The sequence below is a fragment of the Serratia sp. MYb239 genome (assembly GCF_002966855.1).
Classification (GTDB): Bacteria; Pseudomonadota; Gammaproteobacteria; order Enterobacterales; family Enterobacteriaceae; genus Serratia_B; species Serratia_B rhizosphaerae.
The window spans coordinates 3,436,257-3,549,241 of sequence record NZ_CP023268.1; the positions used below are offsets into that span (position 1 = coordinate 3,436,257).

106 protein-coding genes, 7 tRNA genes and 1 pseudogene (1 of these 114 only partly in view) are annotated in these 112,985 nt (G+C 60.3%); 39 read left to right on the plus strand and 75 right to left on the minus strand.

All coding sequences use genetic code 11. The features are described from left to right. A protein-coding gene (locus tag CLM71_RS16515) for a LacI family DNA-binding transcriptional regulator (RefSeq protein WP_105231946.1) crosses the window boundary here: on the plus strand, positions 1-361 show its 3' portion. 659 nt of this gene lie to the left of the window's left edge; 361 of the gene's 1,020 nt are visible here — the last part of the coding sequence; its start codon lies beyond the left edge, outside the window; the stop codon is at positions 359-361. Between the two features lie 55 nt (positions 362-416). On the opposite strand, the gene yfcD is transcribed toward CLM71_RS16515, so the two are convergent. Next, complete coding sequence (gene yfcD / locus CLM71_RS16520) at positions 417-992, minus strand: NUDIX hydrolase YfcD (RefSeq protein WP_105231947.1); 576 nt, start codon at positions 990-992, stop codon at positions 417-419. 88 nt (positions 993-1,080) lie between these two features. Next, on the minus strand, positions 1,081-1,632 hold the full coding sequence (yfcE, locus tag CLM71_RS16525; RefSeq protein WP_105231948.1) for a phosphodiesterase: 552 nt from the start codon (positions 1,630-1,632) through the stop codon (positions 1,081-1,083). Positions 1,633-1,896: 264 nt separating this feature from the next. Here yfcE and yfcG point away from each other — a divergent pair, with 264 nt between their 5' ends. The 3 genes from yfcG (at position 1,897) to CLM71_RS16540 (ending at position 3,963) form a co-directional block, all read left to right on the plus strand. After that, the gene (gene yfcG, locus CLM71_RS16530) at positions 1,897-2,526 is read left to right on the plus strand and encodes a GSH-dependent disulfide bond oxidoreductase (RefSeq protein ID WP_105231949.1); all 630 of its coding nucleotides are present in this window, start codon (positions 1,897-1,899) and stop codon (positions 2,524-2,526) included. A 120-nt stretch (positions 2,527-2,646) separates the two neighbouring features. Further along, a complete protein-coding gene (gene folX / locus CLM71_RS16535) occupies positions 2,647-3,021 on the plus strand; it encodes a dihydroneopterin triphosphate 2'-epimerase (protein WP_105231950.1) in 375 nt (124 codons plus the stop codon). Positions 3,022-3,057: 36 nt separating this feature from the next. After that, the gene (locus CLM71_RS16540) at positions 3,058-3,963 is read left to right on the plus strand and encodes a TIGR01777 family oxidoreductase (protein WP_105231951.1); all 906 of its coding nucleotides are present in this window, start codon (positions 3,058-3,060) and stop codon (positions 3,961-3,963) included. A 19-nt stretch (positions 3,964-3,982) separates the two neighbouring features. On the opposite strand, the gene hisP is transcribed toward CLM71_RS16540, so the two are convergent. The 15 genes from hisP to CLM71_RS16620 all read right to left on the minus strand — a co-directional run bounded on the left by hisP (position 3,983) and on the right by CLM71_RS16620 (position 18,181). Continuing rightward, positions 3,983-4,756, minus strand: coding sequence for a histidine ABC transporter ATP-binding protein HisP (gene hisP, locus CLM71_RS16545; protein ID WP_105231952.1), 774 nt, complete (start codon positions 4,754-4,756; stop codon positions 3,983-3,985). A 16-nt stretch (positions 4,757-4,772) separates the two neighbouring features. Continuing rightward, positions 4,773-5,480: an ABC transporter permease gene (locus CLM71_RS16550; protein ID WP_105231953.1), complete on the minus strand. Its 708-nt coding sequence runs from the start codon at positions 5,478-5,480 to the stop codon at positions 4,773-4,775. Next, positions 5,477-6,163 carry a histidine ABC transporter permease HisQ gene (locus CLM71_RS16555; protein ID WP_105231954.1) on the minus strand — a complete coding sequence of 229 codons (687 nt, stop codon included), beginning with the start codon at positions 6,161-6,163 and terminating at the stop codon, positions 5,477-5,479. The genes CLM71_RS16550 and CLM71_RS16555 overlap by 4 nt, the downstream gene beginning before the upstream one ends. A gap of 103 nt (positions 6,164-6,266) precedes the next feature. Continuing rightward, positions 6,267-7,049 (minus strand): lysine/arginine/ornithine ABC transporter substrate-binding protein ArgT, encoded by a 783-nt coding sequence (gene argT, locus CLM71_RS16560; protein ID WP_105231955.1) that lies wholly within the window; start codon positions 7,047-7,049, stop codon positions 6,267-6,269. Between the two features lie 312 nt (positions 7,050-7,361). After that, positions 7,362-7,934, minus strand: coding sequence for a UbiX family flavin prenyltransferase (locus CLM71_RS16565; protein WP_105231956.1), 573 nt, complete (start codon positions 7,932-7,934; stop codon positions 7,362-7,364). Between the two features lie 125 nt (positions 7,935-8,059). Next, positions 8,060-9,577, minus strand: a complete 1,518-nt coding sequence (purF, locus tag CLM71_RS16570) for an amidophosphoribosyltransferase (protein WP_105231957.1) — start codon at positions 9,575-9,577, stop codon at positions 8,060-8,062. Between the two features lie 27 nt (positions 9,578-9,604). Continuing rightward, entirely contained in the window at positions 9,605-10,105 is a 501-nt protein-coding gene (gene cvpA, locus CLM71_RS16575; protein ID WP_015673187.1) for a colicin V production protein, read from the minus strand. A 246-nt stretch (positions 10,106-10,351) separates the two neighbouring features. Continuing rightward, on the minus strand, positions 10,352-10,951 hold the full coding sequence (gene dedD, locus CLM71_RS16580; protein WP_105231958.1) for a cell division protein DedD: 600 nt from the start codon (positions 10,949-10,951) through the stop codon (positions 10,352-10,354). Beyond that, on the minus strand, positions 10,952-12,217 hold the full coding sequence (folC, locus tag CLM71_RS16585) for a bifunctional tetrahydrofolate synthase/dihydrofolate synthase (RefSeq protein WP_105231959.1): 1,266 nt from the start codon (positions 12,215-12,217) through the stop codon (positions 10,952-10,954). 153 nt (positions 12,218-12,370) lie between these two features. Then, positions 12,371-13,282 (minus strand): acetyl-CoA carboxylase, carboxyltransferase subunit beta, encoded by a 912-nt coding sequence (gene accD / locus CLM71_RS16590; RefSeq protein WP_105231960.1) that lies wholly within the window; start codon positions 13,280-13,282, stop codon positions 12,371-12,373. A 235-nt stretch (positions 13,283-13,517) separates the two neighbouring features. Beyond that, the gene (locus CLM71_RS16600; RefSeq protein ID WP_105231961.1) at positions 13,518-14,180 is read right to left on the minus strand and encodes a DedA family protein; all 663 of its coding nucleotides are present in this window, start codon (positions 14,178-14,180) and stop codon (positions 13,518-13,520) included. Positions 14,181-14,280: 100 nt separating this feature from the next. After that, a complete protein-coding gene (truA, locus tag CLM71_RS16605; RefSeq protein ID WP_105231962.1) occupies positions 14,281-15,093 on the minus strand; it encodes a tRNA pseudouridine(38-40) synthase TruA in 813 nt (270 codons plus the stop codon). Then, a complete protein-coding gene (locus tag CLM71_RS16610) occupies positions 15,093-16,103 on the minus strand; it encodes an aspartate-semialdehyde dehydrogenase (RefSeq protein WP_105231963.1) in 1,011 nt (336 codons plus the stop codon). Before CLM71_RS16610 ends, truA begins: the two co-directional genes overlap by 1 nt. A gap of 83 nt (positions 16,104-16,186) precedes the next feature. After that, positions 16,187-17,308, minus strand: coding sequence for a 4-phosphoerythronate dehydrogenase PdxB (gene pdxB / locus CLM71_RS16615; RefSeq protein ID WP_105231964.1), 1,122 nt, complete (start codon positions 17,306-17,308; stop codon positions 16,187-16,189). A gap of 99 nt (positions 17,309-17,407) precedes the next feature. Further along, complete coding sequence (locus CLM71_RS16620) at positions 17,408-18,181, minus strand: helix-turn-helix domain-containing protein (RefSeq protein ID WP_105231965.1); 774 nt, start codon at positions 18,179-18,181, stop codon at positions 17,408-17,410. Between the two features lie 121 nt (positions 18,182-18,302). Between CLM71_RS16620 and CLM71_RS16625 the strand changes: the two genes are divergently transcribed. After that, positions 18,303-19,202: a DMT family transporter gene (locus CLM71_RS16625; RefSeq protein ID WP_105231966.1), complete on the plus strand. Its 900-nt coding sequence runs from the start codon at positions 18,303-18,305 to the stop codon at positions 19,200-19,202. A 47-nt stretch (positions 19,203-19,249) separates the two neighbouring features. Here CLM71_RS16625 and CLM71_RS16630 read toward each other — a convergent pair whose 3' ends face one another. Together CLM71_RS16630 and tctD are read right to left on the minus strand one after the other, a co-directional pair. Then, entirely contained in the window at positions 19,250-20,665 is a 1,416-nt protein-coding gene (locus tag CLM71_RS16630) for a sensor histidine kinase (RefSeq protein WP_105231967.1), read from the minus strand. Continuing rightward, positions 20,652-21,326 (minus strand): transcriptional regulator TctD, encoded by a 675-nt coding sequence (tctD, locus tag CLM71_RS16635; RefSeq protein WP_105231968.1) that lies wholly within the window; start codon positions 21,324-21,326, stop codon positions 20,652-20,654. The genes CLM71_RS16630 and tctD overlap by 14 nt, the downstream gene beginning before the upstream one ends. Positions 21,327-21,451: 125 nt before the next feature. On the opposite strand from tctD, the gene CLM71_RS16640 reads away from it, so the two are divergent. From CLM71_RS16640 to CLM71_RS16650, 3 genes are read left to right on the plus strand one after another with little or no spacing between them, the layout of a single operon-like run. Continuing rightward, positions 21,452-22,432: a tripartite tricarboxylate transporter substrate binding protein gene (locus CLM71_RS16640; protein WP_105231969.1), complete on the plus strand. Its 981-nt coding sequence runs from the start codon at positions 21,452-21,454 to the stop codon at positions 22,430-22,432. 13 nt (positions 22,433-22,445) lie between these two features. Beyond that, positions 22,446-22,877, plus strand: coding sequence for a tripartite tricarboxylate transporter TctB family protein (locus CLM71_RS16645; RefSeq protein WP_105231970.1), 432 nt, complete (start codon positions 22,446-22,448; stop codon positions 22,875-22,877). Between the two features lie 9 nt (positions 22,878-22,886). Then, positions 22,887-24,404, plus strand: coding sequence for a tripartite tricarboxylate transporter permease (locus CLM71_RS16650; protein WP_105231971.1), 1,518 nt, complete (start codon positions 22,887-22,889; stop codon positions 24,402-24,404). A 439-nt stretch (positions 24,405-24,843) separates the two neighbouring features. Here CLM71_RS16650 and CLM71_RS16660 read toward each other — a convergent pair. The 5 genes and pseudogenes from CLM71_RS16660 to CLM71_RS16680 all read right to left on the minus strand — a co-directional run bounded on the left by CLM71_RS16660 (position 24,844) and on the right by CLM71_RS16680 (position 29,744). Beyond that, positions 24,844-25,857 (minus strand): annotated as a pseudogene (locus CLM71_RS16660) (hypothetical protein). A gap of 218 nt (positions 25,858-26,075) precedes the next feature. Then, positions 26,076-26,576, minus strand: a complete 501-nt coding sequence (locus tag CLM71_RS16665; protein WP_105231973.1) for a protein disulfide oxidoreductase — start codon at positions 26,574-26,576, stop codon at positions 26,076-26,078. Further along, positions 26,569-27,285, minus strand: coding sequence for a DsbA family protein (locus tag CLM71_RS16670; RefSeq protein ID WP_105231974.1), 717 nt, complete (start codon positions 27,283-27,285; stop codon positions 26,569-26,571). The genes CLM71_RS16665 and CLM71_RS16670 overlap by 8 nt, the downstream gene beginning before the upstream one ends. Further along, the gene (locus CLM71_RS16675) at positions 27,282-29,330 is read right to left on the minus strand and encodes a protein-disulfide reductase DsbD (RefSeq protein WP_105231975.1); all 2,049 of its coding nucleotides are present in this window, start codon (positions 29,328-29,330) and stop codon (positions 27,282-27,284) included. The genes CLM71_RS16670 and CLM71_RS16675 overlap by 4 nt, the downstream gene beginning before the upstream one ends. A gap of 48 nt (positions 29,331-29,378) precedes the next feature. Continuing rightward, positions 29,379-29,744, minus strand: coding sequence for a copper resistance protein (locus tag CLM71_RS16680; RefSeq protein ID WP_105231976.1), 366 nt, complete (start codon positions 29,742-29,744; stop codon positions 29,379-29,381). 191 nt (positions 29,745-29,935) lie between these two features. Between CLM71_RS16680 and flk the strand changes: the two genes are divergently transcribed. Both flk and apbE read left to right on the plus strand, forming a co-directional pair. Next, complete coding sequence (flk, locus tag CLM71_RS16685) at positions 29,936-30,958, plus strand: flagella biosynthesis regulator Flk (protein WP_105231977.1); 1,023 nt, start codon at positions 29,936-29,938, stop codon at positions 30,956-30,958. Between the two features lie 74 nt (positions 30,959-31,032). Next, positions 31,033-32,064: an FAD:protein FMN transferase ApbE gene (gene apbE / locus CLM71_RS16690; protein WP_105231978.1), complete on the plus strand. Its 1,032-nt coding sequence runs from the start codon at positions 31,033-31,035 to the stop codon at positions 32,062-32,064. A 65-nt stretch (positions 32,065-32,129) separates the two neighbouring features. On the opposite strand, the gene CLM71_RS16695 is transcribed toward apbE, so the two are convergent. From CLM71_RS16695 to fabB, 9 genes are all read right to left on the minus strand, one after another. Continuing rightward, entirely contained in the window at positions 32,130-32,537 is a 408-nt protein-coding gene (locus CLM71_RS16695) for a hypothetical protein (RefSeq protein WP_234008592.1), read from the minus strand. A 214-nt stretch (positions 32,538-32,751) separates the two neighbouring features. Continuing rightward, positions 32,752-33,030: a hypothetical protein gene (locus tag CLM71_RS16700; RefSeq protein ID WP_234008593.1), complete on the minus strand. Its 279-nt coding sequence runs from the start codon at positions 33,028-33,030 to the stop codon at positions 32,752-32,754. 136 nt (positions 33,031-33,166) lie between these two features. Then, positions 33,167-33,361 (minus strand): hypothetical protein, encoded by a 195-nt coding sequence (locus CLM71_RS16705; protein WP_105231980.1) that lies wholly within the window; start codon positions 33,359-33,361, stop codon positions 33,167-33,169. Between the two features lie 54 nt (positions 33,362-33,415). Continuing rightward, positions 33,416-36,550 (minus strand): efflux RND transporter permease subunit, encoded by a 3,135-nt coding sequence (locus tag CLM71_RS16710; protein WP_105231981.1) that lies wholly within the window; start codon positions 36,548-36,550, stop codon positions 33,416-33,418. Continuing rightward, a complete protein-coding gene (locus CLM71_RS16715; protein ID WP_105231982.1) occupies positions 36,547-37,878 on the minus strand; it encodes an efflux RND transporter periplasmic adaptor subunit in 1,332 nt (443 codons plus the stop codon). Before CLM71_RS16715 ends, CLM71_RS16710 begins: the two co-directional genes overlap by 4 nt. After that, entirely contained in the window at positions 37,878-39,134 is a 1,257-nt protein-coding gene (locus CLM71_RS16720) for a TolC family protein (protein ID WP_105231983.1), read from the minus strand. The genes CLM71_RS16715 and CLM71_RS16720 overlap by 1 nt, the downstream gene beginning before the upstream one ends. An 8-nt stretch (positions 39,135-39,142) precedes the next feature. Then, the gene (locus tag CLM71_RS16725; RefSeq protein WP_105231984.1) at positions 39,143-39,472 is read right to left on the minus strand and encodes a copper-binding protein; all 330 of its coding nucleotides are present in this window, start codon (positions 39,470-39,472) and stop codon (positions 39,143-39,145) included. A 69-nt stretch (positions 39,473-39,541) separates the two neighbouring features. Beyond that, positions 39,542-39,964 (minus strand): hypothetical protein, encoded by a 423-nt coding sequence (locus CLM71_RS16730; protein WP_105231985.1) that lies wholly within the window; start codon positions 39,962-39,964, stop codon positions 39,542-39,544. 215 nt (positions 39,965-40,179) lie between these two features. Next, entirely contained in the window at positions 40,180-41,400 is a 1,221-nt protein-coding gene (gene fabB, locus CLM71_RS16735) for a beta-ketoacyl-ACP synthase I (RefSeq protein ID WP_105231986.1), read from the minus strand. A gap of 171 nt (positions 41,401-41,571) precedes the next feature. Between fabB and mnmC the strand changes: the two genes are divergently transcribed. After that, positions 41,572-43,593, plus strand: a complete 2,022-nt coding sequence (gene mnmC / locus CLM71_RS16740; RefSeq protein ID WP_105231987.1) for a bifunctional tRNA (5-methylaminomethyl-2-thiouridine)(34)-methyltransferase MnmD/FAD-dependent 5-carboxymethylaminomethyl-2-thiouridine(34) oxidoreductase MnmC — start codon at positions 41,572-41,574, stop codon at positions 43,591-43,593. A 58-nt stretch (positions 43,594-43,651) separates the two neighbouring features. Here the strand turns inward: mnmC and CLM71_RS16745 are convergent, their stop codons facing one another. The 6 genes from CLM71_RS16745 to prmB form a co-directional block, all read right to left on the minus strand. Further along, entirely contained in the window at positions 43,652-43,933 is a 282-nt protein-coding gene (locus CLM71_RS16745) for a YfcL family protein (protein WP_105231988.1), read from the minus strand. A gap of 60 nt (positions 43,934-43,993) precedes the next feature. Beyond that, positions 43,994-44,542 carry an elongation factor P hydroxylase gene (locus CLM71_RS16750; protein ID WP_105231989.1) on the minus strand — a complete coding sequence of 183 codons (549 nt, stop codon included), beginning with the start codon at positions 44,540-44,542 and terminating at the stop codon, positions 43,994-43,996. A 66-nt stretch (positions 44,543-44,608) separates the two neighbouring features. Next, complete coding sequence (locus tag CLM71_RS16755) at positions 44,609-45,409, minus strand: sulfite exporter TauE/SafE family protein (RefSeq protein WP_105231990.1); 801 nt, start codon at positions 45,407-45,409, stop codon at positions 44,609-44,611. 3 nt (positions 45,410-45,412) lie between these two features. Continuing rightward, a complete protein-coding gene (mepA, locus tag CLM71_RS16760; RefSeq protein ID WP_105233459.1) occupies positions 45,413-46,240 on the minus strand; it encodes a penicillin-insensitive murein endopeptidase in 828 nt (275 codons plus the stop codon). A 104-nt stretch (positions 46,241-46,344) separates the two neighbouring features. Next, entirely contained in the window at positions 46,345-47,430 is a 1,086-nt protein-coding gene (gene aroC, locus CLM71_RS16765) for a chorismate synthase (protein ID WP_105231991.1), read from the minus strand. Between the two features lie 62 nt (positions 47,431-47,492). Beyond that, entirely contained in the window at positions 47,493-48,425 is a 933-nt protein-coding gene (prmB, locus tag CLM71_RS16770; protein ID WP_105233461.1) for a 50S ribosomal protein L3 N(5)-glutamine methyltransferase, read from the minus strand. 266 nt (positions 48,426-48,691) lie between these two features. On the opposite strand from prmB, the gene smrB reads away from it, so the two are divergent. Continuing rightward, entirely contained in the window at positions 48,692-49,222 is a 531-nt protein-coding gene (smrB, locus tag CLM71_RS16775) for an endonuclease SmrB (protein ID WP_105231992.1), read from the plus strand. A gap of 63 nt (positions 49,223-49,285) precedes the next feature. Here the strand turns inward: smrB and sixA are convergent, their stop codons facing one another. The 4 genes from sixA to CLM71_RS16795 all read right to left on the minus strand — a co-directional run bounded on the left by sixA (position 49,286) and on the right by CLM71_RS16795 (position 54,192). Then, positions 49,286-49,768: a phosphohistidine phosphatase SixA gene (gene sixA / locus CLM71_RS16780; RefSeq protein ID WP_105231993.1), complete on the minus strand. Its 483-nt coding sequence runs from the start codon at positions 49,766-49,768 to the stop codon at positions 49,286-49,288. A gap of 451 nt (positions 49,769-50,219) precedes the next feature. After that, positions 50,220-52,382, minus strand: coding sequence for a fatty acid oxidation complex subunit alpha FadJ (gene fadJ / locus CLM71_RS16785; protein WP_105231994.1), 2,163 nt, complete (start codon positions 52,380-52,382; stop codon positions 50,220-50,222). Continuing rightward, the gene (fadI, locus tag CLM71_RS16790; RefSeq protein WP_105231995.1) at positions 52,382-53,692 is read right to left on the minus strand and encodes an acetyl-CoA C-acyltransferase FadI; all 1,311 of its coding nucleotides are present in this window, start codon (positions 53,690-53,692) and stop codon (positions 52,382-52,384) included. The genes fadJ and fadI overlap by 1 nt, the downstream gene beginning before the upstream one ends. 203 nt (positions 53,693-53,895) lie before the next feature. Further along, complete coding sequence (locus CLM71_RS16795; RefSeq protein WP_105231996.1) at positions 53,896-54,192, minus strand: YfcZ/YiiS family protein; 297 nt, start codon at positions 54,190-54,192, stop codon at positions 53,896-53,898. Positions 54,193-54,578: 386 nt separating this feature from the next. Between CLM71_RS16795 and fadL the strand changes: the two genes are divergently transcribed. Continuing rightward, the gene (gene fadL, locus CLM71_RS16800; protein WP_105231997.1) at positions 54,579-55,850 is read left to right on the plus strand and encodes a long-chain fatty acid transporter FadL; all 1,272 of its coding nucleotides are present in this window, start codon (positions 54,579-54,581) and stop codon (positions 55,848-55,850) included. 75 nt (positions 55,851-55,925) lie between these two features. On the opposite strand, the gene mlaA is transcribed toward fadL, so the two are convergent. From mlaA to ccmA, 10 genes are all read right to left on the minus strand, one after another. Further along, positions 55,926-56,687: a phospholipid-binding lipoprotein MlaA gene (gene mlaA, locus CLM71_RS16805; RefSeq protein ID WP_015673230.1), complete on the minus strand. Its 762-nt coding sequence runs from the start codon at positions 56,685-56,687 to the stop codon at positions 55,926-55,928. Positions 56,688-56,724: 37 nt separating this feature from the next. Next, positions 56,725-57,936, minus strand: coding sequence for a c-type cytochrome biogenesis protein CcmI (ccmI, locus tag CLM71_RS16810; RefSeq protein WP_105231998.1), 1,212 nt, complete (start codon positions 57,934-57,936; stop codon positions 56,725-56,727). Then, positions 57,936-58,400, minus strand: a complete 465-nt coding sequence (locus tag CLM71_RS16815) for a cytochrome c-type biogenesis protein (protein ID WP_105231999.1) — start codon at positions 58,398-58,400, stop codon at positions 57,936-57,938. Before CLM71_RS16815 ends, ccmI begins: the two co-directional genes overlap by 1 nt. Beyond that, positions 58,397-58,948, minus strand: coding sequence for a DsbE family thiol:disulfide interchange protein (locus tag CLM71_RS16820; protein ID WP_105232000.1), 552 nt, complete (start codon positions 58,946-58,948; stop codon positions 58,397-58,399). The genes CLM71_RS16815 and CLM71_RS16820 overlap by 4 nt, the downstream gene beginning before the upstream one ends. After that, complete coding sequence (locus tag CLM71_RS16825) at positions 58,945-60,915, minus strand: heme lyase CcmF/NrfE family subunit (protein ID WP_105232001.1); 1,971 nt, start codon at positions 60,913-60,915, stop codon at positions 58,945-58,947. Before CLM71_RS16825 ends, CLM71_RS16820 begins: the two co-directional genes overlap by 4 nt. Then, on the minus strand, positions 60,912-61,403 hold the full coding sequence (gene ccmE, locus CLM71_RS16830) for a cytochrome c maturation protein CcmE (RefSeq protein ID WP_105232002.1): 492 nt from the start codon (positions 61,401-61,403) through the stop codon (positions 60,912-60,914). Before ccmE ends, CLM71_RS16825 begins: the two co-directional genes overlap by 4 nt. Continuing rightward, a complete protein-coding gene (ccmD, locus tag CLM71_RS16835) occupies positions 61,400-61,648 on the minus strand; it encodes a heme exporter protein CcmD (protein WP_105232003.1) in 249 nt (82 codons plus the stop codon). Before ccmD ends, ccmE begins: the two co-directional genes overlap by 4 nt. After that, positions 61,645-62,382, minus strand: a complete 738-nt coding sequence (locus CLM71_RS16840) for a heme ABC transporter permease (protein WP_105232004.1) — start codon at positions 62,380-62,382, stop codon at positions 61,645-61,647. The genes ccmD and CLM71_RS16840 overlap by 4 nt, the downstream gene beginning before the upstream one ends. A 114-nt stretch (positions 62,383-62,496) precedes the next feature. Continuing rightward, positions 62,497-63,156 carry a heme exporter protein CcmB gene (ccmB, locus tag CLM71_RS16845; protein WP_105232005.1) on the minus strand — a complete coding sequence of 220 codons (660 nt, stop codon included), beginning with the start codon at positions 63,154-63,156 and terminating at the stop codon, positions 62,497-62,499. After that, positions 63,156-63,788 (minus strand): cytochrome c biogenesis heme-transporting ATPase CcmA, encoded by a 633-nt coding sequence (gene ccmA / locus CLM71_RS16850; protein ID WP_105232006.1) that lies wholly within the window; start codon positions 63,786-63,788, stop codon positions 63,156-63,158. Before ccmA ends, ccmB begins: the two co-directional genes overlap by 1 nt. 253 nt (positions 63,789-64,041) lie before the next feature. On the opposite strand from ccmA, the gene CLM71_RS16855 reads away from it, so the two are divergent. The 4 genes from CLM71_RS16855 to ypdK all read left to right on the plus strand — a co-directional run bounded on the left by CLM71_RS16855 (position 64,042) and on the right by ypdK (position 66,662). Next, positions 64,042-64,971, plus strand: coding sequence for a formate/nitrite transporter family protein (locus tag CLM71_RS16855; RefSeq protein ID WP_105232007.1), 930 nt, complete (start codon positions 64,042-64,044; stop codon positions 64,969-64,971). A 114-nt stretch (positions 64,972-65,085) separates the two neighbouring features. Then, positions 65,086-65,160, plus strand: a tRNA-Arg gene (locus tag CLM71_RS16860). A gap of 475 nt (positions 65,161-65,635) precedes the next feature. Then, positions 65,636-66,076, plus strand: a complete 441-nt coding sequence (locus CLM71_RS16865) for a hypothetical protein (protein WP_105232008.1) — start codon at positions 65,636-65,638, stop codon at positions 66,074-66,076. Positions 66,077-66,602: 526 nt separating this feature from the next. After that, entirely contained in the window at positions 66,603-66,662 is a 60-nt protein-coding gene (gene ypdK, locus CLM71_RS16870) for a membrane protein YpdK (protein WP_370447008.1), read from the plus strand. Between the two features lie 70 nt (positions 66,663-66,732). On the opposite strand, the gene alaC is transcribed toward ypdK, so the two are convergent. Next, the gene (gene alaC / locus CLM71_RS16875; RefSeq protein ID WP_105232009.1) at positions 66,733-67,950 is read right to left on the minus strand and encodes an alanine transaminase; all 1,218 of its coding nucleotides are present in this window, start codon (positions 67,948-67,950) and stop codon (positions 66,733-66,735) included. A gap of 295 nt (positions 67,951-68,245) precedes the next feature. Between alaC and CLM71_RS16880 the strand changes: the two genes are divergently transcribed. Continuing rightward, complete coding sequence (locus CLM71_RS16880; RefSeq protein ID WP_105232010.1) at positions 68,246-69,490, plus strand: DUF1479 domain-containing protein; 1,245 nt, start codon at positions 68,246-68,248, stop codon at positions 69,488-69,490. Positions 69,491-69,511: 21 nt separating this feature from the next. On the opposite strand, the gene CLM71_RS16885 is transcribed toward CLM71_RS16880, so the two are convergent. Beyond that, complete coding sequence (locus tag CLM71_RS16885; RefSeq protein ID WP_105232011.1) at positions 69,512-70,405, minus strand: LysR substrate-binding domain-containing protein; 894 nt, start codon at positions 70,403-70,405, stop codon at positions 69,512-69,514. 133 nt (positions 70,406-70,538) lie between these two features. Here CLM71_RS16885 and CLM71_RS16890 point away from each other — a divergent pair, with 133 nt between their 5' ends. The 3 genes from CLM71_RS16890 to CLM71_RS16900 all read left to right on the plus strand — a co-directional run bounded on the left by CLM71_RS16890 (position 70,539) and on the right by CLM71_RS16900 (position 74,560). After that, complete coding sequence (locus CLM71_RS16890; protein WP_105232012.1) at positions 70,539-72,029, plus strand: UbiD family decarboxylase; 1,491 nt, start codon at positions 70,539-70,541, stop codon at positions 72,027-72,029. Positions 72,030-72,132: 103 nt separating this feature from the next. Beyond that, positions 72,133-73,818, plus strand: a complete 1,686-nt coding sequence (locus CLM71_RS16895; protein WP_105232013.1) for a sensor histidine kinase — start codon at positions 72,133-72,135, stop codon at positions 73,816-73,818. Positions 73,819-73,825: 7 nt separating this feature from the next. Continuing rightward, positions 73,826-74,560 (plus strand): LytTR family DNA-binding domain-containing protein, encoded by a 735-nt coding sequence (locus tag CLM71_RS16900; RefSeq protein WP_105232014.1) that lies wholly within the window; start codon positions 73,826-73,828, stop codon positions 74,558-74,560. Here CLM71_RS16900 and CLM71_RS16905 read toward each other — a convergent pair whose 3' ends face one another. Next, entirely contained in the window at positions 74,561-74,848 is a 288-nt protein-coding gene (locus tag CLM71_RS16905; RefSeq protein WP_105232015.1) for a DUF2502 domain-containing protein, read from the minus strand. A 108-nt stretch (positions 74,849-74,956) separates the two neighbouring features. Further along, complete coding sequence (locus CLM71_RS24375; protein WP_255414255.1) at positions 74,957-75,091, minus strand: hypothetical protein; 135 nt, start codon at positions 75,089-75,091, stop codon at positions 74,957-74,959. A 143-nt stretch (positions 75,092-75,234) separates the two neighbouring features. Between CLM71_RS24375 and CLM71_RS16910 the strand changes: the two genes are divergently transcribed. Continuing rightward, a complete protein-coding gene (locus CLM71_RS16910; RefSeq protein WP_105232016.1) occupies positions 75,235-76,461 on the plus strand; it encodes an OFA family MFS transporter in 1,227 nt (408 codons plus the stop codon). Between the two features lie 62 nt (positions 76,462-76,523). Here the strand turns inward: CLM71_RS16910 and glk are convergent, their stop codons facing one another. From glk to CLM71_RS16925, 3 genes are all read right to left on the minus strand, one after another. Continuing rightward, on the minus strand, positions 76,524-77,486 hold the full coding sequence (gene glk, locus CLM71_RS16915; protein WP_105232017.1) for a glucokinase: 963 nt from the start codon (positions 77,484-77,486) through the stop codon (positions 76,524-76,526). A gap of 160 nt (positions 77,487-77,646) precedes the next feature. Continuing rightward, the gene (locus tag CLM71_RS16920) at positions 77,647-78,342 is read right to left on the minus strand and encodes an aspartate/glutamate racemase family protein (RefSeq protein ID WP_105232018.1); all 696 of its coding nucleotides are present in this window, start codon (positions 78,340-78,342) and stop codon (positions 77,647-77,649) included. 66 nt (positions 78,343-78,408) lie between these two features. Continuing rightward, entirely contained in the window at positions 78,409-78,849 is a 441-nt protein-coding gene (locus CLM71_RS16925) for a multidrug/biocide efflux PACE transporter (RefSeq protein ID WP_105232019.1), read from the minus strand. Positions 78,850-78,950: 101 nt separating this feature from the next. Here CLM71_RS16925 and CLM71_RS16930 point away from each other — a divergent pair, with 101 nt between their 5' ends. Continuing rightward, entirely contained in the window at positions 78,951-79,817 is an 867-nt protein-coding gene (locus tag CLM71_RS16930) for a LysR family transcriptional regulator (RefSeq protein WP_105232020.1), read from the plus strand. Here the strand turns inward: CLM71_RS16930 and CLM71_RS16935 are convergent. Further along, positions 79,814-81,475 carry an alpha-keto acid decarboxylase family protein gene (locus CLM71_RS16935; RefSeq protein ID WP_105232021.1) on the minus strand — a complete coding sequence of 554 codons (1,662 nt, stop codon included), beginning with the start codon at positions 81,473-81,475 and terminating at the stop codon, positions 79,814-79,816. The two genes, CLM71_RS16930 and CLM71_RS16935, sit on opposite strands and share 4 nt — an antisense overlap. 215 nt (positions 81,476-81,690) lie before the next feature. On the opposite strand from CLM71_RS16935, the gene CLM71_RS16940 reads away from it, so the two are divergent. Together CLM71_RS16940 and CLM71_RS16945 are read left to right on the plus strand one after the other, a co-directional pair. After that, positions 81,691-82,680, plus strand: a complete 990-nt coding sequence (locus CLM71_RS16940; RefSeq protein ID WP_105232022.1) for an aldo/keto reductase — start codon at positions 81,691-81,693, stop codon at positions 82,678-82,680. A gap of 209 nt (positions 82,681-82,889) precedes the next feature. Next, complete coding sequence (locus tag CLM71_RS16945) at positions 82,890-83,351, plus strand: DUF2502 domain-containing protein (RefSeq protein ID WP_105232023.1); 462 nt, start codon at positions 82,890-82,892, stop codon at positions 83,349-83,351. A 55-nt stretch (positions 83,352-83,406) separates the two neighbouring features. Here the strand turns inward: CLM71_RS16945 and CLM71_RS16950 are convergent, their stop codons facing one another. Then, positions 83,407-84,648: an Nramp family divalent metal transporter gene (locus CLM71_RS16950; protein ID WP_105232024.1), complete on the minus strand. Its 1,242-nt coding sequence runs from the start codon at positions 84,646-84,648 to the stop codon at positions 83,407-83,409. A 379-nt stretch (positions 84,649-85,027) separates the two neighbouring features. Between CLM71_RS16950 and CLM71_RS16955 the strand changes: the two genes are divergently transcribed. Continuing rightward, positions 85,028-86,215 carry a NupC/NupG family nucleoside CNT transporter gene (locus CLM71_RS16955; protein WP_105232025.1) on the plus strand — a complete coding sequence of 396 codons (1,188 nt, stop codon included), beginning with the start codon at positions 85,028-85,030 and terminating at the stop codon, positions 86,213-86,215. 123 nt (positions 86,216-86,338) lie between these two features. On the opposite strand, the gene CLM71_RS16960 is transcribed toward CLM71_RS16955, so the two are convergent. From CLM71_RS16960 to gltX, 3 genes are all read right to left on the minus strand, one after another. Then, positions 86,339-86,414, minus strand: a tRNA-Ala gene (locus CLM71_RS16960). A 62-nt stretch (positions 86,415-86,476) separates the two neighbouring features. Then, positions 86,477-86,552, minus strand: a tRNA-Ala gene (locus CLM71_RS16965). Positions 86,553-86,805: 253 nt separating this feature from the next. Continuing rightward, a complete protein-coding gene (gltX, locus tag CLM71_RS16970; protein WP_105232026.1) occupies positions 86,806-88,221 on the minus strand; it encodes a glutamate--tRNA ligase in 1,416 nt (471 codons plus the stop codon). A 293-nt stretch (positions 88,222-88,514) separates the two neighbouring features. On the opposite strand from gltX, the gene CLM71_RS16975 reads away from it, so the two are divergent. From CLM71_RS16975 to CLM71_RS16990, 4 genes are all read left to right on the plus strand, one after another. Next, positions 88,515-88,590 (plus strand) — tRNA-Val (locus CLM71_RS16975). 27 nt (positions 88,591-88,617) lie between these two features. Then, positions 88,618-88,693: transfer RNA gene (locus CLM71_RS16980), tRNA-Val, on the plus strand. Between the two features lie 39 nt (positions 88,694-88,732). Further along, positions 88,733-88,808 (plus strand) — tRNA-Val (locus CLM71_RS16985). A gap of 7 nt (positions 88,809-88,815) precedes the next feature. Continuing rightward, positions 88,816-88,891: transfer RNA gene (locus tag CLM71_RS16990), tRNA-Lys, on the plus strand. A gap of 355 nt (positions 88,892-89,246) precedes the next feature. Here CLM71_RS16990 and dhbA read toward each other — a convergent pair. Genes dhbA through CLM71_RS17010 form a run of 4 tightly spaced genes read right to left on the minus strand, consistent with a single transcriptional unit; the run spans position 89,247 to position 93,716 of the window. Then, a complete protein-coding gene (gene dhbA, locus CLM71_RS16995) occupies positions 89,247-90,002 on the minus strand; it encodes a 2,3-dihydro-2,3-dihydroxybenzoate dehydrogenase (RefSeq protein ID WP_105232027.1) in 756 nt (251 codons plus the stop codon). After that, complete coding sequence (locus tag CLM71_RS17000) at positions 89,999-90,865, minus strand: isochorismatase (protein WP_105232028.1); 867 nt, start codon at positions 90,863-90,865, stop codon at positions 89,999-90,001. Before CLM71_RS17000 ends, dhbA begins: the two co-directional genes overlap by 4 nt. 3 nt (positions 90,866-90,868) lie before the next feature. Beyond that, positions 90,869-92,500: a (2,3-dihydroxybenzoyl)adenylate synthase gene (locus CLM71_RS17005; RefSeq protein WP_105232029.1), complete on the minus strand. Its 1,632-nt coding sequence runs from the start codon at positions 92,498-92,500 to the stop codon at positions 90,869-90,871. A 7-nt stretch (positions 92,501-92,507) separates the two neighbouring features. Continuing rightward, positions 92,508-93,716 carry an isochorismate synthase gene (locus CLM71_RS17010; RefSeq protein WP_105232030.1) on the minus strand — a complete coding sequence of 403 codons (1,209 nt, stop codon included), beginning with the start codon at positions 93,714-93,716 and terminating at the stop codon, positions 92,508-92,510. 234 nt (positions 93,717-93,950) lie between these two features. Here CLM71_RS17010 and fepB point away from each other — a divergent pair, with 234 nt between their 5' ends. Beyond that, positions 93,951-94,901 (plus strand): Fe2+-enterobactin ABC transporter substrate-binding protein, encoded by a 951-nt coding sequence (gene fepB, locus CLM71_RS17015; RefSeq protein ID WP_105232031.1) that lies wholly within the window; start codon positions 93,951-93,953, stop codon positions 94,899-94,901. On the opposite strand, the gene entS is transcribed toward fepB, so the two are convergent. Next, positions 94,888-96,159 carry an enterobactin transporter EntS gene (gene entS, locus CLM71_RS17020; protein WP_105232032.1) on the minus strand — a complete coding sequence of 424 codons (1,272 nt, stop codon included), beginning with the start codon at positions 96,157-96,159 and terminating at the stop codon, positions 94,888-94,890. The genes fepB and entS overlap by 14 nt on opposite strands. 136 nt (positions 96,160-96,295) lie before the next feature. Between entS and fepD the strand changes: the two genes are divergently transcribed. The 5 genes from fepD (at position 96,296) to CLM71_RS17045 (ending at position 100,182) form a co-directional block, all read left to right on the plus strand. After that, positions 96,296-97,369, plus strand: a complete 1,074-nt coding sequence (gene fepD / locus CLM71_RS17025) for a Fe(3+)-siderophore ABC transporter permease (RefSeq protein WP_105232033.1) — start codon at positions 96,296-96,298, stop codon at positions 97,367-97,369. Beyond that, on the plus strand, positions 97,369-98,394 hold the full coding sequence (gene fepG, locus CLM71_RS17030; protein WP_105232034.1) for an iron-enterobactin ABC transporter permease: 1,026 nt from the start codon (positions 97,369-97,371) through the stop codon (positions 98,392-98,394). Before fepD ends, fepG begins: the two co-directional genes overlap by 1 nt. After that, on the plus strand, positions 98,391-99,194 hold the full coding sequence (locus CLM71_RS17035; protein ID WP_105232035.1) for an ATP-binding cassette domain-containing protein: 804 nt from the start codon (positions 98,391-98,393) through the stop codon (positions 99,192-99,194). The genes fepG and CLM71_RS17035 overlap by 4 nt, the downstream gene beginning before the upstream one ends. 97 nt (positions 99,195-99,291) lie before the next feature. Beyond that, entirely contained in the window at positions 99,292-99,915 is a 624-nt protein-coding gene (locus CLM71_RS17040) for a hypothetical protein (protein ID WP_105232036.1), read from the plus strand. 72 nt (positions 99,916-99,987) lie between these two features. Beyond that, positions 99,988-100,182, plus strand: coding sequence for a hypothetical protein (locus CLM71_RS17045; RefSeq protein WP_158684829.1), 195 nt, complete (start codon positions 99,988-99,990; stop codon positions 100,180-100,182). 75 nt (positions 100,183-100,257) lie between these two features. Here the strand turns inward: CLM71_RS17045 and CLM71_RS17050 are convergent, their stop codons facing one another. From CLM71_RS17050 to fes, 3 genes are all read right to left on the minus strand, one after another. Next, positions 100,258-104,154, minus strand: coding sequence for an enterobactin synthase subunit F (locus CLM71_RS17050; protein ID WP_199776417.1), 3,897 nt, complete (start codon positions 104,152-104,154; stop codon positions 100,258-100,260). A gap of 65 nt (positions 104,155-104,219) precedes the next feature. Continuing rightward, entirely contained in the window at positions 104,220-104,429 is a 210-nt protein-coding gene (locus CLM71_RS17055; RefSeq protein WP_105232039.1) for an MbtH family protein, read from the minus strand. After that, the gene (fes, locus tag CLM71_RS17060) at positions 104,407-105,789 is read right to left on the minus strand and encodes an enterochelin esterase (protein ID WP_105232040.1); all 1,383 of its coding nucleotides are present in this window, start codon (positions 105,787-105,789) and stop codon (positions 104,407-104,409) included. Before fes ends, CLM71_RS17055 begins: the two co-directional genes overlap by 23 nt. 313 nt (positions 105,790-106,102) lie before the next feature. Between fes and CLM71_RS17065 the strand changes: the two genes are divergently transcribed. Then, complete coding sequence (locus CLM71_RS17065; protein WP_105232041.1) at positions 106,103-108,397, plus strand: TonB-dependent siderophore receptor; 2,295 nt, start codon at positions 106,103-106,105, stop codon at positions 108,395-108,397. 128 nt (positions 108,398-108,525) lie between these two features. On the opposite strand, the gene alsS is transcribed toward CLM71_RS17065, so the two are convergent. Together alsS and budA are read right to left on the minus strand one after the other, a co-directional pair. After that, entirely contained in the window at positions 108,526-110,211 is a 1,686-nt protein-coding gene (alsS, locus tag CLM71_RS17070; protein ID WP_105232042.1) for an acetolactate synthase AlsS, read from the minus strand. Between the two features lie 69 nt (positions 110,212-110,280). Then, on the minus strand, positions 110,281-111,060 hold the full coding sequence (budA, locus tag CLM71_RS17075) for an acetolactate decarboxylase (RefSeq protein ID WP_105232043.1): 780 nt from the start codon (positions 111,058-111,060) through the stop codon (positions 110,281-110,283). A gap of 402 nt (positions 111,061-111,462) precedes the next feature. On the opposite strand from budA, the gene CLM71_RS17080 reads away from it, so the two are divergent. Both CLM71_RS17080 and CLM71_RS17085 read left to right on the plus strand, forming a co-directional pair. Beyond that, positions 111,463-112,365 carry a LysR family transcriptional regulator gene (locus CLM71_RS17080; protein WP_105232044.1) on the plus strand — a complete coding sequence of 301 codons (903 nt, stop codon included), beginning with the start codon at positions 111,463-111,465 and terminating at the stop codon, positions 112,363-112,365. Between the two features lie 61 nt (positions 112,366-112,426). Next, positions 112,427-112,975 carry a nucleotidyltransferase family protein gene (locus CLM71_RS17085; protein WP_105232045.1) on the plus strand — a complete coding sequence of 183 codons (549 nt, stop codon included), beginning with the start codon at positions 112,427-112,429 and terminating at the stop codon, positions 112,973-112,975. The last annotated feature ends 10 nt before the right edge of the window (positions 112,976-112,985 follow it).

Consider the following 112,985-nt stretch of genomic DNA (forward strand, 5'->3'; position numbering starts at 1 on the left):
GCACCGGGTGATCAACGCCGCACAGCCCGCCAGTTTCGCCACCGGCGCTCACCAGCTGCCGGAGTTTTTGCTGGCCTGGCCGGAGCTGGACGCCCTGGTATGCGCCTCGGACGAGCTGGCCTGCGGCGCGCTGTATGAATGCCAGCGCCGGCACGTCAAGGTGCCGGAACAGCTGGCGGTGGTCGGCTTCGGCAACAGCGAGGTCAGCCGGGTCTGCCAGCCGCCGTTGACCACCATGACGGTGCCGCACCGGGAGATCGGCATTCAGGCCGGCAAGGCGCTGCTGGCGCGGCTGAATGATCAGGAATGGCATGCTGAAGGTTCGCTGCCCTCAACGCTGTGCCGCCGCGACAGCTGCTGAAAACGACAACGCCGGTCAGAAGACCGGCGTTATACTTTAATATATCCGTGCAAAATCAGGCGTTTTCCGCGCCGTCCTCCGGCTTTTCCGCCCGCGCCAGCGGCTTGCCGTAATCCTGTTCGTTGTTGCGTGTCAGCCACAGCGACAGCGCTTTCAGCGAATCCGGTGTAAAGTCGTCGCAGCGCGCGGTGATCTCTTCCGGCGTCAGCCAGGTCACCTCCACCACCTCTTCTTCCTGCAGCGCAAACGGCCCGTGTGATACGCAGCTGAACAGCGCGCCCCAGACGCGGCACTGCTCCTCTTCAAAATAGAACTGGCCGTGCTCGGCGAACGGCACGCCGGCAATCCCCAGCTCTTCCTCCGCTTCACGGCGTGCGGAGTCCAGCACGTTCTCGCCGCTTTGCACCACGCCGCCGGCGGTCGCATCCAGCCGTCCCGGATAGATATCCTTAGAATCGGTACGGCGCTGAACCAGTATTTTCCCCATCCCATCATGCACCACAATATAGGTCGCACGATGGCGTAGCCGTTCCGCACGCATCTGTTGACGACTGGATTGAGCAATCACCTCATTTTGCTCGTTGACGATATCAACCCACTCGCTCGCTGCAGCCTGATCCTGTTCCGCCATCCTATAAAACCTTCTATTTTGGCGCGAGGGTCATCGCGCGCTGGTTGACCAATTAGCCGTATTCAATGATTCTTATTGTGTGTATAAATTAGTGCGTTAATGCCGCCTCTGCAACAACCTCGCCGCCGTGCAGCGTGACCACGCGCAAAGTCTGGTCCTCCAGCATGCCGTAGCTGGCCGGAAAGCCGCCTTTAGGCAAACTGACTGACCCCGGATTAAAGCAATAAATCTCCCCGCAGCGCTGTGCCTGCGGCAGGTGCGTATGGCCGTAAGCCAGCACGTCCCCGGCCGATAACGGCGGCAGTGCGGAGGGATGATAAAGGTGACCGTGGGTTAAAAACAATCGTCTTTTTTGCCATAGCACCTGTTGCCAAGGCGCATCCATCGGGAAAGACAGCAGCATCTGATCGACCTCGCTGTCGCAATTGCCCCGAACGGCGATGATCTTTTGCGCATAGCGATTCAATTGTTCGGCAACCTGCGCCGGCTGGTAACCGTCCGGCAGCGCGTTGCGCGGGCCGTGATTCAGCAAATCGCCCAGCAAAATCAGCCAGTCGGCGCCCTGTTGTGCAAACAGCTCCAGCACCCTGGCCGTCGCCGGCAGCGAACCGTGCAGGTCCGAGGCAAACATCAGTTTCATCCCCTTTCCTCCTTTCTGCGAAACAGGCGCTATTTTAGCGTAGAACAGACGGTTAAAAAAACACGCGCCAACAGGGGCGGCCAATTTCCGAAAATGGCGATGATCGTCTAAGCTGGACTGCGGGTCGTCTGCGATCGACGCTGACGCGCCGCCGGGTTTAATGGACAAACCGGCGCAACAGTATAAGAATGATCTCATGGCTCACACGCTGCCGACTGGTTCATGCTTCATCTTATCATGATGTTTTACAAGGAGTATTAGAGTATGATTGACCTGTATTACGCCCCTACTCCCAACGGTCACAAGATCACGCTGTTTCTGGAAGAAGTGGGCTTACCCTACCGCCTGCATCCCATCAATATCAGCGCCGGCGAACAGTTCAACCCCGAATTTTTGGCGATTTCCCCGAACAATAAAATTCCCGCCATTGTCGATCAGCAGCCGGTAGACGGCGGCGACCCCATTTCCCTGTTTGAATCCGGCGAAATTCTGCTGTACCTGGCGGAGAAGACCGGCAAACTGCTGAGCAAGGGCCTGCGTGAACGCGCCGCCACTCTGCAGTGGCTGTTCTGGCAGGTTGCCGGTTTCGGGCCGATGCTCGGGCAAAATCACCACTTCAACCATTACGCGCCGCAGCCGGTGCCTTACGCCATCGAGCGTTATCATCTGGAAACCAAACGCCTGTACGGCGTGCTGGAAGCCGAACTGCAGAAACACCCGTATCTCGGCGGCGACAACTACAGCATTGCCGATATCGCCACCTATCCGTGGGTCGTCTCTCATCCACGCCAGCGCATCGATCTGGCCGACTTCCCGGCGGTACGCAACTGGTTCGAACGCATCAGCAACCGTCCGGCCACCGAACGCGCCTACAAGCTGGCCGATCCGGCGTAATCTTCCCCTGCCGGCGCGGTTTCCTGCCGCAGCCGGCAGAGTTTCCCCCCACGCCGTTATCATTTCCCTACTTTCCGTGTATTCTGGACGCAAATAATCAGATTATATGGAGAACCGCTGATGTCATTTAGCCAACCCGACGCCGTCATTCGCATAAAGAACCTGCGGCTGCGCACGTTTATCGGGATCAAGGAAGAAGAGATTAACAACCGGCAAGATGTACTGATCAACGTCGAGATCCACTACCCGGCCGACCAGGCACGCAACAGCGAAGATATCGCCGACGCGCTCAACTACCGCACCATCACCAAGGCCATCATCCGTCACGTGGAAGATAACCGCTTCGCGCTGCTGGAAAAATTAACCCAGGATGTGCTCGATATCGTGAAACAACATCCGTGGGTGACCTATGCTGAGGTAGAGATCGATAAACTACTGGCCCTGCGCTACGCCGATTCGGTGTCGATGACCATGAGCTATCGTCGGGAAAGGTAAACGCGCCAGGCAGGGCCGCCAGGGGGAGTATCCACCATGCATATCCTGATTACCGGCGCGACCGGGCTTATCGGCCGCCGCCTGACGCAGCGTCTGCTGGCCCTTTCCCACTCGGTGAGCGTGCTGACCCGCGACGTGGCGCGCGCACGCGGCCTGTTCGGCGAGCATGTCGACTACTGGCCCTCACTGCAGGATAAGCCGTCCCTCGACGGCATTGACGCGGTCATTAATCTGGCCGGCGAACCGATCGCCGATAAACGCTGGAGCAAAGCGCAGAAGGCGCGCCTGTGCCACAGCCGCTGGGATCTGACCGAACGGCTGGCGGCGCTGATCCACGTCAGCGAACGGCCGCCGGCGGTGCTGATTTCCGGTTCTGCGGTGGGCTATTACGGCGATCAGGATCAGGCGGTGGTGACCGAAGAGGAAGCGCCGCACGACGAATTCACTCACCGGCTCTGTCAGCGTTGGGAAGCGCTGGCGCTGCGGGCGCAAAGTAACGGCACGCGGGTGTGCCTGCTGCGCACCGGCGTGGTGCTGGCCCCGCACGGCGGCGCGCTGGCGAAGATGCTGCCGCCTTTCCGCCTGGGACTTGGCGGCCCGATCGGCAACGGCCGGCAGTATCTGCCGTGGATTCATCTTGACGATATGGTCAGCGGCATTCTGTTTCTGCTCGACCCCCCCACTCTGAGCGGCCCGTTCAATATGGTCGCCCCCTATCCGGCGCATAATGAACAGTTTGCCGCCCTGCTGGCCAAAACGCTGGGGCGTCCGGCCTGGCTGCGCATGCCGGCCTGGGCGATCAGGCTGATGATGGGCGAAGCGGCGGTGCTGGTGCTGGGCGGCCAGCACGCGGTGCCCAAGCGGCTGGAAGATGCCGGCTTCCGCTTCCGGTATGTCGACCTGGAGCAGGCGCTGGCATCGGTGATTCAGCCGCCGGCCTAGCCGCCGCGCCGCCGTGGGATTACTTCAGCGCTCCTGACAGAAACTGCCGCAGGCGCGGGCTTTGCGGGTTATCGAACAGCTGCGCCGGCGGCCCCTGTTCTTCAATCAGCCCCTGGTGCAGGAAAATCACCTGATTGGAGACATGGCGGGCAAACTCCATTTCGTGCGTCACCACCACCATGGTTTTCCCCTCCTCCGCCAGTTGCTGCATGATGCGCAGCACCTCGCCCACCAGCTCCGGATCCAGCGCCGACGTTGGTTCGTCAAACAGCAGCACCTCCGGCTCCATCGCCAGCGCACGGGCGATGGAAACGCGCTGCTGCTGGCCGCCGGAGAGATGCACCGGATACTTGGCGCGCGCCCGCTGATCGATGCCGACCTTGTCCAGATAGCGCTCCGCGCGCTGCCGCGCCTCCTGTTTACTCAGCCCCAGCACCTGCACCGGCGCCTCCATTACGTTTTCCAGCACCGTCATATGGCTCCACAGGTTAAAGTGCTGAAACACCATCGTCAGCCGGGTGCGCAGCAGCTGCAGCTGTTTTTTATCGGCCACCTGCAGCTGGCCGTCTTTATCGCGCACCATGCGGATATCTTCATTATTCAGGCTGATACTGCCGGCGCAGGGCTGCTCCAGAAAGTTGATACAACGCAGAAAGGTGCTCTTGCCAGAGCCGGAAGAGCCGATGATGCTGATCACGTCACCGGCGTTGGCCGCCAGCGATACGCCCTTCAGCACCTCATGGTCGCCATAGCGTTTGTGCAGATCGCTGACGGCTAATTTAATCTCAGACATGATGTTCTTCCGTTTTTTATCGGTGAGTCACGTGCGCCATCCAGCGTTTTTCCGCCTTGCGGAACAGGCTGATCAACGTGTAGGAAATCGCCAGATACAGCACCGCGGCGATGCCGAACGCGTAAAACGGCTGATAGGTCGCCGCGTTGATATCGCGGGCCACTTTCAGCAGGTCCGGCACGGTGGCGGTAAACGCCAGCGCGGTGGAGTGCAGCATCAGAATCACTTCATTACTGTAGGCCGGCAGCGCGGTGCGCAGCGCCGAAGGCAGAATAATGCAGCGGTACAGTTTGAAGCGCGAAAAGCCGTAGGCGTTGGCTGCTTCAATTTCTCCGTGCGGCACCGCGCGGATCGCGCCGGCGAAAATCTCGGTGGTGTAGGCGCAGGTATTCAGCGTCAGCGCCAGAATGGTGCAGTTCAGCCCGCTGCGGAAAAAGGCATTGAGCAATTCACTGCCGCGCACCATCTCCAGGCTGTACATGCCGGAGTAAAACACCAGCAGCTGCACATACAGCGGCGTGCCGCGAAAGACATAGGTATACAGCCACACCGGGAAGCGTAGCCAGCGCCGGGAAGAGACGCGCGCCACCGCCATCGGAATCGACAGCAGCCCGCCCATCACCACCGAACTTATCAGCAGCCACAGCGTCACCGCCACGCCGGTAAAACGGTAGCCGTCGCTCCACAGCAGCGACTGCCAATACTGTTGCAGGATCTCCATCATAGCTCGGCCCTCTTGACGCCTAATGAGTAACGCCGCTCGAGCCACAGCAGGACGCCGTTAGAGACGGTGGTAAACAGCAGGTACACCGCGCCGGCCACCAACGCGTAAAAGAAGGGTTGATAGGTGCCCTTGCCCGCCAGCTGGGTCGCCTTCACCACGTCATTCAGACCGAGGATCGACACCAGCGCCGTCGCCTTCAGCACCACCTGCCAGTTATTGCCGATACCCGGCAGAGCAAAACGCATCATCGCCGGAAATAGAATGCGGCGAAACGTCTGCCCGCCGCTGAAGCCATAGGCGGTCGCCGCCTCAATCTGCCCGCGCGGCACCGCCAGATAGGCGCCGCGGAAAGTTTCGGTAAAGTAGGCGCCGTAAATAAAGCCCAGCGTAATAATGCCCGCCGTCAGCGGATCGATATCGATCTGCGCCATACCCAGCGCCTCGGTCAGGCTGTTTAACACGATCTGCAGGCCGTAGAAGATCAGCAGCATCAGCACCAGATCGGGCACGCCGCGGATCAGCGTGGTATAGGCGCCGAACAGCGAGGCCAGCAGACGGTTTTTGGAGAGTTTGCCGCCGGCGCCGATCAGGCCAATCGCCACCGCCAGCAGAACGGAACTGAGCGCCAGCTCCAGCGTCACCAGCGCGCCCTCAAATATCAGTTGGGAATAACCTTGCAGCATGTACCTCATCCTGTCGTCAGTAGGCGTAAGCAATCCCCGCCGGACAGCCACGGGCGGGCGCAGCACGCTGCGCCGCCACGGCTACCGGCAGGCGAACGGGCGGTCAGCCGCCGTAGACGTCAAAATCGAAGTATTTTTTCGCAAACTTATCGTAGGTGCCATCTTTGCGCATTTCAGCAAAGGCCTTATCCAGCGCCGCCTTCAGCTCGGTATCCGCCTTGCGCAGCCCCATGCCGGTGCCGACGCCGAAGAATTTGTCATCCTTCACCGATTCACCGGCAAACGCGTAATCTTTGCCCGGCGGCTGCTTCAGGAAGCCGTCGCTGCCGGCCACTTCGTCCTGGAAGGCGGCGTCAATACGGCCGGAGGCCAGATCGGCGTACACCAGATCCTGGTTCTGATACGGCACCACGGTCACCCCTTTCGGCTGCCAGTAGGCGTTGGCATAGGCTTCCTGCGTGGTGCCCTGCAGCACCCCGACGCTCTTGCCGCGCAGGGATTCCACCGTCGGCAGCAGCTTCGAGCCTTTCGGCGCGATCAGGCGGGCGTTGGCAGCAAACAGCTTGTCGGTAAAGGCGATTTCCTGCTGGCGTTTTTCGGTAATCGACAGCGATGAAATGATGGCATCAATTTTTTTGGCTTTCAGCGATGGGATCAGTGCGTCGAAATCGCTTTCGACGAAAGTACATTTGGTGTTGATGCGTTTGCATAACTCTTTGGCCAGATCGATATCAAAACCGACCAGCTCGCCGTTGGCATCTTTGGATTCAAATGGTGCATAGGTCGGATCGGTGCCGATCTTCAGCGTCGACGGGATGGCGGCCAATGCGCCGTTCGCCGCAGCCAGGGCCATAACCAGCGGAAGAACCTTAACCAGCTTTTTCATACATTACCCTCAAATTGATTTTATTTTTTTGATGCCTTGCGGGAAGCGTGCCCCACCGAATCAATATCAATTTGCAGTAATCGTGCCACATTGCATGCGTCAGGCCACGGAGGGAACGGCTCCGCCCTGCGCAAAACTGTTTCCTGGACGAGAACCGCAAAATGAAACCGGCCGTTCGGGCCGCGCCACGGGCAACGACAGGATGCCCATACCATGAAACAGCGAGCGTGGTGAAACGGCCCCATTATAGTGCGGGCCGCGCATCAATACAGTGCGTTGTTGCACAAATGTGCAAATTTGGGGGTGTGTTTGTTAATTTGCGCCTTGCCAGCGGGTGAATAAATCCTGGGGCAGTTCAATGTCAAACTGGTCAATCACGCGGTTAACCGTCTGATCGATAATGTCTTCCACGCTGGTCGGCCGGTGATAGAAGGCCGGCACCGGCGGCATCAGCAGCGCGCCCATCTCCGCCGCCTGGGTCATCAGACGCAGATGCCCCAGGTGCAGCGGCGTTTCACGCACGCACAGCACCAGACGCCGCTGCTCTTTCAGCACCACGTCGGCGGCGCGCGTCAGCAGACCGTCGCTGTAGCTGTTGACGATACCGGACAGTGTCTTGATCGAACAGGGCAAAATCACCATGCCCAGCGTTTTGAAGGAGCCGGAAGAGATGCTGGCGGCGATATCGCGCGAGTCGTGCACCACATCGGCCAGCACCTGCACCTCACGCAGGCTGAACGCGGTTTCCAGCGCCAGCGTCTGCCGGGCGGCGTTGCTCATCACCAAATGGGTTTCCACCTCCGCCACGTCGCGCAGCACCTGCAGCAGGCGTACGCCGTAGATAGCGCCGCTGGCGCCGGAAATGCCGATGATGAGTCGTTTCATGAAGGGTCTCTGCCAAAAATTCCAAGGGTCGCAGCAACTTTGCCGTAATCACGGCGGATAAGCAAGGTTCAGGCGGGAACGATGCGCCGCGGCGGTGCACGGCGCATCGGTATGGCGAGGCAGGCTTAGCCTTCGTTATGGATTTCCAGATTCTCCGCTTCGGCCTGGCCGCGCAGCGCTTTGGCGTCATCGTTACGCAGCGACTCCAGGTACTCCAGATACCCCTGATCGACGTCTTTGGTGACGTAAATACCGTCGAATACCGAGCATTCGAACTGGGTAATATCCGGGTTTTCCTCACGCACCGCGTCGATAAGGTCGCTCAGGTCCTGGAAAATCAGCCCGTCGGCGCCGATGATCTGTCGGATTTCATCCACTTCGCGGCCGTGGGCGATCAGCTCATTGGCGCTTGGCATATCGATGCCGTAGACGTTCGGGAAGCGGACTTCCGGCGCGGCGGAGGCCAGATAGACGCGCTTGGCGCCGGCGTCGCGCGCCATCTCGACGATCTGCTCGGAGGTGGTGCCACGCACGATGGAGTCATCCACCAGCAGCACGTTTTTGTCGCGGAACTCTGCACGGTTGGCGTTCAGCTTGCGGCGTACCGACTGGCGGCGCGCCTGCTGGCCCGGCATGATAAAGGTGCGGCCGACGTAGCGGTTTTTCACAAAACCCTGACGATACGGTTTATCCAGAATACGCGCGATCTCCAGAGCGATATCGCAGGAGGTTTCCGGGATCGGGATCACCACGTCAATGTCCAGATCTTCCCACTCGCGTGCGATCTTCTCGCCCAGCTTCTGGCCCATGCGCACGCGCGCACTGTATACCGAGATCTTGTCCATAAAGGAGTCAGGACGGGCAAAGTAGACATATTCAAACAGGCACGGGTTGGTTTTCGGGTTCTCGGCGCACTGGCGGGTAAACAGCTGGCCTTTTTCCGTCACGTACACCGCTTCGCCCGGCGCCACGTCACGCAGGAACTCAAAGCCCAGCGTATCCAGCGCCACGCTTTCGGAGGCCACCATATACTCGTTGCGGCCATCCTCCAGCGCGCGTTTGCCGATCACCAGCGGACGGATGCCGTTAGGGTCGCGGAACGCCACCAGACCGTGGCCGATAATCATCGCCACGCAGGCGTAAGCGCCGCGCAGTTGCTGATGCACCGCCGCCACGGCGGTAAAGATATTGTCGGATTCCAACGGATAGTGCGGGAAACGATCCAGCTCGGCGGCCAGCACGTTAAGCAGAATTTCGGAATCGGAGGTGGTGTTGATATGACGGCGGCCGCTTTCAAACAGCTGCTGCCGCAGTTCATGCGCGTTGGTCAGGTTACCGTTGTGAGCCAGCGTAATGCCGAACGGTGAGTTCACGTAAAAAGGCTGGGCCTCTGAGGCGCTGGAGCTGCCGGCCGTAGGGTAACGCACATGGCCGATCCCCATATTACCCTGCAGGCGCTGCATATGCCGTGCTTCAAAAACATCCTTCACCAGACCGTTCGCCTTACGCAAACGGAAGCCGTTATGGGCATCGATGGTGACGATGCCGGCGGCATCCTGGCCACGGTGCTGCAGCACCGTCAACGCATCATAAATCGACTGGTTTACCGGCATAAAACCGGCGATACCGACAATACCGCACATGTTGTCTTTTCCTCTAAGCCTAAGCCGCTACCGCCCCGGTAAGTGAGACGGTAAGAAACTCGACGTGCTTTGCAGGTAGTCAAAGAACCACCTGATGATGTAGCTGAACTGGGGAATCAGCTGCGACTGCTTCCAGTCTTCACTTTGCGAGAAGCCGGTAAAACTGTCGAGGAAGAACAGTATCGCGGCGACAATCAACACGCCGCGCAATGCGCCGAAGCAGATGCCCAGCACCCGATCGGTTCCTGACAGCCCGGTCTTTTCGACCAGCGAACTGATCACGTAGTTCACTATCGCCCCCACGATCAGGGTCGCGATAAACAAAATCGCAATCGCGATGCCGTTTCGCACCAGTTCATCGTCAAAACGGGTGAAGTAGACGGCGAGGTAAGAATAAAAATGGCTGGCGACAAAAAACGCACATCCCCATGTCACAAGTGACAATGCTTCGCGAACAAACCCTCGGATCAGGCTCACCAGAGCCGAAAATCCAATTACCGCAATAATGACGTAATCAATCCAGACCATGACCATTCCAATAATGAAATGCCCCGCACGTCCCCTCATCCTTCCGGCTGTCGCACAGCGGCCACAGCCCGAATGCACTGGGGTATTTCCCATGCGCGGCGAATTCTAACAGAAAAAGAAAACGTTTGCGTAGGGGATTTCCCTCGCAATTTACAAATAAAAAGCGGCGATAAAAAAATTCTCAATCGCCGCGCCTACATAGCTGATTCTTCTGCCCCGCCTTGCAAACGCGGCAGAAGAATGGGGTTAACGCGCGCTGTACGGCTTCACCTGCCCGTTCAACCCGCTGAGCGAATTGAGCGCCGACAGCGACGACTGCAGCTTCTGCTTCGAGGCGTCCGGACCGACGTAAATACGGGTGATCTGCCCCTGCACCGGCGTAGACGGCACGGTAAAGGCGCGATAGCCGGACAGACGCAGCGACGCGACGATCTCGTTAACCTTGGCGGCGTTTTTCAGCGCCCCCAACTGCACCACATAGGCCTGACCGGACGGCGCTTTCTCAGCCGGTTTTGGCTGCGGCGCTGGCGAAGGCGTCGTCACCGCCGGCGGCGGCGCGGTGTTCTGCTGCGGCTGAGTCACCGCCTGCTGCGTCGCCGCCTCGTTGGCCGCCTGCTGCTCCATCAACGCCCCGGTGCCCGCCGGCGGCTGCGACGGCAGCGGCTGGCTCACTGGCGGAATGGCGTCGTTTTCCCGCGCATCGCCCGGCTTCGGCACCAGCGGGATCGCGGCGAATTCGTCCTCATAATGTTTTTTCTTACCGTCCAGCAGACCTGGCAGGATAATCACCCCCAGGGCCACTAACACTACGGTACCGACCAATCGGTTCTGAAATTTACTTGCCACTCACTCTCCCCGCATCTCGTCTAACGCCGCCATGACCTGCGCGACGGTGTGGAACGATCCACAGACGATCACAATATCCTGATTATCCGCATCCTGCATCGCCTGTCGCCAGGCGCTTTCAACATCGGTGAAAGAGCGCGGCTGCGGCAGATGCTGCGCCAGCTGCTCTACGCTGGCGCCGCGCGGCCCGTCCAGCGGCGCACAGTACCATTCATCCACCTGCGGCAGCAGGCAGGCCAGCGTACCGGCAATATCTTTGTCCGCCAGCATGCCGACCACCGCGCGCACCTTGCCGCCATCGTGCGGCAGCTGCGCCAGCCGCCCGGCCAGATAGCCGGCGGCGTGCGGATTGTGCGCCACGTCAAGGATCAGCCGCGGCGACTGCTGCACGGTCTGGAAACGCCCCGGCAGCGTCGCCTGCTGCAACCCGGCGAAAATGGCGCGCTCGTCAATTTCCAACGCGGAATAGTGCAGCGCCGCCAGCGCCGTACCGGCGTTGGCCAGCGGCACGTTGGGCCTCGGCAGGTCGCTCAGCGTGGTGCCTTCACTGCGCCATTGCCAGCGCTCGCCCTGCTCGCTGAACGTCCAGGCATCGCCTCGGCGATACAGCTGCGCCCCCAGCGTTTCCGCCACCTGACGGATCGAATCCGGCATATCTGGCTCGCCGACTACCGCCGGCTTGCCGCCGCGGAAAATACCGGCTTTTTCCCGGCCGATGCTGTCGCGATCGTCGCCCAGCCAGTCGGTGTGGTCGAGCGCGATGCTGGTGACCACCGCAACGTCCGGGTTGACGATATTAGTGGCGTCCAGCCGCCCGCCGAGGCCAACTTCCAGGATCACCACGTCCAGCCTGGCCTGACGGAACAGTTGCAGGGCCGACAGCGTGCCGAATTCAAAATAGGTCAGGGAAGTGTCGCCGCGTCCGGCTTCAATGGCGGCAAACGAGCGGCAGTGCTCCGCTTCGCTCAACTCTTCCCCCTGAATACGCACCCGTTCGGTATAGCGCACCAGATGCGGCGAGCTGTAAACGCCGACGCGCAGGCCGGCCGCCAGCAAAATGGCCTCCAGCGTGCGACAGGTGGTGCCTTTGCCGTTGGTGCCGGCAACGGTGAACACCGTCGGGGCCGGAGTAAGAAGATCAAGATGCGCTGCAACGCTTTGCACGCGTTCCAGGCCGAGTTCGATCGCCTGACTGTGCAGACGTTCCAGATAGTAAAGCCACGAGCTCAATGGCGACGTGGCTTGAGGAATTTGGTGGTTTTGCATGAGTCCCATCACTGAACTTGGGTTCATTAATCCATCAGGGCACCACCCTCACCGCGGGAAAGGCGATGCTCTGCGTTTCAACCGCCGCATGGCCACTCAGCGGCGGTTGAGCGCCGCGACGGCGTAAACAGGCCGTCGCGGCGTATGCATGCCTTATTCGTCCGCCTGATTCTCCGGCGTCACTACCACCGGCTCAGGCTCGTCAAACGCCGGCTGCGGCTGGTTGGTCAGCTTGGACAGAATGCTGGCGAGCGTCTGGCGCATTTCCGGACGACGCACGATCATGTCGATCGCCCCTTTCTCAATCAGGAACTCGCTGCGTTGGAAGCCCGGCGGCAGCTTTTCGCGCACCGTCTGCTCGATAACGCGCGGGCCGGCAAAGCCGATCAGCGCTTTCGGCTCGGCGATGTTGATATCACCCAGCATCGCCAGACTGGCGGAAACGCCGCCCATGGTCGGGTCAGTCAGTACGGAAATGTACGGCAGACCGCGCTCTTGCATTTTGGCCAGCGCGGCGCTGGTTTTCGCCATCTGCATCAGCGACATCAGCGCTTCCTGCATGCGGGCGCCGCCGCTGGCGGAGAAGCACACCAGCGGGCAGTTGTCTTCCAGCGCCTGCTCAACGGCGCGAACAAAGCGCGCGCCGACGACAGAAGACATTGAACCGCCGATAAAGGCGAATTCGAAGGAGGCGGCGACAACCGGCATGCCGTACAGCGTGCCCTTCATCACCACCAGCGCATCTTTTTCACCGGTCGCTTTCTGCGCGGCCTGCAGGCGGTCTTTGTATTTTTTGGAATCCCGGAATTTCAGAACGTCTTTCGGTTCCAGCTCGCTGCCGATTTCCACTTCGCTGCCTTCGTCCAGCAGCGTGTGCAGACGCATGCGCGCAGACATGCGCATATGGTGGTCACACTTCGGGCAGACTTCCAGGTTACGTTCCAGCTCGGCGCGGTAGAGAACCTGACCGCAGCTGTCACATTTGGTCCAAACGCCCTCAGGAATGCTCGCCTTACGGGTTTGGGTGATATTGCTCTTGTTAAGAATTCGTTCAATCCAGCTCATCGAAGACCTTTCTGTTTGAACCTGGCAGACGCCAGTTCGCAGTTCATGCTTTAACAATCCCTTCGCAGCAACAGCCAATGAAAAAGCGCCCGGGACTCAGCGCGACAGGCGCGCAACCAAGGCACTGAATTCAGGGTTGTCCGCAGGAACAGACCATAAATGTCGCTCATTAAACCATATCGGCCCGACGCTGTAGATAAAAAACTGGTCGAACCGATAGGTTAAGCGATGTTTTTTACTGTTTTTGCTGGCGGGCAGCCGCGCGCTTATGGCGCCAGATTTCAATGACGCCCGGCAAAATTGACACAACGATAATAGCAACAATTAGCAACTTCAGGTTTTCCTGTACCACCGGCACGTTGCCGAACAGGTAACCGGCATAGGTAAACAGCAGCACCCAGACCAGCGCGCCAATCACGTTGTAGGCGGCGAAGTGGCGATAGGACATATGCCCCATACCGGCGACGAATGGCGCAAATGTACGCACGATCGGCACAAAGCGCGCCAAAATAATCGTTTTCCCGCCGTGCTTTTCATAAAACTGATGAGTTTTATCCAGGTAGCTGCGGCGGAAAATTTTTGAGTTCGGGTTGCTGAACAGCTTTTCGCCGAACAGCCTGCCAATGGTGTAATTGACCGCATCGCCCACCACCGCGGCGACCACCATCAGCGCCACCATGGTGTGCACGTTCAGATCGTTGGTCGGCAGCGAGGCCAGCGCCCCGGCCACGAACAGCAGAGAATCTCCCGGCAGGAACGGCGTTACCACCAAACCGGTTTCGCAAAACAGAATCAGGAACAAAATCCCGTACACCCACATGCCGTACTGCGCCACCAACTCAGCCAAATGCACGTCGATATGCAAAATGAAATCAATAACAAACTTGATGATGTCCATAGCTTCTCTCTTGTGCCGGAGGTCTCCCCCGCCGGCGGATTAATCAGGACGCACCGCGCAGGATCCCCTTGGCGGAGCCTGGCGCAACTTCGCGTCTTCTTTAGTCATCGGCTAAAAACAGCGGCCCCATCGGCGGTTGCGGCAGCGCGAAACGCTCAGGATAATCCACGGAAACCAGGTACAGACCTTCCGCTCTGGCGGTGGCCGCCGCCAGATTACGGTCTTTTAACGCCAGCAGCTCCGCCATCCAGTTTTCATCCTGGTTGCCGCAGCCAATCTCCATCAGGCTACCGACGATGTTGCGCACCATATGATGCACAAAGGCATTCGCCTTTATATCTACCACGATATACTGCCCGTGACGCGTGACCTTAACGTGTTTTACATTCCGCCACGGCGTGCGCGACTGACACTGCACGGCGCGGAATGAGGTAAAGTCGTTCTCTCCCAGCAGCGCCTGCGCTGCGCGCTGCATGCGCTCGGCGTCCAGCGGGTGATAGAAATGCGTCACCCCCTGCTGCAGCACCGCCGGACGATAGCGGTGGTTGAAGATCACATAGCGATAACGGCGGGCGGTGGCGCTGAAACGCGCATGGAAATCCTCCGCCACCGGGCTGACCCAGCGCACGGCGATATCCGGCGGCAGATGGGTATTGACCCCCATCGTCCAGGCGGCATCCTTACGGCGCGCCGTGGTTTCAAAATGCACCACCTGGCCGGTGGCGTGCACCCCGGCGTCGGTGCGGCCGGCGCAGAGCACCGTGATCGGCGCGTCCGCCACTTTACTCAGCGCCTGTTCCAGGCAGGCCTGCACGCTCGGCACCTCTTGCTGACGCTGCCAGCCGTAATAGCCGCTGCCGTCATATTCAATGCCCAGCGCGATTTTCTGGGTCGCTACAGCCGGTTCGGACATCAGTACAGCTGCTCCTGCAGCAGACGCTCTGCGGTTTCAATCGCCATCAGCGCGCCGCCAAAGCGCACGTTGTCGGCCACCGACCAAAATTGCAGCACCTGCGGGATACCGTAGTCATTGCGCAGGCAGCCGATGCTCAGCGCATCGCTGCCGGAGGCTTCCGTGACCTGGGTCGGATAGTCGTCTTCGTCGCTCAGCTGGATATCTTCCGCGTCCTGCAGTTCGGCACGCGCCTCATCGGCGTCGATCGGACGCAGCCCTTCCACCTGCACCGCCTGCGCATGGCCGTAGAACACCGGCGACTGTACGCAGGTCACCGACATCGGCAGCCCTTCGTCCTGCAGCACCTTACGCACCTGATCGACGATCAGACGCTCTTCGCGCACGCTGCCCTGCTCGTCCGCCAGCAGCGGCAACAGGTTGAACGCCAGCTGTTTGGCGAACAGCCCCTCTTCCACCGGCATACCGTTCAGCAGGCGCGCGCTCTGGCCCGCCAGATCGTCCACCGCCGCTTTACCACGGGCGGACACCGACATCAGGGTGGTGACGTGCAGGCGCGACAGGCCGGCCTGTTCGGTCAGCGGCTTGATGGCGGTCAGCAACTGGCTGACCATGCCGTCGGCCACGGCAACGATATTCCGGTTGCGGTAGTCGGCCAGCACCTGCGGGTTGACGCCCGGCACCACCAGCGGCACGTCCGGCTCCAGCGCAAACAGGCCGCTGCTATCGATCACCAGACAGCCCATATTGCCGGCGTCGACGGCATAGCGCGCCGAGGCTTCCGCACCGGCGACGAAAAAGGCCAGCTGTGCCTGCGACCAGTCGAACTCGTCGGCATTTTCCACCTGCAGGGTTTTGCCGTTAAAGCGCACCGTTTCGCCGGCGCTGCGTTCGCTGGCCAACGGATAGAGTTCGCCCACCGGGAACTGACGTTCCTGTAACAATTCCAGCAATGCTTCACCTACCGCGCCCGTGGCGCCAAGCAGAGCGATATTCCAGCCGTCAGACATTGGGGTATCTCCCGAGTATTTCATTAACATGCAAAACAAACGGGCGGTGCATCACCGCCCTGATATTTAAAACCGCGCGCCGTTTAGCGTACGCTAAAGCCCAACCGGGCCAGCAGCTCGGCGCTGGCGTCGTCATCGCACGCCACGCGCAGCGACGACCATTCGCGTCGCTCCTGATACTGCTTGCGCAGGCGGTCGAATTCGCCCGCCTGGCCGGCAACTTTGCGCAGCGGCGCATCATCGCGGCGCACATCATACACTAAGTGCATCAAACGTTTCAGCCTGCCTTGATCGAGCGGCCCGTTCAGACGGATTTCGCTGAATTCCGGCGTCGGCAGCAGCGAGGCCAGCTCAATCTGCTGCGGCTGGCCCAGATGGCGGCAGAAGGCCTCAAACACCTGCGTGGTGCCGCGCGCCTTGCCTTCCAGCGTATAGCCGGCGATGTGCGCGGTGCCGATGTCCACCCGCGCCAGCAGCGGCAGCGACAGCTCCGGTTCCGGCTCCCAGACGTCCAGCACCGTGCTGAGCTTTTTGCCCTTTTCCAGCGCCTGCAGCAGCGCGGCGTTATCCACCACCGCACCGCGACAGGCGTTAATCAGGATGCGGTTGTCCGGCAGCGCCGCCAGCAATTCGGCGTCGGCCAGATGCAGCGAGTGATAAGGGCCGGATTTATTCAGCGGCGTGTGGAAGGTCAGCACGTCGGCTTCCGCTACCAGTTTTTCCAGCGGCCAGAACTCACCGGCGTCGCCGCGATCGGCGCGCGGCGGATCGCACAGCAGCGTACGTACGCCCAGCGCCCGCAGGCGCGCATCCAACCGTGCGCCGACGTTGCCGACCCCGACGATGCCAACGGTTTTGTCACGCAATTGGAAGCCGTCACGTTCAGCCAGCAGCATCAGCGCGGAGAAAACGTACTCCACCACGGCGATGGCGTTGCAGCCGGGCGCGGCGGAAAAACCAATGCCCGCCTGCTGCAGCCAGGCGTCGTCCACATGGTCGGTGCCCGCAGTCGCGGTGCCGACAAAGCCGACGCGGGTGCCGTTCAGCAGCGCCTCGTTCACTTTGGTGACCGAGCGCACCATCAGCGCATCGGCGTCCGCCAATGCATCCTGCGGGATCGGGCGGCCCGGCACCGCCAGCGTGTCTCCCAGACGGCTGAACAGATCAACCGCATACGGCATATTTTCATCAACCAGTATCTTCACTTCTTTCTCCAACCCAGGACGGCCATTTGCCGCCCGATCATATACTCGAGTTATGCCTGCGTCACGGCATTGCACGCAACGGCAACCCGGCGCGCATATCTATGCGCGCCGAAAACGTTCGGGGGTAGCACCCGCAATCTGCTGAAACATCACGATAAACGCCGAAGCGGAGCTGTACCCGACGTCCAGCGCCACCTCCTGCACGGTCTTCCCCTGCTCCAGCAGCGACACCGCGTGCAGAAAGCGCAGCCGCTGGCGCCATTCGCTGAACGACATGCCGAGATCCTGCTGGCAGCGGCGCGACAGCGTGCGCTCCGTGGTATAGACCCGCCGTGCCCACTGCGCCAGCGAGGTGTTGTCCGACGGACAGTGCTCCAGCGCCTCCAGAATCGGCGCCAGAAACTTATCCTGCGAGGAAGGTAAATAGGTCTGCTGCCGTGGCGACAGGTGGAGTTGGTCAATCAGTACGCGGCACAGGCGCAGATCCGCCCGGCTCTGCGGGATATACTGTTCGCGCGCGTAGAAATCATCCGCGATGGCGCGGAAAATCGGCGTGACGCTGACCAGACAGGGCGTTGCCGGCATCTGACGGCATAAAGGCAGAGCGATGTCCACCATGCGGCACTTCGCCAATTTATGGTTATAACAGGAGTGCTCCACGCCCGCCGGCGCCCACAGCACAAACTCCGGCGGCGCCAGAAAGCGCTGCCCGCCGATACGGGTGACCATCACGCCGCTGGTCACCCACATCAGCTGTCCCCAGGAGTGGCTGTGCGGCTGAAATTCGGTGCGCACATTGAACGCCTCACAGCGAAACTGCACCAGCTGCGGCGCCGGGATCAGCGTTTCTGAGAAATGACGGATTTCCGGCATAGCGCTATCTCCCCTGCAGGTTGTCTTGTTTACGGTGATTTTTGTCTGGTTTTCAGTATATGCAATAAACCAGACATGCGTAAACTAGGCATCACTTTGTACGTTGTTGAGAATAATTATCATGAACATATTCTTCCCTCTGGTAGCGGTACTGATCTGGTCCATCAACGCCGTGGTCAGCAAACTGTCGGCCGGCGCGATCGACCCGGCAGCGATCTCTTTCTATCGCTGGTTGCTGGCGCTGATCGCGCTGACGCCGTTTGTGCTGCCCGGCGTGATCCGCAACTGGCGCACGGTGCGCGCTAACGGCGGCAAACTGCTGGTATTGGGGCTGCTGGGCATGGTGCTCTATCAGAGCCTGGCCTACTACGCCGCGCACAGCGTCAGCGCGCTGTTTATGGGCATTATCGTGTCGCTGATCCCGCTGCTGACCATTCTGATCAGCATCGTACTGCTGCGGGTGGCGCCGACCGTCGGCGTAGCGCTGGGGAGCGTGACTTCATTATGCGGCCTGATCTGGCTGGTGAGCGCCGGTCAGCCGGGAGCGCTGTTGCAGCACGGCATCGGCAAAGGCGAACTGATGATGTTTGCCGCCACCGCCTCCTACGCGCTGTACGGCGTGCTGACCAAACGCTGGGCGATTGCTCTGTCCAACTGGCAATCGCTGTACGTGCAGATCGCCCTCGGCGTGCTGCTGCTACTGCCGAACTTCCTGATGGCGCCGGACGTCAGCCTGAACAGTCAGAACCTGTCGCTGGTGTTGTTTGCCGGCATTCCGGCATCGATTATCGCGCCGTTCCTGTGGATTCAGGGCGTTGTCCGCCTCGGCGCCAATACCACCTCTATCTTTATGAACCTGGCACCGGTGTTCACCGCGGTGATCGCCGTGCTGTTCCTGCATGAACAGCTGCACGCCTACCACCTGGTCGGCGGCGGTATCACCCTGCTGGGGGTGATCCTCTCTCAACGCCTGCGCACGCCGCTGGGCCGTAAAAAACCGCAGACGGCGGTATCCAAATAAGGACGCCGCCGGGGCGGAGAACGGCGTCTCCGCCCCGGCCTGCCGGCTCAGGACAATAAGCGGAAACGCACCCGCACCAGCAGGCCGCCAAGCTCTGCAGAGCTCAGCAGCTCCGGCCGCGTCGCGTGATAAGCGGCGATATCCTTCACCAGCGCCAACCCCAGCCCGGCGCCCGGCTGCTCGCCCACATTATCCAGACGACGGAAAGGCTGCAGCGCCTGCTGCGCATCCTGCTGGGTAATGCCCGGCCCGCTGTCTTCGATTTCCAGTATGCCTTCTCCATTTAATGCGCTCAGGCGCGCCGTCACCGTGCCGCGGCGCGGCGTATACTTCAGCGCGTTATCCAGCAGATTGGCGCACATCTCCGTCAGCAGCAGCGCCTCGCCGCCGATCCAGCACACCGCCTCCCCTTCATAACCCAGGTCGATACCGTTGCTGCGCGCCTGCGGCAGACGGGAGAAGCAGGCGTCGCGCAGCACCTGCGCCAGATTGACCGGCTGCAGCCGGCGTTCACCGTGCGGCTCGTGCGCCTTCAGCCGCGACAGATACAGCAGCCGGTCGGTCAGCGCCACGGTGTTATCCAGCGTCTTGCCGATCGCCAGCAGGCTTTCGCGCCACTGCTGCGGATCATCGCTGGCCAGCGCCACGCCAACCTGCGTCTTCAGCACCGTCAGCGGCGTACGCAGCTGGTGCGAGGCGTCGGCGCTGAAACGCTCCTGACGCGCCACCATCACCCGCAGCCGTTCGGTATAGCGGTTAAACGCCAGCAGCAGCGGCTGCATTTCCGACCACGGCAACAGCAGGGTCGGCAACGGCGTCAGCTCGCCCGGATCGCGGCGCATCATCACGCTCGACAGTTTACGCAGCGGCTTGAGCAGCTTTTTTAGCAGCACAAACGCCAGCGTCAGCGTCAACACCACCACCGTCCCCTGACTGAGCAGCGCGGACAGCAGCATCTGACGCGCCAGATAGTTGCGCGATTCCAGAGTTTCCGCCACCAGGATGGTCGCCATGCCCATCATGCCGCCTTCATTCACCGGCTGATAGAGCGCGGCGACGCGGATCGGCCGCCCGGCATATTCAGCGTCGTAAAAATGCACCAGCGCCGGGTACAGCGTGGAACGCGCCAGGTGCGGCGGCGGCAACGGCAGATCGTCATAGCCGGAGATACTGCGCCCCTGCGGCGAAATCACTTCGTAATACAGCTGGTCATTCATATTACGCTCGAAGCTGTCGAGCACCACATAGGGCACGTCGATCTTCAGCTTGCCCTCGCGCACCACCAGCCGCTCCGCCACGGTGCGCGCCGACGCCAGCAGCGTGCGGTCGTAGGCCAACGTCGCGGCATGGGTGGCGCTAAAGTAGTGGGTGTAAATAGAGATGCCGCCCAGTATCGTCAGCGGCAAACCGAAAAACAGCAACAGTTGGTAGAACAGTGAAGCCGGCGGTTTAAACCACGTCATCGCTCAGCTCCAGGCTGTACCCCAAACCGCGCAGCGTAACGATCGCCACATTGCTGCCGTGCAATTTTTTACGCACCCGGTGCACATACAGCTCAATGCTCTCCGGGTTGGCCTCGTCAGACAGGGTAAACACCTGCTCGAACAGCTGCTGCTTGGCGACCGGCCGGCCGCGCCGGTGGATCAGCGTGGTCAGCACCGACAGTTCGCGCGGCGTCAGCGCCAAGGGCCGATTATCCAGCAGAAAATAGCCGTCGTCGTGGTAGGTCAGCGCGCCAAACTGCAGGGTCTGCTGGGTGACACCCACGCTGCGGCGCAGCAGCGCGCGGATGCGTGCCTCCAGCTCGTCCAGTTCAAACGGTTTGCTCAGGTAATCATCGGCGCCGAGATTCAGCCCTCTGACCCGGTCGCTGACGTCAGCGCGGGCGGTCAGCAGCAATACCGGCAGATTCTGACCGCGTTTGCGCACCCGCGCCAGCAGATCCAGCCCGTTGAGACGCGGCAGCTCCACGTCCAGCACCACCAGACTGTAATGTTCGTTTAACAGCAGATGGTCGGCCACCACGCCGTCCGACGCCACGTCCACGGCGAAGCCGGCGCCGGTCAGCGCCTTCTGCAGCCAATGGGATAATTCGGGGTGATCTTCCACTAACAAGAGACGCATATCACATCCTGTAAACTTTCCCGTACGTTGAAAGGTAAATGAAAGGTTTATGTTTTAACAATTTGGCAACCCCGTGTCAGCGGGAGTTCTCACAGACTGAAAGAAAAAATACCTAGGGGAAGGCAATGAAAAAAATAATCACCCGTACTCTGACCGCAACCGCTCTGCTGTTGGCAGCCAATCAGGCTTTCGCCATTGAAGCGCCCGACCGTACCGAATGTATCGCGCCGGCCAAGCCCGGCGGCGGCTTCGATCTGACCTGTAAACTGCTGCAGGTGTCTTTGCAGGAAACCAAAGCCATCAATAAACCGATGCGCGTTACCTATATGCCGGGCGGCGTCGGCGCGGTGGCCTATAACGCCATCGTCGCCCAGCGCCCGGCGGAGTTCGGCACCGTGGTCGCCTTCTCCGGCGGCTCGCTGCTCAACCTGTCGCAGGGTAAATTCGGCCGCTACGGCGTGGATGACGTCAAGTGGCTGGCGGCGGTCGGCACCGATTACGGCATGATCGCCGTGCGCGCCGACTCGCCGTATAAAACGCTGAAAGACCTGATGGAAGCCTTCAAGAAAGATCCCACCAGCGTGGTGTTCGGCGCCGGCGCCTCGATCGGCAGCCAGGACTGGATGAAAACCGCGCTGCTGGCGCGTGAAGTGGGCGTCGACCCGCGCAAGATGCGCTACGTCGCCTTTGAAGGCGGCGGCGAACCGGTGACCGCGCTGCTCGGCAACCATATTCAGGCGGTATCCGGCGACCTGAGCGAAATGGTGCCTTACCTGCAGGGCGACAAAATCCGCGTGCTGGCAGTGTATTCGGAAGAGCGCCTGCCGGGCCAGTTGGCCGAGGTGCCGACGGCTAAAGAGCAGGGCTATAACCTGGTGTGGCCGGTGATCCGCGGTTTCTACCTGGGGCCGAAGGTCAGCGATGAAGAGTACCAGTGGTGGACCGACGCCTTCGCCAAACTGCAGCAGACCGAAGAGTTCAAAAAGCAGCGTGACCTGCGCGGGCTGTTTGAATTCAACCTGCGCGGCAAAGAGCTGGACGCCTACGTGAAGAAACAGGTCAGCGACTACCGTGAACAGGCGAAAGCCTTCGGCCTGGCCAAGTAATCCGGAGGCATCCATGAGCGATCGTATTTTTGCCGGGGTGTGGCTGCTGCTGTGCATCGGCGGCCTGTATATCGGCTGGGGCATTCACAGCGAATACAGTTATGAGCCGCTGGGGCCGCGCCCGTTTCCGCTGATCATCCTCAGCCTGATGGCGCTGTGCGCCGTTCTGATGCTGCTGCGCCATCCGCAGGTGGTGGCCTGGCCGCACCGCGCCACCCTGCAGCGTCTGCTGCTGCTGACCATCACGCTGTCGCTGTACGCCTGGTGTTTTGAGCTGCTGGGCTTTCCGCTGGCTACCGCCCTGCTGACCTTCAGCATCGCACTGCTGTTCGGCGCGCGCGTGCCGGCGGCGGCGATCTCCGGCGCGGTGATGGGCGTAGCGCTGTATTACGCCTTTGACCGCCTGCTCGACGTTACGCTGCCGCTCGGCGCCTGGCTGAACTGAGGAACGATAATGGATACCTGGTTATATTTATCACAAGGGTTCGAGGTGGCGCTGATTCCACAGAACCTGGTTATTGCGCTGATCGGCTGTTTCGTCGGCACCATCGTCGGGCTGCTGCCGGGCCTCGGGCCGATTAACGGCGTGGCGATCCTGCTGCCGCTGGCCTTCGCGCTGAAGCTGCCGGCGGAATCGGCGCTGATTCTGCTGGCGACGGTGTATATCGGCTGTGAGTACGGCGGCCGCATCTCCTCCATCCTGCTGAACGTGCCCGGGGACGCCGCGGCGATCATGACCGCGCTGGACGGCTACCCGATGGCGCAGCAGGGGCGCGCCGGCGTGGCGCTGTCCATTTCCGCGGTCAGCTCGTTTATCGGCTCCATCATCGCCATCGGCGGCATTATTCTGTTCGCCCCGCTGCTGGCGCGCTGGTCGCTGGCCTTCGGCCCGGCGGAGTACTTCGCGCTGATGATCTTCGCCATCGCCTGTCTCGGCAGCATGATGAGCCAGAACCCGCTGAAGTCGCTGCTGGCGGCGCTGATCGGCCTCGGGCTGGCGACGGTCGGCGTCGATGCCAACACCGGCGTCTACCGCTTTACCTTCGACAGCGTGCACCTCTCCGACGGCATTCAGTTTATCGTGGTGGTAATCGGCCTGTTCTCGGTCAGCGAAATCCTGCTGATGCTGGAGAGCACCGGCGCCGGCCAAAAGCTGGTGCGTAAAACCGGGCGGCTGCTGTTTAACCGTAAAGAGGCGAAAGAGTGCGCCGGCCCGGCCCTGCGCTCTTCGGTAGTCGGCTTCTTCGTCGGCATTCTGCCGGGTGCCGGGGCAACCATCGCCAGTGCGCTGACCTATATGACCGAGAAGAAAATCAGCGGCAACAGCGACACCTTCGGCAAAGGGGATATCCGCGGCGTGGCGGCGCCGGAGGCGGCTAACAACGCGTCGGCCTGCGGCTCGTTTATTCCGATGCTGACGCTGGGCGTACCGGGTTCCGGCACCACCGCGGTGATGATGGGTGCGCTGACGCTGTACAACATCACGCCGGGGCCGGCGATGTTCACCGAACAGCCCGATATCGTCTGGGGGCTGATCGCCGCGCTGCTGATCGCCAACGTGATGCTGCTGATCATGAACATCCCGCTGATTGGCCTGTTTACCCGCATGCTGACCATTCCGCTGTGGTTCCTGGTGCCGGCGATCGCCGCCGTATCGGCAGTCGGCGTGTACGCGGTGCACAGCACCACCTTCGACCTGATGCTGATGGTCGGGCTGGGGGTGTTCGGCTATATTCTGCGTAAAATGCACTTCCCGATGTCGCCGCTGATTCTGGGCTTTGTGCTGGGTGAACTGCTGGAGCAGAACCTGCGCCGCGCGCTGTCGATCAGCAACGGCGAATACGGCATTCTGTGGGGCAGCGGTATTGCCCAGAGCCTGCTGGTGCTGGCGGTCGCGGTACTGGTGGTGCCGCCGGTGCTGCGCACGATCCGCAAGCGCCGCCAGACGGTGGAAACCGCCGAGGCCGAATAAGAATTACCTGCAACATCATCAACAAGGGGCCGGATAATCCGGCCCCTTTTTTATGCAAAGAGTTTTATATAGGCAGCAAACAAGGCAATCAAAGTCAGACAGAAAAAAGACAGCAGCGACAAATAAAACAAAGTCGACAACCAACTTATTTTCGCGCTTGGAATTTCCTTAGAGAAAGCATAGACGTCACTTGTTTTCGGTAAGAAAAACGCCTTCCTTCCTGCCCTGAGCTTCATAAAGAAATAGCAGATTGCTACCGAACCGAAAATTCCGGTCTGACAATGAAACGAATAGGGAAATGGGAATTCGTACTTCTCCCTGAACGATGCGATTAGACGCTTGTAATGTTTGCTATAGATAATATACACGCCAACATAAACGGAAAAACTTATGGTCTGAATGGCGAGTATTGCTATTGTGAGGTTTTTAATTAAATCGTTCATAGTCCGATGTAATCGTAGATTATATCAATGATCGATTCTGTACTTGTGCTAGCAATGTATCCACCAGCAATTGAGCCGATCGCGGCACATGCAAATCCACCAGCCCCAGCTGCTGGAGCTGTTACTATACCTAACCCTACACAAATAGCGCCACCAATACTAGCCCCGGCTAATCCACCACCAATGCCTGATGCTGTGCTTGCTGTAAATTTAGTATATTCTTTAAATGCAGACTTTCCACATTCATTTTCTCTACCAGTGGAACATGACTCGATCACGTTATTCGTTGCACCTGTAAATGAAAATGCGATGCCAATATATCCACCAGTTTTAAGAAAACGGGCTGCTTTTGCAGCATTTGACGTGTAGGTAGCATACCCAGGAATAGCACCAATGCCGACTGTAGACCATTAGTGAACAATAGAACGACTGGAAAGATTTAGTGCACGCTTCATGTCTTCATAAGGCTTGAATTTTATCGAGTGTCTTGCCACAGATTTTATAATTGGTTTATTAACCAAATCTTTCAGCTCAGAAAAAAGACGACGTCTTTCGACAAAAAACTGCTGACCAATAAGCGTTCCCTGAGTCCGGTACTGGTTCTGATAAGTTGCTTCAATTCTTTTTAGCGTGTGCTCAATAGCTCTGAAATATTTTTCCCCAGCATCACCCACAGCACCAAATATTTTATCTCCAGCGAACGTCAAGCCGGCAATCATTCCGTAGTTACGCTGAAAAAAACTAGCTTCATCCGTGCTGACGCCTACAAGACCATCATTGACTCGCTGCTTTGCCAGTCGAAGTGAACGAAGCATCTGGCCAGTCATCGTGGTTTCTGGATCAGCGATGATCAATATCTGTCCCGGTTTAGCCCAATTCGTGTCTGCGTTTAGTTGCATGAAATAACGGGCTGCGTCTGTGTTGCGGCGGTTAAACAGCAATCCCGCTTGCAATGCGAGTGATCCTGGCTGTTCAACCACACAATAACCGGGGGCGATTTTCCGTGCCATAATTCCCTCTCGAAATATCAAACCTTCATTCAGGCAATAGTAGCCTAATGCCCTATCATGGGTATAGGGGAACGAGAACCCATCATGTAAAAAACCACGGTACGGTCATAACAACAGCGGAAGATATTGAAAACAGGGAGCCAAGACCGGTGAATTACCACACAAACTTCTTTACGTGTGTTTTTACATCACCGGTCTCCCTCCCCTGACATACTCTGCTACCAGGCCGCCCACCACAGGCGCAGCTTCATGCCCCAGTAGCTGGTCCAGCCGGTGGTGCTCTGCACCACCTCGCCCTTATCGATGATGACGAAGGTGGGCGTAACGCCCACCTGCCAGCGCGCCGCCAGCTCGCCGGCGGGATCGTTAACCACCGGCAGACTCAGCCGCTTGGCGGCCAGCCAGGCCGCCACCTGCTGGTCATCGCCGGAGCGCAGCGCCACGCTCAGCACGTTGCCGCCCTGCTGCGCCAGCTTGGCGACGCTGGGGGTGGAGTAACGGCAGACACCGCACCAGCTGGCCCAGAAGTAGACCAGCAGCGGCCGCTCCTGACTCAGTTGCGCCAGCGAGAGCGACGCGCCGTCCAGAGTGGTCAGCAGCTGGGTGTCGAACGCCGGCGGCGCCTGCGGTGCGCGCCACAGATCCATGGCGAACAGAATCCCCGCCAACATCAGCAACAGCAGCGCGATTTCACGCCCCCAGCGTTTCAGCCTAGCCACGGTCGGCCTGCGCCAGCTGCTGCTTCACCAGCGACTCCAGCTGTTCGTAGGACACCGCCCCCGGCAGCATCTGATCGCCAATCAGCGTCGCCGGCGTGCCCTGCACGCCCAGCTGTTCCGCCAGCTGCATATTGGTGCGCAGCGTGCTCATGCTCTGCTCGCTCGGCGTTACCGCCTTCACGCCGGTTTTCTGCTGCGCCGCAGCGATGCTGGCGTCATCATGGAAGCCCTTTTTCGCCATCAGCCGCTGATGCAGCGCCCAGAACTGCTGCGGGTTTTGCTGCCAGGTGGTCAGCGCGATGCGCGCCGAACTGACCGAGCTTTCGCCTTTAAACGGCAGCAGTTTCACCACCAGCGCCACGTCCGGGTATTTCTTGACGATTTTTTCCAGCATCGGATCGAACTGCTTGCAGTACGGACAGTTGTAATCGGTAAAGGTCACCATCGTCAGCTTGGCGTCCTTCGCCCCCAGCCGCGGGCTGGCCGGATCCTGATACAGGGTTTTCGCCTGCTGCTTGATCACCTGGCTGACCTGTTGATCGGAGGTTTGCTGCTGCCAGGCGTCAACCGCCTGCGCCAGAATATCCGGGTTGGACACCAGCGTTTCACGGATCATCTCCTTCACGCGCGCCTCCTGTTCCGGGGTAAAAGGGGCAGCGGCCCACACGGGGGATACCATCATCAGTAAAATAATCAGTAACTTCTTCATTGTTCAGTTCCTTTAGCGGCGGACAGGGTTTGCAGAACGGCATCGCGGGTCAATAACGGTGATAACACCACGCCGTTCGGGCTGTCGGGGCCATAAATCTGGTTGAAAGGGACGCCGACGCTACCGCGGCGTTGCAGAAACGCGCTAATCTCGGCCGAAGGCCGGCTCCAGTCGCCGCGCAGCGCCACCACGTCATCGGCCATCAGCGCCTGCTGTACATCGTCACGCATCAATACGTTGAATTTATTGGCTTTACAGGTGACACACCAGTCGGCGGTCACATCGACGAACACTCGCTTGTTCTGGGCCAGCGCCTGGGTGATGGCCTGCTCGCTCAGCGGCTGCCACGTCACCCGGTCCTGCAGCGGCTGCCGCCACAGGTTCGCCGTCAGCGACAGCGTAAGCAGCGTCAGGCCGGTGACCACCAGCAGGCTGGCGCCGGCGATGCCCGCCGACCGCGCACCGTAACGCCGCCAGACCGCCAGCAGCAGCCCCAGCAGCAGCGCACCGCCGACCACCAGCGTCGCCTGAACGCCGATATGGTTGGTCATCAGACTCAGCAGCCACAGCGACGACGCCAGCATCAGCAACCCCAGCACCAGACGCAGCACGTTCATCCAGCGCCCGGGACGCGGCAGGCGCAGCGCCAATGCCGGCCAGGCGGCAATCAGCAGCCACGGCAGGCTCATGCCGATGCCCAGCGCCAGGAACATGCCCCACAGCACCGGCAGCGGCGCGGCCAGCGCAAAGGCCACCGCGGTGCCGAGGAACGGCGCCGTACACGGCGTCGCCAGCAAGGTAGCGAACGCCCCCTGCCAGAAGTGGCCACTCATCCCCTGGCCGCCGTGGGTCGCCAGGCGGGTGCTGAGTCCGGAAGAGAGCTGCAGATGGAACAGTCCGAACAGGTTGGCGCTGAACAGCAGCGTCACCAGCACCATAAAGCCGATGAACCACGGGTTCTGGAACTGGATGCCCCAACCCAGCGCCTGATTGCTCAGCCGTAAAGCGGTCATCAGCAACGCCAGCACCAGAAACGACGCTACAATCCCGGCGCTGGAGGCAAGGAACTGCTTGCGCACGCTGCGCCGATCGCGCTGTTCCACCTGCAGGATAGAACCCAGTTTCATCCCCAGCACCGGCAGCACGCACGGCATCAGGTTCAGAATCAAACCGCCGGCCAGCGCCATCAGCACCGCCTGCCACAGCGTAACGCCGCCCGATGACGACATCGCCAGCGGTTCGCCGACGGTCAGCGTCGTCTGCTGCGCCATGCCGTCGTCGGTGATCACCAGCGTCAGCGTTTGTCCGCGCAGATCGGGGGCGGCGTCGCCCCAGCCGTCGCTGACCGGCACCCGCGCCTGCATCGTTGCGCCGCTGTGGCTGATGGTCGGCTTGCCGATATCCGCATCCGGCAAGGTGTCAAAAAACAGCGCGGGCTGACGCCAGTTTGCGCCGGCATTACGCTCGGCGCTGACTTGCAGCTCGCCGTTGCGGTAACCGACGCGCAGATTGTCGGTCAGGCCACTGTCAATCGGCACCTTGCCCATCGCCTGGGCAAAGTCATGGTTGAACTGCGCGTCATTGGCCGCCGACAGATCCAGATTGAACGCATAGTCGGTCAGGATGCAGACGTTGCTGCAGGTGGACAGCGTCAGGGTGCCGGCCAGACGCGCCGGCGCAGCCCCCTTAATCACAATCGGGATAGTGACGCCGTCGTGGTAGCCCTGCGTGGTGATGCCCGCCACGTCAAAACGCTGCGGCGCCGGCCAGAACCATGTGGCCGACGGCGGCGGATTGCCCTGCCACTTGATCGCCGGCGCGATGCCCCCTTCGCCGGGAGAGCGCCAGTAGGTTTTCCAGCCCTTCTGCAGCTCTACCGACAGCAGCAGGCGCGTTTCTCCGGCCTGGGAAGTATCGGCGCGCAGCCGCACCTTGGCATGATCGTTGGTCGGGCTTTGCAGCCAGCCGCTGTCCGCCGCCTGTAGCATCGGCAGCCATAGCAGCAGCAGCAGGCAGGCTAATGCCGACCTAAAGGTATTCAACATATTTTTCTCCGTAAATGAGTCAGTTATCGTCCAGGTTGGGCGAGGGTCTCATTCACGGAAAACGCATAATCGCAGGTGCACCCTGAGGGTGGGAGGGGAAACCGCACGCGGCGGCGGAATGCGCAGACGCGCGGCAATCACCGGGGCCAGCAGCGCCAACAGCAGACCCAGCCCCAGCAGTACGCTTTCAAAGATGACCGGCGGCGCGGCCAGCAGCGATTTGGCGCTCAGTTCGCACGGACTGGTGGCGGCAACGGCTTCACCGTTGTCGTCGGCCGCCGCCGCGCTGACCGCCGGAATACCCAGCGTCAGTTGCAGCGCGTGCAGGCTCGCCATACGCTGCGTCATGCAGGTCAGGACGACCAGGCAAGCCAGGCATAAAAACCATTTTGCAATCTGTTGCCGTTTGACCATGACATCCTCGCGAGCGTAATCCGCCTATCTTAGCGGCAGCGAGGCGATTGGCAACGTTTTACCTGTAAAGAAATGTCGTGCGAATGGTATTGATAAGGGGAATTTACAGGTATCATAGTCGCTATACGATTTATAGAACCTGCGCTTTTCGCCGGGTATGACTTCTTTCTGCACAGCGAAGGACTGGTGACATGCAACCTTTGAGCGGCCCCGGCGCCCACAACCTTTCCGATCGCCCCCCATCCGGGGAGAAAAACACCGCCTCCGATACGCAGCCGCTCTCTCCGGCGCAGCGCACCATGCTGGAAAAGCTGGTGGTGAAGATTATGGCGCTCAGCCCGGCCAAATCCGCCGAGATTTGGGCCAGCCTGCGCCACGATCTGGGCGCCACCGACGGCAGCGAACTGCGGGCGCGCCACTTTCAGCCGGCGGAGCAACTGCTGCAACAGCGTCTGAGCCAGGCGCAGCAGAATCACGCCAGCCGCCAGCTGTTGCAACAGCTGACCGAGCTGCTGCCGCAGGGGAATAACCGCCAGGCGGTCAGTGATTTTATCCGCCAGCAGTTCGGCCATACCGTGCTGAGCCAGCTCAGCCACCAGCAGTTACAGCAGGTGTTGAGCCAGCTGCAGAGCGGCAGCCTGACCATTCCGCATCCGCAGCAGAGCGCCGTCAGCGACCGTCCTTTACTGCCGGCCGAACACCAGAACCTGCAGCAGCAGGTGACGCGCCTGAGCGCCGCCACCGGCGAATCGCCGGCTAAAATCTGGCAGAGCCTGTTTAATCTGGTCGGGGTAAAAACCAACGACCCGCTGCCGGCGCGCCATTTCCAGCTGTTAAGCCAGTATCTGCAGGTGAAAACGGCGCTGAGCGCGCAGCACGCGCCAACGCTGAATAACCTGCTGACGGTGCTCAAACAGCCGGCGGACCGGCAAGAGCAGCAGCTGCTGCTGGATTACTGCCAGACGCGCTTCCACTGCGCGGCCAACACCCCGCTGACCCAGGCGCAGATCAACGAGGCGGTGACGCAGCTGTTCGCCCGCCGGTTGGAAAAGGCCGGCGTCACGCCGACGATTCATAACGAGACGCCGCAGCCGCAGCTCAATCCGCTGATCGCCAACGTGGCGCTGCCGCTGCAGGCCGCTCTCGGCAAGCGGGGCTGGGCTCTGGTCGCACTGGTGCTGGTGCTGGCGATCGTGCTGATGCTGGTATTGTAATGAGTCGTTCCGTTATTAGTTTCGGCACCTTGTTCTATTTATAGCGCCTTTATTTTGTCTTCAAGGATCCCGCCATGGCCCACTCTTTCGCCAGAAGCCTGTTGCTCGGCGTCGCGCTTACGCTGCTCGCCGCCTGTGATAACGCCGCCACCCGCCCGCAGATGGATATCGCCGGTAAAACCATGGGGACGTTTTACAGCGTCAAGATCAGCGGCGAGGTCGCGGAAAACCGCCAGCAGCTGCAGCAGGAGATCGACGCGCTGCTGGAACAGGCCAATGACGATATCTCCACTTACCGCGCCGATTCGGTGCTGTCGCGCTTTAACCGTTCACACAGCAGCGCGCCGCAGCCGATCCCGCGCGGCATGGCGGATATTATCCTTACCGCCCAGCGCATCGGCCGTGATACCCATGACGCGATGAACATCACCGTCGGCCCGCTGGTGAACCTGTGGGGCTTCGGCCCGGACAAACGTCCGGTAACCATTCCCAGCCAGCAGCAGATTGACGCCGCCAAACGCAACGTCGGCCTGCAGCACCTGACGCTGACCAGCAATGCGCAGGGCGAATGGCTGCAAAAGGATCTGCCGGGGCTGTATGTCGATCTGTCAACGCTGGGTGAAGGCTACGGCGCGGATCTGCTGGCGCAGCTGATGGCGCGCAAAGGTATCACCAACTACCTGGTGTCGGTAGGCGGCGCGGTGCGATCGCGCGGCGTTAACGGTCAGGGCAAACCATGGCGCGTGGCAATCCAGAAACCGACCGACCGAGAAAATGCGGTGCAGGCGCTGGTAGATCTGCAGGGCTACGGCATCAGCACCGCCGGCAGCTATCGCAACTATTTTGAGCAAAACGGCCAGCGCTATTCGCATATTATCGACCCCAATACCGGCCGGCCGATTAACCACCGCCTGGTTTCGGTAACGGTGATCGCCCCCACCGCACTGGAAGCCGACGGCTGGGACTCCGGCCTGATGGTGCTGGGCAGTGAAAAAGCCATGAAGCTGGCGGAAGAGCAAGGGCTGGCGGTGTATATGATCAGCAAAACCGACAGCGGCTTCAGCGCGCAGATGACGCCGCAGTTTAAGGCGTTTCTGCTGCAGTAGCATCACATAGCAAATGACTGGCGATCCGTATGGGCCATTGCCAGTCATTTGCACTGATACACTGATTAATCAATAGGGTAGTTACCAAACGCTCTGCCAATGGCTACAAGCACCCCACCGCTTGCGAAGATGGTCGACCAGATAATATGCATCCGATAATACACCGTGATCCATCCCGTCAGCTCGCGGGGAAGGGATTGCAGAAATGTATACGCCTCCGATGGTACAAAGGTATCTTTTCCTGTTTTTATCTTTTTATTTTTCAATAAATTTTTGAAAAAAACGGTTGGAAAGTAGCTACCGAGATAACCAAAATATACAGCGAGTTGATTGAAATCATTCATGTACAACCCCTCGTTTGCGTATAGAGTGACGATACGCTCATACTTTTTACGGTTTATCCCAAAAAAAATCATGGTGAGAAAACCAATAAAAGCGCCCAGAAAAAAAAGTATCGCTCCAAGATCCATCATCGCAGAAATCATTAGTTACCTATTATTTTATAAATACGTTCACCACTCCACTCACCTAATGCCCCCCCTATGGCACCACCGGTCAGACTGCCCGAAGAGACGTCAATAATCACACAGGCAACCATAACTCCCGGCCACCATCAAAAACGCCTCCTCCAGCACGACCAATAATGAGCCATACCTCTCAACGTGAAAGAGAGTATTCGCTTTTGCATTAATCAATTGGGTATCCCACGAATACTTTGACAATCCCCAACATGGTGCAACCTATCAAAAATAGGGTCGACCAGATGATATGCATTCGATGATATACCGTAATCCACCCCGTTAATTCGCGGGGAAGATATTGCAGGAATGTATACGCGTCCGATGGCACAAAGGTATCCTTTCCTGTTTTTATCTTTTTGTTTTTTAAAAGTTTATTGAAAAAATCCGTTGGGAAATAGCTGCCAAAATAGCCAAAATATACAGCGAGTTGATTGAAGTCATTCATGTATAAACCCTCCCTTTCATATAGGGAGACAATGCGCTTATATTTTTACGGTTTATCCCAAAAAAAATCATGGTGAGAAAGCCGATAAAAATAGCCAGAAAAGAGAGTATTGTGCCGACATCCAGTAAAATCGAAATCATTCATTACCTATTATTTTATAAAGATTTTCACCGGCCATCCCACCGAATGAACCTGCCACTGCACCACCTGCCAAACTACCCGCAGAAGCACCGATGATCGCACAGGCGAGCCCCGCGCTACCGGCCATCGGTGCACTTATGATACCCAGAGCAACGCAGACGCCACCCACGGTCGGTAATTCTGCCAGCATATTACCGACCGCGCCGAGGAATAAAAATACCGATTCGCCTAATTAATCAACGTGTTATTCCCCGGACGGCTCCGCCGATTTATGCATCAGCAGATAGACCGCCGGGATCACCAGCATCGATAAAATCGGTGCGCTGATCATGCCGCCAATCATCGGCGCGGCGATGCGCTGCATCACCTCGGAACCGGCACCGTCACTCCACATAATCGGCAATAGCCCGGCCATAATGGTCGCCACCGTCATCACCTTCGGCCGGACGCGCAGCACCGCCCCTTCGCTGATGGCCGCCAGCAGCTGCTGACGGGTCATCGGCCGGCCGCTCTGCCGCTGCTTGTGCAGCGCCTGATTCAGATACAGCACCATGATCACGCCGAACTCCGCCGCCACCCCGGCCAGGGCGATAAAGCCCACCGCGCCGGCCACCGACAGGTTGTAGTCCAGCAGATACAGCAGCCAGACGCCGCCGATCAGGGCAAACGGCAGCGTCGCCATAATCAGCAGCGCGTCGCGCACGCTGTTGAAAGTGACGAACAGCAGCACAAAAATAATCCCCAGGGTGACCGGTAGCACGACCTTCAGCTGGGCGCTGGCGCGTTCCAGATACTCGAACTGCCCGGACCAGCTCAGCGAAATGCCGGACGGCAGCCTGACCTGCTGCGCCACCGCGTGCTGCATCTCTTCCACCGCCGACTTCAGATCCCGCCCGCGCAGATCGACATAGATCCATTCGGACAACCGGGCGTTCTCGCTTTTCAGCATCGGCGGTCCGTCGCTGACGCGAATATCCGCCAGCGCCGACAGCGGCAGCTGACTGCCGTTCGCCGTCACCACCGGCAGATCGCGCAGCCCCTGCAGTGAGTCGCGGATCTCGCGCGGATAGCGCACGTTGATCGGATAGCGCGCCCGCCCTTCAATGGTTTCGCCGACGTTTTCGCCGCCGACTAAAGAGGCCACCATTGATTGCAGCTCGGTCACCGACACGCCATAGCGGGCAGCGCGCTGACGATCGATATCAATATCAACATAGCGCCCGCCGCTGAGCCGCTCCGCCAGCGCCGAGGAGACGCCCGGCACCTGCCGCACCACCTGCTCAATCTGCCCGGCGACGCGTTCGATATCCGCGCGGTTGCTGCCGTTAACCTTGATCCCCACCGGGCTTTTAATCCCGGTAGACAGCATATCCAGCCGGTTGCGAATCGGCGGCACCCAGACGTTGGCAATGCCCGGCACCTTGACCGCCTCGTCCAGCTCCGCCACCAGCTTGTCCATGGTGATGCCTGGCCGCCACTGGTCGCGCGGTTTAAAACGGATGGTGGTTTCCAGCATGGTGAGCGGCGCCGGGTCGGTGGCGGTTTCCGCCCGCCCGACCTTGCCGAAGACCGTCTCCACCTCCGGCACCGTTTTAATCAGCCGGTCGGTCAGCTGCAGCAGACGCCCCGCTTCACGCACCGAAATCCCCGGCAGGGTCGAAGGCATATACAGCAGATCCCCTTCGTCGAGCGGCGGCATAAATTCGCTGCCCAGCCGGCTGAGCGGGTACAGCGTCAGCGCCAGCAGCAGCGCGGAAAGGCCCAGCGTGAGGCGCGGCCGCGCCAGCACCGCCGCCAGCAAAGGCTGGTACAAGCGAATCAGCCAGCGGTTGATCGGGTTGGCCTGCTCATCAGGAATACGTCCGCGGATAAAGTAGCCCATCAGCACCGGCACCAGCGTAATGCCCAGCCCGGCCGCCACCGCCATCGCGTAGGTTTTGGTGAAGGCCAGCGGCGCGAACATCTTGCCCTCCTGCGCCTGCAGCGTGAACACCGGAATAAACGACAGCGTGATGATCAATAAGCTGCCGAACAGCGCCGGCCCGACCTCAACCGCCGCCTGCTCGGCAATGCGCCAGTAGTCCTGCGCTTCCGGCTGCCGTTCAGGATGGCGCTGCCGCCACTGCTCCAGCACCTTATGCATGTTCTCGATCATCACGATCGCCGCGTCCACCATCGCGCCGATGGCGATGGCGATGCCGCCCAGCGACATAATGTTGGCGTTCACCCCCTGATAGTGCATCACCACAAACGCGCCGAGAATACCGAGCGGCAGGGTCACCATCGCCACCAGCGCTGAACGGAAGTGGAACAGGAACAGCGTGCACACCAGCGCCACCACCACGAACTCCTCCAGCAGCTTGAACGACAGGTTATCGATCGCCTGCTCGATCAGCTGTGAACGGTCGTAAACCGTGACGATCTCCACGCCCGGCGGCAGCGTCTGCCGCAGCTGCTGCAGCTTGTCTTTCAGCGCGTTGATGGTTTCCAGCGCGTTCTGGCCGTAGCGCATCACCACAATACCGCCGGCCACTTCCCCTTCGCCGTTCAGCTCCGCCACGCCGCGGCGGATTTCCGGCCCTTCGCGCAGCGTCGCCACCTGGGACAGCAGGATCGGCACGCCGTCGCGCACCGCTATCACCACATTGGCGAAATCCGCCGTCGTTTTCAGATAGCCGGCGCTGCGCACCATATACTCCGCTTCCCCCATTTCCAGCAGCGCACCGCCGCCTTCCTGATTCGCCTCCTGCAGCGCCTTGACCACCTGCTGGTGGGAGACGTTAAGCGCCCGCAGGCTTTCTGGGTTGAGCACCACCTGATACTGGCGCACCATGCCGCCCACGCTGGCCACTTCGGCGACGTTGGGCACGGTTTTCAGCTCGAATTTCAGCGTCCAGTCCTGCAGCGCACGCAGATCCGCCAGGCTGTGACGGCCGCTCCTGTCCACCAGCGCATACTCATACACCCAGCCGACGCCGGTGGCGTCCGGCCCGAGCGCCACCTTCACCTGCGACGGCAGCGCGGACTGCACCTGGCTGAGCGACTCCAGCACGCGCGAGCGCGCCCAGTACAGATCGGTGCCGTCCTCAAACAGGATGTAGACATAGGCATCGCCGAACATGGAGAACCCGCGCACGGTTTTCGCGCCGGGTACCGTCAGCATGGTGGTGGTCAGCGGATAGGTCACCTGGTCCTCCACCACCTGCGGCGCTTTGCCCGGATAGCTGGCGCGTACGATCACCTGCACGTCGGACAGATCCGGCAGCGCGTCCAGCGGCGCTTTCTGCAACGCCCAGACGCCCCAGCCGGCCAGCATCGCCGCCGCCAGCAGCACCAGCAGCCGGTTGCGCAGCGACCAGCGAATGATTGCGGCGATCATTGGTGACCTCCGTGTGCATGATGATCCGCATGTTCGCCATGCGCTTGCGGCGTCGAATGTTCCCCGTGCGCCATCGCGGCCGCAGGCGGCTGATGTGCCCCGCGATCGTGAGGCTCAGGTTCAGCCGTCAGCTGCGGCAGCGCACTGCGCAGGCTGGCTTCGGAATCGATCAGGAACTGTCCGGCGGTCACCACCCGTTGTCCGGCCTTCAGCCCGCGCGTAATCTCCACCCAACCGCCCTCCTGCCGGCCCGTTTCCACCTCGACCGGTATAAAGTAGCCGTCGCCTTCGCTCACCAGCACCCGGTTACGATCGCCGCTCATGATCAACGCCTCCAGCGGAATTGCCGGCACCGGCCGCCCCGCCGCCGGCTGGCTGAGGCGCACCTGCAGGTACATGCCCGGTTTCAGCCGCTGCTGCGGGTTTTGCAGCTGCACCCGCGCCTTAAAGGTGCGCGTCAGCGGATCGACATTCGGCAGCAGTTCATCGATCGTGCCGCTGAAACGTTCGCCCGGCCAACTGGCGCTGCCGGCGCTGACCGCATCGCCGACCTGCACCACCCCGGCCTGCGCCTGCGGATAGTCAATCACCATCCATACCCGGTCGAGCGTCGCCAGTTCAAACAGCCCCTGCGCGGCGCTGACCTGCGCGCCCTCACGCACATCCAGACTGTTGATAAAGCCGCTGGCGGGCGCCGTGACGGTAATGCGCGTTTGCGGCCGGCCGCTGCGCTCCACCTCGCGTATCACCGACTCCGGCATAAACTGCAGCTGCAGGCGCTGACGCGCCGCAGCGCTCAGCGCGCTGTCCCCCAGACGTCGCACCGCCAGATACTCCTGCTGCGCCGCATGCCACGCCGGGATCCACAACTGCGCCAGCGCCTGGCCTTTTTTCACCTGCTGCTGGCTGGCGCGCACCCACAGCTTCTCCACCAGACCGCTGGCGCGCGCGGCGATCACCTGCACGCCGCGCTCATCAATCGCCACGCTGCCGTACGCCTCCAGCTGCGGCGCCAGCGGGCGCAGCTCCACCGCTGCGGTGCGCACGCCAAGGTTTTGCTGCTGGCGGGCGCTGATGGTCACCCCGCCCTGCTCCTCAACCTCATCGGCATAGCGCGGCACCAGATCCATATCCATAAACGGTGAAGGCCCCGGCTTGTCAAAGCGCTGCCCCGGCACCATCGGGTCATACCAATACAGCACCTGACGCTCAGCCGCCGGCGTCGCGCTCCCCGTCGGCGCTGATGATGGCGGCGTCGCCAGCCAGTAACCGGCCCCGGCGCCTGCCGCCAGCGCCGCCAATAACGCAAGGTTAAAACGCATTTTCATCAGAGGATCTCCTGCGGGATCAGGTAACGGATGGCGGCCCACAGCTGCGCCAGCTGACGGGCGGCCTGGCCGGCGTTCAGCCGGGCATCCAGCAACGCGCGACGCGCCGACAGCACAGCGGAAAGGTTGCTGTTGCCGCTGCGGTACTGCGCCAGCAGCAGATCGAGACGCTGCTGCTGCAGTGGAATCGCCTGCTGCTGCTGACGCTGCCACTGCGCCTGCGCCGCCTGATACTGAGCTAACAGAGTGTCCAGTTGCGCCCGATGGTCGCGGATCAGCAAGGTCAGCTGGTCGTTGGCCTCCAGGGTGCGCGACACGTCGGCGGCATAGTTTTTATCCTGCCGCTGAGCTTTAAACAGCGGCAGGTCGACGCTCAGCATGACGCCGGCCATATCTTCATAGCCGTCGGCGCGGCGCGCGTAATACACCTCCACGCCAACGTCGGGAATGGCGGCAATCGCCGACTGGGCGGAGCGCGCCTTGGCCACATCGGCTTCGCGGCCGGCCTGCACCACGTCCGGATGCTGGCGTATCGCCTGGCGCAGCACGTCACCGTCGGCCGGCAAACGCTCAAAGCGCGGCAGCTTACCGACAACCTGCTCGATCTGTTGCCCGGTCAGCTGCGTCAGCCTGGCCTGCGCCACCGTCACGTCGCGCTCGGCGGTGCTGATTTGGTCCTGCATCGCCAGCAGGGTCAGACGTGCGTCCACCACCTCGCTGGCCGACGAACTGCCGCTGGCCACGCCGGCGCGCTGCGCGCTAATCTGGCGCTCGCTCTCCGCAACCAACGCCCTGGCGTCACGCAGGGTCTGCTGGCTGAGCGCCAGCTCCAGCCAGGCCTGTGCGGTCTGCTGCTGCAAACGCGCGCGGATCGCCGCGCTGTTGGCCGAGGTTTTTTCCGCCTCGGCCCGCAGCGTATCGGCTTTTCGCTGACGCTTATTGCCGCTGACGTAGTCCTGCATGATGCCGATACGTCCCATCGTCATGCCGTCGCGCGTCAGGCGATGGCCGTTGCCGCCCTGTACCGGTATGTTCTCAATCCCCAGCTTCAGTTTGGGATCGGGCAACTGCAGCGCGGAATCCGCCATATTGCGCAGTGCGGAAACCTGATGGCGGTTGGCGGACAGCTCGGCGGAGTAACGCTCCGCCGCCGACAGCGATTGTTCCAGCGTCAGGCCGGCCGCCTGCGCGCTCGCCGAACAGCAGACAAGCAGCAGCCAGCCCACCCGTGCCGGGTGAGAAAATAAGTTGGACATACCGCTCCTTACTGCTGGCTGGCGCTGAGGGTAATCAGCTGGTAGCCGCCATCAACCTGGCGGAAACTGAATTCAATCGGCGTATCTGCGGGCAACTCCGCCAACGGCGGCTGCGGCTGCAGGAAGTTCATGGTCATCGGCGGCCAGCCGAGGGATTCAATAGCCGGGTGGGCGATCGACACCTTGTGCGGATTCCAGGCTTTCAACACGCCCTGAGTGTGGGTGACCGCCGCACCGTGTTCGGCGGCAGCATGGTGGGAGGTCGTCGGCTCTTCGGCCTGCACGACGGGGGATAACAACGGAAGAGAAAAAACGGCAACGCTCAATAAATTACGCATGACAATAGCTCCATAAAATAGTTAACCAACACGATATGCCGTCCGGGAGACGGTAAAGCGCGGGGTTGGCTATTCACGGAACCGACAGAATACAACCTCTGTCGGCGGCCCTGCTATCGGCGGCGTTTGCCAGTGGATAAGAGAAATCCGCGCGGTGGTTCGCGGTATGGCGAGCAACACGCTGAGGCTGACCAGCAAGATCGCCAGCGAGGGGCTGGCATGATCCTGCTGCGCGTTATCCGGCACGCAGTGTTTTTCACACAGCGCACCGGCGCCCGTATGGCTGTCCATGCCCGGCGTCGCCTGCTGCAGATGCGACATATGCTGTGCGGCGGCCGCTCTGCCGTCAGGCTGCAAATCGCAGCCGTGACCGGCAAGCGCCAGCTGGCCGTTAAGCAGCAGCCAGGCCAGCAGCAACAGCCATGCGCCGCTACGCTTGCTAACGAAGCGCAGACGATGCATAAACTGTGAAAGGACGGCCTGAACGGACATTTATTCTTCCTGAAAATATGTCACCAAGAGTATTGCGGAACGGCGAATGCCCTTCACCTCCGTGACAAGGTGAGGCCAATCATGACGGAGAGGGGATAAAATTCTTTGATTTCAGTCAATGGCGGGGAGGCATTCAGCAATTAGCGCGCAAAAAAAATGGGTTCGGTAAACCGAACCCATTGTTAATACTGAATCTATCCAGTTGATGAATAAACTTACTTCTGCAGTTTACGCATCACCAGCGTGGCGTTGGTGCCGCCGAAACCGAAGCTGTTGGACATCACGGTGTTCAGTGCGCGCGTGGTCGGCTGGGTAACGATATCCATCCCCGCCGCCTTCTCGTCCAGATTGTCGATGTTGATGCTCGGGGCGATAAAGCCGTGTTCCAGCATCAGCAGGCTGTAGATAGCTTCCTGCACGCCGGCGGCGCCCAGCGAGTGGCCGGTCATCGCTTTGGTGGAGGAGATAGCCGGCGTGGTGTCGCCGAACACTTCGCGGATCGCACCCAGCTCTTTCACATCGCCAACCGGCGTCGAGGTGCCGTGCACGTTGATGTAGTCGATCGGCGCATCCAGATCCTGCATCGCCATCTGCATGCAGCGCACCGCGCCTTCGCCGGATGGTGCGACCATATCCGCGCCGTCGGAGGTGGCGCCGTAGCCGACGATTTCGGCATAGATGTGAGCGCCGCGCGCCAGCGCGTGCTCCAACTCTTCTACCACCACCATACCGCCGCCGCCGGCGATAACGAAGCCGTCGCGATCGGCGTCATAGGTGCGGGAAGCTTTTTCCGGCGTTTCGTTATATTTGGTGGACAGTGCGCCCATCGCATCAAACTCGCAGGCCATTTCCCAGCACAGTTCTTCGCCGCCGCCGGCAAACACGATGTCCTGTTTGCCCAGCTGGATCTGCTCTACCGCATTACCGATACAGTGTGCGGAGGTGGCGCAGGCGGAGCTGATGGAGTAGTTAACGCCGTGGATTTTAAACGGTGTCGCCAGGCAGGCGGAAACGCCGGAGGCCATGGCTTTGGTGACCACGTAAGGGCCGACGGCTTTCAGGCCGCGCGGGCTGCGCATCGCATCGGCGCCGAACACCTGGAAGCGCGGAGAACCGCCGCCGGAACCGGCGATCAGGCCAACGCGCGGGTTATTCTGGTACTCTTCTTCCTTCAGGCCGGAAGAGTTAATCGCTTCCTGCATGGACAGGTACGCATAAATGGAAGCATCGCTCATAAAGCGTACAACTTTACGATCGATCAGGCCGGCAGTGTCCAGTTTAACATTGCCCCATACGTGACTACGCATGCCGGAATCTTTTAGCTCCTGAGAGAAAGTAATCCCAGAACGTCCTTCCTGCAGGCTCGCCAGGACCTCCTGTTGGTTATTACCAATGCTGGAGACAATACCCAGGCCAGTAATCACTGCACGTTTCATTCAATACCTCTTCCACAATTTTACATTCGGGATTTTGCCTCGCACTTTAGCGTACAGATGTACGCCGAACAAGTCCGATCAGCGTTTTTCAGCTTTATTCTTATCCAGTTTGCGCCGCAGCGCCAGCGCCGTTAAAATCGCGCTACCCCCTTGAATGACGAGCAACCAACCGTGAGCAACTCCCCCATCCAAACCGCAGCGCTATCCTGGAACGAACAGGGTACACCTGTTTCGAAACAGTTTGATGACGTCTATTTTTCCAATCAGGATGGGCTGGAAGAAACCCGCTACGTCTTTCTCGGCGGCAACCGGCTGCCGGCGCGCTTCGCCGAACACCCGCGCCCGCTGTTTATCGCGGCGGAAACCGGCTTCGGCACCGGGCTGAACTTTTTAACCCTGTGGCAGGCGTTTGAACGCCATCTGCAGGCGAACCCCACCGCCCCGCTGCAACGCCTGCACTTTATCAGCTTTGAAAAATTCCCGCTGCAGCCGGCGGATCTGGCGGCGGCGCACGCCCGCTGGCCGGAGCTGGCGCCGTACGCCGACCAACTGCGCGCCAGCTGGCCGCAGGCGCTGCCCGGCTGTCACCGCCTGCTGCTGGCGGAGGGGCGCATCACGCTCGACCTGTGGTTCGGCGACGTCAACGCGCTGCTGCCGCGCTTCGATCACAGCATCAATAATCAGGTTGACGCCTGGTTCCTCGACGGCTTCGCCCCGGCGAAAAATCCCGATATGTGGAGCGAACAGCTGTTCGCCGCCATGGCGCGCTTTGCCCGGCCGGGCGGCAGCTTCGCCACCTTTACCGCCGCCGGCTTTGTGCGTCGCGGCCTGCAGCAGGCGGGCTTTGCGGTAGAAAGAGTCAAAGGCTTCGGTCAGAAACGCGAAATGCTGGTCGGCACGCTGCCGGCGGACAGCGCGCCGACGCCCGACCCCGCACCCTGGTTCCACCGTCCGCCCGCCGATGCGACACAGGATATCGCCCTGGTCGGCGGCGGTATCGCCAGCGCCCTCACCGCGCTGGCGCTGCTGCGGCGCGGCGCCAAGGTGACGCTGTACTGCGCGGACGATGAGCCGGCCGCCGGCGCTTCCGGCAACCGTCAGGGGGCGCTGTATCCGCTGCTCAACGGCCGCGGCGACGTGCTGGAGCGTTTTTTCAGCGCCGCCTTTCCCTTCGCCCGCCGTCTGTATGACGCGCTGGCCGACAGCGGCGTCGTCTTTGAGCATCAGTGGTGCGGCGTCAGCCAGCTGGCCTACGATGAAAAAAGCGCGGCGAAAATCGACAATATGCTGGGCACCGACTGGCCGCCGGCGTTTGCCTTCGCTGCCGATCGCGATACGCTCAGCCAGCTGTGCGGCGTCGACAGCGGCTTCGGCGGCATCAATTATCCGCAGGGCGGCTGGCTCTGCCCGGCGGAACTGACGCGCGGCGCGCTGGAACTGGCGCAGCGCCAAGGGCTACGCTGCCATTACCGCCACCGGCTCAGTGCGCTGACGGCAGAGCAGGACGGCTGGCGGCTTGATTTCAGCCACGGCGACAGCCGCCGGCATGATGTGGTGCTGCTGGCCAACGGCCACCAGTTGGCGACGCTGCCCCAGTGCGCCGAACTGCCGATGTATGCGGTGCGCGGCCAGGTCTCCCATATTCCGACCGCACCGGCGCTGGGCCAACTGCGACAGGTATTGTGCTATAAAGGTTATCTGACGCCGGTCAGCCCGCAGCATCAGCAGCACTGCATCGGCGCCAGCTACCAGCGCGGCGTGACCGATACCGCCTACAGCGAGCAGGAACAACAGGAAAACCGCGCGCGGCTGCTGTGCTGCCTGCCGCAACAGGCGTGGACGCAGCAGGCGGACGTCAGCGACGGGCAGGCCCGCTGCGGCGTGCGCTGCGCCACACGCGATCATCTGCCGATGGCCGGCGCGCTGCCGGACTACCAGCAAACGCTGGCGTGCTACCAGAATCTGCCAAAACGGCGACAGCGCGGGGAAGAGATTGATAAGGCGCCGGGCTACCCGAACCTGTTTATACTCGGCGGGCTTGGTTCACGCGGGCTGTGTTCCGCACCGCTGACGGCGGAAATTTTGGCGGCGCAGTTGTTCGGCGAGCCGTTGCCGGCCGATGCCGAGGTGCTGGCGGCGCTTAATCCGAACCGGATGTGGGTAAGAAAACTGCTGAAGGGTCGCCCGCTGTAAACCGGGCAAGAGGCACGCCCCTTTCCCTGCGCGGCGAAAGGGGCGGCAAAGTGCAGAATCAGGCGGTAGGCAATGCGGCCTGGTACAAATTCTCCCACATCGCTTCTACCAGCACCTGATCCGGCGGCGACAGCTCGCCGGCGCGGATGGCGTTATGCAGGCTGTCTTCAACCCGCGCCTTCAGCTGTTCGGCGCTGTGTTCGCCCTGCTCTTCCGCTTCGGCTACCGCCAGCGTCAGATGACCGCGCAGATAGCCACCGGCAAACAGTTCATCATCACTGGCGTGGTCTACCATGTCATCAATCAGCGCCAAAACGCGCGCTTCAAATTCAGCGATCATCGCATGTCCTCATGTTCCCCTGCGGCATGTCGCCGGTCAGGAGCGGTGTTTAAAGTAAAATCAGTTCAGATCTTCCGGGTAAGGAAAATTCTCAGCCGTCAGCGGCGGCGTATTGTAAAACGATCGTAACGCCTGAATAAAGCGCGCCGGCCGTTCGGGAATGCCTTTTTCCAACAGCTCCAGCACCCGGGCGCGTACTTTTCGCTGGAAAGCGACGCGATCCGGCTCGCAGTCACCGTTCAGGTTGTCGCAGCTGACGTTAAACGGGAAGCCGGCGGCAACGCAGAACAACCACTCCAGCGCCTGTGGTTTGACTTCCACCGCCTCAAATTCGCTTTGCGTTTGCGCATCGCGGCCGTCCGGGCAGTACCAGTAGCCAAAATCGACCAGCTTGCGCCGCTCTGCGCCGGCAATGCACCAGTGGGAAATTTCATGCAGGCCGCTGGCGTAGAAACCATGGGCAAATACGATGCGGTGGTAAGGCAGTTCATCATCCGCCGGCAGATAAATCGGCTCGTCGTCGCCTTTAACCAGGCGCGTATTGTAATCGTCGCTGAAGCACTGATTAAAAATCTCAATCAGCTGGGGATACTGGTGCGTGTCTGACATAAAAAAACTCAAAGTAACCACAAAAACAGGGCGGCTATTATTTCACGTTGCCGCCCGATTGACCCGTTAAAAATGCATGGCCAGCCACTGCTGAATTTCAGCGCCGTGACTGTCGTACAGCAGCTTCAGGCTCATCACCAGTGAAACCACCACGATCATCGGGCGAATCAGCTTCTGCCCGCGCGTCATTACCATATGCGCGCCCATCCGCGCACCCAGCACCTGCCCGACCAGCATCAGCAGGCCGATGCCCCATACCACCTTGCCGCCGATGATAAAGAAGATCAGGCTGCCGAAGTTGGAGGTGAAGTTCAGCACCTTGGCGTGCGCGGTGGATTTCGCCAGGTTGAAGCCGCACAGCGTCACATAGGCCAGCGCGTAGAAGGAGCCGGCGCCGGGGCCGAAAAAGCCGTCGTAAAAACCGACGCAGCCGCCGGCCACCAGACCGAACGGCAGCGCGCTCAGACGCCGCTGTCGATCGCTCTCCCCCAGACGCGGCGTCAGCAGGAAATAGAGCCCGATGCCAATCACCAGCAGCGGCAACATCTGCCGCAGCAGATCGGCGCGCATATGCTGCACCAGAATCGCGCCGGCGATCGAGCCGATCAGCGTCAGCAGGATCGTCAGCTTCTGTTCGCCAAGATTGACCGCCTTACGGCGGATAAAGTACAGGCTGGCGGACAGCGAACCGCCCACCGACTGCAGCTTGTTGGTCGCCAGCGCCTGCGCCGGCGGCACCCCTGCCGCCAGCAGCACCGGCACCGTCAGCAATCCGCCACCGCCGGCGATGGAATCAATAAAACCTGCCAGTAACGCCACGGCAAACAACACCCCGAGCATTTCGGGGCTGACCATCAACCAGTCCATGAATTATTCCGCAGAAAAATGGTTATCCAACAACGCCTGACAGGAAGGCGGCAACGGCGGCACAACCCGCTTGCCCGGTTTCGAGCTTGGCTGGTGTGGTTCAAACCAACTGGCCAGCTCGAAACCGCAGCCGTCGCCCGGCGGCGGCGGATCCTGATCCTTGCACTCCAGACTGTCCGGCGGACAGCTCAACCGCACGTGCATATGGGCGCGGTGGCCAAACCACGGCCGCACCTTATGCAGCCAGGCGCGATCGCTGCCGGCATCGTCGCACAGCCGCTGTTTAATCGCCGGGTTAACGAAGATGCGCGCCACTTTGTCGTCCTGCGCCGCCAGTTTGATCAGCGAACCAATCTGCGGCTGCCACTGATTATTACGCACCCGCATGCCGTCGCCGCTCACCAGATCTATCGGCTGCGGCTTCAGCAGCTGTCGCTCGCTCCAGCGCTGATGCGGCAGCTGCAGCCAGATATCGACGTCCAGACCGGACTGGTGGCTGGCATGGCCGCTGCTGAAACGCCCGCCGGCCGGCATCGCCATATCGCCGATCAGCACCGTGCCCAGCCCCTGCTGCCCGGTCTCACGGGTCAGACGCTGAATAAACGCCAGCAGTTCCGGATGACCGAAATAGCGGCGCTGATCCTGGCGCATCACCTGATAGTCCGCCGCATTGAGCGGCAGCGGCCGGGCGCCGATCACACAGCCGTTAGAAAAGCCGCCAATCGCCTGCGCCGACCCCGCTACCGGATGATCAATTTTTTGCCACGGCGTCAACGCCAGCGCGGACGTTGACGCCAGCAGCGCCATCAGACCCAACAACCCATTTTTCATCGTGATATCCATTGATTTCGCCATGCGGGCGGACACAATGCCGCACCGCCGGAAAAACAGGCATCGTGACGATGCCCAGACATGAGAACAATGATACGGCGCGGTTACCAGCGCGGCACGTCGGAGAGCACGTCGCCGTTCTGCCCGCGCTGGCGCAGCAGATGGTCCATCAGCACGATTGCCATCATCGCTTCGGCGATCGGCACCGCGCGGATGCCAACGCACGGATCGTGGCGACCGCGGGTTACCATATCCACCGCTTCGCCCTGGCGGTTGATGGTGCGCCCCGGCACCATAATGCTGGAGGTCGGCTTCAGCGCCAGATGGGCAATCACCGGCTGGCCGCTGCTGATGCCGCCGAGAATGCCGCCGGCGTGGTTGCTCTGGAAGCCTTCCGGGGTAATTTCATCGCGGTTTTCGCTGCCGCGCTTGGTGACCACGGCAAAACCGTCGCCGATCTCCACGCCTTTCACCGCATTGATGCTCATCAGCGCATGCGCCAGATCGGCATCCAGGCGGTCAAACACCGGCTCGCCGAGGCCGACCGGCACGTTCTCCGCCACCACGCTGACTTTGGCGCCAATGGAGTCGCCCTCTTTTTTCAGCGCGCGCATCAGTTCATCCAGCGCTTCCAGCTTGTCGACATCCGGGCAGAAGAACGGGTTCTGCTCAACCTGCTCCCAGTCTTTCAGCTCGCAGCTGACGTCGCCGATCTGCGCCAGGTAGCCGCGCACCTTCACGCCGAATTTCTGTTCAAGGTACTTTTTGGCAATCGCGCCGGCCGCCACGCGCATCGCGGTTTCCCGCGCCGATGAGCGGCCGCCGCCGCGGTAGTCGCGCACGCCGTATTTCTGTTCGTAGGTGTAGTCGGCATGGCCCGGACGGAACACGTCTTTGATCGCGCCGTAGTCTTGTGAGCGCTGATCGGTGTTTTCGATCATCAGGCCGATGCTGGTGCCGGTGGTCACGCCTTCAAACACGCCGGAAAGAATGCGCACCCGGTCGGGTTCACGGCGCTGCGTGGTATAGCGCGAGGTGCCCGGACGACGGCGGTCCAGGTCATGTTGCAAATCTTCTTCCGTCAGCGCGATGCCCGGCGGCACCCCGTCAACGATACATCCCAGCGCCACCCCGTGAGATTCGCCAAAGGTGGTGACGCGGAATAACTGCCCAATACTGTTCCCTGCCATCACGGCTCCTTACCGTTACATTTTTTGTTATCGGGCCTGCCGCAGCAGGCCAGGGAAAATTATCAGCTGCGATACATGCTGAAATGCGCCTTGCAGTCCACCAGTTGCTGTTTGGTCAGCATAAATACGCCGTCGCCGCCGTTGGCAAACTCCAACCAGGTGAACGGAATATCCGGGTACTGCTCCATCAGGTGTACCATGCTGTTGCCGACTTCACAAATCAGCACGCCGTCATCGCTGAGGAAGTCCGGCGCGCAGGCCAGAATGCGGCGCACCAGTTTCAGGCCGTCGCTGCCCGCCGCCAGGCCCAGTTCCGGCTCAAAGCGGAACTCTTCCGGCAGATCGGACATATCTTCAGCATCGACATACGGCGGGTTGGTGACGATCAGATCGTACTGGATCGCGGGAACGTCGCGGAACAGATCGGAACGGATCGGGATCACCTGATGTTCAACGCCCAGCGCCTGAATATTGCGCTCGGTAACCGCCAGCACGTCGCTGGAGATATCCACCGCGTCCACTTCCGCTTCCGGGAAGGCGTAACCGCAGGCGATGGCGATGCAGCCGCTGCCGGTGCACATATCCAGAATATGGCGCGGCGGCTGCGGGATCAGGCCGCTGAACCGCTCGTTGATCAGCTCGCCAATCGGCGAACGCGGCACCAGCACGCGCTCATCGACGTAAAATTCCAGGCCGCAGAACCAGGCCTTGTTGGTCAGATACGCCACCGGCACGCGCTCGTTGATACGGCGGATGACCCGCTCGACGATGCGATGGCGCTCGCTGGAGGTCAGACGCGCGCTGCGCATCTCTTCCGGAATATCCAGCGGCAGATACAAACTCGGCAGAACCAGCTGCACCGCTTCGTCCCACGGATTATCGGTTCCGTGACCATAGTAGATATTGGCGGCGCTGAAGCGGCTGACGGTCCAGCGCAGCATATCCTGAATGGTGTGCAGTTCGTTCACTGCTTCGTCGACGAAAATTTTGTCCAAAGTGCCCTCCGGCAGGCGGCTGTGATTCATGAGATAGCCGCATAGTTTGCCACGAAGCCCGCGACAAATCAGCAGCTATATACGCCCCTGCCGCAAGTTGCCGACGCACCGGTAAACGGCGGCCGACAGGCGGGATGAGCGGTCATCACGTTAAGGTTAGCCGCTTCTCATTCACCTGGCTTAACCTGAAGGCAACAGTTTTGCGTCGTCAGATCGCACGCGACACGATAAACTAACGGTAAAATAGTCGTCAGTGAATGAGAACCATGAAGAACAAACCGCCGCTGAGCCAGGATGAACTGCAGCTCTTCAGAGACTCGGTGACGGGCGCCAAGAAGCTGCGTCAGGACACCATTGTCCATCGCCCGCCCAAACCCAAAATCAAGCAGACGCCGCCGCAGCGCCTGCTGCAGGAACAGGTCGACGCCAGTTTCTATTTTTCCGATGAGTTCCAGCCGCAGCTGGACGAAGACGGCCCGACCCGCTATGTACGCCCCGGCGCCAGCCAGTTTGAACTGAAAAAGCTGCGCCGCGGCGACTATGTGCCGGATCTGTTTCTCGATCTGCACGGGCTGACGCAGCTGCAGGCCAAGCAGGAGCTGGGGGCGCTGATCGCCGCCTGTAAACGTGAGCACGTCTACTGCGCCTGCGTGATGCACGGGCACGGCAAACATATTCTCAAGCAACAGACGCCGCTGTGGCTGGCGCAGCACCCGGACGTGCTGGCGTTCCATCAGGCGCCGAAAGAATGGGGCGGCAACGCCGCCATATTGCTGCTGGTCGAGCTGGCCGACTAGGCCGCAGAAATGACAAAGGGCGATGTTTATCATCGCCCTTTGCAATTAACGCACATTACGCCGTCAGGCTTTCACCATCAGCTGAGACGGGCCGACCTGCCACTCCAGCTTGCCCGCATGGCCGTCCTGCGCCAGTTCGACGTTGGCAATTGCCGAGGTGGCGAACATCGGCGGGCACTCGCCCGGGCACAGTTCCGCCACCAGATAGCCGACCAGCGGCAGGTGGGAAACGATCAGCACCGACTTCACCCCCTGCTGGGCCAGGACCTGCAGATAGCTGCCGACCAGCGCGGCGTCGCCGCCCGGGGTCAGCGCTGGCATCACTTCCGCGCCTTCCGGCAGCGTCAGCGCAGCGCGCACCGTGTCCAGCGTCTGCTCGGCGCGCAGATAAGGACTGACCAGCACGCGTTCAATATCCACAGACTTGGTGTTCAACCAGGCCGCCATCTGACGTGACTCATCACGACCGCAGAGGGTAAGAGGTCTTACCGCATCGCTGGCCGCGTCGAGCGCCGCCTCTCCGTGACGCATAATCAAAACTTGCATAGTGCACCGCTGTTGTTGACAAAATAACTGCGTAATTGCAGCAGCCGCTTCAATGACTCCGGCTCATTACCCGCCACGCTGAACGTGCCGTAGCGCCGGGCCCCTGATTAACGCAAAAGCACATCGTGCTTCCAAACGATAACGCGCCGTCACTCTATGGCGGCCGGGCATTTTGCCTGAAAGTTCACGTAAAGAAAACGCCGTTTTTTCGCCGTCGGCGCGACTTTACGCGAAGCCATCGTTCACTTTACAACCAATTCAACAGGTTAAATTTCACGCGCAATGCGCGAGATTTCATACCGGCGGCTCACCCTTCGCCGCCGACAGCCTACGTTACCTCGCCCCCATCTCCCTGTACAGCGTCCGGGATTGCAGGTGTCGCAAGGAGTGATAGCGATCACATCACGCCTCTGTTGTTACTGTAGTGCAAATCGGGCCGCCATGCTGCCCGCTAGCGGGGATAGAAACGCTCGCCCTGTTGTGCCATGCGCTGCAGACGTTCGCACGGCGCAAAATGCTCGCCGTGCTGCTGCTGCAGATATTGCAGGGTTTTCACCACCGTCTCCGCACCAAGCTCATCCATATAGCGGAATGGTCCGCCGAGGAACGGCGGGAAGCCAATGCCGAACACCGCGCCGATATCGCCGTCGCGGGCGCTGCGAATCACGCCTTCTTCCAGACAACGCGCCGCTTCGTTCAGCATCATCATCACGCAGCGCTGGGCGATCTCCGCCGGCGGCAGATGCGCCTTCGGCGTGACGCCGAGCAGCGTATAAACCGAAGCGTCAGCACGTTTTCGGCGCTGGCGCTGCTGGCCTTCGCTGGGATACAGATAGAAGCCCTTGCCGTTCTTGCGCCCTTTGCGGCCATCTTTCAGCACCGCATCAAACGCCGCCGGCGCGGCGAAGCGCGACCCCAGTTCTTCCACCAGAATAGGAATAATTTTGGTGCCGACGTCGATACCGACCTCGTCCAACAGTGTAATCGGCCCCACCGGGAAGCCGAAATCCACCAGCGCCTTATCCAGCGCCTCGATCGGCTCGCCGGCCAGCAGACAGCGCGCCGCCTCATTAATATAGGGCGCCAGGATGCGGTTAACGTAAAAACCGGCGCGGTCGGCCACCACTATCGCCGTTTTCCCCTGCTTATGCGCCAACGCTACGGTAGTGGCGATGGTTGCGGCGCTGGTTGCGGCATGCGGTATCACCTCCACCAGCGGCATTTTGTCCACCGGGCTGAAATAGTGCAGCCCGATCACCTGCTCCGGCCGCTGCGCCTTGGCGGCGATCTGGCTAATCGGCAGCGAAGAGGTGTTAGAGGCAAAGACGGTATGCGACGCGGCGTGCTGCTCTATCTCCGCCACCATCTGCTGCTTCAGCGCCAGATCTTCGAACACCGCCTCCACCACGATGTCCACCTGCTCGAAACCGCAGTAATCGGTGGTGCCGGAAATCAGCATCATCTGCTTTTGCCGCTCCGCCGGACGCATACGCTTACGGCGCACCCGCTTGCCCAGCACGTCCCAGCTGTATTTCAGCGCGTGATTAATGCCCTGGGTGCTGATGTCCTTAATACGTACCGGCAAACCGCCGCGCGTAGCCGTCACACAGGCAATGCCGCCGCCCATCAGGCCGCCGCCCAGAATACCAACCCGTTCAAGCGCGTGCGGCTGCGCATCGGCGCCACGCTCCTTTTTCAGCGCGGTGGAAGCAAAAAACAGGCTGCGCAGCGCCGCTGACTGCGGCGTCATCGCCAGCTCGCCAAAAGCGCGCGCCTCGGCCTCATAACCGCTGGCGCTGCCCTGGTCCAAACCGGTACGCACCACCTGGATAATCCGCTCCGCCGCCGGATAATTGCCGTGCGTCTTCTCCAGCGTTTTCTTGCGCACGATGGCGAACAGCGCACTGCGCCCGAGCGGGCCGTTGAGCAACCGCTCCTGCCACGGCAGCTCGCGCCGCGCCGACCAGCCCTGCCTGGCGCGCGCGACCGCCGTCTCAAGCAAAATGGCGTGCGGCACCGCATCGTCCACCAGCCCCATGCGCAGCGCCTGACGAGCGCGGATCTGTTTGCCGGTCAGCATCATATCCAGCGCTTTGCCGGCGCCAATCAGACGCGGCAGCCGCTGCGTGCCGCCGGATCCCGGCAACAGCCCCAGCTGCACTTCCGGCAGGCCGAGCGCGGTTTTATCGTCCAGGGAACATACCCGGCTGTGGCAAGCCAGCGCCAGCTCAAGCCCGCCGCCCAGACAGGCACCGTGGATCGCCGCCACCACCGGCACCGGAAAAGCCGCCAGCTGCGCCAGCGTGCTCTGCCCTTTCTTCGCCAGCGACTGCGCCTCTTTGGCGCTGTTGCAGGCGGCGATCATGGTGATATCGGCGCCGGCGATAAAGGAATCGGGCTTACCGGAGATAATGACCAGGCCTTCCAGCGTGGTCTGCTGCTGCGCCTGGATCAGCACATCATTAATCTGTTCAACAAACTCCGCCTTCAGCGTATTAACCTTTTCCCCCGGCACGTCGATGGTAATCACGCCGATGTTGTCCGGCCGCAGGGTCAGACGAAACGCCGTCTGTGGAGCCCGTTGCTCATGCAGTGCATTGGTCGCTGCGCTCATTATTCCACCTCCACAACCATCGCCGCGCCCAGACCGCCGGCGGCGCAGGCGGTCGCCAGCCCCAGACCGCCGCCGCGACGTTTCAGCTCATGCAGCGTCTGGGTAATCATGCGCGCGCCGGTGGCGGCAAACGGGTGCCCGTAGGCAATAGAGCCGCCCAGCACGTTAAACTTATCCATGTCGACCTCCCCGATCGCCGCGTCGCGCCCCAGCTTCTCGCGGGCGAACGCCGCGCTGGCGAACATTTTCAGGTTGGCCAGCGTCTGCGCGGCGAAGGCTTCATGCATATCAATCAACGTTAAATCGGCCAGCGTAATGCCCGCCCGATCCAGCGCCAGCGGCGTGGCGTACGACGGCCCCAGCAGCATATCCTGCCAGACGTCGATGGCGGCAAAGGCGAAGCTGCGCAGATAGCCGAGCGGCTGCAGCCCCAGCTCTCTGGCGCGGGATTCGCTCATCATCAGCACCGCCGCCGCACCGTCGGTGAGCGGCGTACTGTTGGCCGCGGTCACGCTGCCGTGTTTACGATCGAAAGCCGGCTTTAATTTGGCGTAGGAGGCCAGGCTGGAGTCTTTGCGGACATTGTTGTCTTCGGTCAGTTCCGCCTTATACGGCGGCACATAGGCCGTCATTACTTCATCGTGCAGCCAGCCCTGCTCCCAGGCATTGGCCGCCAACTGGTGAGAACGGTGTGCCAGCGCGTCCTGATCTTCACGGCTGATGCCGTGCGTCTTCGCCATTTGTTCGGCGGTGTCGCCCATCCGCAGGCCGGTGGAGTATTCCGCTACCGCCGGCGGCACCGGCAGCAGGTCGCGGAACTTCAACCGGCTGAACAGCTTCAGGCGCTGCGACAGCGTGCGCGCCTTGTTGACGTCCACCAGCGTGCGCGCCAGCGCTTTGCTGACGCCGATCGGCAGTACGGAGGAGGAATCAGCGCCGCCGGCAATGCCGACGCTGATGCTGCCGGCGATAATGCTTTCCGCCACGTTGGAGATCGCCTGGAAACTGGTGGCGCAGGCGCGGGAGACGCTGTAGGCGTCGGTATGTACGCTCATGCCTGTGCCGAGCACGATCTCGCGCGCGATATTCGGCGCCTCCGGCATCTGCACCACCTGGCCAAACACCAGTTGTTCAATCAGCGTCGCGTCGATGCCGCTGCGCGCCACCAACTCACTGACCGCCATTTTACCGAGATCCACCGCCGGCACGCCGTGATAGGCGGTCGCCTGTTTGGCGAACGGGGTGCGTAATCCATTAACTATTGCAATTCTGTCTCCCTGACGGGTGACCAGCGGCAGTGCCTTACTCATAAATGCTCCTGAAGAAAGTAACGTCAGCGCAATCCGCAAAACAGGTCTGACCTGATGAGGTCATTGTTAACCAGATGTTTACATTTGGCAAACCGTCAGAGGTGAAATCTGCGAGCAGGAGCAACTTTCAAACGGGGGATAAACCGGCAAGGGGAAAATTAAAGAGGCTGCGCGGCGGGCGCCGCGCAGAATACCGTGATGCGTTAACGCAGGCCCAGCTGAAAAATCAGCGTTTCCGCCTGGCAGGCAAAGGTGAAATCAGCGTTCAGCTGCACGCCGCCGTCTACCGGCTGCAGGCTGCTGCTGATGGCGCAGGGATCGGACTCCACCGAACGCGCTTTTTCCGTCAGCGCCGTCAGCGTTTGCTGCGCGTCTTGCTCGTCGGTAAAAATCTGGCTGTAGGACGCGGTGCAGTCGGTATTGTCCATCACGGTGCCGACATCCACACAGCAGCATGCTGCCGTTTCCTGTGCGCTGCATTTATTAATTGCATCTGACATAGTTAATTCTCCTCACGACGCCTGGGCGTATGACCCGGCGCAAAGACCCAAGATTCTGTAAGCCATTTTACGCCTCGCCGTATGAGATCACTAGCACTTACTCTCTGTAGGTGTTTTAAGTGATGGAAATCACAAATAAAAATATTAATTTGATAAATAAACATAGGAATTTTGTTATTTACCACTGGCGTTTTGTTAAGCAGATCTCTTTTTTGATATCAACTTGGAAATATTTCAAAAACAAAGTTGCAACATCTTAACAGGTCAGACCTATAATTCAGCCACTGGTCTGATTTGTCTGATGGATAACGGACCCTACAATCCCGCGCTCCTTGTTACCACGTGTAACATAGTTTAAATAATAAACACATAATGAGGTTTTGGTCATGAGCCAGAAAAACCTATTCAAGAAAACAGCTCTTGCAGCTGCAGTGGCGATTATTTCTTCAAACGTGTATGCCGCAGGATTCCAGTTGAATGAGTACTCTTCTTCTGGTTTAGGCCGTTCTTTTTCTGGTGAAGGCGCCGTCGCCGACAATGCCACCTCAGCCAGCCGCAACCCGGCGACCATGATGATGTTTGACCGCCCAACCTTCTCCGCCGGCGCCATCTTTGTCGACCCGGGCGTTGATATCTCCGGCACCTCGCGCTCCGGCAACAGCCTGGATGCGAAAAACATCGCGCCGGCACAGTGGATCCCGAACCTTCATTATATCCACCCGCTGAACGACCAGTGGGCCGTCGGCGGCTCGGTCACCAGCAACTACGGCCTGGCGACCGAATTTAACGACGGCTATACCGCCGGCCCGTACGCCGGTAAAACCGATCTGACCACCGTTAACCTCAACCTGAGCGCCGCGTACCGCCTGAACCAGCACTTCAGCTTCGGCCTGGGCTTTGATGCGCTGTACGCCAAGGCCAAGCTCGAACGCTACGCCGGCGAAAGCGGCGCCGCGGTTGGCATGCCTGCCGATACCCAGATTTCGCACCTGAAGGGCGACGAATGGGGCTACGGCTGGAACGCCGGCATCCTGTATGAAGTGGATGAAAACAACCGCTACGGCCTGACCTACCGTTCGGAAATCAAAGTCGACTTCGACGGTGATTACAAGAGCAGCATCCCATCAAGCTTTAACGCGATACAGAGCGATTTGCCATGGGGCACCGACGGCAACACCATTCCTGGCTCTCTGTCGCTGCACCTGCCTGAAATGTGGGAAATTTCCGGTTATAACCGGGTGGCGCCAAAGTGGGCCGTTCACTACAGCCTGGCGTACACCAGCTGGAGCCAGTTCCAAGAGCTGCGCGCCACCGGCAGCAACGGCCAGACGCTGTTCGAGAAGCATGAAGGCTTCAAAGACGCTTACCGCATCGCGCTGGGTACCACCTATTACTACGACGATAACTGGACCTTCCGTACCGGTATCGCCTTCGATGACAGTCCGGTACCGGCCCAGAACCGCTCCATTTCCATCCCGGATCAGGACCGCTTCTGGATCAGCGCCGGCACCACCTACGCGTTCAACCAGAACGCCTCGGTGGACGTGGGCGTCTCCTATATGCACGGTCAGCACGTTACCGTCAAGGAAGGCGACTACACCTTCGAGTCCGAAGGTAAAGCCTGGCTGTACGGCGCTAACTTCAACTACACGTTCTAAGCTGCGCCCGACAGTATCAACGATAAAAAAACCCGCCGGATGGCGGGTTTTTCTTTATGCGCTTTCTGTGCCGGCCTATTCCGCCGAATCGATATCGTCCAGATCGCCCTGAATCGCCTTGGCGTTCGGGTTCTCTTCCGGCTTCAGCACGCCGCCGTTGGCGATAAAGTCGTGGCGCTGGAAGTACGCCTCGCGCACCATCAGATACGGATCGGAAGAGTTGCGCAGCAGGCCATCGGAATCCAGCAGCTGAGCGCGGGTCTCAATGCCTTCCACCACCCACTTGCCGGCCGACATCCAGAAGGTCAGATAGCTCAGCACCGGATAGAGCGAATCGGCCCAGTCGCCGCCCTCGTCACGCAGGGTGAAGCTGCCATAGCCCGGCAGCATCACATACGGGCCGTAACCGACGCCATAGTGCCCCATCGTGCTGCCGAAACGGTTAGGCTCTTCGCGCGCCAGTTTCGGGTTAGCCATGCCGGCCACGTCGATCAGGCCGCCCATGCCGAGAATGGTGTTCAGGAAGAAGCGGTTGAAGTGGATCATCCCGCGATACGGGTCGCCCTTCAGGAAGGCGTTGACCATGCTGGCCGGCTCTTCAAGGTTAGAAGTAAAGTTACTCAGGCCGTTACGCGCCGGCTGCGGCACATAATCACGCCACGCTACCGCCACCGGCCGCAGCACATACGGATCCAACACGTTGTAGTTAAAATCGAACATCGTCCGGTTGAATCCTTCCAAAGGATCGGATCGCCCTTGGGGTTCGTTCTCAGGGGTGCTGGCGCACCCGACGAGCAACACCGTTGCGAAAGCCAGCCCAGTCAGGCGAAAGTTCATATTTTTCTCCATAAAAAACAGTACGCTCAGTCTTTTATTAAGGGACCTGTTTGTCTATCTGAACGCTAACTTGCCCGTTACCGCTGAACGTCTGCAGCGCACTCTCACCGAACCAGTCGCCGGCCTGCGGCGTTGCCAGACCGTCATGAGAAACCCGTACGCGCACCTTCACCTGATGCAGCGACGACAGCAAACGCTCCGGCATCATGGCGTTGCTGTCATCCAGCGAGAACGACAGCGGGAAACGGCTCAGAGGTAATTGTTTTACAGCAACCGGCACCGGGCTTTTGCCATCGGTCACCGAAATTATCAGCGTCCCTTGTTGGGGTAATGCGTTGGCTGCCTCTGGAGACAACGTGACATTGACACCAAGTTTAACAGTTTCGTCGCCGGCCTGTACTTTTGCTTGTTCAATACTGCGCTTTAGCACTTCCGCACGGCGATCGTCAGCCGGTAATAATTTTAGCATCACCTGCCAGGCGCCGATGGCCTGCCGGTAGTCGCCCTGTTCAAAAGCGTTAAACGCCAACAGGCTGAGAATACGCAGGTTGCTGTGATCTTCAGCGATCATTTTACGCAGCATCAGCGACGCCTGCTTGTTATCTTCCGGATCGTTGGAACGCGTCAACACCTCGGCGTACCCCAGACGGACTTCCAGATTATTCGGATCCAGCTGATAGGCATGGGCAAACGCCTGCGTGGCGGTGGTGGCGTTATTCAGCGCCATACCGACCCGCCCCAGCATCATCCAGTCGTTGATATTACGGCCGTCCTGCTGCAGCGCGGTGCGCAGCCCCAGCCCCAGACGGGCGATCTCTTCCATGCTGAGCGGCTGCGCATGCTCGTTGGCGACCCGGGCGCGCAGCGCCGGCATCTGATCCTGCACCTGCCGCCAGGCCGCCACCTGCGCCATACCGCCGGTTTTCAGATAAAAGCCAACCGCCACCACGATCAGCAGCAGCACGCCCGGCAACAGCGCCCAGCGGTTGATCGGTTTACTCTGCGCCGTCGCCTGGCCGGGAATATCGTCCAGCAGGTTCTGTTGCAGCTCTTTCACCAGTTCGGGACGCTCGGCGACCACGCCCTGTTGTTCATCCTGTTCCAGCTCACTCAGACGCTCCTGGTACAGCACCTTGTTCAGCGTGTCGCGGCTGGTGGCGCTGTCCGCCCGATTCTGCCGCATAGCCGGCACCAGCAACAGCGCGGCGGCGCCCAGCAGCAACACAATAATCATCAGCCAAAAAGCCATTAGCGTTTCTTCCTGTCAGTCTCTTCCAGCAGCGCCGCCAGACGCTGTTGCTCCTGTGCGGAGAAGTCGTCGTTATCCGCCGGAGTGCGGCGGCGGCTGCGCATAATCACCACCGCGCCGCCAATCAGCACAAACAGCAGCGGGCCGACCCACAGGATCAGCGTCGCCGGCGTCACCGGCGGTTCATAGGTGACGAAGTTGCCGTAGCGGGCCACCATATAATCGATGACCTGCTGCTTGTTCTGCCCCTGCATCATCAGCTCATAGACTTTGGCGCGCATATCGGCGGCGATGATGGCGTTGGAATCGGCGATGCTGTTGTTCTGGCATTTCGGGCAGCGCAGCTGTTCGGTCAGCTCGCGATACTGCTGCTCCTGCTCCACCGAATCAAAATGGTAAGTATCAATGGCCGCAGCGGCGCTAAAGCTCAGCAATGCGGCCAATATCACGGCGGCGAACCTCATGCTGCGCCTCCGTACTTGCGGTACAGCGGCAGCACTTCCTGCTGCCAGACCCGTTCATTCATATCGCCGGCGTGGCGGTAGCGAATAATGCCCTGCCCGTCGATCAGAAAGGTTTCCGGCGCGCCGTATACGCCAAGGTCCAGCCCCAGCATACCGTCGCCGTCAAACAGGCTGAGCGCGTAAGGGTTGCCCAGGCTGTTAAGCCAGTTGACCGCCTTGGCGCGGTCGTCCTTGTAGTTCAGCCCCACCACGCGCACGCCGCGGCTCGCCAGCTGATTCAGATACTGGTGTTCGGCGCGGCAGGTCGGGCACCAGGTGGCCCAGACGTTCAGCAATATCGGTTTACCGTCGCGCAGCACCGCCTGATCGTAGGTTTTACCCGGCCGATCGAGCGACTCCAGTTTAAAGGTCGGCACCGGTTTACCGATCAATGCCGATTCCAGCATGGTCGGATCCTCCCCGCCGGCGTTGCGCGTCAGCTGCACCATAAAGGCGGCCACCAGCAACAAGAACAGGATTAAGGGAATAAATAACAGTTTACGGTTCATACCTGCGCCTCCCGCTTGCCCTGACGCGCCAGTTTTTTCTTCATGCGATAACGCGGATCGAGGATACACAGCAGCCCGCCCAGCGCCATAAATACGCCGCCGAACCAGATCCAGCGGACGAACGGTTTGTAATACAGCCGCACCGCCCAGGAGCCGTCGTCCAGCTCCTCGCCCAATGCCGCGTACAGATCGCGCGTCAGGCCGCCGTCGATCGCGGCTTCCGTCATCATGCTGCGCGCCACGCTGTAGTAGCGTTTTTCCGCATGCAGCGTCGCTTCCGCCTTACCGTTGCGCGTCACGTCGATAATGCCGACGCCGCCGGTGTAGTTCGGTCCGCGGATATCGTGCACGTCGCGGAATACAAAGTGATAGTCATGAATATCCACGCTGTCGCCGGCCTTCATCCGCACGTCACGCTCCACGCTGTAGTTCTGGCTGAAGGCGATACCGATCACCGTTACCGCCACGCCCAGGTGGCCCAGCACCATGCCCCAGTGGCTGCGCGACAAATGGCGCAGGCCGCGCCAGAAGCCGTGACGGTGCGTGGCGCGCTCGTGCAGCTCCATCAGCGTCAGCATAATGACCCAGACCGCCATCAGCAGCCCGACCACCGTCATGCCGGCAATGCTGTCCTGCAGCAGCCACGGCAGCAGAATCGACAGCAGCAGAGTCACCACCAGCGCAACGCCCAGGCGACGCCACAGCTTGCTCGGCTCGTCACGGCGCCAGCGCACCAGCGGGCCGATGCCCAACAGCAGCGCCATCGGCGCCATCAGCCAGGTGAACATGGTGTTGAAGAAAGGCTCGCCGATCGAGATACTGCCCAGCCCGAGTTGCTTATGCACCAGCGGCAGCAACGTACCCAGCAGCACCACCAGCATCGCGGCCATCAGCAATACGTTGTTGCCCAGCAGGAAGGTCTCGCGGGAAAAGGTTTCGTGCTGCACCCGGCTGCGCACCTGGCCGCCTTTAAAAGCGTACAGCAGCAGCGAACCGCCGATCACAATCACCAGATAGGCGAGAATAAACATGCCGCGCGCCGGATCGGAGGCAAAAGAGTGCACCGACACCAGCACGCCGGAACGTACCAGGAAGGTGCCGAGCAGACACAGCGAGAACGCGGTGATCGCCAGCAGCACCGTCCACGCCTTGAAGGTGCCGCGTTTTTCCGTCACCGCCAGCGAGTGCATCAGCGCGGTGCCCGCCAGCCACGGCATGAAGGAGGCATTCTCCACCGGATCCCAGAACCACCAGCCGCCCCAGCCCAACTCGTAGTAGGCCCAGGCGGAGCCCAGTACGATGCCGAGGGTCAGAAACACCCAGGCGGCGGTAGTCCACGGCCGCGACCAGCGCGCCCAGGCGGTGTCGAGCCGCCCGGCCATCAGCGAGGCAATGGCGAAGGCAAACGCCACCGAAAAGCCGACGTAGCCCATATACAGCAGCGGCGGATGGAAAATCAGCCCGACGTCCTGCAGCAACGGGTTCAGATCGCGGCCGTCGATCGGGAAGTTCGGCAAGGTGCGGGTGAACGGGTTGGAAGTCATAATGATAAACAGCAGGAAACCGGCGGTAATCATCCCCATCACCGACAGCACCCGCGCCACCGCATCCTGCGGCATGGAGCGGCTGAACAGCGCCACCGCCAGCGACCAGCAGCTCAGCAGCAGCACCCAGAGCAGCAGCGAGCCTTCATGCGCCCCCCAGGTGGCGGCGATGCGGTAATAGACCGGCAGCTGCGTGTTGGAGTTAGCGGCAACATAGGCGACGGTAAAATCGTTAACGATAAAGGCGTGCACCAGGCAGATAAACGCCAGCGCAATGGCGGCGAACATGCCATAGGTCAGCGGACGCGCCACCGCCATCATGCGGCGGTCCTGACGCGCGGCTCCCCACTGCGGGTAAATGCTCAGCAGCAGCGATACCGCCAGCGCCAGACACAACAGAAAACTTCCCAGCTCCGGTATCATGACTGGCTGTCCTCCTGCGGCGCGCGATAGGCCGACGCCGGCCCTTTATGGTTCTCTTTCATCGCATCGGCCACTTCCGGCGGGGTATATTTCTCATCGTGCTTGGCCAGCACTTCTTTGGCGTTCACCACGTTGCCTTCCCCCAGCACGCCCTGCGCCACCACGCCCTGCCCTTCGCGGAACAGATCCGGCAGGATGCCTTCATAGGTCACGGCGATCGCGCCGCGCGCGTCATACACCTTAAAGCTGACCTTCAGCGTTTCCGGATCGCGCTTCACCGAGCCCGGCATCACCATGCCGCCGATGCGCAGGCGCTGCCCGACCTCCGGTTTTTCGTGATTTTCCCCTTTGCCCTGCAGGATTTCACCCGGGGTATAAAACAGATCGATGTTGGAACGCAGCGCATACAGCACCAACGAAGCGGTAAGCGCGATGCCGACCAGCACCACAATGGCCAGATAGAGGCGACTTTTACGACGTGGATTCACAATGATTTCTCCCGCGCAGCGGCGGACTGCGGCGCAGCCGATGTTTTAGCATGTTGTGATTGGCGGATACGGCGTTCGCGCGCCTGACGGCGGCGCACATCGGCCAGCAGCTGCCGGCGTTGCCACAGGGTATGGCACACCAGACCCAGCAACGGAATCAGCGTGGCGGCCACCGCCAGCCACACATAAAAGGCGTAACCGCCCATGGCGAAGAACGCCGTCCAGGAGGAAAATGCGGCATTCATGACTGACGCTCCTTGTTAACCAGGGCCGCCACCCACGGGCGATGACGCTCCTGCGCCAGAATCAGGTTGCGCAGGCGCATCAGCGTCAGGGTAATAAAGAACAGCAAATAGCCGAGGATCGCCCAGCGCAGCGGCGTACGCATGCTTGGCGCAATGCTCTGCTGCATATTGGTCGACCCCTGATGCAGCGTGTTCCACCATTCGACCGAGAAATGAATAATCGGGATATTGACCACGCCGACCAGCACCAGAATACCGGCGGCGCGGCCGGCCAGCCGGCGGTCTTCAAAAGCGTTGTACAGCGCGATGATGCCCATATACAGGAACAGCAGCACCAGTTCGGAGGTCAGGCGCGCGTCCCAGACCCACCAGGCGCCCCACATCGGCTTGCCCCAGGCGGAGCCGGTCACCAGCGCGATAAAGGTAAATACCGCCCCCACCGGCGCCATCGCCGCGACGACGGTATCGGACATTTTCATCTGCCATACCAGGCCGATAAAAGCGGCCACCGCCATGGAGGCGTAAATGCCCATCGACCACATCGCCGCCGGCACGTGGATATACATAATGCGGAAACTATCGCCCTGTTGATAATCCTTGGGCGCGAAGCCAAAGCCCCATATCCAGCCGAGCAGCAGGCAGACGGCGCCCGCCGCGCCAAGCCAGGGTACTAAGCGCCCACAAACCTGGTAGAGCCTCTCGGGCCTGGCGAATTGATGTAACCATTTCCACATTGTTGTCATTGCTCACGGTAAATGAAAACGTCCGCCGCCCTGCGCTGCGGGGCGGCAAATGATGTATGCCGGGGCCGCTCTTGTCGGCGTTGCCCGGCTCTTCTTATCTGTTAGCTAGTGCACGCTTACCCGCAGCGCAGCGGCGGTGGCAAACGGCGCCAGCGTCACGCTGCCCGCCAGCATCGCGCCGAGTATCGCCAGATAGCCGTCAATCGGCATCCCCATCGCCGCAGCGTCAATCGCGCCGGTGGCGAAGATCAGCACCGGGATATACAGCGGCAGCACCAGCAGGCTCAGCAACACCCCGCCTTTGCGCAGCCCGACGATCAGCCCGACGCCGATGGCGCCGATCAGGCTCAGCGTCGGCGTGCCGAGCAGCAAGGTGGCGGCTACCGCCAGCCAGGTCTGCACGTCCAGCGACAGCAGTAGCGCCACCAGCGGCGACAGCAGCAGCAACGGCAGCCCCGTCACCACCCAGTGAGCACATACTTTGCCTAACACCGCCAACGGCAGCGGGGTTGGCAGCAGCAGCAGCTGTTCCAGCGAGCCGTCAAGAAAGTCGTCGCGGAACAGCCTTTCCAGCGACAGCAGCGACGCCAGCAGCGCCGCCACCCAGATGATGCCCGGCGCGATACGCGCCAGCAGCTGCGGCTCCGGGCCGACGCCCAACGGGAACAGCGTGATAACGATCAGAAAGAACCACAGCGGGTTAACGATTTCCGAGCCTTTGCGAAAGGCGATTTTCAATTCACGCCGCAGCAGGGTTAAAAACATCAGGCCGTCTCCATCCCTGCGTCCGACAAGCTAATTTTCGTCACTGGCCGCTGGCTGCCGGCCAGCTCCTGATGGGTGGTCAACACTACCATACCGCCCTGTTGCGCATGTTGTTCAAAATGGCGAATCAATTCGGCGACGCCCTGTTTATCGATGGCGGTCAGCGGCTCGTCCAGGATCCACAGCGGGCTGTCGCTCAGGTACAGTCGTGCCAACGCGACGCGACGCTGTTGCCCGGCGGACAGCTGCGCCACCGGCAGATCCTCATAGCCGACCAGCCCCACCTGCTCCAACGCCTGCCAGATTGCCTGTCCGTCGCCGCTGCGGGCCGCACGCTGATAGAAGCGCAGATTTTCAAACGGCGTCAGCATCGCATTGATGCCCGGCTGGTGGCCGAGGAACAGCAGCTCGGCATGATAGCGTTCGCGGCTGCGGCGGGTATTCTCGCCCCGCCAGCGCACTTCGCCTTCATCCGGACGCGCCAGACCGGCCAGAATGCGCAGCAGGCTGGTTTTTCCCGCGCCGTTCGGCCCTTCCACCTGCACCATATCGCCCGGACTCACCGAAAAACTCAGCCCGCTAAACAGGGTGCGCTCATCGCGGACACAACTCAGGTTTTTGGCTTCCAGCATCGGCAGGACTCGGCTATTGTTCTTTGGGTGTGCGCATGATAGCACAAGCGATCGGCGGCTCGTAGCCTGCGGCCAGCGCAGAAACTACTCCAATAGGGGTAATATTGCGCACCAGATCAATAATGCGTAGAAAAATGCGCCAACGTTAAACCCTTGTTACTTTTTTCTGCAATTTGACCAACTTATTTCCCTTCCCGCCGCCCCTGCGGCTACGCTTAATAAATAATCTCGGTACGGCTGTCGGAGGATATGCATGGATAATAAGCAACCAGGCGACGCAACAGACAATCAGCAGTCCGAAAGCGATGTCACAGTAGACAGCCAAGAGCGGGAGCAGGGAAAAGCCGCCATTGACGTCAACGCGGAGAACCTGCCCTCCCGCGCTGCGGCGGTGCATGAACAGATCCGTATGGAAGGGGAAAAAGAGCTGGAGCGTGACTGGCTGGCGCTGCTGTGGTCGGCCATCGCCGCCGGGCTGTCGATGGGCGCATCGCTGATGGCCAAAGGCATATTCCACGCCCGCCTGCCCGACGATCCCAGCCGCTTTTTCATTGAGAATATCGGCTATACCTTTGGTTTTGTCATCGTCATTATGGCGCGTCAGCAGCTATTTACCGAAAACACCGTAACGGCGGTGCTGCCGATCATGCACAAGCCCACGCCGAAGAACCTGCTTATTCTGTTGCGACTGTGGGGCGTGGTGCTGTTGGGCAACCTGCTTGGCACCGGGCTGGCGGCGCTGGCTTTTACCCACCTGCCGCTGTTTGACGCCGCCACCCGGCAGGCCTTTGTCTCCCTGGGACAGGAAGTGATGCATAACACCCCGCAGGAGATGTTTGCCAATGGGATCCTCGCCGGCTGGATTATTGCCACTATGGTCTGGATGCTGCCGTCCGCCGGCGGCGCTAAAATCTGGGTGATCGTGCTGATGACCTATCTGGTGGCGCTGTGCGATCTGACCCATATCGTCGTCGGTTCAGTTGAGATCATCTATTTGGTGTGCAACGGCGTCATCGGCTGGCAACAATTTATTTATCCGTTCGCGCTGCCGACACTTGCCGGCAATATCATCGGCGGTACTTTTATCTTTGCGTTAATCAGCCATGCGCAGATTCGCAACGACATCAGCAATCAGGCGAAAGCACAGGCAACACGCGCCGTTGACGGTGATGACAAACGCTGAATTTTCCCCGTTCTGTCGGCCAGCGGCTATCCCCGCTGGCGAGGAAATAAGCAAACGCACCGCTAAGCGCTTATTCTGGGAAGAAAAACGGGTATAATGCCCCGAATCCGGCATGCCCCCGTAGTTAAACGGATATAACAAGCCCCTCCTAAGGGCTAGTTACTGGTTCGATTCCAGTCGGGGGTACCATTTACGGTTGCTCTCTACACTGATAAAGACACATTCCTCCAGCCCAAAACACGCCTCTTTTTACTTTTATTTAAAAATAATCCTTCTCCTTAAATTGGATATATTAAAAGACAAATTCATTGCCTTATATACATGATAGGAGTCAGTAATTATTGACATCCTTTCTAACTTTAGTTTTCCTGTGTAAAATAATTTTATATCTGCGTTAAATCCTAAAATATATTTTTAAAATTAATTTATCTTTAAGACATCACGGGATCTATGTTAAGGATTAGAATAATTTTAAAGTAAACCGTTGCCAATAGATGCGCAGATCATATCAGATGACAAAGGCGTTGCACTTCCGTCGCCATTGCCCGCACGATGCCGGTATCGCGCTACCCATTTCCCCGGAATATCAATCCGTCCCCTTTTCTCCCCCGACTCATGCTACCCTTGCCAGCCATTACCATCATGCCGACAATCAGGAAGCGCTATGTCTAGCCACTATCCGGCCCACTACCACTTTGATGACGAAGACGACTGCTGGCACATCGGCTTTCGCGATTTCCCGGAATTTCAGGCCGCCTGCTATAAACGTGAAGACGTGGAGCTGGAAGCGCAGGACTCACTGCTGACCGCCCTCGCCATTGAGATTGAAGAAGGCCGCGCGGTGCCGCCGCCCTCCGCGAACGATAGCGACGAACTGCAGGTACCGCTGCCTCTGCTGGTACAGCTGAAGGTCGCGCTGCATAACGCCCTGCTGGCAAAACAGATGCCGAAAGCGTTACTGGCGCGCCAGCTGGGCTTTAACGCCGGGCAGATGAACCGCCTGCTGGATATTGCCTATGCCTCGAAAGCCGAAGCGCTGGAACAGGCGCTGTTCTTGCTGGGCTACGAAATCCGGCTCTCGGTGCATACTGGCGATAAGCCATAAAAAATTGTACGCGACCGGACTAAACATTTCCCTGCGGCGGCCGATGAATGGATTATCTCCCTTCACCGGCATGAGAAAAGTTGATCATGGCATGGATACGTCGCCATATCTGGTGCGCAGTGTTACTGGGCTGTCTGTTGTTCTGGTTTGCCGCAGCGGCGGGCATTGCCCTGCTCGAAATGTGATAAACATCGCCCCGTTTCTCCACATCGTGCAGCCGGACGGAAATCGATGAGAAAATAACGGAAAGTGATTAAAAAACAGCCATGAAGTGTGATCAAAAACACAGTATTGAAATAATACAAAGATTGGGAGTACATTGAGCGCCGATCCTGTCGCGTTTCCCGTGTTTTCTTAAACGGATAAAATGCGACGACCGGGATGCTCAAGCTACCAGCAGGCTGTTTTTATGACAAAAAGAACCGGCCAGGCGCGCCGGGCATCCTATAAAATACTCAGCACAACAATCGGGATCGTTGACTTGCGAGCACTCCATGAGGGGAGTTATTAAGTGAAATACTTTTTGATGGGCATTTCATTCATGCTGGTTGCATGGGTTGGTACCTTCATGTATATGGTTTCCTGACGGACCACCAAACCCAGAACGGCAACAAGGGGCGCACCGGCGCCCCTTTGTTATTTCTGCATCTGGCGCGCTATTTGGCCGCCGGCGCGATCAGACCATCAGCGCGGAACATCGCCTTGATGCCCCGTACCGCCTGGCGGATACGGTCCTGATTTTCAATCAGTGCAAAGCGCACGTGATCGTCACCATACTCACCAAAGCCGATACCCGGCGACACGCAGACCTTCGCCTCCGCCAACAGACGTTTGGCGAACTCCAGCGACCCCAGGTGAGCATAAGGCTCGGGGATTTTCGCCCAGACGTACATGGACGCCTTCGGGTTATCCACCATCCAGCCGGCTTCATGCAGGCCTTTCACCAACACGTTGCGACGCTGGCGATACTGCTCGGCGATATCCAGCACGCACTGCTGGTCGCCCTCCAGCGCGGCGATGGCCGCCACCTGCAGCGGCGTAAAGGTGCCGTAATCGTGATAGCTCTTGATGCGCGTCAGCGCGCTGACCAGCTCCGGGTTGCCTACCATAAAGCCGATACGCCAGCCGGCCATGTTGTAGCTTTTCGACAGGGTGAAAAACTCAACCGCGATATCTTTGGCCCCCGGCACCTGCATAATCGACGGCGCCTGCCAGCCGTCATAGACGATATCGGCATAGGCCAGATCATGCACCACCAGCACGTTGTACTGCTTCGCCAGCGCCACCACCCGTTCGAAGAAATCCAGCTCCACGCACTGCGCGGTCGGGTTGGAGGGAAAACCGAGGATCATCATTTTCGGCCGCGGAATGGTTTCACGGATGGCGCGCTCCAACTCACCAAAGAAATCACCGCCTTCCACCAGCGGCACCGAACGCACCTGTGCGCCGGCGATCACCGCGCCGTAAATATGAATCGGGTAGCTTGGGTTCGGCACCAACACGGTATCGCCATGGTCAAGCGTCGCCAGCATCAGATGCGCCAGCCCCTCTTTGGAGCCGATGGTGACGATGGCTTCGCTTTCCGGATCGATATCCACCTGATAGCGCTGCTGATACCAGCGCGAAATCGCCCGGCGCAGGCGCGGAATACCGCGTGAAGTCGAGTAGCCGTGCGTATCTTCACGCTGCGCCACGGTGCAGAGTTTCTCCACAATGTGCGGCGGCGTCGGGCCGTCGGGGTTGCCCATGCTGAAGTCGATAATATCTTCGCCGCGACGGCGTGCGGCCATCTTCAGTTCGGCGGTGATGTTAAACACGTACGGGGGAAGACGTTCAATGCGCGTAAAGCGGCGCGGACTGTGATTATCAGCCATAGATTCCTCGAAGAGACGTAAGCGCCCGGACCGTCCGAGCGACGCTGGCCAGTTTTTGGCCTGTTATCGAACATATCGCAGCAGATTCAGGCTGTCCATCCCCTGAACAATAACTTTTTTCATCACCGCTTTCAGCGCTGACATCTTTCGGATAACAAAAAAGAGGAAGTTTCGAATGAAAGATAACGCTTTATTTATCCCGTTTTAGGCCAGATAATCATTAACGTAAAAAAAACAAAATTATTACTTACCCTCTGTCACCGACGACGCCTACCGGCGAGATAAGGAGCACCTTATGACAGCACTGGTTATCGACGACATCCCCACCGCCATCAGAAACGTTAAACGGCAGTTGCGTCAGACGCTGCCCAACTACCGCGAGGTGTTTCTGGCGCTGGAAGAGAACATCCGCCAACAGGTGGAACAGATTCGCCGCGAGCTGGCCGCCGGCCACAATCCGGTGCCGCAAATCGACGCCGAGGATATTCTGCAACAGCGGGTGAGCGAGCAGCAGAAGGCGCTGATCAGGCAGCGCGGCGCCTGCGCCATTCGCGGCGTGTTTCTACGCGATACCGCCGAAGGCTGGAACCGTGAGATCGGCGATTATCTGACGCGCAACAATTTCGTCGAACGGCTGAAAAACGCCGCCGAAGATAATTACTTCGGCAAGCTGGCCGCCAGCAAGCCGCAGATTTACGGTATCTACTGGTCGAAGCCGCAGGTGGAAGCGCGGCAGGATCGGCGCATGCATGCGGTGCAGGTGTTTATGAACAGCCTGTGGGAAACTGAAAGCAACGGCAAACAGCACTTCGACCCGCAGCGCGTCGCCACCTATGCCGACCGCACCCGCCGCCGTCCGCCCAACTCCTCCTCGCTCGGCCTGTCGCCGCACGTCGACAGCGGCACCATCGAACGCTGGCTGGACGAGAATTTCCGCTATGTCTACCGCCACGTGTTCTCCGGCGACTGGCAACGCTATAATCCTTTCGCCGCCGACGGTCGCACCGAGGTGCGGGAAATCGCCTCGCCGGCGGTCTGCTCGATGTTCCGCACCTTTCAGGGCTGGACCGCGCTGACGCCGCAGCGCACCCATGCCGGCACGCTGAATCTGGTGCCGATTGCCAACGCCATGGCCTATGTACTGCTGCGCGCGCTGCAGGACGACGTGGCCGACGACGACCTGTGCGATGCCGCGCCGGGACGCGCGCTGTCGATTTCGGAAACATGGCATCCCCTTTTACTGCAAGGGATTTCCCCTATTCCAGATCTGGAGCCGGGCGACTGCGTATTCTGGCACTGTGATGTGATCCACGCGGTGGAAAACGAGCACCACGGCGAGTTCGACAGTAACGTGATGTATATCGCCGCCGCGCCGGGCTGTGAAAAGAACGACGCCTATCTGCAGCGTCAGCTGCCCAGCTTCCTGAGCGGCCGCACGCCGCCGGACTTCGCCGCGGACGATTTCGAAGTGGACTTCGTCGGCCGTGGCGGCGAAGAGCTACTGACGCCGCTCGGCAGAGAACAGCTCGGCCTGAAATAACCGCCCGTAGCGCGCCGTACCTCAGTGCGCGGCGCGCTGCCGGACAAAGCGGGCAAAGTCCTTCACCGCCGCCTGCTGAGTGTTCTGCCGATAGGCCAGCGTCAGCGTACTCACCGCCAGCGGATCGTCCAGCGGGTGGTAGCTGATATCCTCACGCCGCGCCAGCGCCTGCGTCTCCGGCACCAGCGCCACGCCCATCCCCAGCGCCACCAGCCCGATGGTCACCGCCACATCACGCGTGGCCTTCAGCGGGTGCGGCGTAAAGCCGGCGCGCCGGCAGGCGTCCAGTACCGACCAGGCCAGCCCGATACCCGGCGGATCGTTCTGGATCAAAAACGGCGCCTGCGCCAGCTGCCGCAGCGACAGCGTTCCGCATCCGCTCAGCGCATGATCCTTTGGCAGCACCGCGATCAACGTCCGTTGCACCACCTGCTGATAAACCAGCCCGGGCAACTGCGGCACCGGCGTACGCACCAGCGCCGCATCAAGATCGCCGTTCTGCAGCAGGGTGAGCTGGCGGTTCACATCATGCTCCTCCATCGCCAGCTCGATGCCCGGCCGCGCCTGACGGTAGTCGCGCATCAGCGTCATCAGTGCCGGATCGTAAATTGCCGATCCGACATATCCCAGCCGGATCGCGCCGTCGGCGCCGCTGCGCAGGCTAGCGGCGGTCTGCAGCAGTCCTTCATAGCGACCTATCGTATCGCGCGCTTTCTCCAGCAACACGCGCCCTTCCGGCGTCAGCGCCACGTGGCGGCGATCGCGTTCAAACAGCCGCAGCCCCAGACGCTGCTCCAACAGCTTGATGTGCTGGCTCAGCGCCGGCTGGGCAATGTGCACATTGGCCGCCGCACGCCCGAAGTGCATCTCTTCGGCCAGCGCAATAAACGAGTACAGCTGACGCATATCGCTCATAAGCCATCCTGTGATAACGAATGATGATTAAAAACAGGCTAAAGCCTATTAGACAGAAATCAATCCTCGCCCGATAGTGGAGAAATAACCACCAATAAATCGCCTTACCCCTACAACCTGACGGACAACGCCAATGACCACGACCACCGAACTACCGCAGGTGCACGACCTGCGTTCCGCCCTGGAGTTGCTGCGCCACATTGATGATGAACTGATCGCCACCGATGAACCGGTCGATCCGATGGCCGAACTGTCCGGCGTTTACCGCTACGTCGGCGCGCACGGCACCGTGATGCGCCCGACGCGCATCGGCCCGGCCATGATGTTCAACCGCATCAAAGGCTATGACGATATGCGGGTGCTGATCGGCCTGCTGGCGTCGCGCAAACGCGTGGCCCACCTGCTGGGCAGTACGCCGGAACGGCTGGCCTGGCTGCTGAAAGACTCGGTGAGCAAGCCGATTGCGCCGGTGGAGATCCCGCGTGAGCAGGCCGCCTGCCAGGAAGTGGTGCACCTGGCCAGCGACCCGGATTTCGACATCCTCAAACTGCTGCCGGCGCCGACCAATACGCCGGACGATGCCGGCCCCTATTTTACGCTGGGCATGTGTTACGCCGCCGATCCGGAAACCGGCGAACATGACGTGACCATTCACCGCCTGTGCGTCCAGGGCAAAGATGAAATTTCGATGTACTTCGTGCCCGGCCGCCACCTTGATACCTTCCGCATGAAGGCCGAAGCGGCAGGCCAGCCGCTGCCGATCTCCATCAGCATCGGCGTTGATCCGGCCATTGAGATCGGCGCCTGTTTTGAGCCGCCCACCACGCCGCTGGGCTTCGACGAGCTGTCGGTGGCCGGCGCGCTGCGCAACCGCCCGGTGGAACTGGCACCGTGCCTGACGGTGGCGGCACGCGCCATCGCCCACGCCGAGGTGGTGATTGAGGGCGAACTGCTGCCGGGCGTGCGGGTGCGCGAAGATCAGCACACCAACAGCGGCAAGGCGATGCCGGAGTTCCCCGGCTATACCGGGGAGGCCAAAGCGGCGTTGCCGGTGATCAAAGTGAAGGCGATCACCCACCGCAAACACCCGATCCTGCAAACCTGCATCGGCGCCAGCGATGAACACACTAATCTGGCCGGCATCCCCACCGAGGCCAGCATTCTGCAGATGGTCGAACGGGCGCTGCCCGGCTTTGTACTGAACGTCCACTGCCCTTCCCCCGGCACCGGCAAATATCTGGCGGTGCTGCAGGTGAAAAAACGCTCGGAAAACGACGAAGGCCGCCAGCGGCAGGCGGCACTGCTGGCATTCGCCGCCTTTTCAGAGCTGAAACACGTCATGCTGGTGGACGAGGACGTCGACCTGTTCGATATGAACGACGTGATGTGGGCAATGACCACCCGCTATCAGGGCGACGTCAGCACGGTGTTTATTCCCGGCGTACGCTGCCACCCGCTGGATCCGTCATCGTCACCGGCCTTCAGTCCGTCCATCCGCGCGGAGGGCATCGCCTGCAAGGCCATTTTTGACTGCACGGTGCCCTACGCGCTGAAGGCGCAGTTCCAGCGCAGCGCCTTTATGGAGGTGGACGTCACGCGCTTTATCCCGGGCTTTAAACGCTGACGGCGAGGACGTGCGTTCCCTGAGCCGGCGCCCGACGCTGTGATATACTGGGCGCCATCTTGTTTCGCCGCAGCGAGTAGCCGTTGTGCACCCTTTTTTTGAAATGCTGTTAGCGGTATTCGATCGTGCCGCGCTGATGTTAATTTGCCTGTTCTTCCTGACGCGCACCCGGCTGTTCCGCCAGCTGCTGCAAAAAGAGGAGCATACGCCACTGGAACTGGCGGCGGTCACCGCCATTTTCTCGCTGTTCGCGCTGTTCAGCACCTATTCCGGCATCAACGTCGAAGGTTCGCTGGTCAACGTGCGGGTGATCGCCATTATGGCCGGCGGCATCCTGTTCGGGCCGTGGGTCGGCGTCGTCACCGGCATTATCGCCGGCGTGCACCGCTATCTGATCGATATCGACGGCATTACCTCGGTGCCCTGTCTGATCACCAGCATCATCGCCGGCATCAGCGCCGCCTATATCAACCTGAAGGTGAAAAAAGAGCGTCGCTGGCGTATCGGCATTCTCGGCGGCATGCTGTGCGAAAGCCTGACCATGCTGCTGATCGTCCTGTGGGCGTCGCCGACCGAGCTGGGGCTGGAGATCGTGGCGCAAATCGCCCTGCCGATGATCCTCGGCACGGTGTGCATCGGCCTGATCGTGCTGCTGGTGCAGAGCGTCGAGGATGAAAAAGAGGTGATCGCCGCACGTCAGGCCAAGCTGGCGCTGGATATCGCCCGTAAAACGCTGCCCTACTTCCGCAACTTCAACAGCGAGTCGCTGACCACCATCTGCGACATTATCCGCCACGATATTCAGGCCGATGCGGTGGCGATGACCGATACCCAAAGCGTGCTGGCCTACGTCGGCGTCGGCGAGGAGCACTATCCGGTCGGGCGGGAAAGCCTCAGCCGGGTGACGCGGGAAAGCATCCGCCACGGCAAAATCATCATCAAGAACAACCATGAAAGCCCCGCCACGCCGCAGATCCACTCGCAGCTGGTGATCCCGCTGTGGGAAAAGGGCGAAGTCAGCGGCACGCTGAAAATCTACTACTGCCACGCACACCAGATCACCAATACCCTGAAGGTGATGGCGGTCGGTCTGTCACAGATTATCTCCACCCAGATGGAGGTGTCCCGCATTGAGCAGTTGCGCCAGATGGCGGACAAAGCCGAAATGCGCGCGCTGCAGAGCAAGATCAACCCGCACTTTCTGTTTAATGCGCTGAACGCCATCTCCTCATCGATCCGCCTCAAACCGGACACCGCGCGCCAGCTGATTATCAACCTGTCGCGTTACCTGCGTTACAACCTGGAACTGAACGATGAGCTGATTGATATCCGTAAGGAGCTGCATCAGGTACAAGACTATATCGCCATTGAACAGGCGCGCTTCGGCGACAAACTGACGGTGATATACGATATCGACGACGATATCGCGCTGCGCATTCCCAGCCTGCTGATCCAGCCGCTGGTGGAAAACGCCATCGTGCACGGCATTCAGCCCTGCCGCGGCAAAGGTGTGGTGGTGATTGCGGTCAAGGACCACGGTGAGCGCATTCGGATTTCGGTGCAAGACACCGGCCACGGCATCAGCCAGGCGGTGATCGACCGCGTGGCGCGCAACGAAATGCCGGGCAACCATATCGGCCTGCTCAATGTGCACCACCGCGTCTCGCTGCTGTACGGCGCCGGGCTGAAGATTCGCCGTCTGGAGCCAGGCACCGAAATTGCGTTTTATATCACTAAAGACGGCGGCAAACGGCGCCCGGCCGCCGAACAGCCGGCAGAAGAAGCGTGAGGAAAGTATGAAAGCCATCATTGTTGAAGATGAGTTTTTGGCGCAGGAAGAGCTGAGCTACCTGATCAAACAGCACAGCAACATCACCATCGAGGCCACCTTCGATGACGGGCTGGACGTGCTGAAATACCTGCAAAATCATCAGGTGGACGCCATCTTCCTCGATATTAATATCCCGTCTCTCGACGGTGTGCTGCTGGCGCAGAACATCAGCAAGTTCGCCCACCGGCCGGCGATTATCTTTATTACCGCCTATAAAGAGCACGCGGTGGAAGCCTTTGAGATCGAAGCCTTCGACTATATTCTCAAGCCGTACCACGAGGCGCGTATCGTCACCATGCTGCAAAAGCTGGAGGCGCTGCACCAGCGTTCGCTGAACCAGCCCGAACAGCAGCAGCCGGCCGGGCGCGGCGGCCACAGCATTAACCTGATAAAAAACGATCGCATCATCGTTACCGACATCAACGATATTTACTATGCGGCGGCCGATGAGAAGGTGACGCGGGTGTACACCCGCCGTGAAGAGTTTGTGATGCCGATGAATATCAGCGAGTTTTACGCCCGGCTGCCGGAAGAGCATTTCTTCCGCTGCCACCGCTCCTACTGCGTCAACCTGGCGAAAATCCGCGAAATCGTGCCCTGGTTCAATAACACCTATATTCTGCGGCTGAGCGACCTGGAGTTTGAGGTGCCGGTCAGCCGCAGCAAGGTCAAGGCGTTCCGCCAGCTGATGCGTCTGTAATTAGCCGCGGTGATGGTGATCGTGGTGGTGATGCCATTCCCGCTGACGGAAATCCGCCCGGTGCGGCGGACGGTCGTGCCCGCGGTAGTGGCGCGGCGGCCGGTAATCGCGGTGATGTGCACGCCACCAGCGCGCCTCGCGCCAGCGGTGGCCATCCCAGTAGTGGCCGCGGTGGTCACGGTCGCCGACGCGCCATGCGCTGTCCGGGGTGACGTTAATAAAAATTCCGGCCTGGCTCACCAGCGGCAGCGCCAGTAGCGCCGCCAATAATAGTGCTCTTTTTTTCATACTATGGCTCCTGCATTAACGGATCGAATCCGCCTGCCGTTACCCTAATACCACACCCGCAGCCGCTCCATCAGACAAACGCCGGTTTACCTCATCCGCACAGAACCTTCACAATTCCCCCACAATCCTTCCCCGCCGTCCGGCAATAAATCGTTGATAATTTTGATTTAGATCACATGTCCAGGGGCGCATTTCACGACGTTTTTGCGCCAAAAACGGCAACTCATGCAGCGCCTGATGCATTTCATTCCTCGGCAGAGGCAACTCATGCCCAATCCGCCGCCGGCCGCCACCCCGGCCATATAATATCCCCATACTGCGGAGCCGATTTGCTCCGCGCATTTACACCACGGGTAACGCACACTTACATACAGGAGAAACCGGCCATGAGAACAAAACCGGTAAATCGCAGCCTTATCGTTCTGGGCACCATCATCTGTCAGATGGGCCTGGGAACTATCTATACCTGGAGCCTGTTTAACCAGCCGCTGGTGGATAAATTCCACTGGGGCCTGGCGGATGTCGCCACCACGTTCTCCATCACCAGTTTCTTCCTGGCGTTTTCCACTCTGTTCGCCGGCAAATTGCAGGAACGCTTCGGCATCCGCAACCTGACGCTGGCCGCCGGCGTGCTGGTCGGGCTGGGGCTGATCGCCAGCGCCCACGCCAGCTCGCTGGATATGATTTATCTGCTGGCCGGCGTGGTGGTCGGTTTCGCCGTCGGCATCGCCTATATCTCCACCCTGTCCAACCTGATCAAGTGGTTCCCGGCCAACAAAGGGCTGATTTCCGGCATCTCCGTCGGCGCCTTCGGCAGCGGCAGCCTGCTGTTCAAATACGTTAACGCCGCGCTGATTGCCAATGCGGGCGTCTCCGCCGCCTTCTTCTACTGGGGCGTTATCGTGATGGCGTTAATCGTCTTCGGTTCGCTGCTGCTAAAAGAGCCGGCCGCCGCAGCCTCCAGCGCAGCGGCGCAAGGTGGCCGGAGCGTTAACTACAGCGTGCGCCAAATGCTGGCGACCAAAGAAGCCTACCTGCTGTTTGCCATTTTCTTCTCCGCCTGCATGAGCGGCCTGTACCTGATCGGCATCGTCAAGGATATGGGGGTGCAGCTGGCCGGAATGGACGTTGCCACCGCCGCCAACACCGTCTCCGCCGTGGCGATTTTCAACACCGCCGGCCGTATTATTCTCGGCACCCTGTCGGATAAAGTCGGCCGGATGCGCGTCATCAGCTTTACCATGCTGGTCACCGTGCTGGCGATCGTCGCCCTGAGCGCCTTTACCCTCAGCCACAGCCTGTTCTTCCTGTGCGTCGGCGCCGTCGCCTTCTGCTTCGGCGGCAATATCACCGTATTCCCGGCGATTGTCGGCGACTTCTTCGGCCTGAAAAACCACAGCAAAAACTACGGCATCATCTACCAGGGCTTCGGACTGGGCGCGTTGGCCGGCTCGTTTATCGCCAAATACTTCGGCGGCTTCCACACCACCTTTATGGTGATTGGCGTCCTGTCGCTGCTGTCCCTGCTGATTACCCTGTTTATCAAAACGCCGCAGCCGGCCATCAGGGCCGAACAGAACGAACACCAGCCGGCGGATCTGGTCAAAGCCTGATATCCGGCCAACAAAAAGGGGCGCAGCCATTAAGCTGCGCCCCTTTTTTCATGTCCGTACCGTTACAGCTCAATCCCCAGCGTCTGTCGCAGGTGGGCGCCGGCGCCCAGCAGGCCCGGCTGCGCATGGGTAATCATAAACACCGGGATCTCCTGCACGTAATCCTTAAAGCGCCCCTTGTCTTCAAACGCCGCGCGGAAGCCGGAAGCTTTAAAGAATTCCATAAAGCGCGGCACGATGCCGCCGGCGATATAAACGCCGCCGAAAGTGCCCAGCGTCAGCGCCAGGTTGCCGCCGAAACGCCCCAGAATCACGCAAAACAGCGACAGCGCACGTCGGCAGTCGATACAGCTGTCGGCCAGCGCGCGTTCGGTAATATCTTTCGGCGCCAGGTTCTCCGGCAGCCGGCCGTCAGATTTGACAATCGCCCGGTACAGGTTGACCAGCCCCGGCCCGGACAGCACGCGCTCCGCCGAAACATGGCCCATCTCCGCCCGCAGCGTTTCCAGAATGATGTCTTCTTCTTCGCTGTTGGGTGCGAAGTCTACGTGGCCGCCTTCGCCCGGCAGGCTTACCCACTGGCGATTGACGTGGATCAGATGCGCCACCCCCAGCCCGGTGCCGGCGCCGTAAACGGCAATCGGTTTATCCTGCTGCGCCTGACCGCCGCCGAACTGCAGCACGTCGGCATCCGTCAGCATCGGAATCGCCATCGACACCGCGGTGAAGTCGTTGATGACTTCCAGGTGCGCCAGTCCCAGGTTCGCCTTCATCTGTCTGATCGAAAATGCCCAGGAATGATTGGTCATCGCCACCCAGTCTTCCGTTACCGGACAGGCGATGGCGATACAGGCGTCCTGCACCTCCAGCTGATGCTCCTGCAGATATTGGCGGATCACCGCTTCCAGGCTGTCAAACTCCAGGCCTGAGTAGGTTTTCGCCTGGCTGATTTCACCCGTCTCTTGCGAGCAAAGCGCCAGGCGGGCATTGGTGCCGCCAACGTCACCTACGAGGGCATATGTCATCGATGTTTTCTCCGCAAAAAAGTAAATAAACGGCAGGCAGCCAACACTGTAAAACCCCGTCGGGAAAACAACAATCGCTGCCCGCGGCACGGCGGCTCAATAGTAACATAGATCACAAAAATCGTTTCGGCCGACCATCACGGCGTGCAAAACATGCCCTCTAACGCGCCAGGATATACTCCGCCGCCGCACGCGCATGAATCGCCGTGGTATCGAATACCGGTACCGAAGCATCCTGCGGGCCGACCAACAGGCCGATTTCCGTACAGCCGAAAATAATCCCCTGCGCGCCTTGCTGTTCCAGATCGCTGATAATGCGCCGATACTCCTCGCGCGAAGCGACATGAATGTGGCCCAGACACAGCTCCTCATAGATTATACGGTGCACGCTGTCGCGATCCGCCGCCACCGGCGTCACCACTTCGATGCCGAATTTATCCTGCAACCGCCCGCGATAAAAATCCTGCTCCATGGTAAAGCGCGTACCCAGCAGCCCGACGCGGCGGATATTTTGCTGGCGTACCTGCTGCGCCGTGGCATCGGCGATATGAATCAGCGGCAGGCCGCTGGCCTGCTCCACCACATCCGCCACTTTGTGCATGGTGTTGGTGCAAATCGCTATCGCTTCGGCGCCCGCCGCACGCAGCGCCGTCGCCGCCTGAGCCAGCAATCGTCCGGCACCTTCCCAGTCGCCGCGATGCTGCAGCTGCTCGACTTCATGGAAATCAACGCTATACAGCACGATTTTCGCCGAATGCAAACCGCCCAGCTGCGTTTTCACCTGTTCGTTGATCATACGGTAATAAGGGATGGTGGATTCCCAGCTCATCCCGCCCAATAATCCCAGCACTTTCATCATCGCCCCCGGAGTACGTTACGGATAATAGCGACCTTACCTGAGCTATCGTCGCTTGACGACCGGTTATTTTACCGCCAGCCGAGCCGCGATCCAGCGCTGGCGCAGCGCGTCATAGGCCCAGTTATACAATACGGTATACGGCAGGAAGAACAGGAAAAAGCCCAGTTCCAGCATAAAAGCCTGCACCAGCGTCAGGTTCAGCATAAAGGCGGCAATCGGTACGCCAATCAGAATAAAGCCGGCCTCAAAGCCGGCCGCGTGCAGCATCCGCACTTTCAGGTTGCGTACTACCCGGCTCACCGGCCACAGGCGATCAAACCCCGCGTTGTAAACGATGTTCCACAGCATGGCAACGCTGGAAAGCATGACCGCCAAAGCACCGACCTGCGCCATGGAACGGCCCAGGATCCACGAACCAATCGGTGCGCAGATCATGACGGCGATCGCTTCAAACCCCACCGCGTGGACGATACGTTCACTAAAAGACTTGTTTTGCAGTTGCATAACTCACCTGTTTTTTTACTCATGGTTGGAAAAGTGAGGTGATTATCATCGCTTTTTTGCGTAGATTAAAAATAGGTTCCATCGATAAAGTAGATACATCTATGCGCTACTCACCCGAAGCCTTATTGGCATTTGTTGAAGCCGCGGCGCTCGGTTCATTTTCCGCCGCCGCCCGCAAGCTGAAGAAAAGTCAGTCGACCATCAGCACCGCTATCGCCAATCTGGAGGCGGATCTCGACTTAACCCTGTTCGACCGACAGTCGCGTCAGCCGACGCTGACCGTCGCCGGCCATAAAGTGCTGGGACACGTACAGGAGATTCTGGCCGCCAGCGAACGGCTGGACGCCCTGAGCATCCGCCTGGCGGACAAGATAGAACCACGGCTGACCATCGTTTTTTCTGATACTTATCAGCCGAGTTATCATGAAAACCTGATGGCGCAGTTTGAACAGCGCTATCAGGATATTGAGCTGGAATGCATGGTTGGCGAAGGGGAGGACGTGCTGGACTTACTGCAGAGCGGCCGCGCCCATCTGGGGATGCTGGCGGTGCAGCCGGACTACCCGTCCGATATCGCGGCGGCGCGGCTGCCGGAGCGCACCGAAATGGGCATTTTCGTCTCTCGTCAGCATCCGCTGGCCAGCGTCGTCCATCCCACACAGGAGCAGCTCGCCAGCGCCCGGCAGCTGTATCTCAACAGCTATATCAACAACCGAAACAAGCCGCAGGGACGCGTCTGGTCGGCCCCCAGCTATCTGATGCTGCTGGAGATGGCGGAACAGGGATTTGGCTGGGCGATTCTGCCGCACTGGCTGGTAAAGCAATACGACCACGGCCACCTGACCGAATTGCAGCCACGCGGCTGGCCGATGCTGATCTCCGTAGATGCGGCCTGGTCAAAACTGACCCCGCCGGGGCCGGCGGGGTTCTGGCTGCTGGAGCATCTGCTGAAAGGGTCTTCAGGCTAGGCAGCATCATTGCGTAATTGAATCGCCTGCGAGATGCTGTTCAGCAATTCCGGCACATCCATCGGCGGCAGCAGCACCTCAATCAACGCCAGCCGCCCGCTGTTGCCGGCCGTCTGCAGCGCGCTCTGCAGCTGCTGCGGCGTACTGACCCGCCGCACCGTGCTGGCCGTTGCCGACCCTAACGCCTGCGGCAGCGCGCACCAGTCCCAGGTGGCGATATCGTTATAGCGCTGCTGCGGCCCGTGGATGGCGCGTTCGACGGTATAGCCACCATTATTCAGCAGCAAAATCACCGGTTTGAGATCGTCACGCAGTAGCGATCCCAACTCCTGGATCGTCAGCTGCGCGGCGCCATCGCCGATCAGCAGCACCACCCGACGATCCGGCTGCGCCGTCTGCACGCCAAACGCCGCCGGCAGGGTGTAGCCGATCGACCCCCACAGCGGCTGATTGATAAACAGGCAACCCTGCGGCAGGCTAAGCGCCGCCGCGCCAAAACAGGCGGTGCCCTGATCGGCAATGATCGCGTCACCGGGTTGCAAAAATGCCTGCAGTTGACGCCAAAGTGCGTGCTGATCCAGTTTATCGCCCTCAGCGGCGGGTAATTCCGGGCGACTCACGGCCAGCGGCGGCCACTGCCCATTCAGCGACATCGTCAGCTGATGCAGCGCCTGTACCGCATCATGCATCGCCAGCGGGCTGAAGGTCTGCTGACCGACGCAGGCGGCGAACGGCTGGATATCGATACATTTTTCCGGCGTTAACCGCTGGCTGAAACCGGCGGTGATGGTGTCGGTCAAGCGCACGCCGACCAGTATGGTCGCATCCGCCTCTTCCACTCGCTGCCTGACCAGCGGATCGCTGGCCGCGCCGCTGTAGGTGCCGATAAATCCGGCATGGGTTTCATCCAGCACGCTTTTGCCCATCAGCAAGGTTGCGTGCGGCAAAGGGACTTCATTCATCCACTGCGCCAACGCCTGCCTTACGCCAAAGCGCTCGGCGAGAAAATCCGCCACCAGCGTGACGTGGCGCGCCGGCTGCAGGAGTTCGCGCGCGGCGGCGATAAACCCGGCCAGCGCCTCCGGCGCCGAATGAAACGCCGGTAACCTCAGCGGCGATAGCGGCGGCGTCAGCGGTGCCTGCGCCACGTCGCCCGGCAGCAGCAGATAAACCGGTCGCCGTTCGGTTAATGCCACGCTCAGCAGGCGGTCAATTTCCGCCTTGGCGTTGTCCAGCGTCAGGCTGGCCTGCGCCGCCGTCACCTCTTGCGCCATGCGCGCAAAGTGGCCGAAGTCACCGTCTCCCAGCGTATGGTGCAGCATCTCTCCGGCACGCTGGGCGCGCAGCATCGGCGCCCCCACCAGGTGAATGACCGGCAGATACTCGGCATAGCTGCCCGCAATGCCGTTGACGGCGCTCAACTCCCCCACGCCGTAAGTAGTCAGCAACGCCGCGGCCGGCTGACAACGCGCATAGCCATCGGCCGCGTAGGCGGCGTTCAGCTCATTGGCGCAGCCTACCCAGCGGATTTGCGGGTGATCGATCACATGATCCAGAAAATGCAGGTTGTAATCGCCCGGCACGCCAAAAAGATGGCGGATGCCTATCTGCGCCAGACGATCGAGAAGATAATCAGCTACCGTGTAGTGGGCGTTCATAAGCGTCACCTGTCTGACTGCGGTATGTACCGTTAAGTATTGACGACAGGGCGCAGATTACGAGCAAAAAAGAGGCGGGCCAAGCTTCACCGCATCGCATGCCGAGAAACCGCCGGCTTCCGTCAGTTGAAAGATTAATGTACGCAGCGCCTTTTAATGAAAGCGTATACACTAAAAATCTTCTTTCTGACTATCGGCGATTCTTGAGTATGAATATGTCTTATCAGGCGGACGATTCCCGTTATCAACATATGCACTACCAGCGCTGCGGGCGCAGCGGCCTGCAGTTGCCGGCCATTGCGCTGGGCCTGTGGCACAACTTCGGTGAAGTATCCTCGCTGGATAACGCGCGCCGGCTGGTGCAGCACGCTTTCAACCTGGGGATTACCCATTTCGATCTGGCCAACAACTATGGCCCGCCGCCCGGCGCCGCCGAAGAAAGTTTTGGCCGTATGCTGCAAAGCGATCTGCGGCCATACCGCGATGAGCTGATTATTTCGACCAAGGCCGGCTATACCATGTGGCCTGGCCCTTACGGCGACTGGGGATCCAAAAAGTATCTGGTCGCCAGCCTTGACCAGAGCCTGCGCCGCCTGGGGCTGGAGTACGTCGATATCTTTTATCACCACCGGCCGGATCCGCATACGCCGCTGGAAGAAACCATGGCGGCGCTGGATTTGCTGGTGCGTCAGGGCAAGGCGCTGTATATCGGCCTGTCGAACTATCCGGCACAGCGCGCCAGCGAAGCGTTCGCTATCCTGCAGCGGTTGGGCACGCCCTGCCTGATCCATCAGCCGAAATACTCCCTGTTTGAACGCGATGCAGAGACGCAATTGCTTGATACCCTGCAGCAACACGGCGTCGGCTGCATCGCCTTTTCCCCCCTCGCGGGCGGCATACTGACCGATCGCTATCTGCAGGGGATTCCGCAAGATTCGCGCGCCGCCAGCGGCAGCCAGTTCCTGCGCCCGGAGCAGCTGACTGATGAACGGTTAGACAAAGTGCGCCGCCTGAATCAGCTTGCGCTGCAACGAGGACAGAAGCTGTCGCAGATGGCGCTGGCCTGGGTGCTGCGGCATCAAGCCGTCACGTCGGTGCTGATTGGCGCCAGTAAAACGACGCAGATAGAGGATGCGGTCGGCATGCTGGCGCATCGCGACTTTAGTCAGGAAGAGCTGGCGCTAATCGAACAGATATTAATGTAATCGGTTACAACCATATCGGTTTCAGACGAGGACAGGCAAGCATTCACAGAAAAATCTTAATTTACCTTGGGTTAGATTCTTTTCGGATTCTCCCTCAAAGGTTTGACATCGTGATGCCGTTACCCTGCTACGGCACAAAAGTATAAGGACGGTTTATAGGCAACATATAAATTATGCCGCCTATGAACCGCCGATAATAAGGAGAAAGCATGTTCAAACCTCTGCTACTGGCCGCCGTTTTCGTGGCCGCGACCGTTCCCCTGGCGCCGCAGGCGCAGGCGGACGGCTTGAATATCGATTTACTACCCGGCGTTTCTCTGCGTATCGGCGATCAGGACCGACGCGGCAACTATTGGGACGGCTATGACTGGCGCGATCGCGACTGGTGGGAGAGCCATCGCGGCCGCGGACTGGGCGAGCGCAGCCGGCGCGGCTACTACTGGGATGGTTATCGCTGGCGCGACCACGATTACTGGCGCAAACATTACTACTACCATGACGGACGCTATCGTAAATACGATAAGCACGAGTACAAAAGGTACAAGAAATACCAGAAAGAGCGCGAAAAAGAGTACAGGAAGTACCAAAAGGAACGTGATAAAGAATATAAAAAATACCAGAAAGAACGCTACAAAGAGTATAAGCACCACCATCATCACCACGATGACTGATAGCAAACAGGGCGCGAATTCGCGCCCTGTTGTGTTTTGCGGCCGGCGTCGCCGGTTAGAACAGACTGCTCAGCAACAAATAGCCGTTTAACCCCACCACGATGGCAACAATCAGCCAGCCAATGTTCTGAACGACGCGTCCGTTGACCATCTCCCCCATCAGCTCGCGGTTGCCGGTAAACTTCAGCAGCGGCACCAGCGCCAGCGCGATGCCGAAACTCAGCAGCACCTGGCTCATCACCAGAATATGCGTGGCGTCCATCCCCAGCATGATAACCACAAAAGACGGCAGCATGGTCACTACCCGGCGCACCCACAGCGGGATATAGAAGCGGACAAAGCCCTGCATCACCACCTGCCCCGCCAGCGTCCCCACCACGGTAGATGAGAGGCCGGCCGCCACCAGACTCAGGCCGAATACCGTGGCCGCCGCGTGCCCCAGCAGCGGCTGCAGCGTCAGGTAAGCCTGGTCAAGATCGGCAATGCCGCTGTGGCCGCTAAAATGGAAGGCCGCCGCGGCGGTGGCCATCATCGCCAGATTAACGAAGCCGGCAATGGTCATCGCCAGCGCCACGTCGACCTTGGTCGAAGCATAGCGCTGCGCCTTGGAACTGTTGCCGGCGGTCTGCGTCAGCGACGAATGCAGATAAATCACGTGCGGCATGATAGTAGCGCCGAGCACACCGGCGGCCAGGAATACCGCATCACCATTAGGCAGATCCGGTATCGCCATGCCTTTAACCAGCCCGCTCAGCTGCGGCTGCGAGAACACCAGCTCGACAATATAGGCCGCGGCAACGAACAGCAGCAACCCGCCGATCACCAGCTCCAACGGCTTTTGCCCGCGTTTTTGCAGCATCAGAATCAGGAAAGTAGCAATACCGGTCAGGATCGCCCCTTCCAGCAGAGTCACGCCCAACAGCAGCTTAAAGCCTATCGCCGCACCGATAAACTCGGCCAGGTCGGTCGCCATGGCGATAATTTCCGCCTGCACCCAATAGGCCCATACTGCCGGGCGCGGCAGGCGATCGCGAATATGCTCAGCCAGATTCTTGCCGGTGGCGATCCCCAGTTTGGCGGACAAAAGCTGGATCAGCATCGCCATTACGTTAGCCCACACCACCACCCACAGCAGCTTATAGCCGAAGGAAGCGCCAGACTGGATATTGGTGGCGAAGTTGCCGGGGTCGATATAGCCGATGGCGGCGATAAATGCCGGCCCCATCAGAGAAAGTTTAATCTTTCTGGACGGGCGGTCGGTAGATGTAGAGGTGTTAACCGCGCGACTGTTCAGCATATCGTGAAACCCTTACTATTATTAAGCTAACCATCATCCTACCAAGATGATAATAATTATCAATCGCATTTAATGCGGTAATGCTTATCTCTGTGATAGACAGCAACGAAGGTTGAAGAACAGATCGCAGCAAATTCAAACGTTTTGTACTCAACGGAACAGCACAGATGCAGGACGAAATATGCCTAATACTCAAATTAACATAAAATCCCCATCAATGCGCAAAATTATTAACATGTTGATTTTTGGCGATTTATCATGCTGATTTGAGAAAAATCCCAGTGTTATTTCCCATATTTGTAATTGAAGTCTCGTTTTTAAACGTAGCGTTACATAGAATGACAACCGAAATTCAGCCTGCCTCAAGTTTGGAGCACACATGTCCCATATTGCGCACTTTGCGTTAGCGTTAGTGGTGGTGGCGATTCTGGCGCTGTTGGTCTGCCGCGATCGCAAAAGCATCCGCATTCGCTATGTTATTCAATTATTGGTTATTGAAGTGTTACTGGCCTACTTCTTCCTGCATTCGGAAGCGGGATTGGGCTTTGTAAAAGGATTCGCCGCGCTGTTTGATAAGCTGCTCGGATTTGCAGGACAAGGGACTGAGTTTGTATTCGGCGGCATGGGTGATAAAGGCCTGGCGTTCTTCTTCCTGAAGGTGCTGTGCCCGATCGTCTTTATCTCCGCGCTGATCGGTATTCTGCAATATATTAAAGTGCTGCCGGTTGTGATCCGCATCATCGGCACCGTGCTGTCGAAGGTGAACGGGATGGGCAAGCTCGAATCGTTCAACGCCGTCAGCTCGCTGATCCTCGGCCAGTCCGAAAACTTTATCGCCTATAAAGATATTCTCGGCAAGATGTCGGAAAAACGCATGTACACCATGGCGGCGACCGCCATGTCGACGGTGTCCATGTCGATCGTCGGCGCCTATATGTCGATGCTGGATGCAAAATTTGTGGTGGCAGCGCTGGTGCTCAACATGTTCAGCACCTTTATCGTGCTGTCTCTGATCAACCCGTACGACACCAGCCAGGAAGAAGAGCTGCATCTGGGCAACCTGCACGAAGGCCAGAGTTTCTTTGAAATGCTGGGGGAATATATTCTGGCAGGCTTTAAAGTGGCGATTATCGTCGCCGCGATGCTGATCGGCTTTATCGCGCTGATCGCCGCCGTCAACGCCCTGTTCAGCGCCCTGTTCGGCCTGAGCTTCCAGGAGCTCCTCGGCTACTTCTTCTATCCGTTCGCCTGGATTATGGGTATTCCCAAGCATGAAGCGCTGCAGGTCGGCAGTATTATGGCGACCAAGCTGGTTTCCAATGAGTTCGTCGCGATGATGGAACTGCAGAAAATCAGCGCCGAACTGACGCCGCGCAGCCAAGGGATGCTGTCGGTATTCCTGGTGTCGTTTGCCAACTTCTCCTCCATCGGCATCGTCGCCGGGGCGATTAAAGGCCTGAACGAACATCAGGGCAACGTGGTTTCCCGCTTCGGCCTGAAGCTGGTTTACGGCTCTACGCTGGTCAGCATTCTGTCCGCCTCTATCGCCGGCCTGGTGCTGGGGTAAACGCCGCACTGCGGTTAAGAAAGGTCGCTACGGCGGCCTTTTTTATTGGCTAATGTTCCGGATAAGGCTGCGCTAAACGCTGCAAAGCAAAAAGCCGACCCTAAGGTCGGCTTTTCTAAATGATGGTGGAGCTAAGCGGGATCGAACCGCTGACCTCTTGCATGCCATGCAAGCGCTCTCCCAGCTGAGCTATAGCCCCACAAATGTGGTCCGCATTAACCGGCGTTACGGTGTCTTCGCCAACCTTTCTGAGATAAAGGTTGGTGGAGCTAGACGGGATCGAACCGTCGACCTCTTGCATGCCATGCAAGCGCTCTCCCAGCTGAGCTATAGCCCCGACTCACAATCACTTTGTGCTGTGAACGGGGCGCATAATATGAAACCCACCGTACGCTGTCAACGGCTAAATTAAATTCCTCGATCAAGCGCTGAAAAAGCCGCCAAATCAGCGCGTTTGCAGCTAAAGATTGACCATTGCGGGCAAAAATACGCCGCTTCCTCCCCCGCGATTTGATCGGGTACATGTCCGGTCAGTGAAAAAAAACCCCGGGAACGCATCCCCGGGGTTTTTCATCGGCCTGCCTTTACGATCAGGCTTGTGCTTCGCGCTCGGCAATATAGGCCAGCGCCATATCGATACGCTGCAGAGAACGCTGCTGACCGATCGCCTGTACAGTAACGTCCATGCTTGGCGACTGGCCGGCGCCGGTAACGGCAACGCGCAGCGGCATCCCTACTTTACCCATGCCGACGCCCAGTTCGTCCGCCGCGCCCTGAATGGCGTCATGCACGTTTTCCGCCGTCCAGTCGCTGATGGCTGCCAGCTTGGCGCGTACGGTCTCCAGCGGCTGACGCGCCACCGGACGCAGGTGTTTCTTCGCCGCGTCGGCGTCAAACTCGCTGAAGTCTTCATAGAAGTAACGGCAGGCCGCCGCCATCTCTTTCAGCGTCTTGCAGCGCTCGCCCAGCAGTTTGACGATGTCTTTCAGCTCCGGCCCGTTGCGCGTTTCAATGCCGAGTTGCTCAACGTGCCAGGCCAGGTGCACCGCCACCTGCTCGGCCGGCAGATGGTTAATGTAGTGGTGGTTCAGCCACTGCAGCTTTTCGGTGTTGAAGGCGCTGGCGGATTTGCTGATGGCGTCCAGCGTAAAGAACTGTTTCATCTCGTCGACCGAGAAGATTTCCTGATCGCCATGGGACCAGCCCAGACGCACCAGATAGTTGAGCAGCGCTTCCGGCAGATAGCCGTCGTCGCGGTACTGCATAACGCCGACCGCGCCGTGACGCTTGGACAGTTTTTTGCCGTCATCGCCCAGGATCATCGAAACGTGCGCATACTCCGGCACCGGCGCGCCCAGCGCTTTCAGGATATTGATCTGACGCGGCGTGTTGTTGATATGGTCTTCACCGCGGATCACGTGGGTAATCTCCATATCCCAGTCGTCCACCACCACGCAGAAGTTGTAGGTCGGCGAACCGTCGGTGCGGCGGATGATCAAATCGTCCAGTTCCTGATTGCTGAATTCGATCGGGCCACGGATCTGGTCGTTAAAGATCACCGAGCCTTCCTGCGGGTTACGGAAGCGCACCACGTGCGGCTCATCCGACGTATGGCTGCACTGGCTGTCGCGGCAGCGGCCGTCATAACGCGGCTTCTCACCGTTTTCCATCTGCTTTTCACGCAGCGCTTCCAAACGCTCTTTAGAACAGTAGCAGCGGTAGGCGGTACCCTGCTCCAGCATCTGGTCGATCACCGCATTATAGCGATCGAAGCGTTTGGTCTGGTAATACGGGCCTTCGTCCCAATCCAGATTCAACCAGTTCATGCCATCCATAATCGCATCGATAGCATCCTGGGTGGAACGTTCCAGATCGGTATCTTCGATACGCAGCACGAACTCACCGCCGGCATGACGGCTGAACAACCAGGAGTAAAGCGCTGTACGGGCGCCGCCGACGTGCAGGTAGCCGGTTGGGCTAGGTGCAAAACGGGTTTTGATTTTCATTGGGATCACTGCCTTATTACGCAACGTCGCGTCGACGGGTGTCGACAATTGCTCGGAATTGAAAAAAGTGGGCAACATTGTATCACTACGCGTTAATTCCTCAACGCCGACGCGGCGTCCGGCAAGTTTATTTCACCCTGCCAACATCGTATTTCTTCCTATTATGCGCAAAGAATCGGCATTGCTGGCGATAAATATCGCAGCTTGCTTAAATTTGCGGCGAACGATTGAAATCATTTTAAAAACCGTTGACTCACTTTGAACTATCCCTATAATGCGACTCCAACAAGACGGGGCGATTAGCTCAGTTGGTAGAGCATCTCCTTTACACGGAGGGGGTCGGCGGTTCGAGCCCGTCATCGCCCACCATCTTGTTGAGAGCAGTAAGAAAAATGAGGGTGATTAGCTCAGTTGGTAGAGCATCTCCTTTACACGGAGGGGGTCGGCGGTTCGAGCCCGTCATCACCCACCATCATTTTCATGCTCAAGCAGTACCTGGAAGTCCCGAAGTGGGTGATTAGCTCAGTTGGTAGAGCATCTCCTTTACACGGAGGGGGTCGGCGGTTCGAGCCCGTCATCACCCACCACTTCTATGGGTCGTTAGCTCAGTTGGTAGAGCAGTTGACTTTTAATCAATTGGTCGCAGGTTCGAATCCTGCACGACCCACCATATTAGAAAAAAGCGCCTTTTGGCGCTTTTTTTGCATGTGCGCTCCATAATAATCCTCAACGCCAACATGACATATGCCTCAGAGGTCGTGTTGGATGAGGCAAAAGCGTTTACGCTTTTGAACAGCGCTTGCGCTGGCCCGCAGGGCGAGTCTCATGGATGAGACGAGTAATCAGCGAAGCGAGACGACAACGCGCAGCGTTGCCCGTAGGGCGAAGGCCAAAGGCCGAGTCAATCCTGCACGACCCGCCATATACGTCCTGTCACCACGCCCTGCGCCCTTTCCACAGCCCAAACAAAAAAGGCGCAGCCTGCGCTGCGCCCCCAATATCCGGCCATAGCCACACGGTAGCCCTCAGGCCGCCAGCGTCGCCCCGCCGTCAATCACAATATCCTGCATGGTGATATGGCCGGCCATATCCGAAGCCAGGAACAGAATGGCATCGCTGACCTCCTGCGGCTGAGCGATTTTCCCCAGCGGAATGCCCAGCTTAAACTGCTCGGGGAAACCGTTGATGGTTTTTTGCTCGCCGGTTTCATCCTGCCACATGCCGCGCTGCATCGGCGTATTGGTCGAACCTGGCGACACCATATTCGAACGCACGCCGAATTCGGCCATTTCCAGCCCCACGGTCTGGCACAGGCTACGCAGCGCCGCCTTGGAGGCGCAGTAAGCCGCCATGCCGACGCGCGGCACGTGCGCCGCGTTGGAGGCAATGCTGACGATCGCACCGCGACGCTGGCGGCGGAATACCGGCAGCGTGTGGCGGAACATATTGAACGCCCCGCCGGCGTTAACATTCAGGCAGGCCATCCAGTCGGCGCTGCTGGTGGCGTCGGTCAGGCCCATGCGCAAAATGCCGGCGCCGTTGACCAACACGTCCAGCTCGCCGTGCTCCGCCAGCAGCCGCGTGCATACGCGATCCACCGCCTCGGCGTCGGCGATATCCAGCACTTCGGTGCGGAATGGGTACGCCGACTCGGCGAACCGCAGATCAAAGCCGATAACCTCGGCACCCGCTTCCGCAAACTGTCGCGCGGTCTGTAAGCCGATGCCGGCGCCTGCGCCGGTCACCCATACGCGTTTGCCGCTAAAATCCCAGTTGCTCATCCGGCCTGCTCTCCGGCGAGCAGCGCCCACCAGCTGTCAATGGTCGGATTCTTGGCCAGCGCGATAAAATCGATATCGCCGCGAATTTTACGCCAGCGCGTCGCCAGCTCCATAATGCGCACCGAATCCAGGCCGTAATCAATCAGGTTCTCGTCGTTGCCCATATCTTCGCTGTCTTCATCCAACAGCGGCAGGATCATCGCCCGCAGCGCCTCTTTGCTGGCAATGGCGTTGCTTTGCGGCAGCAGTTCGGCGGTGCTGACCACGCGGCCGCAGCGGCCGGCGGTGTAACGCAGCGCCATCAGGTGTTCGTCGCGCGAGAAGTCCGCCAGCCCATCCGCCACCATAAACGGCTGGATATTACGCATAAATGCGTCGATGGAGGTGGTCAGGCAGCCGATATGCGCGTACACGCCGCAGATAATCAGCTGGTCACGGCCGGTTTCCTGCAAGATGTCCTGCAGCGGCGAGCGATGGAAGGCGCTGTAGCGCCATTTCACCAGCACGGTGTCATCCTCTTCCGGCGCCAGCGCAGCCACCACCGCCTGCTGTTCCGGATGTTTATTCAGCCCCGGCCCCCACATATCGTTCAGCAGCGCACGGTCTTCATCGCTCTGCTGGTTCGGCTGCGCGGTATAAAATACCGGGATGCCCTGAGACTTGCAGTAGCGGCGCAGGTTGGCGATATTCTCCACAACCTGTTTGATCATCGGGCTGTCTTCACCCCAGAAGTTAAGAAAATACTGCTGCATATCGTGAATCAGCAGCGCGGCGCGCTGTGGCTCAACCGTCCAGTTGACCTTATTGGCCGGTAATTCAGCCGCGGTCGGCAGCGCATAATCATTGAGTTTAGGAATGGCCATCGTTCAATCTCCCTGGACCTGGGTGGCTTGCTGCGCTTCCAGCAGGCGCTGGCGCAACAGTTTCTTGTCAACTTTACCGACCGCCGTCAGCGGCAGGCTCTCAACCTGCACAAAACGGTCCGGTAATTTAAATTCAGCAACGCCCTGCTCACGCAGATGACGGCGCAGCACCACCGGCTTGAGCGTCTCGCCGGCGATAAAATAGGCGCAGCTCTTTTCACCCATCAGCGCATCCGGCATCGATACCAGCGCGGCGTTAATCACCGCACCATGACGCAGCAGCAGGTTTTCGATCTCTTCCGCCGCGATTTTCTCGCCGCCGCGGTTGATCTGATCTTTTTGCCGCCCTTCCACGCAGATATAGCCGTCTTCAGTCATGCGAATCAGATCGCCAGAGCAGTAGAAACCATCGGCGTCGAACGCGTCGGCATTGTGCGCCGGGCTCTGGTAGTAACCGCGGAAGGTGTACGGGCCGCGCGTCATCAGGCGACCGACCTGGCCGGCCGGCAGCGGATTACCGTCGTCATCAGCCACCCAGACTTCGTCGTCCGGCGACATCGGGCAGCCCTGCGTGGTGAGGATATGGCGATCGTCATCGTCCAGTTGGGTATAGTTCACCAGCCCTTCCGCCATGCCGAACACCTGCTGCAGCTGGCAGCCAATCTCCGCCGGAATGCGCGCCGCCAGGCTTTCGCCCAGCTTGGCGCCGCCGACCTGCAGCAGCTTCAGGCTGGCGAGCGGCGCGTTGCCGCCCCACTCTTCAATCGCCTGCAGCCACAGCGTGACCGCCGGCGGCACCAGCGCGGTGACGTTAATCTGATGCTGCTCAATCAGTTTGAAGCACTGACCGGCGTCCGGATCGGCGGCGAACACCACCTGACCGGCGGCATAAAACACGCCCAGCACGCCCGGCGAGCTCATCGGGTAGTTATGCGCCACCGGCAGCGCGCACAGGTAACGCGTCTCACTGTCAAAACGGCACACCTCTACGCTGCGGCGAATGCTGTAGTAGTAATCATTGTGGGTACGCGGAATCAGTTTCGGCGTGCCGGTGCTGCCGCCGGACAGCTGGAAAAACGCCACCTGGTCGGCCGCAGACGGCGTTGCGCGGAAATCGCCGCGCTCTTCCGCCAGCATCGCCGCCAGCGACTGTTCGCCCTGCGCCTGGCTGCGCAGCGCCACCACGCGCAGCGACGGGTGCTGCGCCCGGAAGGTCGCCAGAAAATCGTCATTGCCGAACAGCGCATGTTTGCTGTCTGCAATCAGCACCGCCGGTTTGATTTGCTCGGCGTAGGCGTTCAGTTCGCTGCGCTGGTGACTGAACAGCGCATTGACCGGCGCCACGCCAATTTTCAGCAGGGCGAAGAAGGTGACATAAAATTCCACCACGTTGCCCAACTGCACCAGGGCGGTTTCCCCCGGCTGAATACCGCGGCGCAGCAGCGCGGCGGCCAGACTATCTGACTGTTGATGCAGCTGGCGATAGCTCAGGCTGCCCTCGGCGTCGACCAGTGCGGTCGCGTCGCTGTCCGCCTGGCGATCGAGAATGTCGGTCAGCGGTTGGTCAATCCAGTAGCCGCGGTCGCGGTAGCGCTGGGCAAACTCGGCCGGCCACGGGGTAAATGCAATACTCATGGTGTTGTTATCCTTGGTTCAATCCAAACGCACGCAAAATGGTGCTGAGCTTGGTGCCGGTTTCATGCCATTCAGACTCCGGCGAAGAATCTTTAACGATGCCGGCGCCGGCAAACAGGCGCACCTGGCGGCCCTGCACGGTGCCGCAGCGGATGGTGACCACCCACTCGCCGTTGCCTTCGGCGTCGCACCAGCCGACGATGCCGCCGAACAGGCCGCGGTCAAAAGGCTCCAGTTCGGCAATCAGATCGCGCGCTTTCAGCGTCGGCGTGCCGCACAGCGCCGGCGTAGGGTGCAGCAGGCAGGCCAGCGACAGCGCATTCTCCCGGCGGCAGTCCACTTCGCCGTCGATCGGCGTCGACAGATGCCACAGCGTGGTGGTGCTCAGCAGTTCGGGAGCCGTCGGGATATTCAGGTAGCGGCAGCGGCCGGTCAGCACCTGGCGCATACCTTCGGTGACAAAATCGTGCTCGACGTTATCTTTGCTCGACGCCAGCAGCTGCTCGCTCACCTCACGGTCGCGCTGCGGATTGGCGTCGCGTCGGGCGGAGCCGGCCAGCGGGTTGGAATAGAACTGCGCGCCGGACTTACGCAGCAGCAGTTCCGGGCTGGCGCCCAGCAGCGCCCCGTCTTCCAACGGCACATGGAAATGAAAACCGTTCGGGTTCTGCGCGATAATGCGCGCCATCAGCGCCTGGCGGTCGACCGGCTGCCGGGTTTCGATTTCCAGCAGGCGCGACAGCACCACCTTATCCAGCTCGCCGCTGGCAGTTGCCGCCACGGCGTCGCTGACCATCTGCATAAAGGGCGCCTGCGCCGGCAGTTCATTCAGGGCGTCAATTTCCGGGCCGTCGGCGTCGGCCGCCGGCTGCGCCGCCATAAAGGCTTCGCGATCAAACCACTGGGTATGCTGCGGAATAAACAGCGACGACGGCTGGCGGGTATCAAACGGAATCGCGCCGCACAGCACCGGCTTTTTAATGCCGGCCAGTCGCGCGTCGTCAAAGGCGTAACGCACGGCCTGCTGAAACTCGCCGTTGATATCATCACCGCCGGCGGCCGGCAGAGTGATAGTGGCAAAGCACCCTTGCGTCGTCAGGCTGCGAAAAGGTGATGTGAAAAAGAAGCCTGACGCCGGATCGACACCGAATTGCGCCTGTTCGTTCTCTTTCGCGTGCGGTGCCTTCTGCTGAGCACCATTCACGGCTGTATCCATGGGTACGCCCTCTGTTATTCGCCAATAATAACCAATATAATAATGATTATCATTTGTGTTTCGTGGCGCTAAATTACCCTCCGTCTTTGGCTATGTCAATAAACGTAAACACTTCTTTACCCTGATAATCATGGTATAAACGTTGTGGTATTCTCTAGATAAATGATAACCATTAAGCTTTTCGCATTTAACGGCGAGTCAGGCTCGTCAACGACACCAACAAGGATTACCCGGATGAAGAAGATCCTGCTTTTGGGGCTGGCGTTATTGGCCATCTCAGCAGCACAGGCGGCTTCCCCACAGTGGCCCCGCACGATTGAAACCTCCCACGGCCCCGTCACCCTCAAGCAGCCCCCGACGCGCATCGTTTCCACCAGCGTGACCCTGACCGGCACCCTGCTGGCGATTGACGCCCCGGTGATCGCCAGCGGCGCCACCAACCCCAACGGGCGCTTTACCGATAAGCAAGGCTTCTTCCTACAATGGGGAAAGATCGCCACACAGCGCGGCGTGAAACGTCTGTACGTCGGCGAGCCCAATGCCGAAAGCATTGCCGGCGAAGCGCCGGACCTGATTGTGATTTCCGCCACCGGCGGCGACTCCGCGCTGCAGCTGTATGACCAGCTGTCCGTCATCGCGCCGGTGCTGGTGGTCAACTATGACGATAAAAGCTGGCAGGAACTGGCGAAAGAGCTGGGTTATGCCACCGGGCGCGACGCCCAGGCCGAGAAACTGACCGCCGACTTCGCCGCCCGCGAACAGGCGCTGAAGCAGCACATCACGCTGCCGCCGCAGCCGGTCTCCGCCCTGGTTTTCCGTCAGGACGGCAAAGCCGCCAACCTGTGGACCGGCGAATCCTCACAGGGGAAAATGCTGCTGCAGCTGGGGTTCACCCTGGCGCAGCCGCCGGCCAACCTGCACACCAGCACCAGCCAAGGCTCGCGTGAAGATATTATTCAACTGTCGGGAGAGAGTCTGGCGGCGGGGCTGAATGGCCAGACGCTGCTGCTGTTCGCCAATGACGAGAATGACGTACAGCGTCTGGTGAATAATAAATTTCTGGCGCAGCTGCCGGCGGTGCAAAATAAACAGGTCTATGCGCTCGGCAACGAAACCTTCCGTCTGGACTACTACAGCGCCAGCAACCTGCTGACGCTGTTGGAAAAACGCTTTACTTCCCGCTAGTCTGCGCCGCAGCGGGCTGGAGGGTCGCCTCCGGTTCGCTGCGCGTTACCCGCCGCAAACTGCCCATCACCAACAGCAGCACCACGCCCAGCAGCGCCGCACCGAAGCCGAAGCCGGTCGAGGTCATGGCCGGTAGCATAAACGCCCCCATCGCCCCCAGCAGCAGCGCGCCCAGCGCGTCGCCCACCACGTTCTGCGCGGTCCACAGGCCGTTGATGCGGCCAAGGAACGCATCCGGCGTCAGGTTCTGAATCAGCCCGTACTGCAACAGGGAATTCAGCGCGCTCAGATAGCCAAAGGCCACCAGACACGCCAGCGCCAGGCCGTACCACGGCATCAGGCCAAACAGGCCGACGGCGATAAAGGCAGCGATGGCGGTCAGCAGCATCATCCAGCCCGGCCGCGCCACCTGCGCCACCCGGCCGCTGGTGAAGGCGCCGAGGGCGGCCCCCAGCGGCACGGCGGCATACATAAAGCCCAGTTGCGAAGCGTCAACGCCCCAACTGCCGGCCAGCGCCGGATAGAGGATGCGCACCGCGCTGGCCATGGTCAGCAGCGCGCCGATCAGCGCCACCATGCCAATCACTTTGTTCTGGAACAGGAAGGCGAAACCGCCGGCCAGCGCCTTCAGCGGGTGTTCGCGCGGCTGCTCCGGCGGCAGCAGCTGCGGCAGACGCAGCAACGGCACCAGCGTCAGCAGCGTGCCAAGCGCCGCCAGCCCGTAATTCCAGGCCACCCCGGCGTGGGCGATCAGCAGACCGCCCGCCGCCGGTGAGAGAATCGAGCCAAAGCGTACCGTCAGCATGCTGATGGCGCCGGCCTGTACGATATTTTCACGGCCGACCAGCGCCGGCGTCGCCGCCAGCAGCGCCGTGACGCCCACCGCACCGAAGAAGCCGTCCCACACCGCCAGCAGGTAAATCGCCGTCAGCGACGGCTCCGGCAGCGCCGCATTGAGGCACATGCCGACAAAGCCGACGCCGCAGGTGGAGCGGGCAAGCAGGATCAGGCGACGGCGCTCATAGCGGTCGGCCAGGACGCCGCCCATCAGCAGACCGGCAAACATGCCGCCGCCGGCCAGCGTCACCGCCAAACCAACCAGCAGCGTCGAATCGGTCAGCGCCTGGATCTGCACCGGAATGGCAATCGCCATCAATCCCAGCGCCAGAATAGAGATAAAGCGCGCGCAGAAAACGGCGCGGAACGCCTGATTGGTCTTTAACAAACCAAAATCAAGCAAAATCGAGGGCTTACTCATGTGTTTTATCACCACAGCTTTATAAAGGAATTGCACGCTTGCTACTGCAATGGGGCAGCGACTCATGCTACCATAGATGAATACAATCAATAATGATAATAAATATCATTAATATTCAATTGAATAATGGGCTGTTATGTTCCGGCTTACACACAATTGCTCGCACGCTGCTTCAGCGCCCCAGGAAACTCTGTTTTTAGGTACTACGCGCGCCTTTCGCCGCCGGCTTTACGCGCTACTGTTCGCCGTACTGATTCTGCTGCTGATGATGGCGCTCAGCCTGGCGCTGGGCGCGCAATCCATCCCCTTCTCCACCGTTCTGCAGGCATTAAACGGCCAGTGCAGCGGCGTTGACTGCGTGATCATCACCGACGCCCGCCTGCCGCGTACGCTGATCGGCGTGCTGGCCGGCATCGCGCTCGGTCTGGCCGGCGCCCTGATGCAGACCTTGTCGCGCAACCCGCTGGCTGACCCGGGCATTCTCGGCGTCAACGCCGGCGCCGGTTTCGCCGTGGTGCTGGGCATGTCGCTGTTCGGCGCCACCGACATCGATCAATATCTGTGGTTCGCCTTTGCCGGTGCGCTCTGCGCCTCGCTGCTGGTGGCGCTGGTGGGTGCGCTCGGGCGCAGCACGCTGAATCCGGTGCGCCTGACGCTGGCGGGCGTGGCGCTGGGCGCGGTGCTGGACGGCATGACCACCGGGATTTCTCTGCTTAACCCGCAGGTGTTCGACCAGCTGCGCTTCTGGCAGGCCGGCTCGCTGGATATCCAAAATATGCAGGTGGTGCGCACCGTCGCGCTGCCGATTCTCCTCGGTACGCTGATCGCCCTGTGGCTGACCAAAGCCCTCAACAGCCTGAGCATGGGCAGCGATCTGGCCACCGCTCTGGGTACCGGCATCGTACGTACGCAGCTGCTCGGCCTGCTGGCCATCACCCTGCTGTGCGGCGGCGCCACCGCCGCCGTCGGCCCAATCGCCTTCGTCGGCCTGATGATGCCGCATATCGCCCGCCGTCTGGCCGGCTCCGAACTGCACTGGATTTTACCCTGGACGCTGGTGCTGACGCCGATCCTGCTGCTCAGCGCCGATTTAGTCGGCCGTTTCCTGGTGCCGGGCGAGCTGCGCGTCTCCATCGTCACCGCGCTGATTGGCGCACCGGTGCTGATTGCGCTGGTGCGTCAGCGTCATATGTTCAGGAGGAGCCGCTGATGGCCAGCCATACCGCCATGTTGTCCGCGCCGCAACGCGCCGCCCGCCTGTCGCGCGCCACCCTGACCGTGCTGCTGCTCACCGCCGCCTGCGCAGCACTGGCCGTCTACGCCCTCGGCGCCGGCACGCTGTCTTTGAGCGCTGCGCAGGTGATTGACGCCCTGCGCGGCGAAGGCCCCGCCAATCTGGCGGTAATCGTCACCCAGTGGCGTCTGCCGCGCGTGGTGATGGCGCTGCTGCTGGGCGCGGCGCTCGGCATCAGCGGCGCGATATTCCAGTCGCTGCTGCGCAACCCGCTGGGCAGCCCCGACGTTATCGGTTTCAATACCGGTGCCTACAGCGGTGTACTGGTGGCCGTGGTGCTGTTTAACAGCAGTATCCTCGGCATCACCAGCGGCGCGCTGGCCGGCGGCCTGCTGACCGCGCTGCTGATATACCTGCTGGCCTGGCGTAACGGCGTTGACGCCTTTCGCCTGATTATCGTCGGCATCGCGGTACGCGCGCTGCTGATGGGCGCCAATACCTGGATGATCGTCAGCGCGTCGCTGGAGGCATCGATGACCGCCGGCCTGTGGAGCGCCGGTTCACTGAACGGCATCACCTGGGCGAAAAGCCAGCCGGCGCTGCTGGCAATCGCGCTGTCGACGCTGCTGTTGTGCGGCCTGTCGCGCCGCATGCGTCTGCTGGAGATGGGCGACGACGCCGCCTGCGCGCTCGGCGTTTCGGTCGATCGATCGCGCGTTCTGCTGTTGCTGCTCGGCGTGGTGCTGACCGCCGCGGCTACCGCCGTCGCCGGGCCGATCTCCTTTATCGCGCTGGTGGCGCCGCAGATCGCCCGCCGCCTGTGCGCCAACCGCCACGTGCTGCTGCTAACCGCGCTGACCGGCGCCCTGCTGCTGCTGGCGGCCGACGTCGCCGCCCAGCGGCTGTTTATACCGTATCAATTGCCGGTCGGCGTGCTGACCGTCTGCCTGGGCGGTATTTACCTGATTTGGCTATTAATCCGTGAGTCACGTAGAAAATGAATACTGTAACGCCGCTGTCCGCGCCGCTGCGCGCCGAAAACCTGACGCTGGGCTATGACAAGAAAATCGTGGCGAGCGACCTGTCCGTCGCCATTCCGCACGGCGAGCTGACGGTCATTATCGGCCCCAACGCCTGCGGCAAGTCGACGCTGTTGCGTACCCTCAGCCGCCTGATGCAGCCGCAGCAGGGCCAGGTGTGGCTGAATGACAAACCCATCCGCGACTACGCCACCAAAGAGGTGGCGCGCCAGCTCGGGCTGCTGCCGCAAACGTCGATCGCCCCCGGCGATATTACCGTGTTCGATCTGGTGGCCCGTGGCCGCTATCCTCATCAGCGCCTGTTCAGCCGCTGGCGGGAGGAGGATCAGCAGGCGGTAGAAGAAGCGATGCGCGCCACCGGCGTGGCAGATCTGGCGGAACAGGCGGTCGACACGCTCTCCGGCGGTCAGCGCCAGCGCGTATGGATCGCCATGGTGCTGGCGCAGCAAACGCCGCTGCTCTTGTTGGACGAACCGACCACCTGGCTGGATATCACCCACCAGATCGAACTGCTGGAGCTGATGCGCCAGCTGAACCGCGAGCGCGGCCATACGTTAGTGGTGGTGCTGCACGATCTGAACCACGCCTGCCGCTACGCCACCCATCTGATTGCCATGCGCGGCGGAAAGGTGATCGCCGAAGGCGCGCCGAAAGATATCGTCACGCCGCAGCTGATCGAAGAGGTGTACGGCCTGAAGTGCATGATCATTGACGATCCGGTGTCGCATACGCCGCTGGTGGTGCCGCTGGGTAAACCCTGAACTTTGCGATCGGCCTTCCTGATTTAAACATCGCCGTTTGCCGTCCCCCAGACCCGTCGTTAACCTACCGGGAACCACGGATCAAAGGCATTAAATCATGGAAGATATCGTCAACGGCCAATGCCCGCCCCGGCAGAGGCCGCTTTCTGCAACAACGCATAAAGAAATCATTCGTCAGGCTCTGGCCGATATGAATACGGTGTTAATTGCCGGCGGGTTGACCATCACGGCTGTTCAACGCGCCGATGAAAGCTGGCTACACCACAATATGCATCGGCTCAGACTCAACTGGCACCATTTAGTATCACGCCTTGACGACCGCACCATGCGTTACCGCCACCAGGAAGGCTTTGATTTTGCCTTCAAACTACAAACGGACCCTACGCAGCCTGCCGGCATTTGCCTGTATATCTACGATGTTCACTTCAATACTCTCGAAGTCACTGCCCTTGAAAACTTTGTGACGGATAACGCACGGCACCCGCTCCACGGCAAAATGTTTAAGTACGTTTTGTATACCTTATATTTCTATGCGCTCGGGCTGATAGCACGCTGCGGCTGTGATGAAAAAACGCTGCGCATAACCATCCGCCAGGCGATTAATCCGCATACGCTTCGCTACTACTTATCCCATGCCGACTTCCGGCAGATTCCCGGCAGTATGGACTGCGTTACGCGTTTTAGCGCACTGGAAGCCTATATTGAAAACTACTCGCGCTGACGTTGGGTTCGCAGCAAGCTCATGGTAAAATTTGTCCAATTTTCAGACAGCAGACAAGCGAGGGAAATGCAGATGCTCAACACTAAACGCCCGATCGCCGAGCGCCGGGCCCTGGCGCTCAACCGCCTGGTCCGCTCGGTTCAGTCAGAACAGGACCAGCCATCCAATAACCCGGTTATTGAAGCGTCCGGCCCGCCTTCCGGCACTACGGCTGCAGATAATCCCGTGCTGCATCGGCATGTGTATGCCGATTCCCCATCGGACTGACACCGATTAACGATAAAAAAGGCGCTTACGCGCCTTTTTAATGCCTCATCATCGGGCGCAACGCGCCCTGCCCGCCTACAGCGTACGCAAGATACGGTTCAACAGCGGCCCCAGCACCTTGAACGATGCCGGCGATACGATGTCCACATGCGCGCAGTCCAGCTCGTGTACCTGCAACGCATCAACATATTCCGCCCAGGTCTGCTGCACGTCCATCCCTTCCTGCAGCGTGCGTTTGGCGACAAACAGCGTCGCCTGACCACGGAAGTTGGCGGTATGGGTACGGGACAGCAAGCGCACCGAGTCGGCGTAGTTGGCTTCAATATTGTCGAACATCGCCGTGCGGGTCTCACCCAGCGCCGGGTCCAGCGTATCTTCCGACACCGCCAGGAACTGTTCGCGTTCGCGCTGCACTTCTTTCAGCACGTTATCGTCCAGCATCACGTCCCAGTTCTGCGTTTCCGGCGGATAGGTATCCAACAGTCCGAGGAACGCCACCTCTTCACCGCGCGCCTGCAGCCGGGCGGCAATGCCCTGCGCCAGCGTGCCGCCCAGCGAATAACCGATGAAGTGGTACGGGCCGTGCGGCTGTACCGACAATACCGTCGCCAGATGCGCCTCGCATACCTGATCCATATCTTCGCTCAGCGCCAGCGGGCCGTCAGGGCGCGGCGACTGAATGCCCACCAGCGACCAGTGCTGATCGATATAGCGCGGCAATACGCTGAACTGCCAGGAGAAACCGGAGGCCGGATGCAGGCAGAACAGCGTCGGGCCGTCGGTAGTGCGCAGCGGCAGCACGCTGTCGAAGCCGCAGCGGTCGGCCTCTTCCTGCGTACGCTCCTCCGCCAGCAGCGCCGCCAGCTGTTCCACCTTCGACGCCACCATCACCTGTCCGACTGAAACTGCCTTATCCAGATCGCGGCGCAGTTCCGCCGCCAGACGCATCGCCAGCAGTGAATGGCCGCCCAGGGCGAAGAAGTCGTCGTCGGCAAACACCTGCTCACGCTGCAGCAGACGGGCGAACACCGCGGCGATCTCGCTTTCCAGCCCGGGCAGCGGTTCACGGCCGGCGCTGCGCGTGCCGCTTTGCGGCTGCGGCAGGGCTTTACGATCCAGTTTGCCGTTGGCGCTGAGCGGCAGCTCCGCCATCTCCACCAGCGCGACCGGCACCATGTGCGGCGGCAGGCGGTCGGCCAGCGCAGCGCGCAGCGCCGTCAGATCCAGCGTCACCCCCGCCTGCGGCACCAGATAGCCCACCAGCTGGCGCGCGTCGCCGCCGGCGTCCGTCGGCGTACCGGTCAGCACCAGCGCATGGGTCACCGCCTGCTGCACGCCCGGCAGCGACAGCAGCGCGTGATCGATCTCGCTCAGTTCGATGCGCTGCCCGCGGATCTTCAGCTGATCGTCGCTGCGCCCCAGATATTCCACCGCCCCGTCGGGCAGCCAGCGCGCCACGTCGCCGGTGCGGTACATCCGTCCGCCGTCGCCAAACGGGTCGGCAACAAAACGGCTGGCGGTCAGCTCCGGCCGCCCCAGATAGCCGTGCGCCAGCTGCACCCCGGTCAGGTACAGATCCCCGGCAACGCCCGGCGGCACCGGGCGCAGACGCGCATCAAGAATACGCAGCCCGGTATTCCACACCGGCAGGCCAATCGGTACGTTGGTGCCGGTTACCGCCGCCAGCGCCTCACCCCAGGCCGGATGCCAGGTCACGTCCACCGCGGCCTCCGTCGGGCCATACAGGTTGTGCAACGGCACCGCGGTGCGGCTCTGCCACTGACGGCACAGCTCGGCCGGCAGCGCTTCGCCGCTGCAGAATACCCGGCGCAGGCTGGCGCACTGTTCAACCGCTTCCGGCCCTTCCAGCGCGCTGACAAACGCCGCCAGCATCGACGGCACAAAGTGCATGGTGGTCACGCGGTGGCGGGCGATCAACTGCTGCAGCTGCTGCGGGTCACGGTGCGCTTCCGGCGGAGCCATCACCAGCTGCGCGCCGACGATCAGCGGCCAGAAGAACTCCCAGACCGACACGTCGAAACTGCACGGCGTTTTCTGCAGCACCACGTCTTGCGCATTCAGCGGATAGTGGTCCTGCATCCACAGCAGGCGGTTAACGATCGCCTGATGGCCGACCAGTACCCCTTTCGGCCGGCCGGTGGAGCCGGAAGTGAAAATAATATAGGCCGGATGGTGCGGCGTCGGCCCCGTCACCTCGACCTGCGCGGCATGGTCGGCGGCCAGCGGCGCATCGAACAGCAGGATATCGCCCTGTCCGGCAAAACGCGCCTGCTGCGACGGTTCAGTGATAATCAGCCGCGGTATGGCGTCTTCCAGCATCATCGCCAGACGCTCATCGGGATAACCGGTATCCAGCGGCAGATAGGCGGCGCCGGCTTCAACAATCGCCATCAGCGCCAGCGACAGGAATACCGAACGCGGCAGCGCCACGGCAACGATATCGCCCGGCCGCACGCCCTGTACGGTCAGCTGGCGCGCCAGCGCGCTCACCTGTTCGCGGGTCTCGCGGTAGGTAAAGCGGAAATGCGCATCGGACAGCGCCGGCGCGTCCGGCGTGCGCTGCGCCTGCTGCGCCAGCAGGCCGCTCAGCGTCTGCGGCGCCACCGGGTGGGCAGTATCATTCACCTGCTCCAACAGCGCATGGTCAGCGGCGGTCAGCATATCGGCTTCCCCCACCGGCAGCTGCGGCCGGGCGGTAAACTGGCTCAGCAGCAGCGGCAAACGCTGCAGATGGGCCGCCAGTTCATCGCGCTGATAACGCTCGGCATTGGCCAGCAGTTCTACCTTCAGCTGGCCGTCGTCGCCGATAAACAGCGCAATTTCCAGATCGCGCACCGGCCCGGAGGCCAGATCGTGGGTAATGCCGGCAATACCGTCAAAATCCAGCTGGTAATCAAACATTTTAAAATTGAATACCGTGCCGTACAGCGGCTCGGCATCGCCAATGCGTCCCAGATCGCGCTGCACCTGCTCGGCATCATAACGCTGATGGCGGCGCACCTTCTTCAGCTCACGGCTGAGCGTGAGCGCCACCTCCGCCAGCGTCGCCTGCGGATCCACCAGCATCTCCATCGGCAAGACGTTAATCACCGGCCCGGTGGCGCACAGCGCGGCGGAACCGGTACGGCGCATAAAGATAAAGCCGGCGCTGAAGTGCGGCTGGCCGCTCAGGCGCGACACCCACAGCGCCAGCAGCGCGATCGCCATATCGGCGGCGTTGAGCTGATGCTGGCGGCCAAGCGCCGCCAGCGGTGCGAAATCGGCCGCCGAACAGTGCTGGCTCAGGCGATGAATGCGCGTGGTCGGCGCCTGCCCGGCCAACGGCTGCGGGCTGAGGGTCGCCGGCGGCGGCAGCTGGGCTGCCTTATCGCGCCAATAACCGGCATCCCGCTGCCAGCCGGCGGACTGTTGATACGCCTGATATTCGGCCACTACGTCGCTAAATGCGCTGAACGGCGTCGGATCCGGCGTTTCGCCGCGGCGCAGCCGGCTGTAAATGTGGGCGACACGACGGGTAATGGCGGTAAAGCTGAAGCCATCGACCAGCATATGGTGATAGCGCTGATACCAGAACCAACGATCGTCCGCCACGCGCATCAGCACGTTGCGGTACAGCGGGTTTCCGCTGCTGACACGCAGCTCGCCGTTGAGATCGATGTCCATCAGCGCCGTCGCCGCGGCTTCGGCGTCCGCCGAGTCGGTAAAATCGAGATATTCCGCCGCGTGGATGGCACACTCTGCATCCAGCCACTGCAGCGGCACGCCGTCGCGCTCTTCAAAGCGCAGACGCAGGGTATCGGCCTCGGACAATCCCAGGCCGATGGCGCGCAGCAGGCACTCTTTGTCCAACGCGCCATTCAGTTCAATATAATGCGCCACCGCATAGGCATTGCCGTGCGGCGAAATTTGATCGGCGACCCAGATGCCGGGCTGCGCCGCAACCAGCGGCATCTCCGGGCATGCCTGATAATCCGCCGCTAAATTAGAATTTTCTGACACCGTACTTGCTCCAGTCATCATTGTTGCTCACGCTGCGCGGCGGGCCGCATGTCCCGCCAGTGCGTTTCCAGCCAGCCGACGCATTCGGCGCGTTCTGCCGGGCCGAACACCGTACGCCAGCCGTCCGGTGCCGGACTGAAGTCAGGCCACAGGCTGTACTGCTGCTGCCCGTTGCACAGAATCAGGCAGCGCTGCTGCGGGTCGTCAAACGGGTTCGGCATGTCCATCGCGGGCTCCTTGAATCAGACGGGGATCGGCAACCGGCGTGGTTTGGTGGGCGGTGACAAAATCAGGCTGCCACAGCGCCTGCAGGCCATCCAGCAGGCCGCCGCGCCAGCACAACGCATCATGGCCGCCTTCGACCGCCCGATAGTGCACCCGATGTCCGCGCTGGCTGAGCAGCGTCGCCATCTGGCCGCTGACCCGATGCACCAACGGCTCATGCATGCCGGCTTCCATAAACACCTTCAGCGCGCCGTGGCTGCCCAATCCCTGCTCTACCTGACGCTGCAGCCAGCAGGCGTCCTCTGGCGGGGTCGGCAGTTGCAGCATATCGCGCCGCGGCCACCAGTAAGAACCGGACTGGGCGATTACCGCGCCGAAACGCTGCGGCCAGTTCAACCCGGCATACAACGCGGAGAGGCCGCCAAAACTTTGCCCGGCCACCACGGTGCGCGCAGCCTCGGCGCTGTGCGGCGCCCACTCCGCCAACTGCGGCAGCAGCTCTTCCTGCAGCGCCAGCCAGAAATCGGGGTTACAGCTCAGCTCCTGGGCGCGATGTTTCAAATCGATAATATCGATCAGCACATACACCGCTGCCGGCAACTGGCCTGCACGGGTCATCTGCATCAGCGGATCCCACACCGGCATCTGCTGTGCCCAGAACTGGCCGTCGAGCAGAATCGCCAGCGGTCGCTGCGTCGGATCGCCGTCGCCGGTGGTGTACACCCACACTTTGCGGCTGTTGCCGAGCCGCTCGCTGTGCCAGGTATGCTGCTGCAGACGCGCCGGCGCCGGCGGAATGCAGCGGCCGCTGGCAACCTCATAGTTGTCAAAATCATGCCAGGCAGGCTGCGGCGGCGCTTCCGGCATATGCAGCCCGGAGACAATATTACCGCCGGCGGCCGGCCAGGAGCGGTAAGGGTTCAACAGATCGTGCGTCGCGCTGGCGAACACCTGATGCCACCAATGGCGCCGCGCATGCATATTGGCGTGGGCATCGGCCCCGTCGACGCGCAGCGGACGGTCGTCCATGCTGGGAATAAAGCAGTAACTGCCGCGCCAGTCGGCGTTCAGTTCAGTTTGCCAGTACCACACATCGCTGCCGCTCAGACGCTGCAGACTCTGCGGCGGATTCGGCTGATGGTGGTCGGTCAGGCAATTAATGTTGATCCAGACGCGCTTATAGGCGGACGTCAGTTCGCACCCCTGCGGATCGCGCCAGAGGAAGGTCACCTTCCAGCGGCCGTTGTCGGTCGGTTCCACCAACGGCGTGCCGCGCCGGGCAATCTCCAGCCACCAGCCATGGCTCCCGACGTGCTTGCTTGTTAATAACGTACTGCTTGTTGGCTGTTGTTCAGTTTTCAAAACACCCACTCACCTGGTAGTTGGCATAACACGCTGTGCGCACGGAAAATATCCGGCTGCCCTACCGCATATATAGACACGGTAAATCGAATACTATTGATAATTATTTTCATTTGCAATAGTGTGTACGGGCCCACAAACAGGGTCGGTATTCTTCATCGGGGACGGATGCCGATTATTAGTAACGGGTCGAATGCCGGGCGCGTCTCCGGCTTATTCTATCCATGAATCATTGACGACATAAAAAACGACAACCGGCTGCCCTGCCGGCATGAGCTACGCCGCAGGGATGGCAAAACGGCAGGAAATCACAATGAATCGCACACTTTCTCGTTATTCTCTGGCTACCTTTATCGGCCTGGGTTTAGGCGCGTCCACTTTGGCGCACGCCGCACAGCAAACGGATACCCCCTCAAACGCGGAAAACACCGCCGCCGCTGACGATAAAAAACCAGCAAAACCGGCCGAAGACACCATCCTGGTGACCGCCGCCAAGCAGAACCTGCAGGCGCCCGGCGTCTCTACCATCACCGCCGACGAAATCAAAAAGCGCCCGCCGGCGCGCGATATCAGCGAACTGATCCGCACCATGCCCGGCGTCAACCTGACCGGCAACTCCACCAGCGGCCAGCGCGGCAACAACCGCCAGCTGGATATCCGCGGCATGGGACCGGAAAACACGCTGGTTCTGATCGACGGTATGCCGGCCAGCAGCCGCAACTCGGTGCGTCAGGGCTGGCGCGGCGAGCGCGATACCCGCGGCGACACCGCCTGGGTGCCGCCGGAAATGATTGAGCGCATCGAAGTGCTGCGCGGCCCGGCCGCCGCCCGCTATGGCAGCGGCGCCGCCGGCGGCGTGGTCAATATCATCACCAAGAAACAGACCAAAGAACTGCACGGCTCGCTGAATGCCTACTACAACATTCCGCAGCATAAAGAGGAAGGCGCCACCAAACGCACCGACTTCAGCCTGGCCGGGCCGTTAACCGATACCCTGAGCTTCCGCCTGTTCGGCGGCTACAGCAAAACCCAGGCGGATTCCCAATATATCAACCAGGGTCATCAGTCCGACCGCTACGGCGCCTATGCCGACAGCCTGCCGGCCGGTCGCGAAGGGGTGATCGACAAAAACATCAACGGCCTGCTGCACTGGGATTTCGCCCATCTGCAATCGCTGGAGTTCGAATATGGCTACGGCCGTCAGGGCAACCTGTACGCCGGCGATACCCAGAACACCAACAGCAATGACCTGGTGAAGGATATGTACGGTAAAGAGACCAACCGTATGTACCGCGAAACCTACGCCTTACGTTATCAGGGCGCCTGGGACAACGGCGTCAGCACCAATAACTATGTGCAATACGAAAACACCCGCAACTCGCGGATGAACGAAGGGCTGGCCGGCGGCACCGAAGGGATTTTCAACGAGAAAGACGCCGGCTTTAACGATACCGATCTGGACGATATCCTGCTGCACAGCGAAGTCAGCGTGCCGTTTGAAATGTGGGTACCGCAAACCGCCACGCTGGGCGCCGAATGGAACCAGCAGAAGATGAAGAGCAGTTCAATCGTCAGCCAGGCGCTGCAGGGCGGCGATATCGACGGTCTCTCCAGTTCGGATCGCAGCCCCTACTCGTCCGCGCGTATTTTCTCGCTGTTTGCCGAAGATAATATTGAGCTCACCGACACCACCATGCTGACGCCGGGCATGCGCTACGATCACCACTCGGTGTCCGGCGATAACTGGAGCCCGTCGCTGAATCTGTCGCAGGAGCTGGGTGAATACTTCACCCTGAAGATGGGCATCGCCCGCGCCTATAAAGCGCCGAACCTGTTCCAGACCAACCCGAACTATATCCTGTACAGCAAAGGCCAGGGCTGCGCCAACAGCTCCAGCGGCGTCGGCTGCTACCTGATGGGCAACGACGATCTGAAGGCAGAAACCAGCGTTAACAAAGAAATCGGGCTGGAGTTCCACAACGACGGCTGGCTGGCCGGCGTCACTTACTTCCGCAACGACTACCGCAACAAGATCGAAGCCGGCTACACGCCTGTCAGCCAGACCAGCAACGGTAAAACCGATATCTATCGCTGGGAGAACGTGCCTAAGGCGGTGGTGCAGGGTCTGGAAGGGTCGCTGAACGTGCCGGTCAGCGAAACGGTCTCCTGGACCAACAACCTGACCTATATGATCGAGAACAAGAATAAGACCACCGACGATTACCTGTCGGTTATTCCCAAGTTCACGCTCAACTCCACCCTGAGCTGGCAGGCGACGCAGGACCTGTCGATGCAAAGCACCCTGACCTGGTACGGCCGTCAGAAGCCGAAGAAGTACAACTACAAAGGGGAAGCCACCAGCGGCAGTGAAAGACGTGAAGTCAGCCCGTACGCCATCGTCGGCCTCAGCGCCACCTACGACGTCAGCAAAAACGTCAGCATGACCGCCGGGGTAGACAACCTGTTCGACAAACGCCAGTTCCGCGCCGGCAACGCGCAGAACGTCGGCAACCCGACCACCGGCGCGGTCAATATTGCCGGCGCCGGGGCGGCTACCTACAACGAACCGGGCCGTACCTTCTATATGAGCATCAACACCCACTTCTGATAGCGGGTAACGCCGGGATGAAAACATCCCCCCCCGGCACTGCCATAAAAAAACCGGTCAGCATGTTGACCGGTTTTTTATTATCAACGCCCTCCAGGGCGCGTTTTCTATCAGGTAAAGAAGTCCGCTTAAATCATCTGGCTGAAATTCATCTGCGCCATCAGCTTGTAGTTATCGGCGTAATCCACCGGGATCGCCACCACCACCGGCCCCTGAATCTCCATCGCCTTACGCAGCACCGGCCGCAGCTCGTCCACCGACTGGACGGCGAAGCCCACCGCGCCGCAGGATTCGGCGTAGGCTTTAAAATCAATCGGCCCGAATGACACGCCGGATTTGCGCTGGTACTTGTTCACCTCCTGCATTTCCACCATGTTATAGGCGTTATCCACCCAGATAACGTGCACGATGTTGGTTTTCAGCCGCACCGCGGTTTCCAGCTCCATGCTCGACTGCATAAAGCCGCCGTCGCCGGAAATCGACACCACCTTATCCCCCGGCCGCACCAGCGCCGCACCGATGGCCCACGGCAGCGCCACGCCCATGGTTTGCTGGCCGTTGGAAATCAGCAGCTGACGCGCGCGGAAGCTGTACAGGTAGCGGGCGATCCAGATATGGAAGCTGCCCATATCCACGCACAGCGTCACGTCATCGCTGACGATATCCTGCAGCTCCTTCACGATGCGCAGCGGATGAATCGGCATGCCGCCGCGCCGCGCCGCACGCTCGGCCAGCTCGCTGCGCTGACGGCTCAGATCGGCCAGAATGGTTTCCACCTCCGTTGGTATGGTCAGCCGCCCCGGCAGGCTATCGCCGAGCGCCTGAATGGTGGCGCTGATATTACCCACCAGTTCGACGTCCGGCCGGTAACAGCAGTCGATCTCCGCCGGCTGCACGTCGATATGCACCAGCTTCAGATGACGCGCGCCGTTCCACATACACGGATCGTACTCAATCGGCCCGTAGCCGACGCTGACCACCAGATCGGCCTTTTGCAGCAGCTGATCCGCCGGTTGGTTATTGAACAGGCCGACGCGGCCGGCGAAACGGGCGAAATGATTAACGTCAATCGCCCCGGCCGCCTGATAGGTGCCGACCACCGGCATCTGCGTACGGTACAGCAGCTGACGTACCGCCTCGCTGTTTTCCGGCCGGCTGGCCTGCAGCCCCAGCAGCAGCACCGGGCAGGCGGCCTGCTGAATCAGCGCCGCCGCCCGCTGAATATCGTCGCTGGCCGCGGCGCCCATGCGCGGTGCGGGGCAGCCGGCCAGCACCGGCGCGCTTACCGGTTCATTGACGATATCCATCGGCAGACTGATAAAAGACGCCCCCGGACGGCCGAACTCGGCGCTGCGGAAAGCATTGGCGATCACCTCAGAAATCGCCGAACCGGCGTGTACTTCAGCGCAATATTTGGTCACCGGGCGGAACATGCTGACGGTATCCATACTCTGGTGGGTCTGCTTGAGGTTATCGGCACGTTTCACCGCCCCGCCCAGCGCCACCACCGCATCGCCTTCCGAGGTGGCGGTCGCCAGACCGGTGATCAGGTTGGAGCTGCCGGGGCCGGACGTCACCAGCGCCACCCCAGCCTTACCGGTCAGGCGGCCGACCGCCGCCGCCATAAAGGCGGCGTTGGCCTCGTGACGCACCACCACGGTCTCAATCGACGGCGCATCCTCCAGCGAATCAAACACCCGGTCGATTTTTGCCCCGGGGATGCCGAACACGTGCTTTACCCCCTGTGCTTCCAGATTTTTCACCACCAAATCGGCGCCGCATTGCCAGTTTTCATCCGTATTAAGCTGTTTCATGGTTCCACCTCATAAAGTAAAAAAATCGACCGCCGTTATTGCGCCACGACACGCATGGCGCAGGCCTGTTTAGCCTTCGGCAGAACGAATGGCGCTGTCCAAATCCTCCGGGCAGAGGTTGGTGCGCAGAAAATCCGCATCGTGCGGCAATTGAAGGTTGAGACGCGTGATGACGCCAAACTGCAGACGACCCTGCTCCAGCTGATAATCCAGCACGTGGCCGCCGCCGTTACGGTCGTCGGTGACAAAATGTTCGTGATAGCCGGCCACGCCGATGCCCTGCATATAATCCGGCGAGCGGAAGCCCACCAGCGTGCCGCAGCGCCGCGTAAAGGCGAAGGTCGGCTGTGCTTCTATCGCCTCCAGCATCGGCTTGTAGGGGCGTTCCTGACGCGGTACGGTGCGGGTTTCCACATGGCTGAACTCGCCGTCGACGCGCAGCGCGCAAAACAGATTGGGCGAGGCCACCTGTTCGTCGATGCACTGGTGCAGTTGAGCTTTGGTGATAGGACGGTCGAAATGCTGCGTGACGCTGGGCTTGAAAAAGGTCACTACGGCAAACGGCGTTTTTTGATCCTGCTGCGCCGGGCGTGCGCTGCCGTCGGCGCGCAGCTGATGAATTTCCTGGTCAAAGGCGATCAGTTCGCCGTCAAGATGGTTGAAGGTTCCCAGGCCGAAATCACCGTGGCGCAGCAGTTCGGCGATGGTGACGTCTCCCTCGTATACCCCGCCGATCAGCGCGCTCATCAGCGAAATCTGGTAAATCTCCCCTTCACCGGTTGCCGCCGACTGGCTGGCAAAACCCTGTGCCAAATGCTGCGCACAGGAACACCCGTGGTTCTGGTTCATGCAATACTCCTCCACCAGCGCGGACATACGGCGTCCGCGCGTTCAACTATGCTGCTCAGCCCGCTTCGCGTTGTAACGATTCAGCTACCGGCAACAAAAAATCGACCTCTGGGGTCGACACCACGTTGGGAGAAACAAATGATTAACATTTCTAACCTTTAGTCTCTCTGATTCCGCCGTGATAAAAACGTTTTCTGGTGTTGAAGCAAAAAAAGGGTTGCCGGAAGCTATCCGCCACAACCACGTAACAAGTTATGACAACAGTAATATTTTTACATTTTCTCTTAATTTATCGGCGATAACGTGTCGGAAACCCGCATTATCTCCTTAAAAATAGTAGGATTAAGCCGCAGCACTGAGAACCCTATATTCATAAGAAACGCTTTTGCATATAATGCAAAGATGAACGACACCCGTTATGCCGAACATTTGCCGATTTTTCTGGAAGTCGCCCAATTGGGCAGCTTCTCCGCCGCAGCCCGCAAGCTGGGCATGGTGCCCTCTTCGCTGGTGCGCCATATCGATACGCTGGAGCAACAGCTGGCGGTGACGCTGTTTATCCGCTCGACCCGCGGCTTACAGCTGACCGATGCCGGGAAAATGCTGCAGAGCCGCGCCGCAGCGCTGCAAGCCGATATGCTGACCCTGCGCGCCGAACTGCACTCGCTCAGCGATGTGCCGCAGGGCGTGCTGCGCATCAGTTGCCTGCCGACCTTTGGTAAAACCTACCTGTTGCCGCTGCTGCCGGAACTGGCGCAGCGCTATCCGCAGTTGGCGGTGGAGCTGGATTTCACCGAGCGCCCCGCCGATCCCAAACAGGAGTCCCTCGACGCCGCGCTGCGTATCGGCGAGCAGAAAGACAGCTCGCTGTATGCCCGCCGCATCGCCACCCAACGCTGGCTGATGTGCGCCAGCCCGGCCTATGTCGCCCGCTACGGACGCCCGAGCACGCTGGCCGACCTGCCACAGCACCGGCTGATTGCGCGCTTACATCAGCAGCAGCCGGCCTGCTGGGGGCAAATTCTTGACGCCGCGCTGCTTAACCGCTGCAAGCTGGCGTTACGCTGCGATGATTTCACCGCCCAGCGGCTGGCGGCGCTCAGCGGTATCGGCATCACCTTCCTGCCCAACTGGGTGGTAGGACCGGACGTGCATAGCGGCGCGCTGTTGCCGCTGATGGACGACCCGCGTGGCGAGGAGCAAGGGATTTATCTGCTGCGCCCGGTAGCCAAGGTTTCCGCCAGGCTGGCGGCCTTCACCACGCTGCTGCAGCAATATATCGGCCAGCCGCCCAGCTGGGCCTGAGACATCGCGCATTTCATCCTTTTCCGCTTCAGGGTACAGTAGCCGCAACCAAGGAGCGCTTATGCAGCCAGAGCAGCAGATTATTGAGTGGTTACAACAGGATGAAGCGCGCATCAACGCCCTGCGCGCCGCGCGCCGTCTGGGGCTGGGCGACTGGTGCCTCGGCGCCGGTTTTGTGCGCAATTTAGTGTGGGATCGGCGGCACGACTATGCGCAGCCGACGCCGCTGAACGATATCGACGTGATCCATTTTGATCCGCAGCGCACCCAGCCCGAACGCGATCGCATGCTGGAGGCGCGCCTGCGGGAGTGGTTGCCGCAGCCCTGGTCGGTGAAAAATCAGGCGCGGATGCACCTGCGCGCCGGGCGCGCGCCCTACCGCAGCAGTGAAGACGCCATCAGTTACTGGACAGAGATCGAAACGGCGGTCGGCGCACGGCTCAACGCCGACGACAGCATTACGCTGGTCGCCCCCTTCGGCCTGCAGGCGCTGTTCGCCGACAGCATTACCTTCAACGCCAAAAGCGCCAATTTCGCCGCCTATCAGCAGCGTGTTGCCGACAAAGGCTGGCTGCAGCGCTGGCCGCAACTGCGACAGTCTGCTGTCTAAAGTTTGCGCG

Excerpts from the sequence above, each read along its gene's own strand:
- dhbA (WP_105232027.1), bottom strand. The coding sequence starts at position 90,002 with ATGAGCAACTGGGATTTTAGCGGCAAACGCGTATGGGTGACCGGCGCA.
- CLM71_RS16745 (WP_105231988.1), bottom strand. The coding sequence starts at position 43,933 with ATGATCGCTGAATTTGAAGCGCGCGTTTTGGCGCTGATTGATGACATG.
- CLM71_RS16730 (WP_105231985.1), bottom strand. The coding sequence starts at position 39,964 with ATGTCCGTTCAGGCCGTCCTTTCACAGTTTATGCATCGTCTGCGCTTC.
- CLM71_RS17085 (WP_105232045.1), top strand. The coding sequence starts at position 112,427 with ATGCAGCCAGAGCAGCAGATTATTGAGTGGTTACAACAGGATGAAGCG.
- CLM71_RS16890 (WP_105232012.1), top strand. The coding sequence starts at position 70,539 with ATGACCACGACCACCGAACTACCGCAGGTGCACGACCTGCGTTCCGCC.
- CLM71_RS16815 (WP_105231999.1), bottom strand. The coding sequence starts at position 58,400 with ATGAGGTTCGCCGCCGTGATATTGGCCGCATTGCTGAGCTTTAGCGCC.
- CLM71_RS16645 (WP_105231970.1), top strand. The coding sequence starts at position 22,446 with ATGAGCGATCGTATTTTTGCCGGGGTGTGGCTGCTGCTGTGCATCGGC.
- ccmD (WP_105232003.1), bottom strand. The coding sequence starts at position 61,648 with ATGAATGCCGCATTTTCCTCCTGGACGGCGTTCTTCGCCATGGGCGGT.
- CLM71_RS16715 (WP_105231982.1), bottom strand. The coding sequence starts at position 37,878 with ATGAAAATGCGTTTTAACCTTGCGTTATTGGCGGCGCTGGCGGCAGGC.
- CLM71_RS16540 (WP_105231951.1), top strand. The coding sequence starts at position 3,058 with ATGCATATCCTGATTACCGGCGCGACCGGGCTTATCGGCCGCCGCCTG.
- fadJ (WP_105231994.1), bottom strand. The coding sequence starts at position 52,382 with ATGAGCGCAGCGACCAATGCACTGCATGAGCAACGGGCTCCACAGACG.
- flk (WP_105231977.1), top strand. The coding sequence starts at position 29,936 with ATGCAACCTTTGAGCGGCCCCGGCGCCCACAACCTTTCCGATCGCCCC.
- fepB (WP_105232031.1), top strand. The coding sequence starts at position 93,951 with ATGAAGAAGATCCTGCTTTTGGGGCTGGCGTTATTGGCCATCTCAGCA.
- CLM71_RS17065 (WP_105232041.1), top strand. The coding sequence starts at position 106,103 with ATGAATCGCACACTTTCTCGTTATTCTCTGGCTACCTTTATCGGCCTG.
- folC (WP_105231959.1), bottom strand. The coding sequence starts at position 12,217 with ATGCAAAACCACCAAATTCCTCAAGCCACGTCGCCATTGAGCTCGTGG.
- CLM71_RS16820 (WP_105232000.1), bottom strand. The coding sequence starts at position 58,948 with ATGAACCGTAAACTGTTATTTATTCCCTTAATCCTGTTCTTGTTGCTG.
- CLM71_RS16620 (WP_105231965.1), bottom strand. The coding sequence starts at position 18,181 with ATGCCGGAAATCCGTCATTTCTCAGAAACGCTGATCCCGGCGCCGCAG.
- smrB (WP_105231992.1), top strand. The coding sequence starts at position 48,692 with ATGAAGAACAAACCGCCGCTGAGCCAGGATGAACTGCAGCTCTTCAGA.
- yfcE (WP_105231948.1), bottom strand. The coding sequence starts at position 1,632 with ATGAAACTGATGTTTGCCTCGGACCTGCACGGTTCGCTGCCGGCGACG.
- CLM71_RS17045 (WP_158684829.1), top strand. The coding sequence starts at position 99,988 with ATGCTCAACACTAAACGCCCGATCGCCGAGCGCCGGGCCCTGGCGCTC.
- fepG (WP_105232034.1), top strand. The coding sequence starts at position 97,369 with ATGGCCAGCCATACCGCCATGTTGTCCGCGCCGCAACGCGCCGCCCGC.
- tctD (WP_105231968.1), bottom strand. The coding sequence starts at position 21,326 with ATGCGTCTCTTGTTAGTGGAAGATCACCCCGAATTATCCCATTGGCTG.
- CLM71_RS16675 (WP_105231975.1), bottom strand. The coding sequence starts at position 29,330 with ATGTTGAATACCTTTAGGTCGGCATTAGCCTGCCTGCTGCTGCTGCTA.
- hisP (WP_105231952.1), bottom strand. The coding sequence starts at position 4,756 with ATGTCTGAGATTAAATTAGCCGTCAGCGATCTGCACAAACGCTATGGC.
- CLM71_RS16695 (WP_234008592.1), bottom strand. The coding sequence starts at position 32,537 with ATGATGGATCTTGGAGCGATACTTTTTTTTCTGGGCGCTTTTATTGGT.
- fadL (WP_105231997.1), top strand. The coding sequence starts at position 54,579 with ATGAGCCAGAAAAACCTATTCAAGAAAACAGCTCTTGCAGCTGCAGTG.
- CLM71_RS24375 (WP_255414255.1), bottom strand. The coding sequence starts at position 75,091 with ATGCATCAGGCGCTGCATGAGTTGCCGTTTTTGGCGCAAAAACGTCGT.
- CLM71_RS16710 (WP_105231981.1), bottom strand. The coding sequence starts at position 36,550 with ATGATCGCCGCAATCATTCGCTGGTCGCTGCGCAACCGGCTGCTGGTG.
- CLM71_RS16905 (WP_105232015.1), bottom strand. The coding sequence starts at position 74,848 with ATGAAAAAAAGAGCACTATTATTGGCGGCGCTACTGGCGCTGCCGCTG.
- ccmI (WP_105231998.1), bottom strand. The coding sequence starts at position 57,936 with ATGGCTTTTTGGCTGATGATTATTGTGTTGCTGCTGGGCGCCGCCGCG.
- CLM71_RS16955 (WP_105232025.1), top strand. The coding sequence starts at position 85,028 with ATGTCCCATATTGCGCACTTTGCGTTAGCGTTAGTGGTGGTGGCGATT.
- CLM71_RS16880 (WP_105232010.1), top strand. The coding sequence starts at position 68,246 with ATGACAGCACTGGTTATCGACGACATCCCCACCGCCATCAGAAACGTT.
- truA (WP_105231962.1), bottom strand. The coding sequence starts at position 15,093 with ATGTCCGAACCGGCTGTAGCGACCCAGAAAATCGCGCTGGGCATTGAA.
- yfcG (WP_105231949.1), top strand. The coding sequence starts at position 1,897 with ATGATTGACCTGTATTACGCCCCTACTCCCAACGGTCACAAGATCACG.
- CLM71_RS16920 (WP_105232018.1), bottom strand. The coding sequence starts at position 78,342 with ATGAAAGTGCTGGGATTATTGGGCGGGATGAGCTGGGAATCCACCATC.
- CLM71_RS16885 (WP_105232011.1), bottom strand. The coding sequence starts at position 70,405 with ATGAGCGATATGCGTCAGCTGTACTCGTTTATTGCGCTGGCCGAAGAG.
- sixA (WP_105231993.1), bottom strand. The coding sequence starts at position 49,768 with ATGCAAGTTTTGATTATGCGTCACGGAGAGGCGGCGCTCGACGCGGCC.
- CLM71_RS16625 (WP_105231966.1), top strand. The coding sequence starts at position 18,303 with ATGAACATATTCTTCCCTCTGGTAGCGGTACTGATCTGGTCCATCAAC.
- CLM71_RS16825 (WP_105232001.1), bottom strand. The coding sequence starts at position 60,915 with ATGATACCGGAGCTGGGAAGTTTTCTGTTGTGTCTGGCGCTGGCGGTA.
- CLM71_RS16900 (WP_105232014.1), top strand. The coding sequence starts at position 73,826 with ATGAAAGCCATCATTGTTGAAGATGAGTTTTTGGCGCAGGAAGAGCTG.
- CLM71_RS16930 (WP_105232020.1), top strand. The coding sequence starts at position 78,951 with ATGCGCTACTCACCCGAAGCCTTATTGGCATTTGTTGAAGCCGCGGCG.
- CLM71_RS16855 (WP_105232007.1), top strand. The coding sequence starts at position 64,042 with ATGGATAATAAGCAACCAGGCGACGCAACAGACAATCAGCAGTCCGAA.
- CLM71_RS17035 (WP_105232035.1), top strand. The coding sequence starts at position 98,391 with ATGAATACTGTAACGCCGCTGTCCGCGCCGCTGCGCGCCGAAAACCTG.
- CLM71_RS16565 (WP_105231956.1), bottom strand. The coding sequence starts at position 7,934 with ATGAAACGACTCATCATCGGCATTTCCGGCGCCAGCGGCGCTATCTAC.
- CLM71_RS16945 (WP_105232023.1), top strand. The coding sequence starts at position 82,890 with ATGTTCAAACCTCTGCTACTGGCCGCCGTTTTCGTGGCCGCGACCGTT.
- CLM71_RS16630 (WP_105231967.1), bottom strand. The coding sequence starts at position 20,665 with ATGACGTGGTTTAAACCGCCGGCTTCACTGTTCTACCAACTGTTGCTG.
- purF (WP_105231957.1), bottom strand. The coding sequence starts at position 9,577 with ATGTGCGGTATTGTCGGTATCGCCGGTTTTATGCCGGTAAACCAGTCG.
- entS (WP_105232032.1), bottom strand. The coding sequence starts at position 96,159 with ATGAGTAAGCCCTCGATTTTGCTTGATTTTGGTTTGTTAAAGACCAAT.
- CLM71_RS16935 (WP_105232021.1), bottom strand. The coding sequence starts at position 81,475 with ATGAACGCCCACTACACGGTAGCTGATTATCTTCTCGATCGTCTGGCG.
- CLM71_RS16750 (WP_105231989.1), bottom strand. The coding sequence starts at position 44,542 with ATGTCAGACACGCACCAGTATCCCCAGCTGATTGAGATTTTTAATCAG.
- fadI (WP_105231995.1), bottom strand. The coding sequence starts at position 53,692 with ATGAGTAAGGCACTGCCGCTGGTCACCCGTCAGGGAGACAGAATTGCA.
- CLM71_RS17005 (WP_105232029.1), bottom strand. The coding sequence starts at position 92,500 with ATGAGTATTGCATTTACCCCGTGGCCGGCCGAGTTTGCCCAGCGCTAC.
- CLM71_RS17080 (WP_105232044.1), top strand. The coding sequence starts at position 111,463 with ATGAACGACACCCGTTATGCCGAACATTTGCCGATTTTTCTGGAAGTC.
- folX (WP_105231950.1), top strand. The coding sequence starts at position 2,647 with ATGTCATTTAGCCAACCCGACGCCGTCATTCGCATAAAGAACCTGCGG.
- CLM71_RS16705 (WP_105231980.1), bottom strand. The coding sequence starts at position 33,361 with ATGCTGGCAGAATTACCGACCGTGGGTGGCGTCTGCGTTGCTCTGGGT.
- ccmA (WP_105232006.1), bottom strand. The coding sequence starts at position 63,788 with ATGCTGGAAGCCAAAAACCTGAGTTGTGTCCGCGATGAGCGCACCCTG.
- CLM71_RS16755 (WP_105231990.1), bottom strand. The coding sequence starts at position 45,409 with ATGGACTGGTTGATGGTCAGCCCCGAAATGCTCGGGGTGTTGTTTGCC.
- CLM71_RS16925 (WP_105232019.1), bottom strand. The coding sequence starts at position 78,849 with ATGCAACTGCAAAACAAGTCTTTTAGTGAACGTATCGTCCACGCGGTG.
- CLM71_RS16555 (WP_105231954.1), bottom strand. The coding sequence starts at position 6,163 with ATGCTGCAAGGTTATTCCCAACTGATATTTGAGGGCGCGCTGGTGACG.
- CLM71_RS17010 (WP_105232030.1), bottom strand. The coding sequence starts at position 93,716 with ATGGATACAGCCGTGAATGGTGCTCAGCAGAAGGCACCGCACGCGAAA.
- aroC (WP_105231991.1), bottom strand. The coding sequence starts at position 47,430 with ATGGCAGGGAACAGTATTGGGCAGTTATTCCGCGTCACCACCTTTGGC.
- cvpA (WP_015673187.1), bottom strand. The coding sequence starts at position 10,105 with ATGGTCTGGATTGATTACGTCATTATTGCGGTAATTGGATTTTCGGCT.
- mepA (WP_105233459.1), bottom strand. The coding sequence starts at position 46,240 with ATGAAAAATGGGTTGTTGGGTCTGATGGCGCTGCTGGCGTCAACGTCC.
- fabB (WP_105231986.1), bottom strand. The coding sequence starts at position 41,400 with ATGAAACGTGCAGTGATTACTGGCCTGGGTATTGTCTCCAGCATTGGT.
- yfcD (WP_105231947.1), bottom strand. The coding sequence starts at position 992 with ATGGCGGAACAGGATCAGGCTGCAGCGAGCGAGTGGGTTGATATCGTC.
- CLM71_RS16840 (WP_105232004.1), bottom strand. The coding sequence starts at position 62,382 with ATGTGGAAATGGTTACATCAATTCGCCAGGCCCGAGAGGCTCTACCAG.
- ccmB (WP_105232005.1), bottom strand. The coding sequence starts at position 63,156 with ATGTTTTTAACCCTGCTGCGGCGTGAATTGAAAATCGCCTTTCGCAAA.
- CLM71_RS16940 (WP_105232022.1), top strand. The coding sequence starts at position 81,691 with ATGTCTTATCAGGCGGACGATTCCCGTTATCAACATATGCACTACCAG.
- CLM71_RS16865 (WP_105232008.1), top strand. The coding sequence starts at position 65,636 with ATGTCTAGCCACTATCCGGCCCACTACCACTTTGATGACGAAGACGAC.
- CLM71_RS16895 (WP_105232013.1), top strand. The coding sequence starts at position 72,133 with ATGCTGTTAGCGGTATTCGATCGTGCCGCGCTGATGTTAATTTGCCTG.
- CLM71_RS16650 (WP_105231971.1), top strand. The coding sequence starts at position 22,887 with ATGGATACCTGGTTATATTTATCACAAGGGTTCGAGGTGGCGCTGATT.
- apbE (WP_105231978.1), top strand. The coding sequence starts at position 31,033 with ATGGCCCACTCTTTCGCCAGAAGCCTGTTGCTCGGCGTCGCGCTTACG.
- glk (WP_105232017.1), bottom strand. The coding sequence starts at position 77,486 with ATGACATATGCCCTCGTAGGTGACGTTGGCGGCACCAATGCCCGCCTG.
- gltX (WP_105232026.1), bottom strand. The coding sequence starts at position 88,221 with ATGAAAATCAAAACCCGTTTTGCACCTAGCCCAACCGGCTACCTGCAC.
- CLM71_RS16670 (WP_105231974.1), bottom strand. The coding sequence starts at position 27,285 with ATGAAGAAGTTACTGATTATTTTACTGATGATGGTATCCCCCGTGTGG.
- mlaA (WP_015673230.1), bottom strand. The coding sequence starts at position 56,687 with ATGAACTTTCGCCTGACTGGGCTGGCTTTCGCAACGGTGTTGCTCGTC.
- budA (WP_105232043.1), bottom strand. The coding sequence starts at position 111,060 with ATGAACCAGAACCACGGGTGTTCCTGTGCGCAGCATTTGGCACAGGGT.
- CLM71_RS17000 (WP_105232028.1), bottom strand. The coding sequence starts at position 90,865 with ATGGCCATTCCTAAACTCAATGATTATGCGCTGCCGACCGCGGCTGAA.
- argT (WP_105231955.1), bottom strand. The coding sequence starts at position 7,049 with ATGAAAAAGCTGGTTAAGGTTCTTCCGCTGGTTATGGCCCTGGCTGCG.
- CLM71_RS16725 (WP_105231984.1), bottom strand. The coding sequence starts at position 39,472 with ATGCGTAATTTATTGAGCGTTGCCGTTTTTTCTCTTCCGTTGTTATCC.
- alaC (WP_105232009.1), bottom strand. The coding sequence starts at position 67,950 with ATGGCTGATAATCACAGTCCGCGCCGCTTTACGCGCATTGAACGTCTT.
- accD (WP_105231960.1), bottom strand. The coding sequence starts at position 13,282 with ATGAGCTGGATTGAACGAATTCTTAACAAGAGCAATATCACCCAAACC.
- CLM71_RS17055 (WP_105232039.1), bottom strand. The coding sequence starts at position 104,429 with ATGGACATGCCGAACCCGTTTGACGACCCGCAGCAGCGCTGCCTGATT.
- CLM71_RS17050 (WP_199776417.1), bottom strand. The coding sequence starts at position 104,154 with ATGCCGCTGGTTGCGGCGCAGCCCGGCATCTGGGTCGCCGATCAAATT.
- CLM71_RS16550 (WP_105231953.1), bottom strand. The coding sequence starts at position 5,480 with ATGATGGAGATCCTGCAACAGTATTGGCAGTCGCTGCTGTGGAGCGAC.
- CLM71_RS16720 (WP_105231983.1), bottom strand. The coding sequence starts at position 39,134 with ATGTCCAACTTATTTTCTCACCCGGCACGGGTGGGCTGGCTGCTGCTT.
- CLM71_RS17040 (WP_105232036.1), top strand. The coding sequence starts at position 99,292 with ATGGAAGATATCGTCAACGGCCAATGCCCGCCCCGGCAGAGGCCGCTT.
- CLM71_RS16700 (WP_234008593.1), bottom strand. The coding sequence starts at position 33,030 with ATGAATGACTTCAATCAACTCGCTGTATATTTTGGCTATTTTGGCAGC.
- CLM71_RS16640 (WP_105231969.1), top strand. The coding sequence starts at position 21,452 with ATGAAAAAAATAATCACCCGTACTCTGACCGCAACCGCTCTGCTGTTG.
- CLM71_RS16795 (WP_105231996.1), bottom strand. The coding sequence starts at position 54,192 with ATGTCAGATGCAATTAATAAATGCAGCGCACAGGAAACGGCAGCATGC.
- CLM71_RS16610 (WP_105231963.1), bottom strand. The coding sequence starts at position 16,103 with ATGTCTGACGGCTGGAATATCGCTCTGCTTGGCGCCACGGGCGCGGTA.
- fepD (WP_105232033.1), top strand. The coding sequence starts at position 96,296 with ATGTTCCGGCTTACACACAATTGCTCGCACGCTGCTTCAGCGCCCCAG.
- CLM71_RS16680 (WP_105231976.1), bottom strand. The coding sequence starts at position 29,744 with ATGGTCAAACGGCAACAGATTGCAAAATGGTTTTTATGCCTGGCTTGC.
- CLM71_RS16910 (WP_105232016.1), top strand. The coding sequence starts at position 75,235 with ATGAGAACAAAACCGGTAAATCGCAGCCTTATCGTTCTGGGCACCATC.
- CLM71_RS16950 (WP_105232024.1), bottom strand. The coding sequence starts at position 84,648 with ATGCTGAACAGTCGCGCGGTTAACACCTCTACATCTACCGACCGCCCG.
- alsS (WP_105232042.1), bottom strand. The coding sequence starts at position 110,211 with ATGAAACAGCTTAATACGGATGAAAACTGGCAATGCGGCGCCGATTTG.
- CLM71_RS16600 (WP_105231961.1), bottom strand. The coding sequence starts at position 14,180 with ATGGACATCATCAAGTTTGTTATTGATTTCATTTTGCATATCGACGTG.